The 113,718-nt window shown below is 61.4% G+C and carries 101 protein-coding genes, 1 tRNA gene and 2 pseudogenes (1 of these 104 only partly in view); 40 read left to right on the forward strand and 64 right to left on the reverse strand.

Annotated features, from left to right (window positions below; all coding sequences use genetic code 11):
• The first annotated feature begins 237 nt into the window (after positions 1 to 237).
• The 5 genes from L6D80_RS22000 (at position 238) to L6D80_RS22020 (ending at position 5,943) form a co-directional block, all read left to right on the forward strand.
• On the forward strand, positions 238 to 1,419 hold the full coding sequence (locus tag L6D80_RS22000) for a ComEC/Rec2 family competence protein (RefSeq protein WP_176515312.1): 1,182 nt from the start codon (positions 238 to 240) through the stop codon (positions 1,417 to 1,419).
• Positions 1,416 to 3,644 (forward strand): Mov34/MPN/PAD-1 family protein, encoded by a 2,229-nt coding sequence (locus L6D80_RS22005; protein WP_176515310.1) that lies wholly within the window; start codon positions 1,416 to 1,418, stop codon positions 3,642 to 3,644. Before L6D80_RS22000 ends, L6D80_RS22005 begins: the two co-directional genes overlap by 4 nt.
• Positions 3,645 to 3,796: 152 nt before the next feature.
• Positions 3,797 to 4,600, forward strand: coding sequence for a ComEC/Rec2 family competence protein (locus tag L6D80_RS22010; protein ID WP_236183068.1), 804 nt, complete (start codon positions 3,797 to 3,799; stop codon positions 4,598 to 4,600).
• Between the two features lie 102 nt (positions 4,601 to 4,702).
• Positions 4,703 to 5,461: a hypothetical protein gene (locus tag L6D80_RS22015; RefSeq protein WP_176515302.1), complete on the forward strand. Its 759-nt coding sequence runs from the start codon at positions 4,703 to 4,705 to the stop codon at positions 5,459 to 5,461.
• A 116-nt stretch (positions 5,462 to 5,577) separates the two neighbouring features.
• A complete protein-coding gene (locus L6D80_RS22020) occupies positions 5,578 to 5,943 on the forward strand; it encodes a histone-like nucleoid-structuring protein, MvaT/MvaU family (protein ID WP_176515300.1) in 366 nt (121 codons plus the stop codon).
• A 187-nt stretch (positions 5,944 to 6,130) separates the two neighbouring features.
• Here the strand turns inward: L6D80_RS22020 and L6D80_RS22025 are convergent, their stop codons facing one another.
• The 5 genes and pseudogenes from L6D80_RS22025 to L6D80_RS30125 all read right to left on the reverse strand — a co-directional run bounded on the left by L6D80_RS22025 (position 6,131) and on the right by L6D80_RS30125 (position 9,278).
• Positions 6,131 to 7,198: a hypothetical protein gene (locus L6D80_RS22025; protein WP_176515298.1), complete on the reverse strand. Its 1,068-nt coding sequence runs from the start codon at positions 7,196 to 7,198 to the stop codon at positions 6,131 to 6,133.
• Complete coding sequence (locus L6D80_RS22030) at positions 7,195 to 8,160, reverse strand: AAA family ATPase (protein WP_219824821.1); 966 nt, start codon at positions 8,158 to 8,160, stop codon at positions 7,195 to 7,197. Before L6D80_RS22030 ends, L6D80_RS22025 begins: the two co-directional genes overlap by 4 nt.
• Before the next feature lie 26 nt (positions 8,161 to 8,186).
• Positions 8,187 to 8,834, reverse strand: a complete 648-nt coding sequence (locus L6D80_RS22035; protein ID WP_219824820.1) for a hypothetical protein — start codon at positions 8,832 to 8,834, stop codon at positions 8,187 to 8,189.
• Between the two features lie 172 nt (positions 8,835 to 9,006).
• Positions 9,007 to 9,099 (reverse strand): annotated as a pseudogene (locus L6D80_RS30405) (hypothetical protein); the annotation flags it as partial.
• Positions 9,096 to 9,278 (reverse strand): hypothetical protein, encoded by a 183-nt coding sequence (locus tag L6D80_RS30125; protein WP_176515296.1) that lies wholly within the window; start codon positions 9,276 to 9,278, stop codon positions 9,096 to 9,098. The gene L6D80_RS30125 and the pseudogene L6D80_RS30405, both read right to left, overlap by 4 nt.
• A 33-nt stretch (positions 9,279 to 9,311) precedes the next feature.
• On the opposite strand from L6D80_RS30125, the gene L6D80_RS30130 reads away from it, so the two are divergent.
• Complete coding sequence (locus L6D80_RS30130) at positions 9,312 to 9,449, forward strand: hypothetical protein (RefSeq protein WP_176515293.1); 138 nt, start codon at positions 9,312 to 9,314, stop codon at positions 9,447 to 9,449.
• Between the two features lie 25 nt (positions 9,450 to 9,474).
• Here L6D80_RS30130 and L6D80_RS30605 read toward each other — a convergent pair.
• A pseudogene (locus L6D80_RS30605) lies at positions 9,475 to 9,534 on the reverse strand (hypothetical protein); the annotation flags it as partial.
• 182 nt (positions 9,535 to 9,716) lie between these two features.
• Between L6D80_RS30605 and L6D80_RS22045 the strand changes: the two are divergent.
• Positions 9,717 to 11,126 carry a hypothetical protein gene (locus L6D80_RS22045; RefSeq protein WP_176515291.1) on the forward strand — a complete coding sequence of 470 codons (1,410 nt, stop codon included), beginning with the start codon at positions 9,717 to 9,719 and terminating at the stop codon, positions 11,124 to 11,126.
• A gap of 453 nt (positions 11,127 to 11,579) precedes the next feature.
• Here the strand turns inward: L6D80_RS22045 and L6D80_RS22050 are convergent.
• The 5 genes from L6D80_RS22050 to L6D80_RS22070 form a co-directional block, all read right to left on the reverse strand.
• Positions 11,580 to 11,653, reverse strand: a tRNA-Gly gene (locus L6D80_RS22050).
• Between the two features lie 276 nt (positions 11,654 to 11,929).
• Positions 11,930 to 12,817, reverse strand: a complete 888-nt coding sequence (locus tag L6D80_RS22055; protein WP_054899382.1) for an alpha/beta fold hydrolase — start codon at positions 12,815 to 12,817, stop codon at positions 11,930 to 11,932.
• Between the two features lie 343 nt (positions 12,818 to 13,160).
• Entirely contained in the window at positions 13,161 to 13,853 is a 693-nt protein-coding gene (locus L6D80_RS22060; protein ID WP_054899383.1) for a pseudouridine synthase, read from the reverse strand.
• A gap of 35 nt (positions 13,854 to 13,888) precedes the next feature.
• A complete protein-coding gene (locus tag L6D80_RS22065) occupies positions 13,889 to 14,107 on the reverse strand; it encodes a cysteine-rich CWC family protein (RefSeq protein WP_054899384.1) in 219 nt (72 codons plus the stop codon).
• Positions 14,100 to 15,590, reverse strand: a complete 1,491-nt coding sequence (locus L6D80_RS22070; RefSeq protein WP_054899385.1) for a sensor domain-containing diguanylate cyclase — start codon at positions 15,588 to 15,590, stop codon at positions 14,100 to 14,102. Before L6D80_RS22070 ends, L6D80_RS22065 begins: the two co-directional genes overlap by 8 nt.
• A gap of 212 nt (positions 15,591 to 15,802) precedes the next feature.
• Between L6D80_RS22070 and L6D80_RS22075 the strand changes: the two genes are divergently transcribed.
• Positions 15,803 to 16,207 carry a hypothetical protein gene (locus L6D80_RS22075; RefSeq protein ID WP_054899386.1) on the forward strand — a complete coding sequence of 135 codons (405 nt, stop codon included), beginning with the start codon at positions 15,803 to 15,805 and terminating at the stop codon, positions 16,205 to 16,207.
• Positions 16,208 to 16,235: 28 nt separating this feature from the next.
• On the opposite strand, the gene L6D80_RS22080 is transcribed toward L6D80_RS22075, so the two are convergent.
• Positions 16,236 to 17,342, reverse strand: a complete 1,107-nt coding sequence (locus L6D80_RS22080; RefSeq protein WP_054899387.1) for an enoyl-CoA hydratase/isomerase family protein — start codon at positions 17,340 to 17,342, stop codon at positions 16,236 to 16,238.
• 119 nt (positions 17,343 to 17,461) lie between these two features.
• Between L6D80_RS22080 and ung the strand changes: the two genes are divergently transcribed.
• On the forward strand, positions 17,462 to 18,154 hold the full coding sequence (ung, locus tag L6D80_RS22085; RefSeq protein ID WP_176515289.1) for a uracil-DNA glycosylase: 693 nt from the start codon (positions 17,462 to 17,464) through the stop codon (positions 18,152 to 18,154).
• 50 nt (positions 18,155 to 18,204) lie between these two features.
• Here ung and L6D80_RS22090 read toward each other — a convergent pair whose 3' ends face one another.
• The 5 genes from L6D80_RS22090 to L6D80_RS22110 form a co-directional block, all read right to left on the reverse strand.
• On the reverse strand, positions 18,205 to 19,236 hold the full coding sequence (locus L6D80_RS22090) for an AbrB family transcriptional regulator (protein ID WP_054899389.1): 1,032 nt from the start codon (positions 19,234 to 19,236) through the stop codon (positions 18,205 to 18,207).
• On the reverse strand, positions 19,229 to 20,743 hold the full coding sequence (locus tag L6D80_RS22095; RefSeq protein ID WP_054899390.1) for a tripartite tricarboxylate transporter permease: 1,515 nt from the start codon (positions 20,741 to 20,743) through the stop codon (positions 19,229 to 19,231). The genes L6D80_RS22090 and L6D80_RS22095 overlap by 8 nt, the downstream gene beginning before the upstream one ends.
• Positions 20,744 to 20,746: 3 nt before the next feature.
• On the reverse strand, positions 20,747 to 21,205 hold the full coding sequence (locus L6D80_RS22100; RefSeq protein WP_054899391.1) for a tripartite tricarboxylate transporter TctB family protein: 459 nt from the start codon (positions 21,203 to 21,205) through the stop codon (positions 20,747 to 20,749).
• A gap of 123 nt (positions 21,206 to 21,328) precedes the next feature.
• Positions 21,329 to 22,309 carry a Bug family tripartite tricarboxylate transporter substrate binding protein gene (locus L6D80_RS22105; protein WP_176515287.1) on the reverse strand — a complete coding sequence of 327 codons (981 nt, stop codon included), beginning with the start codon at positions 22,307 to 22,309 and terminating at the stop codon, positions 21,329 to 21,331.
• A 31-nt stretch (positions 22,310 to 22,340) separates the two neighbouring features.
• On the reverse strand, positions 22,341 to 23,630 hold the full coding sequence (locus L6D80_RS22110; RefSeq protein WP_176515284.1) for an OprD family porin: 1,290 nt from the start codon (positions 23,628 to 23,630) through the stop codon (positions 22,341 to 22,343).
• A gap of 199 nt (positions 23,631 to 23,829) precedes the next feature.
• On the opposite strand from L6D80_RS22110, the gene L6D80_RS22115 reads away from it, so the two are divergent.
• A complete protein-coding gene (locus L6D80_RS22115) occupies positions 23,830 to 24,504 on the forward strand; it encodes a response regulator (RefSeq protein ID WP_054899394.1) in 675 nt (224 codons plus the stop codon).
• Complete coding sequence (locus L6D80_RS22120) at positions 24,494 to 25,873, forward strand: sensor histidine kinase (protein ID WP_054899395.1); 1,380 nt, start codon at positions 24,494 to 24,496, stop codon at positions 25,871 to 25,873. The genes L6D80_RS22115 and L6D80_RS22120 overlap by 11 nt, the downstream gene beginning before the upstream one ends.
• Before the next feature lie 12 nt (positions 25,874 to 25,885).
• Here L6D80_RS22120 and L6D80_RS22125 read toward each other — a convergent pair whose 3' ends face one another.
• Together L6D80_RS22125 and ygfZ are read right to left on the reverse strand one after the other, a co-directional pair.
• Positions 25,886 to 26,692, reverse strand: coding sequence for an HDOD domain-containing protein (locus L6D80_RS22125; RefSeq protein WP_176515282.1), 807 nt, complete (start codon positions 26,690 to 26,692; stop codon positions 25,886 to 25,888).
• Positions 26,693 to 26,742: 50 nt separating this feature from the next.
• Complete coding sequence (gene ygfZ, locus L6D80_RS22130) at positions 26,743 to 27,684, reverse strand: CAF17-like 4Fe-4S cluster assembly/insertion protein YgfZ (RefSeq protein ID WP_176515280.1); 942 nt, start codon at positions 27,682 to 27,684, stop codon at positions 26,743 to 26,745.
• 133 nt (positions 27,685 to 27,817) lie between these two features.
• Between ygfZ and L6D80_RS22135 the strand changes: the two genes are divergently transcribed.
• Both L6D80_RS22135 and L6D80_RS22140 read left to right on the forward strand, forming a co-directional pair.
• Positions 27,818 to 28,072, forward strand: coding sequence for an FAD assembly factor SdhE (locus tag L6D80_RS22135; RefSeq protein ID WP_054899398.1), 255 nt, complete (start codon positions 27,818 to 27,820; stop codon positions 28,070 to 28,072).
• Positions 28,056 to 28,514 (forward strand): protein YgfX, encoded by a 459-nt coding sequence (locus tag L6D80_RS22140; RefSeq protein ID WP_176515278.1) that lies wholly within the window; start codon positions 28,056 to 28,058, stop codon positions 28,512 to 28,514. The genes L6D80_RS22135 and L6D80_RS22140 overlap by 17 nt, the downstream gene beginning before the upstream one ends.
• A gap of 71 nt (positions 28,515 to 28,585) precedes the next feature.
• Here L6D80_RS22140 and nadB read toward each other — a convergent pair whose 3' ends face one another.
• Positions 28,586 to 30,190, reverse strand: a complete 1,605-nt coding sequence (gene nadB, locus L6D80_RS22145) for an L-aspartate oxidase (protein ID WP_176515276.1) — start codon at positions 30,188 to 30,190, stop codon at positions 28,586 to 28,588.
• A gap of 435 nt (positions 30,191 to 30,625) precedes the next feature.
• On the opposite strand from nadB, the gene rpoE reads away from it, so the two are divergent.
• From rpoE to pdxJ, 10 genes are all read left to right on the forward strand, one after another.
• Positions 30,626 to 31,207 (forward strand): RNA polymerase sigma factor RpoE/AlgU, encoded by a 582-nt coding sequence (gene rpoE, locus L6D80_RS22150; protein WP_003252049.1) that lies wholly within the window; start codon positions 30,626 to 30,628, stop codon positions 31,205 to 31,207.
• A 31-nt stretch (positions 31,208 to 31,238) separates the two neighbouring features.
• Positions 31,239 to 31,829 (forward strand): sigma-E factor negative regulatory protein, encoded by a 591-nt coding sequence (locus L6D80_RS22155; protein WP_054899401.1) that lies wholly within the window; start codon positions 31,239 to 31,241, stop codon positions 31,827 to 31,829.
• A gap of 12 nt (positions 31,830 to 31,841) precedes the next feature.
• The gene (locus L6D80_RS22160; protein ID WP_176515274.1) at positions 31,842 to 32,807 is read left to right on the forward strand and encodes a MucB/RseB C-terminal domain-containing protein; all 966 of its coding nucleotides are present in this window, start codon (positions 31,842 to 31,844) and stop codon (positions 32,805 to 32,807) included.
• Positions 32,808 to 33,015: 208 nt separating this feature from the next.
• Complete coding sequence (locus L6D80_RS22165) at positions 33,016 to 34,422, forward strand: DegQ family serine endoprotease (protein ID WP_371418614.1); 1,407 nt, start codon at positions 33,016 to 33,018, stop codon at positions 34,420 to 34,422.
• 183 nt (positions 34,423 to 34,605) lie between these two features.
• On the forward strand, positions 34,606 to 36,405 hold the full coding sequence (gene lepA, locus L6D80_RS22170) for a translation elongation factor 4 (RefSeq protein ID WP_054899404.1): 1,800 nt from the start codon (positions 34,606 to 34,608) through the stop codon (positions 36,403 to 36,405).
• A gap of 5 nt (positions 36,406 to 36,410) precedes the next feature.
• Positions 36,411 to 37,265: a signal peptidase I gene (gene lepB, locus L6D80_RS22175; RefSeq protein ID WP_054899405.1), complete on the forward strand. Its 855-nt coding sequence runs from the start codon at positions 36,411 to 36,413 to the stop codon at positions 37,263 to 37,265.
• 161 nt (positions 37,266 to 37,426) lie between these two features.
• Positions 37,427 to 38,116: a ribonuclease III gene (rnc, locus tag L6D80_RS22180; protein WP_054899406.1), complete on the forward strand. Its 690-nt coding sequence runs from the start codon at positions 37,427 to 37,429 to the stop codon at positions 38,114 to 38,116.
• Positions 38,109 to 39,011, forward strand: a complete 903-nt coding sequence (gene era, locus L6D80_RS22185; RefSeq protein ID WP_054899407.1) for a GTPase Era — start codon at positions 38,109 to 38,111, stop codon at positions 39,009 to 39,011. The genes rnc and era overlap by 8 nt, the downstream gene beginning before the upstream one ends.
• Positions 39,012 to 39,100: 89 nt before the next feature.
• Complete coding sequence (recO, locus tag L6D80_RS22190) at positions 39,101 to 39,784, forward strand: DNA repair protein RecO (RefSeq protein WP_054899408.1); 684 nt, start codon at positions 39,101 to 39,103, stop codon at positions 39,782 to 39,784.
• A 61-nt stretch (positions 39,785 to 39,845) separates the two neighbouring features.
• Positions 39,846 to 40,568 (forward strand): pyridoxine 5'-phosphate synthase, encoded by a 723-nt coding sequence (gene pdxJ, locus L6D80_RS22195; protein WP_220462597.1) that lies wholly within the window; start codon positions 39,846 to 39,848, stop codon positions 40,566 to 40,568.
• Positions 40,569 to 40,630: 62 nt separating this feature from the next.
• Here the strand turns inward: pdxJ and L6D80_RS22200 are convergent, their stop codons facing one another.
• The gene (locus L6D80_RS22200) at positions 40,631 to 42,013 is read right to left on the reverse strand and encodes a heavy metal sensor histidine kinase (protein ID WP_176515269.1); all 1,383 of its coding nucleotides are present in this window, start codon (positions 42,011 to 42,013) and stop codon (positions 40,631 to 40,633) included.
• On the reverse strand, positions 42,010 to 42,684 hold the full coding sequence (locus L6D80_RS22205; RefSeq protein ID WP_054899411.1) for a heavy metal response regulator transcription factor: 675 nt from the start codon (positions 42,682 to 42,684) through the stop codon (positions 42,010 to 42,012). Before L6D80_RS22205 ends, L6D80_RS22200 begins: the two co-directional genes overlap by 4 nt.
• Positions 42,685 to 42,961: 277 nt before the next feature.
• On the opposite strand from L6D80_RS22205, the gene L6D80_RS22210 reads away from it, so the two are divergent.
• A complete protein-coding gene (locus tag L6D80_RS22210; RefSeq protein WP_176515267.1) occupies positions 42,962 to 43,165 on the forward strand; it encodes a hypothetical protein in 204 nt (67 codons plus the stop codon).
• A gap of 67 nt (positions 43,166 to 43,232) precedes the next feature.
• On the opposite strand, the gene cmoB is transcribed toward L6D80_RS22210, so the two are convergent.
• The 7 genes from cmoB to L6D80_RS22245 form a co-directional block, all read right to left on the reverse strand.
• A complete protein-coding gene (gene cmoB, locus L6D80_RS22215; RefSeq protein ID WP_054899413.1) occupies positions 43,233 to 44,189 on the reverse strand; it encodes a tRNA 5-methoxyuridine(34)/uridine 5-oxyacetic acid(34) synthase CmoB in 957 nt (318 codons plus the stop codon).
• Complete coding sequence (gene cmoA / locus L6D80_RS22220; RefSeq protein ID WP_054899414.1) at positions 44,186 to 44,929, reverse strand: carboxy-S-adenosyl-L-methionine synthase CmoA; 744 nt, start codon at positions 44,927 to 44,929, stop codon at positions 44,186 to 44,188. Before cmoA ends, cmoB begins: the two co-directional genes overlap by 4 nt.
• 89 nt (positions 44,930 to 45,018) lie before the next feature.
• Positions 45,019 to 45,411 carry a protease inhibitor I42 family protein gene (locus L6D80_RS22225; RefSeq protein ID WP_054899415.1) on the reverse strand — a complete coding sequence of 131 codons (393 nt, stop codon included), beginning with the start codon at positions 45,409 to 45,411 and terminating at the stop codon, positions 45,019 to 45,021.
• Between the two features lie 169 nt (positions 45,412 to 45,580).
• Entirely contained in the window at positions 45,581 to 48,007 is a 2,427-nt protein-coding gene (gene lon / locus L6D80_RS22230) for an endopeptidase La (protein WP_176515265.1), read from the reverse strand.
• Between the two features lie 133 nt (positions 48,008 to 48,140).
• Positions 48,141 to 50,552 (reverse strand): glucose/quinate/shikimate family membrane-bound PQQ-dependent dehydrogenase, encoded by a 2,412-nt coding sequence (locus L6D80_RS22235; RefSeq protein WP_176515263.1) that lies wholly within the window; start codon positions 50,550 to 50,552, stop codon positions 48,141 to 48,143.
• A 29-nt stretch (positions 50,553 to 50,581) separates the two neighbouring features.
• Positions 50,582 to 51,928, reverse strand: a complete 1,347-nt coding sequence (locus L6D80_RS22240; RefSeq protein WP_176515261.1) for a carbohydrate porin — start codon at positions 51,926 to 51,928, stop codon at positions 50,582 to 50,584.
• A gap of 282 nt (positions 51,929 to 52,210) precedes the next feature.
• Entirely contained in the window at positions 52,211 to 54,259 is a 2,049-nt protein-coding gene (locus L6D80_RS22245; RefSeq protein WP_054899419.1) for a TonB-dependent receptor, read from the reverse strand.
• Positions 54,260 to 54,428: 169 nt separating this feature from the next.
• Here L6D80_RS22245 and L6D80_RS22250 point away from each other — a divergent pair, with 169 nt between their 5' ends.
• Positions 54,429 to 54,650, forward strand: coding sequence for a VF530 family protein (locus L6D80_RS22250; RefSeq protein ID WP_023378991.1), 222 nt, complete (start codon positions 54,429 to 54,431; stop codon positions 54,648 to 54,650).
• A 1-nt stretch (position 54,651) separates the two neighbouring features.
• On the forward strand, positions 54,652 to 55,293 hold the full coding sequence (locus L6D80_RS22255; RefSeq protein ID WP_176515259.1) for a Pr6Pr family membrane protein: 642 nt from the start codon (positions 54,652 to 54,654) through the stop codon (positions 55,291 to 55,293).
• A 56-nt stretch (positions 55,294 to 55,349) separates the two neighbouring features.
• Here L6D80_RS22255 and L6D80_RS22260 read toward each other — a convergent pair whose 3' ends face one another.
• The 3 genes from L6D80_RS22260 to L6D80_RS22270 all read right to left on the reverse strand — a co-directional run bounded on the left by L6D80_RS22260 (position 55,350) and on the right by L6D80_RS22270 (position 59,872).
• The gene (locus L6D80_RS22260) at positions 55,350 to 56,108 is read right to left on the reverse strand and encodes a siderophore-interacting protein (protein ID WP_054899421.1); all 759 of its coding nucleotides are present in this window, start codon (positions 56,106 to 56,108) and stop codon (positions 55,350 to 55,352) included.
• Positions 56,101 to 56,646, reverse strand: a complete 546-nt coding sequence (locus L6D80_RS22265) for a PadR family transcriptional regulator (protein ID WP_054899422.1) — start codon at positions 56,644 to 56,646, stop codon at positions 56,101 to 56,103. The genes L6D80_RS22260 and L6D80_RS22265 overlap by 8 nt, the downstream gene beginning before the upstream one ends.
• 88 nt (positions 56,647 to 56,734) lie before the next feature.
• Positions 56,735 to 59,872 carry a transglycosylase domain-containing protein gene (locus L6D80_RS22270; protein WP_054899423.1) on the reverse strand — a complete coding sequence of 1,046 codons (3,138 nt, stop codon included), beginning with the start codon at positions 59,870 to 59,872 and terminating at the stop codon, positions 56,735 to 56,737.
• 389 nt (positions 59,873 to 60,261) lie between these two features.
• Between L6D80_RS22270 and L6D80_RS22275 the strand changes: the two genes are divergently transcribed.
• Positions 60,262 to 61,680, forward strand: a complete 1,419-nt coding sequence (locus L6D80_RS22275) for an amino acid permease (RefSeq protein ID WP_176515257.1) — start codon at positions 60,262 to 60,264, stop codon at positions 61,678 to 61,680.
• Positions 61,681 to 61,719: 39 nt separating this feature from the next.
• Here the strand turns inward: L6D80_RS22275 and L6D80_RS22280 are convergent, their stop codons facing one another.
• Positions 61,720 to 63,339, reverse strand: a complete 1,620-nt coding sequence (locus L6D80_RS22280) for an FMN-binding glutamate synthase family protein (protein ID WP_054899425.1) — start codon at positions 63,337 to 63,339, stop codon at positions 61,720 to 61,722.
• 164 nt (positions 63,340 to 63,503) lie between these two features.
• Complete coding sequence (locus tag L6D80_RS22285) at positions 63,504 to 67,784, reverse strand: DEAD/DEAH box helicase (RefSeq protein ID WP_176515255.1); 4,281 nt, start codon at positions 67,782 to 67,784, stop codon at positions 63,504 to 63,506.
• A 126-nt stretch (positions 67,785 to 67,910) separates the two neighbouring features.
• On the opposite strand from L6D80_RS22285, the gene L6D80_RS22290 reads away from it, so the two are divergent.
• The gene (locus tag L6D80_RS22290) at positions 67,911 to 68,324 is read left to right on the forward strand and encodes an NUDIX hydrolase (RefSeq protein WP_176515253.1); all 414 of its coding nucleotides are present in this window, start codon (positions 67,911 to 67,913) and stop codon (positions 68,322 to 68,324) included.
• Here L6D80_RS22290 and metR read toward each other — a convergent pair.
• Entirely contained in the window at positions 68,308 to 69,225 is a 918-nt protein-coding gene (gene metR / locus L6D80_RS22295) for a transcriptional regulator MetR (protein WP_054899428.1), read from the reverse strand. The two genes, L6D80_RS22290 and metR, sit on opposite strands and share 17 nt — an antisense overlap.
• 195 nt (positions 69,226 to 69,420) lie before the next feature.
• Between metR and L6D80_RS22300 the strand changes: the two genes are divergently transcribed.
• Positions 69,421 to 70,416: an alpha/beta fold hydrolase gene (locus tag L6D80_RS22300; RefSeq protein ID WP_176515251.1), complete on the forward strand. Its 996-nt coding sequence runs from the start codon at positions 69,421 to 69,423 to the stop codon at positions 70,414 to 70,416.
• Positions 70,417 to 70,492: 76 nt separating this feature from the next.
• Here the strand turns inward: L6D80_RS22300 and aauR are convergent, their stop codons facing one another.
• From aauR to L6D80_RS22330, 6 genes are all read right to left on the reverse strand, one after another.
• Complete coding sequence (gene aauR / locus L6D80_RS22305) at positions 70,493 to 71,821, reverse strand: two-component response regulator AauR (protein ID WP_054899430.1); 1,329 nt, start codon at positions 71,819 to 71,821, stop codon at positions 70,493 to 70,495.
• Positions 71,818 to 73,722 carry a two-component sensor histidine kinase AauS gene (gene aauS, locus L6D80_RS22310; RefSeq protein ID WP_176515249.1) on the reverse strand — a complete coding sequence of 635 codons (1,905 nt, stop codon included), beginning with the start codon at positions 73,720 to 73,722 and terminating at the stop codon, positions 71,818 to 71,820. The genes aauR and aauS overlap by 4 nt, the downstream gene beginning before the upstream one ends.
• A gap of 69 nt (positions 73,723 to 73,791) precedes the next feature.
• Positions 73,792 to 74,526: an amino acid ABC transporter ATP-binding protein gene (locus tag L6D80_RS22315; protein ID WP_176515247.1), complete on the reverse strand. Its 735-nt coding sequence runs from the start codon at positions 74,524 to 74,526 to the stop codon at positions 73,792 to 73,794.
• Positions 74,523 to 75,194 carry an amino acid ABC transporter permease gene (locus L6D80_RS22320; RefSeq protein WP_176515245.1) on the reverse strand — a complete coding sequence of 224 codons (672 nt, stop codon included), beginning with the start codon at positions 75,192 to 75,194 and terminating at the stop codon, positions 74,523 to 74,525. Before L6D80_RS22320 ends, L6D80_RS22315 begins: the two co-directional genes overlap by 4 nt.
• Positions 75,195 to 75,941: an amino acid ABC transporter permease gene (locus L6D80_RS22325; protein ID WP_176515243.1), complete on the reverse strand. Its 747-nt coding sequence runs from the start codon at positions 75,939 to 75,941 to the stop codon at positions 75,195 to 75,197.
• Between the two features lie 142 nt (positions 75,942 to 76,083).
• A complete protein-coding gene (locus tag L6D80_RS22330) occupies positions 76,084 to 77,001 on the reverse strand; it encodes a glutamate/aspartate ABC transporter substrate-binding protein (RefSeq protein ID WP_054899435.1) in 918 nt (305 codons plus the stop codon).
• 340 nt (positions 77,002 to 77,341) lie between these two features.
• On the opposite strand from L6D80_RS22330, the gene L6D80_RS22335 reads away from it, so the two are divergent.
• Positions 77,342 to 81,469: an NEL-type E3 ubiquitin ligase domain-containing protein gene (locus tag L6D80_RS22335; RefSeq protein ID WP_182387598.1), complete on the forward strand. Its 4,128-nt coding sequence runs from the start codon at positions 77,342 to 77,344 to the stop codon at positions 81,467 to 81,469.
• Between the two features lie 32 nt (positions 81,470 to 81,501).
• Here the strand turns inward: L6D80_RS22335 and glpD are convergent, their stop codons facing one another.
• From glpD to L6D80_RS22355, 4 genes are all read right to left on the reverse strand, one after another.
• Positions 81,502 to 83,031 (reverse strand): glycerol-3-phosphate dehydrogenase, encoded by a 1,530-nt coding sequence (glpD, locus tag L6D80_RS22340; RefSeq protein WP_176516676.1) that lies wholly within the window; start codon positions 83,029 to 83,031, stop codon positions 81,502 to 81,504.
• 173 nt (positions 83,032 to 83,204) lie between these two features.
• Positions 83,205 to 83,960, reverse strand: coding sequence for a DNA-binding transcriptional repressor GlpR (gene glpR, locus L6D80_RS22345; protein WP_054899438.1), 756 nt, complete (start codon positions 83,958 to 83,960; stop codon positions 83,205 to 83,207).
• Between the two features lie 103 nt (positions 83,961 to 84,063).
• Entirely contained in the window at positions 84,064 to 85,563 is a 1,500-nt protein-coding gene (gene glpK / locus L6D80_RS22350; protein ID WP_054899439.1) for a glycerol kinase GlpK, read from the reverse strand.
• 41 nt (positions 85,564 to 85,604) lie between these two features.
• Positions 85,605 to 86,456 carry an MIP/aquaporin family protein gene (locus L6D80_RS22355; protein WP_176516674.1) on the reverse strand — a complete coding sequence of 284 codons (852 nt, stop codon included), beginning with the start codon at positions 86,454 to 86,456 and terminating at the stop codon, positions 85,605 to 85,607.
• Between the two features lie 297 nt (positions 86,457 to 86,753).
• On the opposite strand from L6D80_RS22355, the gene ybaK reads away from it, so the two are divergent.
• Positions 86,754 to 87,224 carry a Cys-tRNA(Pro) deacylase gene (gene ybaK, locus L6D80_RS22360; RefSeq protein ID WP_054899441.1) on the forward strand — a complete coding sequence of 157 codons (471 nt, stop codon included), beginning with the start codon at positions 86,754 to 86,756 and terminating at the stop codon, positions 87,222 to 87,224.
• Positions 87,225 to 87,260: 36 nt separating this feature from the next.
• On the opposite strand, the gene L6D80_RS22365 is transcribed toward ybaK, so the two are convergent.
• Both L6D80_RS22365 and argF read right to left on the reverse strand, forming a co-directional pair.
• Entirely contained in the window at positions 87,261 to 88,370 is a 1,110-nt protein-coding gene (locus L6D80_RS22365) for an ABC transporter ATP-binding protein (protein ID WP_054899442.1), read from the reverse strand.
• Entirely contained in the window at positions 88,367 to 89,287 is a 921-nt protein-coding gene (gene argF, locus L6D80_RS22370; protein WP_054899443.1) for an ornithine carbamoyltransferase, read from the reverse strand. Before argF ends, L6D80_RS22365 begins: the two co-directional genes overlap by 4 nt.
• Before the next feature lie 365 nt (positions 89,288 to 89,652).
• On the opposite strand from argF, the gene L6D80_RS22375 reads away from it, so the two are divergent.
• Positions 89,653 to 91,761 (forward strand): molybdopterin oxidoreductase family protein, encoded by a 2,109-nt coding sequence (locus L6D80_RS22375; RefSeq protein WP_054899516.1) that lies wholly within the window; start codon positions 89,653 to 89,655, stop codon positions 91,759 to 91,761.
• Positions 91,762 to 91,852: 91 nt separating this feature from the next.
• Complete coding sequence (grxD, locus tag L6D80_RS22380) at positions 91,853 to 92,188, forward strand: Grx4 family monothiol glutaredoxin (RefSeq protein ID WP_054899444.1); 336 nt, start codon at positions 91,853 to 91,855, stop codon at positions 92,186 to 92,188.
• 57 nt (positions 92,189 to 92,245) lie between these two features.
• Here the strand turns inward: grxD and bfr are convergent, their stop codons facing one another.
• Positions 92,246 to 92,719 (reverse strand): bacterioferritin, encoded by a 474-nt coding sequence (gene bfr, locus L6D80_RS22385; protein WP_054899445.1) that lies wholly within the window; start codon positions 92,717 to 92,719, stop codon positions 92,246 to 92,248.
• 201 nt (positions 92,720 to 92,920) lie between these two features.
• Positions 92,921 to 93,142, reverse strand: a complete 222-nt coding sequence (locus L6D80_RS22390; RefSeq protein WP_054899446.1) for a bacterioferritin-associated ferredoxin — start codon at positions 93,140 to 93,142, stop codon at positions 92,921 to 92,923.
• A 214-nt stretch (positions 93,143 to 93,356) separates the two neighbouring features.
• On the opposite strand from L6D80_RS22390, the gene L6D80_RS22395 reads away from it, so the two are divergent.
• Positions 93,357 to 93,959 (forward strand): peroxiredoxin, encoded by a 603-nt coding sequence (locus tag L6D80_RS22395; protein WP_033702669.1) that lies wholly within the window; start codon positions 93,357 to 93,359, stop codon positions 93,957 to 93,959.
• 84 nt (positions 93,960 to 94,043) lie between these two features.
• Here L6D80_RS22395 and rnt read toward each other — a convergent pair whose 3' ends face one another.
• Positions 94,044 to 94,655: a ribonuclease T gene (rnt, locus tag L6D80_RS22400; RefSeq protein ID WP_371263286.1), complete on the reverse strand. Its 612-nt coding sequence runs from the start codon at positions 94,653 to 94,655 to the stop codon at positions 94,044 to 94,046.
• A gap of 59 nt (positions 94,656 to 94,714) precedes the next feature.
• On the reverse strand, positions 94,715 to 95,761 hold the full coding sequence (gene pyrC, locus L6D80_RS22405) for a dihydroorotase (protein ID WP_054899448.1): 1,047 nt from the start codon (positions 95,759 to 95,761) through the stop codon (positions 94,715 to 94,717).
• A 130-nt stretch (positions 95,762 to 95,891) separates the two neighbouring features.
• Here pyrC and L6D80_RS22410 point away from each other — a divergent pair, with 130 nt between their 5' ends.
• Positions 95,892 to 96,848 (forward strand): flagellar protein MotY, encoded by a 957-nt coding sequence (locus tag L6D80_RS22410; RefSeq protein WP_176516672.1) that lies wholly within the window; start codon positions 95,892 to 95,894, stop codon positions 96,846 to 96,848.
• 128 nt (positions 96,849 to 96,976) lie between these two features.
• The gene (locus L6D80_RS22415) at positions 96,977 to 98,194 is read left to right on the forward strand and encodes an argininosuccinate synthase (protein ID WP_054899450.1); all 1,218 of its coding nucleotides are present in this window, start codon (positions 96,977 to 96,979) and stop codon (positions 98,192 to 98,194) included.
• A gap of 69 nt (positions 98,195 to 98,263) precedes the next feature.
• Here L6D80_RS22415 and L6D80_RS22420 read toward each other — a convergent pair whose 3' ends face one another.
• Complete coding sequence (locus L6D80_RS22420) at positions 98,264 to 98,770, reverse strand: hypothetical protein (protein WP_054899451.1); 507 nt, start codon at positions 98,768 to 98,770, stop codon at positions 98,264 to 98,266.
• A gap of 329 nt (positions 98,771 to 99,099) precedes the next feature.
• On the opposite strand from L6D80_RS22420, the gene L6D80_RS22425 reads away from it, so the two are divergent.
• Positions 99,100 to 99,726, forward strand: a complete 627-nt coding sequence (locus tag L6D80_RS22425; RefSeq protein ID WP_054899452.1) for a response regulator transcription factor — start codon at positions 99,100 to 99,102, stop codon at positions 99,724 to 99,726.
• A gap of 44 nt (positions 99,727 to 99,770) precedes the next feature.
• Here L6D80_RS22425 and L6D80_RS22430 read toward each other — a convergent pair whose 3' ends face one another.
• From L6D80_RS22430 to metG, 7 genes are all read right to left on the reverse strand, one after another.
• Complete coding sequence (locus tag L6D80_RS22430; protein WP_054899453.1) at positions 99,771 to 99,947, reverse strand: PA3496 family putative envelope integrity protein; 177 nt, start codon at positions 99,945 to 99,947, stop codon at positions 99,771 to 99,773.
• Positions 99,948 to 100,051: 104 nt separating this feature from the next.
• Positions 100,052 to 100,690, reverse strand: coding sequence for an endonuclease III (nth, locus tag L6D80_RS22435; protein WP_054899454.1), 639 nt, complete (start codon positions 100,688 to 100,690; stop codon positions 100,052 to 100,054).
• A 4-nt stretch (positions 100,691 to 100,694) separates the two neighbouring features.
• Positions 100,695 to 101,210: an Rnf-Nqr domain containing protein gene (locus tag L6D80_RS22440; protein ID WP_176516670.1), complete on the reverse strand. Its 516-nt coding sequence runs from the start codon at positions 101,208 to 101,210 to the stop codon at positions 100,695 to 100,697.
• Positions 101,203 to 101,811 carry an RnfABCDGE type electron transport complex subunit G gene (locus L6D80_RS22445; RefSeq protein ID WP_176516668.1) on the reverse strand — a complete coding sequence of 203 codons (609 nt, stop codon included), beginning with the start codon at positions 101,809 to 101,811 and terminating at the stop codon, positions 101,203 to 101,205. The genes L6D80_RS22440 and L6D80_RS22445 overlap by 8 nt, the downstream gene beginning before the upstream one ends.
• Positions 101,808 to 102,779: an RnfABCDGE type electron transport complex subunit D gene (locus L6D80_RS22450; protein ID WP_176516666.1), complete on the reverse strand. Its 972-nt coding sequence runs from the start codon at positions 102,777 to 102,779 to the stop codon at positions 101,808 to 101,810. Before L6D80_RS22450 ends, L6D80_RS22445 begins: the two co-directional genes overlap by 4 nt.
• Before the next feature lie 9 nt (positions 102,780 to 102,788).
• On the reverse strand, positions 102,789 to 103,337 hold the full coding sequence (locus L6D80_RS22455) for an Rnf-Nqr domain containing protein (RefSeq protein ID WP_176516664.1): 549 nt from the start codon (positions 103,335 to 103,337) through the stop codon (positions 102,789 to 102,791).
• Positions 103,338 to 103,418: 81 nt separating this feature from the next.
• A complete protein-coding gene (gene metG, locus L6D80_RS22460) occupies positions 103,419 to 105,464 on the reverse strand; it encodes a methionine--tRNA ligase (RefSeq protein WP_176516661.1) in 2,046 nt (681 codons plus the stop codon).
• A gap of 156 nt (positions 105,465 to 105,620) precedes the next feature.
• On the opposite strand from metG, the gene apbC reads away from it, so the two are divergent.
• Positions 105,621 to 106,715 carry an iron-sulfur cluster carrier protein ApbC gene (apbC, locus tag L6D80_RS22465; RefSeq protein WP_054899460.1) on the forward strand — a complete coding sequence of 365 codons (1,095 nt, stop codon included), beginning with the start codon at positions 105,621 to 105,623 and terminating at the stop codon, positions 106,713 to 106,715.
• Between the two features lie 186 nt (positions 106,716 to 106,901).
• Here the strand turns inward: apbC and L6D80_RS22470 are convergent, their stop codons facing one another.
• Complete coding sequence (locus L6D80_RS22470; RefSeq protein WP_003254922.1) at positions 106,902 to 107,111, reverse strand: cold-shock protein; 210 nt, start codon at positions 107,109 to 107,111, stop codon at positions 106,902 to 106,904.
• A 329-nt stretch (positions 107,112 to 107,440) separates the two neighbouring features.
• Here L6D80_RS22470 and dcd point away from each other — a divergent pair, with 329 nt between their 5' ends.
• Entirely contained in the window at positions 107,441 to 108,007 is a 567-nt protein-coding gene (gene dcd, locus L6D80_RS22475; RefSeq protein WP_008096785.1) for a dCTP deaminase, read from the forward strand.
• A 97-nt stretch (positions 108,008 to 108,104) separates the two neighbouring features.
• Complete coding sequence (locus L6D80_RS22480) at positions 108,105 to 108,332, forward strand: hypothetical protein (RefSeq protein WP_054899461.1); 228 nt, start codon at positions 108,105 to 108,107, stop codon at positions 108,330 to 108,332.
• Here L6D80_RS22480 and pdeM read toward each other — a convergent pair whose 3' ends face one another.
• The 4 genes from pdeM to L6D80_RS22500 all read right to left on the reverse strand — a co-directional run.
• Entirely contained in the window at positions 108,333 to 108,992 is a 660-nt protein-coding gene (gene pdeM, locus L6D80_RS22485; protein ID WP_176516654.1) for a ligase-associated DNA damage response endonuclease PdeM, read from the reverse strand.
• A complete protein-coding gene (locus tag L6D80_RS22490; protein ID WP_182387600.1) occupies positions 108,992 to 111,442 on the reverse strand; it encodes a ligase-associated DNA damage response DEXH box helicase in 2,451 nt (816 codons plus the stop codon). The genes pdeM and L6D80_RS22490 overlap by 1 nt, the downstream gene beginning before the upstream one ends.
• A 68-nt stretch (positions 111,443 to 111,510) precedes the next feature.
• On the reverse strand, positions 111,511 to 112,626 hold the full coding sequence (locus L6D80_RS22495) for a succinylglutamate desuccinylase/aspartoacylase family protein (RefSeq protein ID WP_054899464.1): 1,116 nt from the start codon (positions 112,624 to 112,626) through the stop codon (positions 111,511 to 111,513).
• Positions 112,627 to 112,731: 105 nt separating this feature from the next.
• Positions 112,732 to 113,718, reverse strand: the 3' portion of a protein-coding gene (locus tag L6D80_RS22500; RefSeq protein WP_182387601.1) for an ATP-dependent DNA ligase. 672 nt of this gene lie beyond the right edge of the window; the window shows 987 of its 1,659 coding nt (coding positions 673-1,659); its start codon lies off the right edge, out of view; it ends in the stop codon at positions 112,732 to 112,734.

Consider the following 113,718-nt stretch of genomic DNA (forward strand, 5'->3'; position numbering starts at 1 on the left):
CGCTCTCGGCGGGTTTGCTTGCGCTTGCCGGCGTACTCAAAGTCGGAAAAGCTCATCTGGCTCATGGGCGGCTCGGATCAGGTGTTGCGGGGATTCTCGCATAACTGAAGGCTTGTTCGGAGATTCCTTAGGTTTTTTAGCGCGATGACGCATAAACATAAACGTTTTTCAGTGAATGGAAGATGATGCTCGGTTGTTGCCCGAGTGTTTTTCTATACATAGTGCGTGGGGGTTCGAGTGGCCGCTAAATTTACTTTCTTCCAAGTCGGTAACGGGGATATGACCCTCGTGCGCTTGGCAGATTTCAACGTCACAACCATCTTGATCGATTGCCATATTCGGTCGAAAGCTGATGACCCCAATGATGACACCCCCGATGTGGGTCGGGCGCTGCGTGAACGGCTGTTGCGTGACGACAAGGATCGTCCTTACGTTGACGCATTCATGCTGAGCCACCCCGATAAAGATCACTGCGGTGGGCTGAGCAAGCATTTCTGGCTAGGTCACCCCGACCACTACCCGGATGACAAAAAAGATCGCTGGGAAAAGCGCATCATTATCCGAGAGCTCTGGTCATCGCCTCTGGTTTTCCGCCGGCGGTCAAAGAACCACACGCTTTGCGATGACGCGAGCGCTTTCAACAAAGAGGCGCGTCGGCGTGTCCAGCATTGGCGTGATCACCGCTGGGCAGCGAGTGGCAACCGCATCAAGATTATGGGTGAGGATGTCGACGGCAAAACTGATGACTTGCGCTCGATCTTGGTCAAGTCAGGCGAATGGTTCAGCGATATCGATGGGGCATCATCGTCTGTCTTCAGGGCCCAACTCCTGGCTCCTGCACCTCATGAAGATGACGCGGCGCTGGAGGAAGAGCTGACCAAGAACGAGTCGAGCATCGTCATGAATATGCAGATCTCGCCGTCTCAGTTCAGCAGCAAGCGTACCCGGTTCTTCGTCGGTGGTGATGCCGAGGTTCTGGTCTGGGAGCGTATGTGGAAACGCTTCGAGGATGACCCAGAAACGCTCGCTTACGACTTGCTCCTCGCGCCTCATCACTGCTCGTGGCACACCCTGTCCTGGGACAGTTGGTCGGGCAAAGGCGAAGACGCCAGGGTGTCCGAGGCTGCGCGCAATGCTCTGGGCCAGGCAAAGCAGGGAGCGACAATTGTCTCCAGCAGCAAGAAGATCGTTGACGACTTCAACGATCCACCTTGCATCCGCGCCAAGCGTGAATACAGGTCGATTCTGCGCCCAGTGGATGGGTGGTTCGCCTGTACGGAAGAGAACGGCTCCAAAGGCGTGCTGGAATTGGAGTCGGCCTCTGACGGTACGGTGATCAAAGCTGCGGTAGCGGTTACCGCAGCTGCGACTTCGGCTGCGGCTGCTGCAGCCCCTCGCGCGGGTGTCTCCAAAAAATGACCAGTCTCTATGTGGTGGGTGAGCCAAAGGGAGAGCAGCCTGAGCCTATTCATGCTTGCACCCGAGCCTTGGTGAAAGCGTGTAAAACGTTTTCGGGCGTCGAGCTCCTGGAGCTTCGCCAAGAAAGCGAAGCCGGCGGTGTGACGGAGTACGTCGTGATCGAGGCGGGCGACGGAACCATCGTTGGGGCCAATCCAGGTGGCATCCATCGCGTAGAAACTTTGGCCATTGCAGTCAATCCACGTCTTCGCGTTCCAGTGACTGTTCATGCGCTACGGCAGGACTTCCCAGGGCTTTCACATCTCCATCGCTCAACGCCTGGCATGCCTAAGGTGCTCTGCCTGTACGACGTCGATTGGAGTGGGGTCGAGCGAGTCTGGACAGCAGAACGGTTTCTTGAGCGCTTGTTCTGGTGGCTGCGCCAGTCATCGGAGCTGCGCCTGCACCGTGATGATCAGCCGCTGGAACAGTTGTTTTACACCAGCCCTTTTCAGCTGATTTTGCCAGCGCTAGATCTCGCGAAGTTGGCCAGTGGTGAGAGTCAGCTGCGCATCGAGATGACTGACAATAGCGACAAAATTACGCTACGTGCGGTTGTGGAACCCCAGGCCTCAAAAAAGCGATCCAGCTACAAGCTGATCAATATCATGGTGCCGCCCGTAGAGCCGAGCTCGGTGGTCATGTTCCCGACCAACCTGGGTGAACTACATAACCAGCTAGTGGAGTGGGGCAGCGAACTCTGCAGGCAGCTGGCGGATTCTGTGCGAGAGGCGGGCTCTCAGGGGTTAAGCAAAGCATCTCAAGCCGACAAGCAAGGAATGCTGATCCTGGTTTGGGTACCCAGGCTTCGCAACGGTGAGGTCGAGCGGATGGATGTCAAAGGCTACATGCTGGAGATCAATCTGTTTGACCTCGCGGCTTCCTTCGAGATGCTCGCTCCGCCGACGCCCCAGGGAATTTACTATCCAGCAGTGCAGCTTGGAGGATACACGGGGGAGCTTTGGAAAGGCCTTGGCATTCTTCCCGTGGAGGTTCGAGCCTCACTGAACGCGGAGTTTGCTCGTGACTTATCCGCAGTGGATCCTGCCACCGCTGCCTTCAAGGGCGTACTCGCCGGGACGGGAGCGCTTGGGGGCATGCTTGCAGACATCTGGACTCGTTTGGCCTGGGGTGCCTGGACGTATGTAGATCCGGATCTGCTGTTACCCCACAACGTGGTCAGGCATATAGCAGGGGATAACTTCGTTGGCTTCCGCAAAGCGAATGTGCTTAGAGAAATGATGGGACAGATCTATCCTGCTGAGCCGATGCCTACGGCTATCTCAACGGACATATTGGCCGATGATCAGCGCATCCATGAGGCTATCGAGCACGCTGACCTGTTGGTCGACGCAACGACGACATTGGCTGCGCCTCGTGATTTGGCATTGAGAAACCACAGGGCACGCATCACTAGCGTCTTTCTCTCGCCGTCCGGGTTGTCGAACGTCATTCTGCTTGAAGACTCGGCACGCACGCAGCGCATTGATGCGCTGGAGGGGCAGTACTTCCGCGCTGTTCTCAACAGCACCTGGGGCGAATCCCATCTCCTGAACCACTTGGGTGATAGATGGGTGGGCGGCGGATGCCGGGATGTCTCGTTCCGTATGTCTAACGAAAATATTCATGTCCATGCAGGTCTGATCTCGCGTCGCTTGCGCAAAGCGGTTACCCAGGCTGAGGCCCAGATCCTGATCTGCACGATGGATGAGGAATCAGGCAGCGTTGACTCCCACCAAGTTCAGGTGCACCCCGTTAACCAAGCAACAGTGGGGGAGTGGACGGTCAAGTATGACAGCGGGATCACTGACAAGATCAAGGCCCAGAGGCTTGCCGCCTTACCTAACGAAACCGGAGGGTCGCTGCTCGGCATCACCGATCTCAAGACGAAGACCATTATTCTGGTAGATACCCTGCCCCCGCCCCCAGACAGCGAGTCGAGCCCGACTCACTTCATCCGAGGTAAGGAGGGCCAATTGGAAGCCCTTAAGAAAGTGCATGGCCTGACTGCCGGGATTGTCGATTACGTGGGAGACTGGCATTCACATCCCAATGGTTGCTCCGTTCAACCAAGCACAGACGACCGGGTTTTGTTCGCCACTCTCATCAGCAGAATGCAGGTGGAAGGTCTTCCAGCTGTGATGCTGATTGTTTCGGATAAAGATTTAGGAATCTACGTCAGCTAAAAATAAACAATATCGGTTTTAACTCTCCGTCATTTCGGGGCGAAACAAGCGCTTCGTCTTTGATGTTTCTTGCATGATTTTTTTGCTGGGCGGTTGGCCGTGGGCGCCGTCCTGGCTTGAGAGTTGATGAATCATTTACATAAGGGGGGGGTATGCCGGTTATAAAAAGTCTTTCAGTGGGTACAGGTGACATGTTCTATATAGTCCATGGCACCGACAGTTTCACCATGATTGACTGTAATCTAAAAGCGGATAACGCAGACGAGATCATCGCTGAGCTGAAGCAGGTCTCTCGCACCAAGAGCATGAGTCGGTTCATCTGCACGCACCCCGACGAAGATCATTTCCGGGGGATCGAATTACTGGACAAAGCACTTCCGATCCAGAATTTCTATTGTGTGAAAAACGATGCCCAAAAATCGAATTTGACCGACTCGTTTTTGCACTACCAATCTCTGCGTGATGGGGATAAAGCCTTCTATCTTGAGAAGGGCGTCCGTCGTCGCTGGTTGAACGCGAGCGACGACACCCGTCCAGGAGCTGGCGTCCAAGTCCTTTGGCCTAATGTTGACAACCCAAACTACGTGGCTGCGTTGCGCAAGTGCGACGCAGGCGAAAGCCCTAACAACGTCTCCTGTGTGCTGCGGTATGCGCTCAAGGGAGGTGCCAGCTTCATGTGGCTTGGAGACCTGGAAACGGAGTTCATGGAGAGCATCTTTGACGACATCGAACTTGAGAAAACCACTGTCGTATTCGCGTCCCACCATGGGCGTAAATCAGGAAAGATTCCGGATTCGTGGCTGGAGAAGCTTGATCCCCAAATCATCGTAATTGGCGAGGCGCCTAGCCGGCACATGCATTACTACACCGGCTACAAAACGATCACGCAGAATCGAGCAGGTCACATCACCATGGATTGTGCGGACGGGTATGTTCATTTCTATGTGACGAATTAAAATTACGTACGTGATTTTCTTAGCGATGAAACTCAAAGCAAGTTCCCAGGCTACATTGGCTCGCTTGAAGTTGAAACGGAATACACCCTCTGAGGAATCGGTATGGACTTCAGCAAAGTTTTTGATCCTTACAAGTACGGAGCTCGGGTCAAGCCTGCCCTACTGCTAGTACTGCCGATTGTCATCTATGTGATGGCTTTTTTTGAAGCAGCTCGTTCGTGGGGTGGGGTACTTTCATCCTTCTTGGTAGCATTTGGGGTGATCGCATTTGCGGCCAGTCAAATGTCCAGCAAGGGAAACAAACTTCAGGAAAAGCTGTACAAAACCTGGGGTGGTGCACCCACGACCATCGTCCTCAGGCACGCTGATGACACCGTCGAAGGCCCTACGAAAATGCGCTACATGAAGCGTTTGGCAGTTCTGGTTCGGGACTTCGTCATCATCACGGCGGAGCAGGAAAGGGCAGATCCGAAAGCCGCCGATGACATGTATCGATCTGCCACCGCATTCCTTCGTGAGCAGACGCGGGACACGAAGAAATACGCCATGATCTTCAACGAAAATGTCGACTACGGCTTCGCGCGCAATCTCACCGCGTGCAAGCCCTTCGGAATCGCGCTGACCCTCGTATGTCTCACGCTGTGTCTGATTGGCCTCTATCACACGTTGGATATGCCCTTGAAGGATCTCAGTCTTGCAGCGCTTGCCCAGCACCCTCTGCTGCTCGCGGCCACTGGGGTAGAGCTGATCATCTTGGTGTGCTGGATCGTCCTAGTGAACCATGAGTGGGTGCGTGTACGAGGCATTGCGTATGCCAAGCGTTTGTTCGCCAGCTGTGAAGAAATCAATCAAGCCGGTTAGTATCACGTGCACCCCGGCTTAGTGCCGGGGCCAACACATTTCAGCCCACAGTTAAACTTCAGGGCGACCACCGATTCGGGTAGAGTATTCGCATTCGACCACGCTGAGGAACACACATGTCTCGCCTTGCCCAATACCGTCAACTGGAGCAGCAGCTCGCAGCCCAACTCGCTGAACTCGAAGCGCTCAAAGGTTCGGGAGAGCTGCAACGAGAAATCGAGTTTGAAAACAAACTCAGGGACTTGTTGGCCACCTACGGCTTCAGTCTGCGCGATGTAATCAATATCCTGGATCCGCAGGCGGGTCGTCGTGCCGCTGCTCCTTCGGCTTCCGAGAAGGCTCCACGCCGTGCGCGTCAGACGAAGCAGTATAAAAATCCGCACAACGGTGAGCTCATCGAGACCAAGGGCGGGAACCACAAGCTTTTGAAGGAGTGGAAAGCTCAATATGGCTCGGATACCGTGGAAAGCTGGGTATCGTAATAAAACGTACGGGCAGGGGGCCATGATCGCCAACGCTGGGCTTCATTTGTTTGCTAGAACTTCTTTTCTGGTCATCCTCCCTCGGATATTTTAAAGCATAATTCCTTGACGTCTGCCGGCCTTCAGAAGAGCCGGCATGAGGGCTGTCGTCGTCGCTTTGATCCAAGCGGCCTGTGAAGGTGCTCGCTTACAGTAGCCCCAACGTATTCAATGGGTCAAACATGGCGATTGTGTCTCTTTGTAACTTGCTGTAGCTACGCTTCAATATGCGTTTCTGATTTGAAATTATACCGAAGTCCTCCAGGCGCTCTTTAAGTCGGGCGCGCTCACCTTCGCTCTCAATGCCGTATCTGAGAAGATGCGAGTATTTCGAAAGAATGGAAATCAAATCACCAATCCTTGCTGGCTCAAGATTTCCTTTATACCGCGCTTCTATTTTTAGATCATGGAGTAAGCTGTCTTCAAAGACGGATTTTTTTCGGATCCCAACTAGGCTGGGGGGCTCGCTCACTAATACCCCATGGTTCAATTGGAAGTTGTAAAGAGTGTCGAAGCAGCGATCATATGGGTGTATGTGCGTAGTTAGCGAGAATTCTGTGTTTGCTTTGAATGACTGGTTGCATTGCTTACATGAAGGAATGTGATTGTAGAACGATAATGCTAGATAAGGATGTCTTTTTTTTGAGTAAAAGTGATCGATATCGAATAACATTTTTTGGTCGACTTTCGCTTCATCGACGATTGGCACTATCCTCAGCGTTCCCTCATTACAGTACGGGCATGTGGATCCATCAAATCCAAGCTTTTTGTATCGATTTATGCAGTGGTCGCTGCTTCTATAGTTCGTATATGTGAATACGCGAGAAAGAAGACTTGGGCTGAACGATGAAGGATGGATTTTTTTGTCAACAATGGTGAATAAGTCGGTAGGATGCAGTATGGCCTTCGCGTCAGAAATAATATCGTCGAGCTCAATGGGTTTTGCAGTAATGATCCATTTTAAAACTTCGGCATCTGAAATGTGGTCGATATAAGCGAGGTGGCGTGCAGCAACATCTGCTCCAACCACAGCTATATATTCGGTTTTCAAAAGCTCAAGGCGAAAACTCTGAGTCCTAGCGATGAGAGATTTATCAGAATATGAGCCATCAGCATTTTTTGGATTCAAATCATTCCAAAGTTCATCTGCAGTTTCGTTTAGTAGGAGCTCTACGTCATTGGTTATGAGCTCCAAGTGCTTAAGGATGTTGATCATTGGCTATAAATTCGCTTTATTAGATGGGAAGTTATGAGCTCATCATCAATAATTGAGGCCGCTTGCTGGAGTTTTACAAGTTCTTGTGGTGTTATGTCGTCGCTATCAAGGGTTGAAAGAATTTTTGAGATGTATTTGGACGATATGTTGCCTGACCTTTGCCCGTTGAGACCAAATGTGTAAGCGTAGATGTCAAACAAATTGGCGCCAAAAGTTTTCAATGCATCAGTACGCAGCTCAGGGCCATTCTGAGAAAGTGGCGAAGGTAGCGTAACTAAGCATTGGCTAGGCAAGTCGCTGACCAAGATCGGAGAGTGGGTGGTTATTATTATCTGAATCTTTTGTTCTGAAAGCTCTGGCAAGCATGTTATCAGCCGTTCCATGAATTCGACTTGCCATTTTGGATGTAAATAAAGATCCGCTTCATCAATGCACAGCAGAGTGCCGCTATTATTTTTTGCTTTACCAACTTTACTGAGGGTGCTCCAGATCGCACTGAACATGTTCAGGTATGCTTTTTGACCTGAGCTCACCCCTGTCCAGTTCATTGAGCCGGACTTGATTATTCCAATGATCTCGGATAGCTCTAAGTAGGGTGATTGTTGGTTGTTGTTGAAGTCCAGTGTAAATGTGTATCTGCTACTTTTAATGGAGTCGTCAATTCTTATGTTCATTGAGCCTAAGTGGAACTCCAGAGCAATGACGATGTCTATGAGTCTAGATATGTCGCCATCATACCCACCTAGGGTAAGGTTTTTGTTACTAATGAAGTAGTCGCGGGCCACTTGGAGCGCTTCTCTCATTGTGAGATCTTCATGGCCAGGGTTGTATAGCGCTGAATCAATTTGTTGAGTGAGGCTTTTATTCTCTCTATGCTCTGCTAATACTTGATATAAGACCAAGCCTTGAATTGCTATTGCGGCAAGCTGAGCTTCGGTTACCCATGTGCGTTTCCGCAACATATTTTGAAGGGTGGAAATTTTGCTTATCAACCCATTTGTGTTGTGGATGCGATCGTTGTTTGTTGCGCGAACTGATCTGTCAATTCTAAGTTCGAAAGTTCTCGGGGTGTCGATTTTAATTTTTGGAAACTGACTTGAGCGTATGAATCTAATTTGGGTTGCAATGTCTGAACCTGGTTCTTTTTTTTCAAATATGTTTTTTTGCGATTGTGCTTAAGGTTTGTGGATATGTCTTGTACGTACTTTCCTAGGTCTAATTGGTTTTCATCAAAGACGTTTGAAAAGTAAATTACAGTGAGGTCTTTGAGATCCTTGTGGTCATCTCGTCGTTGGGCTGGAAAATCTGTATTTATTTCATTGTTAGTATTGTTTATGTAGCACAGTTTTCCACGAGACTCATATACTATTATTGAGGGGGTTTTAATTCTCTCGCTCGACTTTAAGCTTAAACAAGTAAGCTCCAAGGCGTTGGTTTTGCCTGCTCCGTTTATTCCCAAAATTGCAGTTGCGTCTAATATATTGTCTCCCAGCAGTTCAGGAGGGAGTTCGGCTTGTTTACATCTGCTCAGTTTATGGGTCTCGCTATCGTAGCGGAATTTAAAATCATTGCGCAGATTAATTCCAAAATCATTCAGATTTTTAAAGTTTTCAACCCATATATAGCAAATTCTCATTTGAGAGCTTTTCCTTGCTGTTGAGCTCGATTAATAGTGTACGGCGACCACCGCCTATCGCGCCAAGATAGCGGATGGCCATGTCGTTGTCTAATAACTAGGGGCATCTTGCAGAGAAGTAACTTCTACCGGTTTTTAGTGGCCAATAGGAATTGCCACCTGCCTATTGCTTTGCCAAATCGCCTGCGAGCATGATCACGAGCGCGACTACCCATGCAAAGATGGGGCGGTCAATGAAGAAACGGGACTTTGGAGACGACCTCAGGTGGCAGCGGTAAGAGAGATGCTCAAGATGTCGCTGGACACCTCGCTCGCATTTACCTTGCTGGTGCTGCGCACCTGTTGAATGCCTTCAGTGACAACACGCACATCAGGCTCCATGCCATCGCCTACCAGGAAGGCATTGCCGACCGTACGCAGGGGCTGGATCTCTCGCAGCTCCACTGAGTTATCTGGTTTGACGGTCTAGGTATTGGCATGACCTCAGGTGTCGAAAATGATCGCGGGTTGTGGAACAAGCTTGGCGGCATCGCGCACGCCTTCTTTCAGCTGTGCGTGAACGAACAAGCCTGGGAGCAAGCGGCCAGGAATTTGGGAATTCCGCGCGCAGCGTGACGGAGCCGGTATCTTCATCGACGCTGACTTCCGAGAATTTGAGTTTTCCGGGCTGCGCATAGCTGCTGCCGTCGTCGAGGGTCAGCGTACCCCAACATAGAGAACTGTAAACTGTTCCAACCTTTTTGACTTTAGAGGTGGCGAGATCCTATGGCGCGCGATGACTTCAAATTGAGCACCATCAAAAAGCTTCGAGATAGGGTCGCACATCGGTGCTCGAACCCGAGCTGCAGAGTCGCCACATCAGCCCCACAGGATGAGGAGGGGGTGACCAATGTCGGTAAAGCGGCGCACATATGTGCCGCCTCGCCTGGCGGTGCACGCTTCGACGCTGGCATGACCAGTAACGAGAGGAAAGCCTTTTCAAATGGCATTTGGCTCTGCGCGAATCATGCAGATGAAATCGACCGGGACTTCAACACCTACACGGTCGAGTTGCTCAAAGCGTGGAAGAAACAAGCCGAAGCCACTGCTAAGGCCGAGCTCGGCAAACGCCAGCCCTCAGCTCAAGACGCACCCGATCTCTTGGCCATGACCCTGACGGGATTGCCAAAAAGCTTCTTGCCCGCTGCGATTCAGAATGCCCATACAGCGACTGCACAAGTCCTGTCACAGACTGATCCTCGCTTCGATGTCATCACCAAGTACGATCCTCACCACGGTACCGTCTTCCAAGTGAATGCGAAGGAAAACGTGCAGCTTGCTATGACGGTAGGGGGAAAAGATGCCCCAGTGGCTGCTACAGGTTTCAACGCGCTGTTTGAGCATGGCCAAAGCCTAGAGCTGGACATGACCAACGTCGCCATCCAGGGATCGCCACTGTTCGACGCGATCGTGGACATGACCAAGGGCGCGGGGGGAAAGATGCAGATTTTTCGCCCTCCTACCCGTGTGATCCAGAAGATCATTCTGACGGATCCGGACACCTTTGAAACGCTGGTGTTGGACGACATGCCTGGAGAAATCGTGTGGGGCTCCAAGTCGTTCTGCCTTAAGGGCGAATCCATGGCTGGGATGCTCAAACTCGTTGCCGAGGTCGACGATGGGGGCGCGGTTTCCAATGTGAACTTCAACATCAGCGTTGAATGCTGGCAGTCGCGCCCGGTCAACCAACTGCCCTGGTTCTCGAAAATCGCGCAATTTGCTGAAGCTGCGCTCAACGGATGGAAGGTCTCCCTCATAGTTGAGCTCGATGGTGAGCGACTTTACGTCATGTCGATCAATTTGCGGCCTGAAGGCTTCAAGCGACTGACGATCCTGATGACCTATTTACAGTGGGCGAGGCGCCTCACGGAGTTTCTGGGTATATCGCTCAATGTTGACCTGACCTCTGGTCTTACAGATGAAGACTACGTTGAGCTGAAAGACAGCGTGGATGCCATTGATGGGTACTACAAGCCGTTGGAAAGCATCAAATTCCCAATTCGGAGTTCGACGAGAATGGGGGAAGACGAGGCCAGCCAGTTCCAAAACCAGCGATATCGCTTCAAAGAATTCGACGCCACGGAGCAGAAAGGCATCAACGTATTTGGCCAGGCGGTTTCTTTACCCCCGGTTCACATCCTGATCAGGAACGGGCTCTTGGAACTGGTGAGGTACGAGAATACGATCGCCAGCTTTCATATCTATCCACTGGACGACTTCGACGCGTACTGCCGGTTTGCACAGAAGCCATGAGGATTTCTGCGTATCGCGCTAGAAGAAGGCTTTCCCTCGTCTGCGTCCGGGCAATTCACCTCGCAAGAGTCAGGCTGGCGTCCACTGATGCCGCAGCCATTGCCCAGTCGCGTCAGCACGTCTTTGGGCTAAGCGGGTCACGCCCACCCGACAGAAAGGTTAACGAAAGCCTGGGTGCGAAAAAACTATGAACATTGTGCCGGCGTGGGCGGGCATGGCTATCGGTTTGCTAAGGGCTTCGCGGAGCGGCGAGGGGCAGCGAGTAAAGGGACGGTAGCGACAGGCGACTGAAGGCTGGTGAGTAAACGGAGGAGGACAATCCACTTGGCGTTCAAGGCAGACTTGGGAAGGGGGCTTAGTTTTTTTCGAGGACAGCTGACCGCACCCATGTAACGCTTGGTTAAGGGGAATAGGGAGTAAGTGAGAGGGAGCCAGATGCTCAAGATCAAGGGTTGGAGCGGGTAGAGGGAATCGAACCCTCACCGATAGCTTGGGAAGCTATAGTTGTACCATTCAACTATACCCGCTTATTTCAACCTGCTAGCGCGGCTACGGTAGGCCACCTGGGGTGGCTCCGTCAACAGCTCGTGGGGTGGATCCTTTACTCACTAGGACGTGTTGTCCTATAAGAACCCTCAACTAAAGCTTGGGAAGCTTTCGTTTTGCCACTAAACTATACCCGCATCTAAGCTCGACTTTTTACCAGAACGCCGTCCGAAATAGAAGCCCCAGTTATAAAGCAACGCTAAAAAAGCTTTCGGCGCCCCTTGCCCGCAGGGTCATGGCTGGGGGCGCCGATGCGCTCAGATGGCCCATGCATGCTGCCCTTGAGAGGCATACGGGTTGCGTGCCCGGGATTCCCGCACGCTCGGCTTGAGAAACCCGAGCAGGACGCTGCGGGTGTCTTCGCAGGCCGCCTTGTTCTCCATGTCGAGGAAATGGCCAGCGTCGCGGATCACGCTGAAGTGGCTCTTGCCGACATGTTTGCCGAACTGGCGGGCGTCCTCGGCAGTGGTGTACTCGTCACGGTCGCCGTTGATGAACAGTACCGGAATGTCGATATTGCGCGCACCTTTCAGGGCCCGGTCCAGGTCATGATGCAGCACCTGGTTGATGTGGAAGTGCATCTGCGCATATTCGTGGCTGTCCAGGCTGCTGACATGCCGGTAGTTGAAGCGCTTGAACAACGACGGCAGGTGTTTGCCGATGGTGTCGTTGACCAGGTTGCCCACTTGGTAGCGATCGCAGGCGGCCAGGTACTGGCAGCCGCGGTCCAGGTAGTCGCGCATCGGCTCGTTGATCACCGGCGAGAACGAACTGACCACCGCCTTCTTCACCTGCCGCGGCTGGTGCGCCAGCGCCAGCAGGGTGCAGGCACCGCCCCATGAGAACGACATTACGTGGTCGGCCTGGAAATGCTCGATCAGCTCAAGGAGGATATGTGCCTCGGTCTCCTTGCTGATCAGCCGTTCCTGGCGGTTGTGCGGCTTGGACTTGCCGGCGTACGGCTGGTCGTACAGCACAACGTTGAATTGCGGGTGCAGATTGCGCACCGTCTGGGCGAACGAGGCCGTGGTGGCCAGCGAACCGTTGATCAGGATGATCGTTTTCTCGGCTGCATCCGCGCGATAGAACTCCGTGTAAACCCGATACTGACCTTGGATATCAAGTACAGCGATTTCTGGCCTCATGTCATCGACTCCTGGCGCAAAAAGGGTATTCGCGTCACCTAGGGTGCACGTTCTTTATGACAGGTAGGCAGTTGCCTGAAGAGAAAACCGGGCCCTGTGTCGATCCTTGGTACAGATGTCGACGGTATTGTTTTGACGGGCAATTCGCCGTGCCCCAAGGCATCGAGGCTTTGGGTGGCCGGCAAAAAGGTGTCTGGGTACGCAGTTGTGACTGGCTGGTCACGCGCGGACTGACAAGCTAGGAGTCAAGCAGCGGGTGAGGCTTCGTGCAAGTGGCGCTGGGGGGAAAATGTGACGTTTGCCGCTGGGCGGTCGTATGACCGCTCTGCGCTGTTGGCTGGGCTTAGACAGCGGCTACTTCTTCGGCCGATAACGCCCTGAACTGCCCGGCTGCCAACCCAGGGTCCAGGCGTATCGCCCCCATGCTTTCCCGATGCAACCCCACTACCTTGTTGTCAAACTGCCCGAACATGCGCTTGACCTGGTGGTAGCGCCCTTCGACGATGGCCAGCCTGGCGGTGCGTGGGCCAAGGATGTCCAGTTGGGCGGGCAGGGTGGTCAGGTTTTCGAAGGCAAAATAGAACCCTTCGCGAAAACGGGCGACATAGTGCTCGCCTATTTCGTCCTCGGTTTGTACCAGGTAATGCTTGGGCAGCTTGGTCTCTGGCTGGGTCAGGCGCCGCGACCATTGGCCATCGTTGGTCAGGATCATCAGCCCGGTCGTGTTGAAGTCCAGCCGGCCGGCAATGTGCAAGCCTTCGCGCAGCCCTGCAGGCAGCAGGTCCAGTACGGTGCGGTGCTGCGGGTCGTGGGTGGCGCTGACACAGCCGGTTGGCTTGTGCAGCATCAGGTAGCGCGCCGGAAGGCCCGCCTGCAGCAATTGGTCGTCTACCTCGATACGGCTGAATTCGCGCACTTCAAGGCGGGGGTCGGCTACCGCTTCACCGTCCACGCGCACGCGCCGCTGTACCAGCAGCAGGCGTACTTGCTGGCGGTTATAGCAGGGCAGGTTGGCAAGGAAGCGGTCGAGGCGCATGGCGGGAGCAGGCCGAAGGACGCAGGGCACGCAGTCTAGCGTTTTTCACCTGCGGGCGCATCCAGCTGGTCCAGCACCTGGGCGCAGCGCGGGCAAAGGCAGGCCTGGTTGCGCAGTTCGGCAGGCAACGCCTGCAGCACCGCCGCGTCGATGGTCACGGTGTAGCACCAGCAAGCCTCGGTGGCGCTGCGGGGGGTGGCCAGGGTGCACTGGTTGAGGGCGCCACAGGCGGGGCAGTGCTGGCTGTCATTCATGGTCGGTTCCGGGTGTTTCACTGCAAGTACGGTTACGGCCGGCCTGCTTGGCTCGGTACAGCGCACGGTCGGCGCGCGTCAGCAGGGCGTGCAGGCTGTCACCCGGCTGCAGCGCACTCAGGCCAATGCTGGTGGTCAGGCGCAGCGGCCGTTCGTCATAGCTGAAGGTCAGTTGCTCGGTACGCCGACGGATCTTTTCGGCGACGTCGATAGCGTGCCTGCCGTCGGCCTCGCGCAGCAGCACGATGAATTCCTCGCCGCCCCAGCGGCACAGTATATCCGACTGGCGCAAGCTGCCTTGCAGCACATTGGCGAACTGGCGCAGCACTTCGTCGCCTGCCAGGTGACCGTGGGTGTCGTTGAGCGCTTTGAAGTGGTCGAGGTCAATCAGCAACGCCACCAGCGGCGCGCCGTCGCGCTGGGCTTCCTGCAGCGCTTGTGCCGCCAGCAGGTCGAAGCTGCGCCGGTTGGGCAGCCCGGTGAGGCTGTCGAGGGTGGCCACGGCCTCGATGCTGGCCTGGTGACGCCTGAGCATGGCATGCAGCAGCGTCAGTACCACCAGGGTGATCATGGTGCAGATCGCCAGGTTCAGGTAAAGCGAGTGGCGAATGCGGTCCAGTGCGCCCGTTTCGCGCTTGTCCACCAACAGGTACCAGTCCAGTTCCGGGAGGTGGCGCACGTTGAGGAAGTGGCTATGGCCTGCGCTGTCCCGGTATTCGTGGCTGCCCTGTGCGGGGACAGGGTGCTGCGCCAGCAGCTCGCTCAGTTCGGGGTTGGCCTGTAGCGGTTGCCCGGCCCTGAGGCCATGTGGGCCGCCGCCAGAGCCAGTGAGCAAGACCGTGCCTTTGGCGTCGGTAAAGAACACCGAGCGCTGATAACGTTGCTGGTAGGTGTCGATCAGGTTGACCACGGCCTTCACACTCAAACCGACCCCGGTCGCGCCGATGAAACGTTGCTGGTAGTCCAGCACCCGGTAATTGATGAACACCGTGAGGCTGTCATGGTTGGCCATGTCCAGGTCGACGTTGATTTCGTAAGGGGCCTTGAGGTCACGCACGCGGAAATACCAGGCATCACGCCAGGTGCCTGGTTCGACATGCTTGAGCACACCCCGGGCCTGATAGTAGGTGAGGGTGCGATCGGAGACGAAGAATGAGGTGAAGGTGTCCTGCTGGCCCATGACTTCGCCAAGGAAGTGCGTGATACGCCGAGGGTCCTGTTCACCGGCAAGCACCCAATCGCGCAGGAAGGTGTCCTGGGCCATCATCGAGGCGATCAACACGGGGCGAATAAGGTCTTTCTGGATTTCGGAATAGACCGTGTCGGAGGTCAGCGGCAGCTCGGTATTGACGATGGCGTCGCGGATCGCGCTGCGGGAAGCCCAGTAGCTGAGCAACGATGTGGCCAGAAAGCCACAGGCCAGCAACATCAGCAGGGCGAGGATCAACGAGCGCTGCGAAAACAGGGCGGAGCGTGAAGGCATGATCGTCCCGTGATGTGTGCCGAGGCCTTCATTCTAGTGATATGACCCGAAAAAGACTGCAGATTTTTCGGGGTTATTTCGAGCTGTTTCTATTTGTTGCTGAAAGGGCACTGCACCTTGTTGCAACGGTCTTATTCATTGTCGACGAACGCTTTTGAGTCGACGCTCGCCAGCGCCGCTGTTCGGGCACCCCAGCGGTCCAGGAGGCCGCCATGTTCTATCGAATGCTGTTGATCGCCCTGTTGGGGCTGATGACATCCGCCTGTGTGCCCTACTACCAAGGTGGCACCTATTATCGTTCCGATTATTACACCACCGATCGTTATGTATCGCCTGGGTATTACCGATATGACCGTTACTATGCAGTGCCGCAACCGCGCTACTACTACCAGCCGGCACCGCGCTATTACCGGCCCGCCCCGGTGCCGCAATACCGTCCCTATCCACAGCCGGGGATGAACCAGTGGCATGGCAACCCGCGTTACGACTATGGCAATCGTCAGCGTTATGACTATGGGCGCGATCGGGACCGCCATGATTACCGTAACGACAGCCAGCGCTATCAGAACGACCGTTGGCATTCAAACGGGCGCGGCAATGGCAACTGGCAGCGGTGAACGTTGAAGGGGCGGCACAGCAGCCCCGTCAAGCCAGATCCGCCAGCGGATGCCGCCCCTCCCACACCTTGGCGAAATGCGCCTCAACCACCGCCGCTGGCACCTGGGCCACATCCGGCCAGTGCCAGCGCGGCTGGTTGTCTTTGTCCAGCAAGCGGGCGCGCACCCCCTCGCTGAACTCTGGATGACGGCAGCAATTGAGGCTCATGCTGTATTCCATCTGGAAGACCTGGGCCAATGACAAGTGCCGTGCCCGGCGGATCTGCTCCCACACCAGGTGCGCCGTCAGCGGGCAGCCTTCGTGCAGCCGCTGGCCGGCCGCAGCGAGCAGCGGGTCGGTGTGGTGTTTCAAACTTTCCAGTGCACGCCATGCGGCAGCAGGTTCGGCGACATCAAGCAGTTCGTCGATCACCTGACGCCTGGGTAGCCATTGGGCCGGTGGCAGTTGCGCACAGGCGCGATGCTGTTCGGCCTTGAGCAGGCTGTTCATTTGCAGATCGGTCCGCTCCTGCCAGTTCAGTTGCAGCAGCTCATCGATCAGGCCTTCCTGTTGATGTTCGCCCAACAGGCGGTCAGCCAGGCCAAGGTCCAGCGCATCGCGGGCGTTGATCGGCGCACCGGTCAGCCCCAGGAACAGCCCGAGCTTGCCGGGCAGGCGGGCCAGGAACCAGCTGGCGCCAACGTCGGGGTAAAGGCCGATGCTGATTTCGGGCATCGCCAGGCGGCTACTGGGGGTGACGATGCGCACGCCAGCGCCTTGCAGCAACCCCATGCCGCCACCCAGCACATGCCCGTGGCCCCAGCACAGCAGCGGCTTGGGGTAGGTGTGAATGAAATAGTCGAGGCGGTACTCGGCAGCGAAGAAGGTGGCCGCCAGTGGCGGCACGCTACCTGGATGCTCACGGCATGCCTGGGCCAGCGCCCGTACATCGCCCCCGGCGCAAAAGGCCTTGGCGCCATTGCCACGCAGCAGCACGCAGACGATGCCCGGATCACGGGCCCACTCGTGCAAGTAATCGCCGAGCACTTCGATCATCGGCAGGGTGAGGGCATTGAGCGCCTTGGGGGCATCCAAGGTGGCAATGCCGATGCGGGCGCCATCGGCGCCGGTCAGTACCTCGCAATGAATGGACATGGACTACCTCGCGCAATTCATCCTCCCAGTATGGCCTGCCTGGCCGATCATGCAGGCCGGATCGATTGACAAGCACGGATGCCTTACCTAGTGTCGCGCCATTGATTACGGATGGCCCCATGACTGACGACGATCGCATCAAACTCGAGCCCAGCTGGAAGGCCGCGCTGCGTGCCGAGTTCGACCAGCCCTACATGCACCAACTGCGTGAGTTCCTGCGCCAGGAGTACGCCGCCGGCAAGGAGATCTACCCGCCGGGGCCGCTGATTTTCAATGCGCTGAACTCCACGCCACTGGAACAGGTGAAAGTGGTGATTCTTGGCCAGGACCCGTACCACGGCCCCGGCCAGGCCCATGGCTTGTGTTTCTCGGTGCAGCCAGGCGTGCCAGCACCGCCTTCGTTGGTGAACATCTACAAAGAGCTGCAGCGCGACCTGAACATCCCCATTGCCAACCATGGCTACCTGCAGAGCTGGGCCGAGCAGGGTGTATTGCTGCTCAACACGACCATGACTGTCGAGCGCGCCAATGCCGCGTCGCATGCCAAGAAAGGCTGGGAGTTCTTTACCGACCGGATCATCCAGGTGGTCAGCGAGCAGTGCCCGAACGTCGTGTTCCTGCTGTGGGGCGCCCATGCACAGAGCAAGCAGAAACTGATCGATGGTACCAAGCACCTGGTGCTCAAGTCGGTACACCCGTCGCCACTGTCGGCGTACCGAGGGTTCCTGGGTTGCGGGCATTTCAGCCGGGCCAACGGCTTTCTCGAGCAGCGTGGGCTGACGCCGATCAACTGGGCGCTACCGCCGCTTTGAGCGATGGCCCCATCGCCGGTAAACACCTCCGGCGATGGGATAAGCGCTCCTCAGCCCTGATCTTTCACCCAATACCTGAACATCGGCTCGGCCAGAAATAGTACGAACAGCAAGCGCATCACCTGCAATGCCGTCACCAAGGGCACCGACAACTGCAGGGTCTCTGCCGTGAGGCTCATTTCGGCGATCCCGCCGGGCATCATCCCCAGGGTCAGCGAGCGCAGATCCAGCTCCGTCATCACACTCAACCCCCACGCGGCACTGCCGGCAACCAGCATGCACAGCGCCGTGCTCAGCAAGGTGCGCCCCAGAAACGAGGGGGCCCGGCGGAAGAATGCGCGGTTGAAGTGGCAGGCCAGCCCGCTACCGATCAGCCATTGGCCAATCTGGCTGGCTCCGTTGGGCAAAGCAATCTGCAAATTGCCCGCAAGGCTTAACGTAGCCGCCACCAGCAATGGCCCGAACAGCCAGGGGTTGGGTTGGCGCAAGCGCTGCCATAGGAAACCGACCGCCACCCCCAGCGGCGCAATCACTGCAAGCCAGCCCCAACTCACACTCCCGGCGTGATTGAGCGCTACCCCGTCACCGATCAGCAGCTTGAACAGCGCCGGTACGCACAGCACCACCGCCAGCACCCGCAGGCTCTGCGCCGCCGCTACCTGGCTGAGCACTGCGCCGTTGCGCGCACCCAGGTTGACCATCTCCCCGGATCCACCAGGCATGCTGGCGAAAAACGCCGTGGCGCGGTCTTCACCGGTGCGCCGCAGCAGCCACACACCGATCACGCTGGACAGTGTCGTGAACAACGCCGCACAGAAGATCAGCACGAAATGGCTAGCCACTTGCTCGATCACCGCCGGGGTGAAGTGCAGGCCGATACCGAGCCCGATGATGCATTGCCCGCATTTGCGGCCATTGGGGATTTCTGAAAGCTGCCAGGGCGTCAGGCAGCGCACCAGGATGATCGCCAGCAATGAGCCGACCATCCATGGCAGCGGCCAACCGACCCAGCTGGCGAGGTACCCGCCAGCAAGGCCTACCAGCCCTGTCGCCCAGAACAGCGGCAACGACCGATCAGGCATCGGCCATCGCCCGGCGCTGCAGGCTGCGTTTGCGCCAGATGCGCAGCAGCGGCAGGCAGAGCATGCACACCACCAGCACCCAGACGCCCATGCTGATCGGGCTTGACCAGAGGATGCCCAGTTCTCCGTTGGAGATGGACAGCGCACGGCGCAGGTTCTGCTCCATCAGCCCGCCGAGGATGAAGCCGAGCAGGATCGGCGACAGCGGGAAGTCCAGCTTGCGCAGGATGTAGCCCATGATGCCGATGCCGACCATCAGGAACAGGTCGAAGGTGGTGGCATGCACGGCGTACACACCGATCGCGGTGATGATGGCGATCACCGGCACCAGCGCCCAGTTCGGCACGGCGAGGATACGGGTGAAGATGCGGATCATCGGGATGTTCAGGATTACCAGCATGATGTTGGCGATGAACAGCGAAGCGATCAGGCCCCAGACGATGTCTGGTTGCTGTTCGAACAGCAGCGGGCCGGGGGTGATGTTGTACAGGGTCAGTGCGCCGATCATTACTGCGGTGGTGCCCGATCCAGGCACGCCCAGGGTCAGCATCGGCACCAGGGCGCCACAGCACGAGGCGCCGATGGCCGTTTCCGGCGCTGCCAAGCCACGGGCGTCACCCTTGCCGAAGTTGCCCGAGGTGCCGGCAATGCGCTTTTCGGTCATGTAGGCAACCGCACTGGCCAGGGTGGCGCCAGCACCGGGCAGCACGCCCATGATGAAACCGAGCAGGCCGCAGCGGATATTGACCGCGAACACCGACGCTGCTTCCTTGAAGTTGAACAGCATGCGCCCGGTTGCCTTGACCGCCTGGTGGCCATGGTGCGTCTTCTCCAGCAGCAGGAGAATCTCGCTGATCGAGAACAGGCCCAGCACCAGCACCACGAACTGGATGCCGTCGGCCAGGTGCACGCTGTCACCGGTGAAGCGGTACACGCCACTGTTGGCATCGATGCCCACTGCCGACAGGAACAGGCCGATCAGCGCGGCGATAAAGGTTTTCAGTGGTTTGTCACCGGCCATACCGCCGAGGCAGACGATGGCGAACACCATCAGTACGAAGTACTCCGCCGGGCCGAAGGCAATGGCCCATTTGGCCAGCAGTGGGGCAAACAGCACCATGCCGCACGTGGCAATGAACGCACCGATGAACGAGCTCCAGGCCGACAGCGACAGGGCCACGCCGGCCAGGCCCTTGCGGGCCATTGGGTAGCCGTCCAGGGTGGTCATCACGGTCGAAGCTTCGCCAGGAATGTTCAACAGGATCGAGCTGATGCGCCCGCCGTATTCACAGCCCAGGTACACCGCGGCCAACAGGATGAGCGCCGACTCCGGCGGCAAGCCGAGGGCGAAGGCGATGGGGATGAGCAGTGCCACGCCGTTGATTGGGCCCAGCCCCGGCAGCAGGCCGACGACGGTGCCGATCAAGGTGCCCGACAGGGCGGTGACCAGGTTGTACGGGCTCAAGGCCACGCCGAAGCCCTGGCCCAGGTAGCTCAAGGTATCCATGTGTCAGTTCTCCAGTACGCTCAGCAGGCCAAGGGGCAGGGGCACATCCATTACGCGGTCGAACAGCCAGTACAGGAACAGGCTCATGCCGACCACCACGACGCTGCTGAACAGCCAGCGGCCGCCATACAGGCGGGCCATGGGGATGCCAACCAGGATGGCGCTGACGATGAAGCCCAAGGTTTCGAAGGTGCTGGCGAAGAGGATCAGCAAACCGACGCAGGCGGTGATCTTCAGCAGGGTTTCGCGGTCAAGTTCGGGCTCGTCGTCCTTGCGCACGATCGGGGTCGGGCGAATGGCGAGGTAGAGCAGGCCAAGGCCCATCAGGCCGAGCATCAGCAATGGGTAGGCGCGGGGGCCGACCGGTTCGTAGGAAAACGCGGCCTGGTAGGGCCAGGCCATGACGGCCAGGGCGGCGCACACCGCCAGCAGAGCCAGGGCGAAGATACGTTGCAGGATCATGAGTAAATCCTCATTGGGCGCGGACTTTGTGGGAGCGGGCTCGCCCCGCGAATACCGGCACCGCGGTGTCAGTTTCGCGGGGCAAGCCCGCTCCCACAGGGATCGGTTCAGGTAATCGGCGATTTACTGAATCAGCCCAAATTCCTTGGCCAGTGCCTTGTAGTCCGCCACCTGTTTCTTCACATAGCCATCCAGCTCTTCACCGGTCATGGCAAACGGGAACAGCTCACGCTGGTCACGCAACTTGGCGAAATCCTCGGAGGCCAGCATCGAGTCGAACGACTGCTTCCACCAGGCGTAGTCCTCATCGCTCACCTTCGGCCCAAGGTAGAAGCCGCGCACGACTGGCCAGACAATGTCGTAGCCCTGTTCCTTGGCGGTCGGTATGTCCTTCATTTCCGGCTCGTCCAGGCGCTTTTCCGCGAACACCGCGAGGATCCGCATGTTGCCGCTCTGGATGTGCGGCATGGAGTCGGAAATATCGGTGGAGCCGACCTGGATATGGCCACCCAGCAATGCGGTAGCGATTTCGCCGCCGCCTTCCAGGGCAACGTAGCGCAGGTCGCGCGGGTTGATGCCTGCGGCCTTGGCGATCAGCGCGGTCTGCATCCAGTCCTGGCTGCCGACGGTGCCCCCCGATCCGATTACCACCTTGCCCGGGTCTTGTTTCAGCGCCGCAACAAGGTCATCAAGGGTTTTGTAGGGCGAATCGCTTTTCACCGCGATGGCGCCGTAACTGGTGCCGACTGCGGCCAGCCATTTCACGGCGTTTTCGTCGAAGCGGCCGAACTTGCCCTGGGCCAGGTTCAACAGCGAACCGCTGGACCAGGCCACCAGGGTGCCGGCATCGGCCGGGCGCTGGGCGACCACCGCGTTGTAGGCCACTGCACCGACACCGCCGGGCATGTAGGTGACCCGCATCGGCTTGCTGAGGATCTTTTCCTGCACCAGGGCGCTCTGCACCAGCTTGCAGGTCAGGTCGAAACCACCGCCAGGCGAGGCGGGGGCGATGCATTCAGGGCGTTTGGGTTCGGCAGCGAACGCGTTACCGGCCAACAGCAGGCAACCGGTAGCCAGGACGAGGCGGCGCAGTGAAAAGGTCATCGTCTATCTCCGTGAACGTTGTTGTTATGGGTTACCACAGGGCCACGCTGTAGCTCACCAGCAGCCGCACCTCGTCCGCGTCGCGGGCGAAGTTCGAGCGGAAGGTGGCATTGCGCAGGCGCACGGCGACGTTTTTCAACGGGCCGCTTTGTACCACGTACTTGAATTCGGTATTGCGCTCCCACTCTTTGCCCTCGCTGCCATCGGCGCGGCTGACGTTGTCGCCGTTGATATAGCGGGTCATGAAGGTCAGCCCCGGGACGCCGAGCGCCGCGAAGTTGTAGTCGTAGCGCACTTGCCAGGAGCGCTCGTCGGCACCGGCGAAATCGTTGATCTGGACGAAGTTGACCAGGTACGGGTCGGCGCCATCGATATAGGGGAAGGCACTGTCACCCGACAGGTGCTGGTAGGCGGCGCTCACTTTGTGGCCGGCCAGGGCGTAGCTGAGCATGCCGTTGACGGTGGTGTTGTCGATCTTGCCGGCCTTGGCCTGGCCCTGGTCGTCACTCACCGCCAGGCGCAGGTCGGCGCCGAAGGTGCCCGGGCCCCAGGGCTGGGTGGCGACCATGCCGAGGAAGTGCTGGCGGTAGATGTCGTCCAGCTGGGCGAAGTGGTAGCTGCCGGTGATGCGATCGGTGAACTGGTAATCGACACCGGCCAGGTCGAAGTGGTCGGCCGAGAAGGTCCCGCCGAAGCGACCGTTCTTGTTGTTCAGGGCCAGGTCTTCCCAGTTGGTGTCGTTGCGGTCCTTGACCTTTTCCAGGCGGCCGCCGGTGAAGGTGAGGTGCTTGATCTCCCTGGAGGTAACCAGGCCGCCCTCGAAGGTCTGCGGCAGAATGCGCCCATCGTTGGGCTGCAGGGTTGGCAGTTCAGGGATCAGCGTACCGACTTTCAGTTCGGTGCTGGAAACCTTGATCTTGCCGGTCAGGCCCAGCTTGGAGTACTCGTTGGCGGCCTTGCCATCATCGTGGGTGGGCAGCAGGCCGGTGTCGGTGCGGTCGGGGCTGGAGTCGAGCTTGATGCCCAGCATGCCCAGCGCGTCCAGGCCAAAGCCCACGGTGCCATCGGTGTAACCGGACTCGAAGTTGAGCATGAAGCCCTGGGCCCATTCGTCACGCTTGGATTGCTGCGCGCTGGTGCCATCGCGGAAGTCGCGGTTGAAGTACATGTTGCGGGTTTCGAAGGTTGCCGTGCTGTCTTCGAAAAAGGCGGCCTGGCTCATCGGGGCGACACCGGCAAGTGCAAGGGCACTGGCGATGGCAGAAGGGCGTGCGGACAGGGAACGGGTAGGCGCGAACGCCTGCGGCTGCGATGACAGCATCGGGTTGACTCCGTTTATTGTTCTTATTCGTTGCACCTTGCTGGTGCTTTTTTCGGCGCGTGGAGCGACCGTGGTGCGATGCTAGGTAACGAACCTTTCACTAACCTTTCAGCGAGAAAGGTTTGTTACAAGGGCTTCACAGGCCGGGCGACAGCGGTACACTCCGCGCCACCGTCCCACCCGAGCAGGGGAGAAACCGATGCGTGTGCTGCTGGTCGAAGACCATCTGCAATTGGCCGAAAGCGTGGCCCAGGCCCTTAAGAGCCTTGGGCTGACCGTGGATGTGCTGCATGACGGCGTGGCCGCCGACCTGGCCCTGGCCAGCGAGGAGTACGCCGTTGCCGTGCTCGACGTCGGCCTGCCGCGCATGGACGGTTTTGAAGTGCTGGCGCGCCTGCGTGGCCGTGGCAAGACCCTGCCGGTGCTGATGCTCACCGCGCGCAGCGATGTGAAGGACCGGGTCCATGGGTTGAATCTCGGGGCGGACGATTACCTGGCCAAGCCCTTCGAACTGACCGAGCTGGAAGCGCGGGTAAAAGCCCTGCTGCGGCGTAGCGTGCTCGGCGGGGAGCGCCAGCAGCGCTGCGGCCCGCTGGTGTACGACCTCGACACACGGCGCTTCACCCTCGGCGAAGACAACCTGACGCTGACCTCTCGCGAGCAAAGTGTGCTTCAAGCGCTGATCGCCCGCCCTGGCCGGGTGATGAGCAAGGAACAGTTGGCCGCCCAGGTATTCGGCCTGGATGAAGAAGCCAGCCCGGATGCCATCGAAATCTATATCCACCGCCTGCGCAAGAAGCTCGATGGCCAGCCGGTTGCCATTGTGACCTTCCGCGGCCTGGGCTACCTGCTCGAGCACCGTGATGCGGGATAACGGCAGCCTGCGTGGGAGGCTGGTGGGCAACCTGGCGCTGCTGTTGGTGGTGCTGATGCTGGCCAGCGGCCTCAGCGCATACTGGAATGGCCGCGAAGCGGCCGACACCGCCTATGACCGTACCTTGCTGGCCTCGGCGCGGACCATTGCCGCGGGCCTGTCCCAGCGCGACGGTACCCTGAGCGCGGATGTGCCCTACGTGGCGCTGGACACGTTCGCCTATGACAGTGCCGGGCGTATCTACTATCAGGTGCTGGACATCAACCAGAAGCTGATCTCGGGCTACGAAAAACTTCCGCCGCCGCCGCCTGGGACGCCGCGCACCGATGACTATCCGGCGCTGGCACGGTTCTACAACGCGACCTATCTGGGCCAGGACGTGCGCGTGGTCAGCCTGCTCAGGGCGGTGAGCGAGCCGAACATGAATGGCATGGCCGAGATCCGCGTGGCCGAGACCGAAGAGGCACGGGTGCGCATGGCGCGTGGGTTGATGGCCGATACCTTGCTGCGTCTGGGCATGCTGGCGCTGGGGGCATTGGTGATGGTGTGGTTTGCGGTGAGTGCCGCGCTGCGCCCGTTGGAGCGGCTGCGCACGGCAGTCGAAGAGCGCCAGCCCGATGACCTGCGTGCGTTGCCGGTGGTGCAGGTGCAGCGTGAGCTTGGCCCGCTGGTGCGCGCGTTGAACCACTTCACGCAGCGGTTGCGTGGCCAGTTCGAGCGCCAGGCACAGTTCATCGCCGAGGCAGCCCACGAGTTGCGCACGCCGCTGGCAGCGCTCAAGGCGCGGGTCGAATTGGGCCTGCGTTCGCAGCACCCCGACGAGTGGCGCCAGACCCTGGAGTCTGCGGCCCAGGGCACCGATCGCCTGACCCACCTGGCCAACCAGTTGCTGTCGCTGGCGCGGGTGGAGAACGGCGCCCGGGCCATTGCCGAAGGGGGCGCGCAGCGCCTGGACCTGAGCCAACTGGCCCGCGAGCTGGGGATGGCCATGGCGCCGCTGGCCCACAACCGAGGTGTGGCGCTGGCACTGGAGGCGCAGGCACCGGTCTGGCTGAAGGGCGAGCCGACCTTGCTCAACGAACTGTTGAGCAACCTGGTGGACAACGCATTGGCGCATACGCCGGCAGGGGGCAATGTAATCCTGCGGGTGTTGGCCCCTGCAGTGCTCGAGGTGGAGGATGACGGGCCGGGAATTCCCGAGGATGAGCGCGAACGGGTATTCGAGCGCTTCTATCGGCGCAGTGCCCAGGGGAGTGGTTTGGGCCTGGCCATCGTCGGGGAGATCTGCCGTGCGCACCTGGCCCAGATCAGCCTGCATGACGGTGAGAATGGCGGATTGAAAGTACGGGTGAGCTTCATAGCGGATTGACGCGCAGCAAGCTCAGCGCAACATACTCCGCGCTTCCAGCAGCTCACCGATCTCCAGCTCGGTGCCAAACGGCAACCCCAGGTGGCGATAGGCTGGCAGCGCCGCCAGTGGCCGGCTGCGCCCACGCTGGCTGAGGCAACGGGCAATCTGCACCACGTCGATGTAGTCGACCTTGGTGGTGCAGCGGTCCAGGTCCTGCACCTGGCTTGGCAGGTTGACCAATTGCTCCGGGAATTCCCATGCGGAAAGGATCTTGTCCCCCAACACCGGCTGGATCTGCTCGATCACATAGTGCAGGCAGACCGGATCGGAGAGCAGCTCGTTGTGCTCTTCGGCATAAATCAGCACCGGTAGCGCGCCGATCTGGTTGACCAGGCCACCCAGTGTCGCCTGATCGGGTTTGAGCTGCGTGTAACGACGGCACAGCTCGTAACTGATGCCTGCCACTTCCAGGCTGTTGGCCCAGATATCCCGCAGCTTTTGCTCCACCGCAGGCGAGCGAGCATGGAAGATCTGCTCGATTACCAGGCCGATGGCCAGGTTGCAGCTGTAGTTGATGCCCAGGCGGGTGATGGCAGTGTGCAGATCGGTAACCTCGACCGCTGCGCGCAGCAGCGGGCTGTTGACTACCTTGATCAGGCGTGCCGAAAGGGCTGCGTCGCGGCCGATCACTTTGCTCAGGGCGGCAACGCTGATCTCGGTATCCTCGGCGGCTTCGCGGATGCTCAGGGCAACTTCCGGCAGCGTTGGCAAGACCAGGTCATCGTTGTCGATGGCGGTGAGCAAGTGCGCTTGAACCATCTCGGCCAGCTTGTTCATGAACTTCTCTGTTGCAGTGGTGCGACCCCGCCTTGGGCGGGGCGGGCTGGTCAGCGCTGGATTTCCCGGTCGCGGTCCAGTTCGTAAGGCAGGCTCAGCACTTGCAGGCGTGGGCCTTGCAGGCTGCCCAGGTGCAGGTTGCCGTCTTCCACCGCTTCGGCAGTCAAGACGCCGAGCAGTTCGCAGCCCTGGCCCGTGCTGGCGGCAATGACCACTTCACCGACCGACGAGCCGTGAGTGGGCGAGAATATTTCGGCACCTGGGGCAGGGACGTCTTGCTGATCGAGCGCCAGGCGGTACAGACGACGCTTGAGTTTGCCCAGGTACTGCATGCGGGCGACGATTTCCTGCCCGGTGTAGCACCCTTTCTTGAAGCTCACGCCATCGACTGCCTGCAGGTTGATCATCTGTGGGATGAACAGCTCGCGAGTCGGGCCCATGACCTGGCCGATGCCGGCACGGATCTGCCCCAGCAACCAGTCATTGAGGCTGCCTTCGGGTAAGGTGGCGGCCAGTTTTTCGCGCACGCCGGCCGCCTGGTCGGCTGGCACCCACAGCTCGGTGCGACCGTCCGAGACGGCAATGGCGATCAGGCCTTCATGGCGCACGGTGGCGCCGGCGTTGGCCGGCACCTCAAGGCCCAGTGCCTGTAACGCCGTGGCACCGCCCTGCAGGCCGAAACGTGCCCAGGCGGCACTTTCATCGCAGAGCGTGGCCTTGGAGAAAACGGCGTATTTCTTCAGGTCGGCCAGTTGCGGCTCGAGCAGGTCGCTGGCCATGGCCAGCAGGTAACCGTTGCCCTCGGGCAGAATGCGGAAGCTCGACTGCATGCGGCCCTTGACCATGCAGCGGGCGCCCAGGCTGGCGTGCTCGAGGCTGAGATAGTTGATGTTGCAGGTCAGCTGGCCCTGCAGGAACTTGCCGGCGTCGGAGCCGCGGACGGCGAGGATGCCCTCGTGGGACAGGGGGCTGAAGAAAGCGGAATCGGCCATGGGTCATCGCGGTGGCTAAAGACTGACGGCCATCATAGAACGCCAGTAACAAAATAGGTAGGTGACTAGACCAACGCCCTGTGCCGCTTCGTTCGCCTGGCTGTATACTGGCCGCCCATTCGAGGAGGGCCCCATGGTCGAACAAACTGAACTCAACCGGCTTTTCTGGCACAGCCGCCGCGGCATGCTGGAACTGGACGTACTGCTGGTGCCATTCACCCAGGAGGTCTACCCGAGCCTGAGCGAAGCCGACCGCGAACTCTATGTTCGCCTGTTGAGCTGCGAAGATCAGGACATGTTCGGCTGGTTCATGGAGCGTACCGAGTCCGAAGACCCGGAGCTGCAGCGCATGGTTCGCATCATTCTGGACCGTGTCCAGCCCAAGTGAGTGCTTCGAGTGCCGTTGGCAAGGCTCGCGCCTGTTGCTGACGGCCTACCTGGCTTGCCAGGTGCCAGCGTGGCTTGCCGTATGGGCGAGCCCGCTGCCTGGTTGGCTGGCCCCTTTCGTTATCGCCGCCTGTATTGCCCACGCGTGTTGGGCCATCCCCCGACGTATCCTGTTGACCCATGAGCATGCCGTTGTCGGCTTGCGCCGTGATGTGCGCGGGTGGCAGGTGCTTAACCGTGCCTGCGGGTGGCAGCCGGTGCGCCTGTGCCGGGACAGCGTGGCGTTGCCGGGGCTGGTGGTGTTGCGCTTTGAGCGGGCGGGGCGATGGTTCGGCCAGAGCCAGTGCGTACTTGGGGATGCGTTGGCGGCGGATGCGCATCGGCGATTGCGGGTGCGGTTGAAGTTCAGTCGGCGACGCTGGGCCGAGGTCCGTGGGGCTTAGGTCACGACGGTATTACCCCGAGGGCAGGGGGCGCGAAGCGTTCCCCTGCGTTGCGCGGTATCCGATCGACTTCAGAGTGGGCTGAGGATGGTGTCCTGGGCCTCTGGCAGCATCCCAGGGTAATCCAGGGTGTAATGCAAGCCGCGGCTCTCCTTGCGCTGCATCGCCGAACGAATCATCAGCTCGGCCACCTGGGCCAGGTTGCGCAGTTCGATCAGGTCGCGGCTGACTTTGTAGTTGCTGTAGAACTCGTCGATTTCGTCCAGTAGCAGGCGAATGCGGTGCTCGGCACGCTGCAGGCGTTTGCTGGTGCGCACGATGCCCACGTAGTCCCACATGAATCGCCGAAGCTCGTCCCAGTTGTGCGCAATGATCACGTCTTCATCCGAGTCGGTGACCTGGCTGGCGTCCCAGCAGGGCAGGGCGCTGGGCATGCCGATCTCATCAAGGTGCGCCTGGATGTCCGCTGCAGCGGCGCGGCCATAGACGAAGCACTCGAGCAACGAGTTGCTGGCCATACGGTTTGCACCATGCAGGCCGGTGAAGCTGGTTTCGCCGATGGCATACAGGCCGGGCACGTCGGTGTGGCCCCGGTCATCGACCATTACCCCGCCACAGGTGTAGTGGGCGGCCGGTACCACGGGGATCGGCTGGCGCGTGATGTCGATGCCGAACGTCAGGCAGCGCTCGTAGACGGTGGGGAAATGGCTCTTGATGAAATCGGCCGGTTTGTGGGTGATGTCCAGGTACACGCAGTCCACACCCAGGCGCTTCATCTCGTGGTCGATGGCGCGGGCCACGATGTCCCGTGGCGCCAGCTCTTCACGCGGGTCGAAGCGTGGCATGAAGCGTTCGCCATTGGGCAGGCGCAGCAGGGCGCCTTCGCCGCGCAAGGCCTCGGTGATCAGGAAACTCTTCGCCTGCGGGTGGTACAGGCAGGTCGGGTGGAACTGGTTGAACTCAAGGTTCGCCACCCGGCAACCGGCACGCCAGGCCATGGCGATACCATCGCCGCAGGCGCCGTCCGGGTTGCTGGTGTACAGGTAGACCTTGGCCGCACCGCCGGTGGCCAGTACGGTGAAGCGCGCACCGTAGGTATCCACCTCACCCGTATTGCGGTTCAGTACATACGCCCCCAGGCAGCGATCACCAGGCAGGCCCAGGCGGCGCTCGGTAATCAGGTCGACCGCCACGCGCTGCTCCAGCAGCTCGATGTTCGGCCGCTGGCGCGCTTGTGCCAGCAGGGTGGTGAAGATGGCCGCCCCCGTGGCATCGGCGGCATGGATGATGCGCCGGTGGCTGTGGCCGCCCTCACGGGTCAGGTGAAATTCGAAACCGCCATCGTCAACGCTGTAATGTTCATCGCGGGTAAACGGCACGCCCTGCTCGATCAGCCACTGGATGGCTTCGCGGCTGTGTTCGACGGTAAAACGCACTGCCGCTTCGTTGCACAGGCCACCGCCAGCGTTGAGGGTATCCTCGACATGGGACTGCACGGTATCGGTGTCGTCCAGTACCGCGGCCACGCCGCCTTGGGCCCAAAAGGTCGAGCCATTGGCCAGGTCGCCCTTGCTCAGGACGGCGATGCGCAGGTGGCTGGGGAGGTTCAGTGCCAGGCTGAGACCGGCGGCGCCGCTGCCGATCACCAGGACATCATGTTGGAATTGTTGGCTCATGTCGGGACACTAGTAATCTTCGAAGGGGGCGCGGCACAATAGTCACGCGCAGATGGCATTGTGAAACTATCGTGAATAGAGGCCGGGCTGTCTTTATAGCAGCCTGCGGTGGCCAATTTCCATGCCACCTGTGACGTAACGGCAATCTTCGTGGGAACTTTCCGACACGGCTGGAAATCCTATGAAGGCTGCCCGCACGCCAAAATTTGCCGCGGCGACGCAGGGCGGCAGCTCTTTGGGGGCTGACACTTGCGTATCGGAAAAATGATTATCGACGCAACCGGCCGTGACCGCGCCGCGTCTTCCGTGCGAGCCGACCAAGGGCCGCAGGAAACTTGCTTGGAGGGGAGAACTTTTGCGAAAAGCCCGAGTCTATGGTTGCAAGCCTGAACGAAGGTTGTTGCAACGCTCCTTCGAGTTCACTGAGGAGTGTTCATGCTAACCCAGGAAGAGGATCAGCAGCTTGTAGAGCGCGTACAGCGTGGTGACAGGCGAGCGTTCGATCTGTTGGTGCTGAAGTATCAGCACAAGATTCTCGGGTTGATCGTGCGGTTCGTTCACGATACCCACGAGGCCCAGGATGTGGCGCAGGAAGCCTTTATCAAGGCTTACCGTGCGCTTGGCAATTTTCGCGGTGACAGTGCGTTTTATACCTGGCTGTACCGCATCGCCATCAACACGGCGAAGAACTACCTGGTGTCCCGTGGAAGACGGCCGCCAGACAGTGATGTGAGCTCCGAGGATGCGGAGTTTTACGACGGCGATCATGGCCTCAAGGATCTCGAGTCCCCAGAGCGCTCGTTGTTGCGGGATGAAATCGAAGGCACTGTCCATCGCACCATCCAGCAACTGCCAGAAGATTTGCGTACGGCCCTGACCCTGCGTGAGTTCGATGGGTTGAGTTACGAAGACATTGCCAGTGTCATGCAATGTCCGGTGGGTACCGTGCGCTCTCGAATCTTCCGCGCTCGGGAGGCCATAGACAAAGCCCTGCAACCGTTGTTGCAGGAAACCTGAGACAGCGGCGACAGCCAAGAGAGGAACCGCCATGAGTCGTGAAGCTTTGCAGGAATCGCTGTCCGCGGTAATGGATAACGAAGCGGACGAACTGGAATTACGTCGGGTATTGAACGCCGTCGATGATGCCGAAACCCGTGCTACCTGGTCGCGTTACCAGGTGGCTCGCGCAGCGATGCACAAGGAATTGCTGCTGCCCAAGCTGGATATCGCCTCGGCGGTGTCTGCTGCATTGGCTGACGAAGCCGTGCCGGCCAAGGTCAAGCAGGGCCCATGGCGCAGCCTCGGTCGCCTGGCGGTTGCCGCCTCGGTGACTGTTGCGGTGCTGGCCGGTGTACGCATGTACAACCAGGATGAGATCACCGGTGCTGAGCTGGCTTCCCAGCAGCCTGCCCAACAAGGCCTGAGCATGCCACAAACTCAGGGCCCTGCTGTATTGGCAGGCTATAGTGAAAGCAGTGAGCAACCGACCGGGCCGATGGCCAACGGCGTGCTGCAGAACCAGGCCGGCTGGGACCAGCGTTTGCCGGGCTATCTGCGCCAGCATGCGCAGGAATCCGCGCTCAAGGGCACCGAAACCGCCTTGCCGTATGCCCGCGCCGCCAGCCTGGAAAACCGTTAAGTAAGGAGGATCATGCGCGCGCTACCTCTCCTGTCGCTGCTGATAGGCAGCTGCATGACGGTGCCAGCGTTGGCGGCCAACTCCTCGCCCGAAGCGAGCGAATGGTTGAACAAGCTGGCACAGGCCGAGCAAAAGCAGAGTTACCAGGGCTCCTTCGTTTACGAACGTAACGGCAGCTTCTCTTCCCACGACATCTGGCATCGCGCCGAAGATGGCAAGGTCAGCGAGCGGCTTCTGCAGCTCGACGGCACGGCCCAGGAAATCGTGCGCGTGGATGGTAAGGTTCAGTGCATCAGCGGCGCCTTGGCCAGTGGAATGAGCAGCCCGCCCGACGCTGCCCCGCGCATGCTCGATCCCTTGAAACTGATGAGCTGGTACGACTTGAGCGTGCAAGGCAAGTCGCGGGTCGCCGGGCGCGATGCCGTGATCGTCACGCTGAGTCCCCGTGACCAGCACCGCTATGCGTTCGAACTGCACCTGGACCGTCGCACCGGTTTGCCACTGCGGTCGTTGATGCTCAACGACAAGGGGCAACTGCTCGAGCGCTTCCAGATGACCAGGCTCGATACCGATCACCCGCCCACTGCCGAAGACCTGCATGCCAGTGCGGCGTGCAAGCCCGTGGAGCGTGTGGCCAGTGCCAGCATGCCGGCTGTCGCCGGTTGGCGTTCGGACTGGCTACCGCCTGGCTTCGAGCTGATCAACAGCACCGTGCGGCATGACCCTTCGCGCAATAGCACGATCAGCAGCTTGATGTACGACGATGGGCTTGCGCGATTCTCGGTGTTCCTGGAGCCGGTCAAGGAGGACTCGGGGGCCGACGTGCGCACCCAGCTTGGTCCGACCGTGGCCGTTTCGCGTCGGCTGAACACGCCCAAGGGCAAGATCATGGTGACTGTGGTGGGCGAAATCCCGCTGGGGACTGCAGAGCGCGTAGCGCTATCGATGCGGCCTCAGGATGCCCAGGCTCGCCAGTGATGGCGCGCCTTTTCGGCTTATGCCAAGGTGCGCGGACATGCGGCTGAAATGAAATTAAAGCATTGTCATTTGCAATCCATCTGTAAATTTTCTATAGGTCAGGCTTCTTGGAGTCTGGCCTTTCCTGCTTCTGCAGGGGTCTTACGCTAACTACGCTCGTTGTGACGGGAGCCGTATGTCAATACCACGCTTGAAATCCTACCTATCGATGTTCGCCGCCGTGCTGATGCTCGGTCAGGTGCTCAGCGCCCAGGCCGAGGAAGCCCTGCCGGACTTCACCACTCTGGTCGAGCAGGCCTCGCCGGCAGTGGTCAACATCAGTACCAAGCAGAAACTGCCTGACCGCCGCGTCGCCTCCGGGCAGATGCCGGACCTCGAAGGCCTGCCGCCGATGTTCCGCGAGTTCTTCGAGCGCAACATGCCACAGCAGCCCCGTTCTCCGCGTGGTGATCGCCAGCGTGAGGCGCAATCCCTGGGCTCGGGCTTCATCATTTCCAGTGACGGCTACGTGTTGACCAACAACCATGTGGTTGCCGATGCCGACGAGATCATCGTCCGCCTGTCGGACCGCAGCGAGCTGCAGGCCAAGCTGGTCGGCACCGACCCGCGCACCGATGTGGCGCTGCTCAAGGTCGAGGGCAAGAACCTGCCAACCGTCAAGCTGGGCGACTCCGAGAAGCTCAAGGTGGGCGAGTGGGTACTGGCTATCGGTTCGCCGTTCGGCTTCGATCACTCTGTGACCAAAGGTATCGTCAGTGCCAAGGGCCGTACCTTGCCAAACGACACCTACGTGCCGTTCATTCAGACTGACGTGGCTATCAACCCAGGCAACTCCGGCGGCCCGCTGTTCAACATGAACGGCGAGGTCGTGGGCATCAACTCGCAGATCTTCACCCGTTCAGGTGGCTTCATGGGTCTGTCCTTCGCCATTCCGATCGATGTGGCCATCGATGTGTCCAACCAGTTGAAGAAAGACGGCAAGGTCAGCCGCGGTTGGCTGGGTGTGGTGATCCAGGAGGTCAACAAGGACCTGGCTGAATCCTTCGGCCTGGACAAACCGGCTGGTGCCCTGGTGGCCCAGGTCCTGGAAGACGGCCCGGCAGCCAAGAGCGGTCTGCAGGTGGGTGATGTGATCCTGAGCATGAACGGCCAGCCGATCATCATGTCGGCAGACCTGCCGCACCTGGTCGGCACCCTGAAAGATGGCGCCAAAGCCAAATTGGAGATCATTCGCAACGGCAAGCGTCAGAACCTCGACGTGACCATTGGCGCGATGCCCGATGATGATGCCGACGTTGGTACTGGCACCGGTGCGGACGGCAGCGCCGAGCGCAGCAGCAACCGCCTGGGCGTTTCCGTCTCCGACCTGACCGCCGAGCAGAAGAAATCGCTGGAGCTCAAGGGCGGCGTAGTCATCAAAGAGGTCCAGGATGGCCCGGCGGCCCTGATCGGCCTGCGTCCGGGTGACGTCATCAGCCACCTGAACAACCAGGCGATCACCTCGGCCAAGCAGTTCACCGAAATCGCCAAGGACCTGCCGAAGAACCGTTCGGTGTCCATGCGCGTGTTGCGTCAAGGCCGCGCAAGCTTCATCACCTTCAAGTTGGCTGAATAAGCTGGGTTGTAGGCAGGAAAGGGCAGCTTCGGCTGCCCTTTTTCATGAGCGTTCACAATTCTTTGCGGGCGTCGGCCTGTATCGTGCGTCAGAGGAATCTCCCATATCCCCGCTGGTTGAGGTACAATTCCCGGCTATTTTTCGGCGGGCGTCCCGGCTCGCAGCCTTTTCGAGTGTTGACCCGTGAGTGATTTGAGTCATATCCGCAATTTCTCCATCATCGCCCACATCGACCATGGCAAGTCGACGCTGGCCGACCGTTTCATCCAGATGTGCGGTGGCCTGACGGCACGCGAAATGGAAGCCCAGGTCCTCGATTCCATGGACCTTGAGCGCGAACGCGGGATCACCATCAAGGCCCACAGCGTCACGCTCAATTACAAGGCGCAGGACGGCAAGGTCTACCAGTTGAACTTCATCGACACCCCCGGCCACGTCGACTTCACCTACGAAGTCTCGCGTTCGCTGGCCGCCTGTGAAGGTGCGCTGTTGGTGGTGGACGCCGGCCAGGGCGTCGAGGCGCAGTCCGTCGCCAACTGCTACACCGCCATCGAGCAGGGCCTGGAGGTCATGCCGGTACTGAACAAGATGGACCTGCCCCAGGCCGACCCGGACCGCGTCAAGGACGAGATCGAGAAGATCATCGGCATCGACGCCACCGACGCCGTGGCCTGCAGTGCCAAGAGCGGCATGGGCGTGGACGAGGTACTCGAGCGCCTGGTGCAGACCATCCCCGCGCCCGAAGGCAACATCGACGCGCCGCTGCAGGCGCTGATCATCGACTCCTGGTTCGACAACTACCTGGGCGTGGTCTCGTTGGTCCGTGTGCGCCACGGCCGCGTGAAAAAGGGCGACAAGATTCTGGTCAAGTCCACCGGCAAGGTGCACCTGGTCGACAGCGTCGGTGTATTCACCCCGAAGCACACCCAGACCGCTGACCTCAAGGCCGGTGAAGTAGGCTTCATCATCGCCAGCATCAAGGACATCCACGGTGCACCGGTCGGTGACACCCTGACCCTGTCCACGACCCCTGAGGTCGAAGTGCTGCCCGGCTTCAAGAAGATTCAGCCACAGGTCTACGCCGGTCTGTTCCCGGTCAGCTCCGATGACTTCGAGGATTTCCGCGATGCGTTGCAGAAGCTGACCCTGAACGACTCGTCGCTGCAATACATGCCAGAGAGCTCTGACGCCCTGGGCTTCGGTTTCCGTTGCGGCTTCCTTGGCATGCTGCACATGGAGATCATCCAGGAGCGCCTGGAGCGCGAATACGACCTGGACCTGATCACCACCGCCCCCAGCGTAATCTACGAGATCGAGCTCAAGACCGGCGAAACCATTACCGTCGACAACCCGTCCAAGCTTCCAGACGTTTCCGCGGTTGCCGATTTCCGCGAGCCGATCGTCACCGCGACTATCCTGGTACCGCAGGAGCACCTGGGCAACGTCATCACCCTGTGCATCGAGAAGCGTGGCGTACAGCGCGACATGCAGTTCCTCGGCAGCCAGGTGCAGGTGCGTTACGACATGCCGATGAACGAAGTGGTACTGGACTTCTTCGACCGCCTGAAGTCCACCAGCCGCGGCTATGCTTCGCTGGACTATCATTTCGATCGCTACCAGTCGGCCAACCTGGTCAAGCTGGATGTACTGATCAACGGCGACAAGGTCGATGCCCTGGCATTGATCGTGCACCGCGACAACGCGGCCTACAAGGGCCGTGCGTTGACCGAAAAGATGAAGGAACTGATCCCTCGGCAGATGTTCGACGTGGCGATCCAGGCAGCCATTGGCGGCCAGATCATCGCCCGGACCACCGTCAAGGCGCTCAGAAAGAACGTACTGGCCAAGTGCTACGGCGGCGACGTCAGCCGTAAGAAAAAGCTGCTGGAGAAGCAGAAGGCCGGTAAGAAACGCATGAAACAGGTGGGCAACGTGGAAATTCCACAAGAAGCCTTCCTCGCCGTGCTCAGGTTGGATAGCTAGGTCCTATGTCGCTAAATTTCCCGCTGTTGCTAGTCATCGCCGTAGCCGTCTGCGGTCTGTTGGGCTTGATCGACCTGCTGTTCCTGGCTCCGCGCCGGCGTGCGGCAGTCGCCAACTACCAGGGCAGCGTCACCCAGCCAGAAATGGCGGTGGTCGAGCGCCTCAACAAGGAACCGCTGCTGGTCGAATATGGCAAGTCGTTCTTCCCGGTGCTGTTCATCGTGCTGGTACTGCGCTCGTTTCTGGTGGAGCCGTTCCAGATCCCTTCGGGGTCGATGAAGCCGACCCTGGAAGTGGGCGATTTCATCCTGGTGAACAAGTTCTCCTACGGCATTCGCTTGCCGGTGATCGACAAGAAGGTCATCGAAGTGGGTGACCCGCAACGCGGTGATGTGATGGTGTTCCGCTATCCAAGCGACCCGAACGTCAACTACATCAAGCGGGTGGTCGGCCTTCCGGGCGACCAGATCCGCTATACCAGCGACAAGCGCCTGTATGTCAATGGTCAGCCGATCGCCGAGCAACTGGTGGGCGCCGAGCCAGGTACCCTGGGCAGCGCCGAGCTGTACAAGGAAAAGCTGGGTGAAGCCGAGCACCTGATCCGCAAGGAAATGACCCGTTATCGCATGCCGCCGGACCAGCAGTGGACCGTGCCGGCCGGCCATTACTTCATGATGGGCGACAACCGCGACAACTCCAACGACAGCCGCTACTGGGATGACCCGAACATTCCCAAGGAGCTACACGGCATGGTTCCGGACCGGAACATTGTCGGCAAGGCCTTCGCGGTCTGGATGAGCTGGCCAGAGCCCAAGCTCAGCCACCTGCCCAACCTGTCACGGGTCGGCCTGATCCATTGATACCCATCGGCGCTGTCCTGAAGACAGCGCCGAATGCATTTCTGACATAGGCTGTGTTCTCAGGGATCGAGAGTTTCGCCGCTCGCCGCGACGGACCACAGCCAAACAGTCTTTCAGGATGTTGATTTGAACAACGCGTTGAACAACCAACGGGTGGCTGCATGAGTGCTTCCCTTGCCCGTCTCGAGCGAAAGCTCGGTTACACCTTCAAGAACCAGGACCAGATGTTGCTGGCCCTGACACACCGCAGCTATGCCGGGCGCAACAATGAGCGCCTGGAATTTCTGGGTGACGCGATCCTCAACTTCGTGGCGGGCGAGGCGCTGTTCGAGCGCTTTCCGCAGGCCCGCGAAGGCCAGCTGTCGCGCTTGCGCGCCCGCCTGGTCAAAGGTGAAACCCTGGCCCGTCTGGCCCGCGGTTTCGACCTGGGTGAGTACCTGCGCCTGGGCTCTGGTGAGCTCAAGAGCGGCGGGTTCCGTCGCGAGTCGATCCTGGCCGATGCCCTCGAGGCCCTGATTGGTGCCATCTACCTGGATGCGGACATGCAGACCGCCCGCGAGCGTATCCTGGCGTGGCTGACCGACGAATTCGAAAGCCTGACCCTCGTCGATACCAACAAAGACCCGAAAACCCGGCTGCAGGAGTTTCTGCAGTCGCGCAGCTGTGAGCTGCCGCGTTACGAGGTGGTGGACATCCAGGGCGAACCGCACTGCCGCACCTTCTTCGTCGAATGCGAAGTGGTGCTGCTGAACAACAAGAGCCGCGGTCAGGGTGTGAGCCGGCGTATCGCCGAGCAAGTCGCCGCCGCGGCTGCATTGATCGCCCTGGGCGTGGAGAATGGCAATGACTGATAACAACCCGACCCGCTGCGGTTACGTGGCCATCGTCGGCCGTCCCAATGTGGGCAAGTCGACCCTGCTCAACCACATCCTCGGCCAAAAGCTGGCGATCACCTCGCGCAAGCCGCAGACCACCCGGCACAATATGCTCGGCATCAAGACCGAAGGCGATGTGCAGGCGATCTACGTCGATACCCCCGGCATGCACAAGGCCAACGACAAGGCCCTGAACCGCTACATGAACCGTAATGCCTCGGCGGCGCTGAAAGACGTCGACGTGGTGATCTTCGTGGTCGACCGTACGCGCTGGACCGACGAGGACCAACTGGTGCTCGAGCGCGTGCAGTACGTGACCGGCCCGGTGATCCTGGCGGTGAACAAGACCGACCGCATGGACGAAAAGGCCGAGTTGATCCCGCACCTGCAATGGCTGCAGGCGCAGTTGCCCAATGCCGAAATCGTGCCCATTTCCGCTCAGCAGGGGCACAACCTCGAGTCGCTGGAAGCGCTGATCGCCAAACACCTGCCGGAAAACGAGCACTTCTTCCCCGAAGATCAGATCACCGACCGCAGCAGCCGCTTCCTCGCCGCCGAACTGGTACGTGAGAAGATCATGCGGCAGCTGGGTGCGGAGCTTCCGTACCAGATCACCGTGGAAATCGAAGAATTCAAGCAGCAGGGCCATGTACTGCATATCCATGCGCTGATCCTGGTCGAGCGAGACGGCCAGAAGAAGATCATCATTGGCGACAAGGGCGAGCGCATCAAGCGTATCGGCTCCGACGCACGCAAGGACATGGAAGTGCTGTTCGACGCCAAAGTCATGCTCAACCTCTGGGTCAAGGTCAAAGGCGGTTGGTCCGACGACGAGCGTGCGCTGCGCTCGCTGGGCTACGGCGACCTGTAAGCCCCCCGCCCGGTGCCTGGGCTGGCCTCTTCGTGGGGCGAGCCCGCTCCCACAGGGGGCGCGCCAGATCTGCGTCTGAGTAATCGCTCATGGAACAACCTGTCGGCCAACCGGCCTACGTGCTGCACAGCCGTGCCTACAAGGAAACCAGTGCGCTGGTGGACTTTTTTACGCCGCAAGGGTTGATGCGTGCGGTGTTGCGGCGCGCACGGGGCAAGGGCGGCAGCCTGGTGCGTCCGTTTGTACCCCTGGAAGTGGAACTGCGTGGGCGCGGCGAGCTGAAGAACGTCGGGCGCATGGAGAGTGTTGGTATTGCCGCTTGGCTGAATGGCGATGCGCTGTTCAGCGGGCTCTACCTCAACGAACTGCTGATGCGCCTGCTACGTGCGGAAGCACCGCAACCCGAGCTGTTCGAACACTATGCCCTGACCTTGCAGGCACTGGCTGCCGGGCGTCCACTAGAGCCGCTGTTGCGCTCCTTCGAGTGGCGCCTGCTGGAGGACCTGGGTTATGCCTTCGCGCTTGATCACGATGTCAACGACGCGCCCATCGAAGCCGATGGCTTATACCGTTTGCAGGTCGACGCGGGACTTGAACGCGTTTACCTGATCCAGCCGGGCCTGTTCAACGGCGCCGAGCTGTTGGCCCTGGCCCAGGCCGACTGGGAAGCACCCGGCGCCTTGCTCGCGGCCAAGCGCCTGATGCGCCAGGCACTGGCGGTGCACCTGGGGCCAAAACCGCTGGTCAGCCGGGAACTGTTTCGCAAGCGTTGAGCACGTCGTATGCTGTGTGGCTAAACCTTCAGGAGAGCCTTTCGTGACTCACAGCAACCGCATGCTTCTTGGCGTCAACATCGACCACGTGGCGACCTTGCGCCAGGCCCGCGGCACACGCTACCCGGACCCGGTCAAGGCCGCGCTGGACGCCGAGGAAGCGGGGGCCGACGGCATTACCGTGCACCTGCGCGAAGACCGCCGGCACATCCAGGAGCGCGACGTGGTGCTGCTCAAGGATGTGCTGCAGACCCGCATGAACTTCGAGATGGGCGTCACCGAAGAGATGATGGCCTTTGCCGAGAAGATCCGCCCAGCGCACATCTGCCTGGTACCTGAGACCCGTCAGGAACTGACCACCGAGGGTGGTCTCGATGTGGCTGGCCAGGAGGCGCGGATCAAGGCTGCGGTGGAGCGCCTGTCGCGTACCGGCGCTGAGGTGTCGCTGTTTATCGACGCAGACGAGCGGCAGATCGAAGCCTCGCGTCGTGTCGGTGCGCCGGCCATCGAGCTGCACACCGGGCGTTATGCCGACGCAGAAACCCCGACCGAAGTGGCTGAAGAGCTCAAGCGTATCGTCGATGGCGTCGCCTTTGGCGTTGGTCAGGGTCTGATCGTCAACGCCGGTCATGGCCTGCACTACCACAATGTCGAGGCCGTGGCGGCGATCAAAGGCATCAACGAGCTGAACATTGGCCACGCGCTGGTGGCCCACGCGCTGTTCGTCGGCTTCAAGGCGGCAGTGGCGCAGATGAAGGCGCTTATCGTCGCGGCCTCGCGCTGATCGAAGGCGTCGTTGCCGGTCTCTTCGCGGATGGCTCACGAAGGGGCCGGGCGACAGCCCGTCTATTCAGCCCGGAACACCAGAGAGAATCGCGTAGGCCCGGTTGGGCTGCTGTTCACCTCAACCCGCCCACCATGCAGTTGCATGATCGATTTCACGATCGCCAGGCCCAGCCCCGTGCCGCCTTCAAGCCGTGAGCGGCCTGAGCCTGCCCGGTAAAACCGCTCGAACAGCTGGGGCAGATGCTCATCGGCAATCCCCGGCCCCAGATTCGACACCGATAGCCATACCTCGTCGCCCTGCCGTTCGATGTCCAGGCTAACGGGGTGGCCCTCGGGGCTGTGCCGAATTGCATTGCTCAACAGGTTCGACAGCGCCCGTTGCAACATCAGCCTATCCGCCAATGCGGTCCCCCAGCCTTGCAGGTGCAAGGTCAATGCCTTGTGTTCGGCACTGAAGGCAAACAGCTTCATTACCTGGCTAGCCTCATCGGCCAAGGCCAGCGGTTTGAGCGCCACCGCTGTTTGTGGTTGGCTGACCTGGGCGAGGAACAACATGTCGTTGATGATGCGGTTGAGCCGTGTCAGTTCTTCGATACTGTCTGCCAGCACTTCGCGGTAGTTCTCGGTATCACGTTCGCGCGCCAGGGTGACCTGGGCCTTGCCCATGAGGTTGCTCAGGGGCGTGCGCAGCTCGTGGGCAAGGTCGTCGGAGAACTGAGACAACTGTTGCACGCCCCGATCCAGGCGGTCGAGCATCACGTTGATGCTTTTGGCCAGTTCGGCCAGCTCCACCGGCAGGCCGCTGTCCGGCAGACGGTGCTGCAGGTCCTGGGCCGATACCTGCCCGGCGATACGCCGAAAGCGGCGCAGGGGCTTTAGCCCGCGCTGCATCAGCCACCACGCGCCAGCGCCTATCAGCACCAGCAGCAGCGGCACGGCAAGCAGGGTGGAGTGCAGGTACGCCTGGAGCAGGGCACTGTCGTCGGCACGGTTGAGCGACATCATCACCCGCACCGGGGTATCGTCGCGCAGGCGCATCTGCCGGGTCACGGTCAGGATCTGGTTGCCCGCGCTGTCACGCCATTGGTGATAGCTCAGGCGTGTATCGGTGGGCAATTCGCCTACGCGGGCATCCAGGGCCGGGCCCAGGCTGAGCAGGTGAGGGTGCCGCCCCTCGAGCGCCAGCACGCTGAGGCTGAGGTTGTCGTGCCCCATCACCAGGTCGAGCAGCGGGTGGGCGCGTGTGCCCAGGTCCTCGCTGCGCAGGTCGACCCGCAGGTTGTGCTCCACCTGGAGCATCTTGCGCGCCAGGTCCTTGTGGGCGCGGCTGTCCAGCTCGTGATCGAGGGCCAGCACGGCCAGGCAGGCCAGCAACAGCACCAGGGCGGCGCCCATCAGCGTGACGCTCAGACCAAGGCGCAAGGACAGGCTGGCCTGCTTCACAGGCGTGCTTCCAGTACATAGCCAACGCCACGCAGGGTGTGGATCAGTTTGTCGTCGAACGGATCGTCGATCTTCGCCCGCAAGCGGCGGATGGACACCTCGACCACATTGGTGTCGCAGTCAAAGTTCATGTCCCACACCAGCGAGATGATCTGGGTGCGCGACAGCACCTCGCCGCTCTGGCGCATCAGCAAGTGCAACAGGGCGAACTCCTTGGCCGTCAGGTCGATACGCTGGCCGCCACGGTAGGCGCGGTGGCGACCGGGGTCCAGTTCGAGGTCGGCGACGCGCAAGGTGCTGGGCTGCAGTTGCTGATCGTTGCGGCGCAGCAGGCTACGAATACGGGCCAGCAGCTCGGGAAATTCGAACGGTTTGAGCAGGTAGTCATCGGCGCCCAGGTCCAGGCCCTTGACCCGGTCTGCCAGGCGGCCGTGGGCGGTGAGCATCATGATGCGTGTCGCCGCCTGGGCGCGCAGCTGCTGCAGCACGCTCCAGCCATCGAGCCCAGGCAGGTTGACATCGAGGATGATCAGCTCATAGGGCTGCTGGCGTGCCAGATGCAGGCCGTCGATGCCGGTGTGGGCGCAATCGACCACGTAGCCGTTTTCGCGCAGGCCTTGTTGCAGATAGTCGGCGGTACGCAGTTCGTCCTCGATGATCAGTAGGCGCATTGGGGGCTCGGGGTGCTGAAAGAGGGGGGATTCTTGAGCCTGTAGGGGCTTCAGGGTCAAGCAACGGGATGTTACGGGATGAGAATGGCCTGGCGGCGCAGATAACAGATTTGTAACGCCTATGTTATCTGGCTGTTCACCCGCGGGCGTGCCAGCGACAGCGGCCAGACCCGTTGGCACGGGGCACATTGCAAGACTGTAATGCCCGCCTCACCTTGGCGTTAGCTGCGCCTCAATAGGATGGCCTCATCTGATCGGTTATCACGAGGCAAGCACGATGAACCTGAACCAATACCTGCTGCTGGCGATCCTCACCCTGGGTAGCGCCGGCGCTCATGCCGAGGGTGGCGCAGAACGCTCTCGTCAGTTCTGGGAAGCCTTCCGCCAGGACCAGGAGCGCTTGTACGGTGACAAACAGCAGGCCGTTGCGGAGCGTGAGCGCAAGGCGCAGGACAAGGTCCGCGAGGTGGCCAAAGACTAGCGCAACACCATCTGCGATGTATCAGCTCCTCGCCGCAGGTGTATTCAGGCGCCCCAGGGCGCCCTTTTTATTTGCGCGCCAGCAGTGTGGCGCGACGTGGGGCAGGCAGCCCTTCGACGGTCTTGCTGTGATCGTTCGGGTCAAGGAAGTCAGCCAGCGACTGATAACGCATCCACTCGGTACTGCGTTGTTCTTCGATGCTGGTGACGCTGACATCGACGCAGCGCACATCACTGAAGCCTGCCCGGCGCAACCAGCGCTCCAGCGCTGGTACCGAGGGCAGGTACCAGACATTGCGCATCTGCGCGTAACGGTCCTCCGGCACCAGGACCTGCTGTTCGTCGCCTTCGATCACCAGCGTCTCCAGTACCAGTTCGCCGCCTTTTACCAGGCAATCCTTCAGCGCCAGCAGGTGCTCGATGGGCGAGCGGCGATGGTAGAAGACGCCCATGGAGAACACGGTGTCGAAGCCTTCGAGGTTGGCTGGCAGTTCTTCCAGGGCGAAGGGCAGGTGCCAGGCCGGCAGGTCGGGCAGGTACTGCTGCACAGCCTGGAACTGGCAGAAGAACAGCCAGTTGGGGTCGACGCCGATGACCATGTCGGCGCCCGCGCCAAGCATGCGCCACTGGTAGTAGCCATTGCCGCAGCCCACATCGAGCACGCGCTTGCCCTTGAGGTCCAGGTGCGGGCTGACCCGTGACCATTTCCAGTCCGAGCGCCATTCGGTGTCCACGTGCACGCCGAACAGGTCGAATGGGCCCTTGCGCCAAGGTGACAGGCCCATCAATGCCTGGCGCATCTGCGCGCGGGTGGCGTCGTCGCAGGCGCAGTCCAGGCGTAGGCCGTCCACCAGGTCGATTTCACTGGGCTGCAGTGCCGGCAGGGCCTCGAGCGCGCCGCGCCAGCGATCGAGGTCGCCGTGGCCTTTTTCCAGTTTGGCGTGCAGTTGTGCTTGCAGGCCTTGCGACCAGGAAGCCAGGGGCGTACCCGCCAGGCGGCGGACGAGGGGGGACAGATCGATCATGGCAGGGCTATCAGCGAGGCAAAATTGAGGCATTGGAACCACGGCACGACCTTGGAGAAGCCCGCTGCGCGCAGGCGCTCGCTGTGGGCTTGCAGGGTGTCTGGCTTCATCACGTTCTCGATGGCACTGCGTTTCTGGGCGATTTCCAGTTCGCTGTAGCCATTGGCACGCTTGAAGTCCAGGTGCAGTTCGTTGAGCAGGGCCTGCTCTTCGTCATCGGCAAAGCGCAGCTTTTCCGAGAGAATCAGCGCACCGCCGGGCAGCAAGGCCTGGCGGATGCGGCTGAGCAGTGCCAGGCGTTGTTCTGGGGCGATGAACTGCAAGGTGAAGTTCATCGCTACCACCGAGGCCGGTGCGAAAGGCAGGGTCAGGATGTCGGCTTCCAGTACCTGCACCGGCAACAACTCCTGGAACATGGAGTCCTGGGCGGTGAGGTATTGGCGGCAGCGTTCGACCATGGCGGCGGAGTTGTCCACCGCGATGACCCGGCAGCCGTCACTGCGCACATGGCGGCGTAGCGACTGGGTGACGGCGCCCAGCGAGGCGCCCAGGTCATACAGGGCAGTGTTCGGCTGCGCAAAGCGCGCCGCCAGCACACCGAGGTTTTCGACGATGGTCGGGTAACCAGGCACCGAGCGCTTGATCATGTCCGGGAAGACGCGCACCACATCCTCGTTGAACACGAAGTCGGGCACTTGCTCCAGAGGCTGGGCGAAAAGGCGGTCGGGTTGTTTGCTCACGGTGGGTCCAGGCAGCTGGCAATAGGCAGGGCCGGCATTCTAGCCAAACCGCGCCAAGGATGCATGATTGGCTGACCAGCGCTGTGCGTTCAGTCGACGCGAATGGCGCAATCGAAGGTCTGCACCGGGCGCACTTCCGGTGCCCAGGGTTGCTGATAAACCAGCACCAGGTGGCCTTCGCCGGCCGCACGGGCCTCGAATCGCCAGGTGGAAAGCCCGGCGTTGCCGACGATGCCGGCCTCCTCGGGCGCGCTGTAGACCTCGGGGCCGAGGCTGCGCAGGATGCTCGAAGCCGGGTTCTGCACCAGCCAGCGGTAACCCGTGGTGGGGTTGCTGGGCAGGGTCAGCGTCAGTGGCTGGCCGACCTGCAGGCGCTTAGGGCATTCGCTTTCGGCGTCCAGTTCGACGGGTTGCCTGGGGTGTTGGGCACAGGCGGTAAGCAGGGCAAGGCTCAGGGGAACGAGCAGACGAGGTGCAGTCATGGTAGCTCCTTAGGCTGGCGATGGCCTGAGGATAACCGAAGCGGGTTCAGTTTTGTGCTGCCTGGTTCGGCCCCGTCACGGTAAACCCACGCCCACTGGCACTGCACAACAGCGCTGGGCCCGTAGGCGCGCGTTTACCCGTGAAGGGCCGCATAGCGGCCCGGATGCATCAGAACAGTACCTTGGCCACGTCGGCAAAGCGCTTGGCGAAATGCACGGTCAGCCCATCACGCAGGTAGTCCGGCAACTCTTCGAAGTCCCCGCGGTTGGGTTCCGGCAGAATCAGCTCGAAGATCTTCTGCCGCCGCGCTGCAATCACCTTCTCGCGCACGCCACCAATGGGCAGTACCTGGCCGGTGAGGGTCAGCTCGCCGGTCATCGCCACCCCTTTCTTCGGCGCCTGGTCACGGGCCAGGGACAACAGCGCACTGGCCATGGTGATGCCAGCACTCGGGCCGTCCTTGGGCGTAGCGCCTTCGGGCACGTGCAGGTGGATGAATGCTTCGTTGAAGAAGGCCGGGTCGGCACCGAACTGCTTGAGGTTGGAGCTGACGTAGCTGTAGGCGATCTCGGCCGACTCCTTCATCACGTCGCCCAGCTTGCCGGTGAGCTTGAAGCCGCGGTTGAGGGTGTGGATGCGGGTGGCTTCGATCGGCAAGGTCGCGCCGCCCATGCTGGTCCAGGCCAGGCCGGTGATCACTCCCTTGCCCGCCAGCACCTGCTCGCTGCGGAATACGGGGATGCCCAGCGCGGCCTCCAGGTCCTTGGTGCCGATCTTGAGTTTGGCGTCAGGGTCTTGCAGCAACTTGACCACCGCCTTGCGCACCAGCTTGCCCAGCTGTTTCTCAAGCTGGCGCACACCGGCCTCACGGGCATAGCCTTCGATCACGGCGCGCAGGGCGCTGTCGCTGATGCTCAGGCTGGTCTTGGCCACGCCTGCCTTGTCCAGTTGCTTGGGCCAAAGGTGGCGCTTGGCGATGGCCAGCTTTTCTTCGGTGATGTAGCCGGAGAGACGGATGACTTCCATGCGGTCGAGCAATGGCCCAGGGATCGAATCCAGGGTGTTGGCGGTGCACACGAACAGCACCTTGGACAGGTCCAGGCGCAGGTCCAGGTAGTGGTCGAGGAAATCGACGTTCTGCTCCGGGTCCAGCGTCTCCAGCAGTGCCGAGGCCGGGTCGCCCTGATAGCTCTGGCCCATCTTGTCGATTTCGTCGAGCATGATCACCGGGTTCATCACCTCGACGTCCTTCAGCGCCTGTACCAGCTTGCCGGGTTGAGCGCCGATGTAGGTGCGGCGATGGCCTTTGATCTCGGCCTCGTCACGCATGCCACCCACGCTGAAACGGTAGAACGGGCGGCCGAGGGATTCGGCGATGGATTTGCCGATACTGGTCTTGCCCACGCCGGGTGGGCCTACCAGCAGCACGATCGAGCCGCTGATCTCGCCCTTCCAGGCACCAACGGCGAGGAACTCGAGGATGCGCTCCTTGATGTCATCCAGGCCGGCATGGTGCTGGTCGAGCACCTTGCGGGCATGCTTGAGGTCGAGTTTGTCCTTGCCATAAACCCCCCAGGGCAGGGCGGTGGCCCAGTCCAGGTAATTGCGGGTGACGGCGTATTCGGGCGAGCCGGTTTCGAGGATGGCCAGCTTGCCCATCTCTTCGTCGATGCGTTTCTTGGCCTGCTCCGGCAGGGTCTTGCCTTCCAGGCGCTGTTCGAACTGTTCAAGGTCGGCGCTACGGTCATCCTTGGTCAGGCCCAGCTCCTGCTGAATGACCTTGAGCTGCTCCTTGAGGAAGAACTCGCGCTGGTGTTCGCCAATCTGCCGGTTGACCTCGGCCGAGATCTCATTTTGCAGGTGCGCGACCTCGACCTCCTTGCGCAGCATCGGCAACACCTTCTCCATGCGTTTGAGCATGGGCACGCAGTCGAGCACTTCCTGCAACTGGACCCCGGTGGCGGAGGTGAGCGCTGCGGCGAAGTCGGTGAGTGGCGAGGGGTCGTTGGGGCTGAAGCGGTTGAGGTAGTTCTTCAACTCTTCGCTGTACAGCGGGTTGAGCGGCAGGAGTTCCTTGATCGCATTGATCAGGGCCATGCCGTAGGCCTTGACCTCGTCGGTGGGTTCGGCCGACTGGCGAGGGTACTCGACCTCGACCAGATAGGGGGGGCGATGGTGCTTGAGCCAAGTGCGGATGCGCACCCGGGTCAGGCCCTGGGCGACGAACTGCAGCTTGCCGTTTTCACGGCTGGCGTGGTGCACCTTGACCAGGGTTCCATACTCCGGCAACGCCGAGGTGTCGAAGTGGCGGTGATCCTCTGGCGGGGTGTCCATGAAAAACAGCGCCAGCGAGTGATGCGGGGTTTTTGCCACCAGATCGAGGGTTTCCGCCCATGGTTCTTCGTTGACGATCACCGGCAGCACCTGCGCCGGGAAGAACGGGCGGTTGTGGATCGGGATCACGTAGACCTTGTCCGGCAGTTGTTGGCCGGGCAGGGCGAGGGCATGACCATGACCGGCTTCGGTCTTGGCATCGAGGTGTTCGACTTCGCTGCGTTCGTCGGGTTGTTCCGGGAAATCTTGCTGGTCGCTCATGGGGCACCTGCGTGAATGGCTATGGTGCTTAGATGGGGCGCGGGGGGATGGGTTTCAAGCTTCATGTTTCAAGCTGCAAGCTTCACGAAAAAAGCGGGACCGTGCAGGCCCCGCTTTCTCGTGTAGCTATCGCTTAGTCAGGCAATTTGTAAGCGATGATGTAATCGCCCATCTTGGTGCCCAGCGAGCCGTGGCCACCGGCGACGATCAGTACATACTGCTTGCCGTCCTTGCCGGTGTAGGTCATCGGTGTGGCCTGGCCACCTGCCGGCAGGCGGGCCTTCCACAGTTCCTTGCCGTTGTTCACGTCATAGGCGCGCAGGTACTGGTCAAGCGTGCCGCTGAGGAAGCCGACGCCACCGGCGGTGACGATCGAGCCGCCCATGCTTGGCACACCCACCGGCAGCCCGATCGGTACCGGCGTGCTGTCACGGGTAGTGCCGTTCTTGCGCTTCCACACCACCTTGTTGGTGAACAGGTCGATGGCGGCCACATAGCCCCAGGCTGGTGCCTGACACGGTACGCCCAGCGGCGACATGAACGGGTGCATGATCACGGCATACGGCGCGCCGGTGTTCGGCTGCACACCGCTGGTTTCGCTCTCGCGCTTGCTGCCTGCGGCCACCTGCTCACGCGGTACCATCTTCGACACGAACGCCATGTAGTTGGGGGAGGTGAACAGCAGTTGGCGCACCGGGTCGACCGAGACGCTGCCCCAGTTGAACACGCCGACGTTGCCTGGGTACACCAGGGTGCCCTGTTCCGACGGCGGGGTGTACTGGCCTTCATAGCGCAGTTCGCGGAACTGGATACGGCACAGCATCTGGTCAAACGGGGTGGCGCCCCACATGGCTTGTTCGGTCAGTTCCGGGCCCAGCAGGTTGAGGTCGGAGCGGGCCTGGGTCGGCGCCGTGTGGTCGCCCTTGACCGCGCCTTGCGGCACGGGGATCTCGCGGATCGGCACGATGGGCGTGCCATCGCGGCGGTCGAGCACATACAGGCTGCCCTGCTTGGTCGGTACGATGATCGCCGGCTTGACCCCGTCCTGGGTCTTCAGGTGTACCAGGGTCGGCTGGCTGCCGACGTCCATGTCCCACAGGTCGTGGTGGGTGAACTGGTAGTTCCAGCGGGCCTTGCCGGTGGCCAGGTCCAGGGCGACGACGCCAGCGCTGTACTTCTCCGCGCCTGGGGTGCGATCGGCGCCCCACTGATCCGGGGTCTGGTTGCCCAGGGGCAGGTAAACCATGCCCAGGTCTTCATCGACGCTGGCCAGGGACCACATGTTGGCCGAGTTGCGGCTGTACATCTTGCCTGGCGCCAATGGCTTGGTGTCGTCCGGGTTGTTGCTGTCCCAGTTCCAGACCAGGCGGCCATCGTGCACGTCATAGGCGCGGATCACGCCGGACGGTTCGTTGGTCGACTCGTTGTCGGTAACGTGGCCGCCGATGATCACCAGGCTGCGGGTGACCGCCACTGGCGACGTGGAGTAGTAGCCACCGGCAGTGAACGGGCCGATACCGGTCGTCAGGTCGATCGCACCCTGGTTGGCAAAACCTTCGCAAACTTTGCCGTTGTCGGCGTTGATGGCGATCAGGCGGGCGTCAGCGGTGGGCAGGTAGAGGCGGCGTGGGCAGGCCTGGGCCACGGCCTGGCCGGCGTCCGAGACTTTCGGCGCGGGGCTGCCGTCACGGCTGACATAGGCGTTCTCGTCATAGTACGAAACGCCGCGGCAGGTCATGTGGGCAAAGCCCTTGAACGTGCCCACCGGGGTTTTGATCTGGGGGTCGAAGCGCCAGATCTCGGCACCGGTATCTGGGTCCAGGGCCAGCACCTTGCTGTGGGCAGTGCAGGCGTAGAGCATGCCGTTGGCTTTGAGCGGCGTGTTCTCGTTGGTCAGCTCGACTGGATCGTTGTCGGTGGGCAGGTCACCGGTACGGATGCGCCAGGCTTCTTCCAGGCGGTAGGCGTTCTGCGCAGTGATCTGGCGCAGCGGCGAATAGCGATCGCCGTGCTCGGTGCGGCCATAGGCCTGCCAGTCGCCATCAGGCATGGCAGGGGCGGCACTGCCCATTTCACTGTTGTCGCGGCCCAGCTCGCCAAACACCTCGCCGGGGTGGGTGAATTGGCTACCCAGCGCACAGGCGCCGGAAGCCAGCACGGCAACGCTGAGCAGGGCAGTGTTGGCCTTGGCGGCCGGCCCGATCAGCGGGCGGCGCGCCCACGGCAAGAGCAGCACCACGCCGATGGCGAACCAGAGGGCCAGGCGCGGCACCAGTTGCCACCAGTCCAGGCCCACTTCCAACAGCGCCCATACCGTGCTGCCAAGCAGCACCAGGCCGTAGAGCCCCAGGGCGATGCGGCGCTGGGCCAGCAGCAGGATGCCCGACAGGGCAAAGCCGACACCGGCGATCAGGTAATAAAGCGAGCCGCCTACCTGGCTCAGCTTGATGCCGCCCGCTAGCAGGGCCAGGCCCATCAGCAACAGCAGCACGCCTATCAGGCGCGGTAGCCAGCGGCTTCCATTCTTGGCACCGTCAGTGCTCATCGTATGTTCTCCGTTAGGTGAGAGGTTTGTCAGAAAGTGCTCTGGATCTTCAGGCCGCCGATCAGGGCGGCGTCGACCTGCGACACACCGCCCGGATGGCGGATGTACTGCAGGTTCGGGCGTACCGTGAGCCAGTTGGCCAGGTGGATGCCGTAATAGAGTTCAGCGCTGTATTCGGTGTCCTGCACCGGCAGGAAACCTGGATTGTCGTAGTCATAGAAGCCGGCGGCCTGGTTGGCCAGGCGGGCGTTCTTGCGGTAGGCGGGGTTGGCGTGCACGCGGGCGAGGGCGAAACCGATGTCGTCCTTGGCGCGGGCGTCGAAGGGGCCCTTGTATACCAACCCTGCTTGAACATAGTTGTCGATGGCATTGGTCTTCTTGTCGTGGACCGTGGCGTTGGCGAACAGGCTCAGGCCGCGCGAGTGGTCAGAGGCCAGCGAAGTCACCTGCTGCTGGGCGCCGATCCAAAGGCCGTGCTTGCTCGAACTGCTGCGATAGGCGGCGCCGCTGATGGCGGCCGGCTGACCGTTGCTGTCCTTTAGAACATCCTGTGCCTTGGCATTACTGTAGTAGTACCCGGCGCGATATTCCCCTTTAAGGTCATTGACCGTCGGGCTCCACACCAGTTCGACCGGCATCACGGCGCCCTGGGTGCCGCTGCCGCTGAGCTTGAAGCCATTGCCCGACTCGAGGTTGGAGGGGTTCTGCTCGAACACACCGACCTGTGCGTAGAGCTGGTCATTGAGGTTGTAACGCACGCGCAGGGCCCACTGGCTGACCGGCCAGTTGTACCAGATGCCCCCGACCCAGTTGCCCACCTGCGAGCCGCAGAAGGCCAGGTTCTGGAAATCACAGGGGAAGCTGTTGAAGTCTTCGCCCTCGCCGAAACGGCCGAATTTCACGTCCAGGGCGCCATCGAAGTACTTCTGTTTGACCCACAGTTGGGTGAGCCGCCAGGTTTGTCCACGGCCCCAGACTTCCTGGGCCGAGGTGAAACCGCCGACACGCGGATCGTTGATGCGGTCATTGCTGATGTTGTTGCCGTGGCGTTCGGTGATGGTCAGCTGCAACTCGGTATCGTGCCACCCGAGGATCTTTTCCAGGTCCAGGTGGCTGCCGAAGGTGAACTGGTCGCTGTAGCGTGCGCTGCGATCGTGGTCGTAACCGCCGTGCAGGTTGCTGCCCATTTCGCCGGTGTAGCCCAGGGTGAAGTCGTAGCCTGCTTCCAGCAGCGTGCTGCGGGTGCCACCCCAGTCCCCGAGCATCCAGGGGGAGTCGCTGGCGAACGGTTCGCTGGCGCTGGCAGTGGCGGACCAGCCCGCAGCGAGTGCGATGAGGGCGAGTCTGGAGTAACGGGTATCGGGCAGTTGAAACATGAGATAGCGCTATCTTTTGATTATTGAAAAAACGGCAAGCGCACCGAGGAGGGGCTCTTCGATGAAAATGGCAACAAGGTATGCGGGATGAAGCGATTCAGCTTGCGGCGGGGAGGATATAGGGGAAGTTGTAAGAAAAAAAGACAAATTGTCGCAGTTGATTATTACAGGGGTGGTAACAGTCGCGTGGGTGCAGGGCCAACCCGCCCCCCAGGTTCACTGCTGCAGCCGTAACGCCAGCGTGCCTGTGGGAGCGGGTCGGCCCGCGAAGGGGCACTGCGATCAGAAGGACGTACGCAAGCCGACCTCCACACTACGCCCTGGCGCCGGTGCGATATCACGCAGAATCGAGCTGGCATAGCGCACCGTCTGGTCCGTCAGGTTCTCCCCGCGCACGAACGCAAGCCACTGGCTTTCGCCGATATCGAAGCGATAGCCGACGCTCGCCCCGAGCGTGGTGTAGCCATCGGTGCTGGACTCGTTGTCCGGTTTGCGATGCTGCGAAGCGGCATGTTGCACATCGACCCGTGCCTGCCAGCGGTCCAGTTCCCAGACCAGGCCGCTGTTCAGGCGCAGTGGCGCGATGCGTGGCAATGGCTCGCCGCTGTCCAGATTCTTGGCGCGGGTGTAGTCGCCGGACAGCTCCAGGGCGAAGCTGCCGTATTGGTTCTCCAGCAGTTTCCACCGGTCCTGGGCCTCAATACCGTAGAAGCGTGCCCGCACGCCCTGGTACTGGTACTCGGGGAAACCACCGTCATCATGATCATGATCGTGGTCGTGATCATCGCCATCGTGGTCGTGGTCATGCCCTTCGCGCAGGTTGCCCGTGCCGATCAAACCGATGTAGTTGCGAAAGTGGCTGTAGAACACGCCCACACTGCCCTTGTGGGTGCCGTTATCGAAGCGCAGGGCCAGGTCGCTGGAGATGGCCTTTTCCTTGTTCAGGCTTGGGTCGCCGACTTCAAACGCCCCGGTGGCAACGTGGGCACCGTTGGCATACAGCTCGTAGAAGGTTGGCGCGCGTTCGGTGTAGCCAAGGTTGGCAGCCAGCGACCAGATCGGATCGAGCTGGTACACCGCCCCCGAGGACAGGCTGAAGGCGTTGAAACTGCTGGCGCTGTCGGCGCCGATGAAGTTCTCGTTGCCCTTGGCATCGGGGTCGACGCGGGTATGTTCCAGGCGTGCGCCCAGGCTCAGGTTGAGGCGCTGAGTGGCTTGCCACTGCTCGAGCATGAACAGCGCCAGGCTGTCGGTATCGGTGTGCGGGACGAAGGCCTCTTCACCCAATGCCGAGAACTCGTTGCGGCTGACCTGGGCGCCAACCACACCTTCCAGCGGGCCGAGCGGTTGATGGCGGGCCTCGATGCGCGCTTCGTAGCCTTTGTTCTTGAAGGTGGTATGCACCTCGCCTTCTTCGATTTCGCTGTGCTGGTAGTCGGTGTAGCCCGCATCGACCTTGACCGAGCTGAACGGGCCGTCCAGGTCACGCAGTTCGGAGGCGAAGGCGTAGTGGTCCTGTTTCATGTCCAGGCGTACACCGGGCTCGGCGACCGAACCGTAGTTGCTGTCGTAGCGGCTGTAGGAAAGGCCTGCATAGCCGTGATCCCAGTGGTAGGAACCGCCTACTGCGCCACCGTCCTGGCGCCCGTCGCTGTTCTCCAGGCGGTGCTTGCTACCAGGCTCGTCGGCGTCGCGCACATTTGCGCTGCGGGCGTAGCCGGGGATACGCAGGTCGTTGAACTGGCGGCTGTTGGCGTCCAGGTGCAGGGCGAACGTACCGTCGCCGGCTTCCAGCTTACCTGCGCTGCTGCGGGTGGTGTCGGCGCCGCCGTAGCGCAACTCCCCGGCACCGTGGATGCCCTCGATAGGGGAGTCGGGGATACGGTTGTCGAACGTGTTGACCACGCCACCGATCGCATTGCCGCCGTACAGCAACGCGGCGGGGCCACGGACGATTTCGACGCGTTCGACGGTGACCGGGTCCAGGGGCACCGCGTGGTCGTAAGACAGCGACGAGGCATCCAAGGCGCCGACGCCGTTTCGCAAGATTCGAATGCGATCGCCGTCCAGGCCGCGGATCACGGGGCGGCTGGCACCGGGGCCGAACCAGGTGGAGGCCACTCCGGGCTGTTTGTTGAGGGTTTCGCCCAGGCTGCCGTGCTGTTGTTGCAGCAGCTTGTCACCTTCGAGCACGGTGCTCGGGGCGGCCAGTTGGCTGTTGCCCAGTGGGTTGGCTGTGATGACCTGGGGTTCGAGTTCCACGGCCTGGCTGGGCGATGACGCCAGCCAAAGGGCGATGGCAAGAGGGGAGAGGCGTAGCGGGCTGTGCATGGGGCTGTGACGTTCCTTGGCAGATGCTTTTGTGTTGTTACAATATAACATCACTATTTCAGCACAGAGGTTTCGCCGTTTGCCAGCAGTTTTTGTAATCGGATCAGCTGTGCCCCTTGGCCACTACACTCGTGTAAGGTGCGCATCTTTTTCAACGCGGAGCACTGGCATGAGCACGGCCCAACACAACGCGCTGCACGGCAAGACCCTCGAACAGATCCTTACCGAGCTGGTGGCGCACTACCAATGGCAGGGCCTGGCCGAGCGCGTTGATGTGCGCTGCTTCAAAAGCAACCCGAGCATCAAGTCGAGCCTGACCTTCCTGCGCAAGACCCCCTGGGCGCGTGAGAAGGTCGAGCAGCTGTACGTGAAACTGCAGCGACAGGCCTGAAATGGCGCGTCATCCCTGGCTGACGTTGCTTGCTGTGCTGGGCTGGCTGGGCCTGACGGTGCAGGTTTACCTGGTGCTGGTGGCGCGTTGGCAGGAACAGGCCAGCCTGATTGGCGGCCTGATCAATGTGTTCGGGTACTTCACAGTACTGACCAATACCTTGGTAGCGACGGTGCTGAGCTATGCGGCTTTCGGGCGTGAGTCAGGCGCCAGGCGGTTTTTCCTGTCACCCTCGGTGAGCTCTGCAGTAGCCGCCAGTATCGTCCTGGTGGCGCTGGCCTACAGCGTGCTGCTGCGGCATCTGTGGCACCCCGAAGGGTGGCAATGGCTGGCGGACGAACTGCTGCACGATGTGATGCCTGTGCTGTACGTCCTGTACTGGTGGTTCGAAGTGCCCAAAGGCCGCTTGCGGCTTTGGCACTTGGCCCTGTGGGCGCTGTATCCAGCGGTGTATTTCGGCTATGCGCTGTGGCGGGGGAGTGAAATTGGCGTGTATCCCTACCCGTTCATCGATGTGGCAAACCTGGGGTATGGGCAGGTCATGCTCAATGCACTGGGCGTGCTGGGAGGGTTCTGGCTCATAGCGCTGGTGTTGTTGTGGCTGGATCACTGGCGCGGGCGGACATTGCACGGCGTGGCTTAGCCGTATCCGCCCTTTTTGCGGGCCAGCGCTTGCACAAGGGCGGGGCTGTAGGCTGTTTACGCGTCGTCTGCGGTCCCATCCGCTCGCCAGTAGGCTGCGGCCTTGAGCGCCTCTTCGGAAACGCCTTTTTCCAGCAACAGCGCCTTTGCCTGGCGGGTCAGTGATTTTTCCAGGGCCACCCAGCTGTACAGCTTGCCGCCGGGCAGGGGCAACCCCTTGAGCAACGTCAACAGATCTTCCTCTCGCTTGACCCAGATGACGTCCACCTGCGCCTTGCTCTGCAAGGGCTGGCGCTCCTGCTCATCCTCGATCTGGACCACCGCCAGCACCTGACGGCCGGCCGGCAGTTCCTCAAGGCGCCGGCCGATGGCAGGGAGGGCGGTTTCGTCACCGATCAGCAGATAACTGTCGAAGATATCCGGCACCACCAGCGAGGCACGCGGCCCGGCAATGTTCAGCGTTTGCCCCGGTGCCGCCTGGGCGGCCCAGGTCGACGCAGGACCGTCGCCATGCAGAACGAAATCGATGTCCAGTTCGTTGGTCACCAGGTCGATTCGCCGTGGCGTGTACTCGCGCATGGTGGGGCGGGCACCGCCATCGCGGCCCAGGTTGCGGGCGTCGATGGCCTGCTGTTGCTCGGCAGTTTCGGCGAACAGCAACTTGATGTGGTCATCGCTGCCCAGGCTGGTGAAACCCTCCAGCTCCGGCCCACCGAGAGTGATGCGGCGCATGCGCGGGGTAAGGTCGGCCACCCGCAGGACCTGCAGGCGACGTTGGCGGATCTCGTGGTTGACGCGGTGAATGGTGTCACTCATGGGGGATCTCCCTGACAGGGTCGGCCGGCCCGGAGGCGATGGCCTTGGCAGTGTCGTTGAGCAGCGTGCGGACCCGCTCGATTTCCTCTGGGGTCCAGCGGCCGCTGTGCATATGCAGGGCATGGCGCAGGTTGCCGACGGCTTCATGGATTTCTGGCGGGCGGTCGTGGCCACGCAGGGCGCGCTTGCTGACTTCGATGCGCATGCGTACGCCATCCAGGGCCACGGCCTGTTCGGCCAGGGCGCTGCGGCCTGTGGCGGTGATGGCGTACAGGCGTTTGCTGCCCACGGCCTGGCCACTGATCAGCTCAGCTTCCTCCAGGAAATTAAGGGTGGGGTAAATGACCCCAGGGCTCGGCGTGTAGCTTCCCTCGAACAGGTTTTCGATCTGGCGGATCAGGTCGTAGCCGTGGCCAGGCTGCTCGGCCAGCAGGGCCAGCATCAGCAGCTTCAGATCGCCCGGGGCGAATACCCGCGGGCCGCGCTCACCCCGGCCGGGGCGGCGTTCGAAAAGATCATGGGCGGAATGTTCGCGCATGTAGATTGGCTCCATCTGTTTCGATATATCGCAAGATATTACTCAAGATATATCTAAAGACAAAACCAAAAATGCGGATGATTATCATCTATATGTTCGATGAGTCACCTGAACGCATCGCCACCTGCGGTGGTTTGCATTCGTTCGGGTTGCCCGGTTCAAGGTACGGCATGAGGATCGGAGCCATGCCCTTGAGCACCTGCACCGGTAGGGCCGAGGTGAACTTGAAGGCCTCCGCCGAGCGCCCTGGGACGAAGGCGGTCAACGTGCCGAAGTGGTTGTCCCCGAGGAAGAACACGAACGTCGCGGTGCGGTTCAGCGAGCGTGAGCCGATCAGCCGGCCACCGGCACCGAAGCTCTCGATGCGGTTGTCACCCGTGCCGGTCTTGCCGCCCATCACCAATGGGGTGCCATCATGCAGCTTGAAGCTGCCGGAGATACGCCGCGCGGTCCCGGCATCCACCACTTGCGACATCGCACCCTTGAGTGCCCTGGCCACTTCCACCGGGAGAATCCGCTGGCCCCGGTCGGGGTCGCTGTTCAGTTTGGTTTCGTAGGGGGTATCGGAGGCAAAGTGCAGGGTGTCGATGCGCAGGGTCGGCAGGCGCACACCGTCGTTCTGGATGATACCGACCAGTTCGGAAAGCGCCGCCGGGCGGTCGCCGGAGCTGCCAATGGCAGTCGCCAGCGACGGTACCAGGTGATCGAACGGGTAACCGACACGTTTCCAGCGCTGATGAATGTCCAGGAAGGCTTCGATCTCGACCATGGTACGGATGCGGCTGTCACGGGCGCCCTGGTGGCGGCTTTTGAACAGCCAGCCATAGACTTCCTGACGCTCGAACCGGCTGGCGTTGATCATTTCGGTCAGCGTGGCACTCGGGTGCTTGAGCAGGTAGCCAAGCAACCAGAGGTCCAATGGGTGGACCTTGGCGATGTACCCCTGGTCAGGCAGGTCGTACTTGCCCGGGCCGTAGGCCTCGTACATCTCCACCAGGCGGCCGTCGGTGAGTTTGCCCAGGGCGACTTTGTCGCCCTTGCTGTGCGCACGGACAAAGGCGTTGAACGTTTCCTGGCCAGCCTCGGGGAACAGGTACCGGTGCACTGCCGCCAGGCGCTGCGGGGTGACACGCATGCTGTCGAGGAACGTATCCAGGCGCTGCTGCGAGGTCTTGCGCTGGTATTTCTTCCAGAAGCGCATCAGGTAGTTCGAACCTTCCTTGTCGGCAAAGCGAGCGAGGTACTCCTGGCGGCGCGGGTCTGTGTCGTCCTTGAGCAGCGGTACCCGGTTGAACGGTTGCTGGTAGGTCACATAGCGCACCAGGTCGCGCATCAGGCGGATGAACGGCAGGTTGATCGATTCGCGCAGGGCTTCCTTGAGGGTCGGGTTGCGGCTGTTGTCTTCCTTGCGGAAGTTGTTGAACACGTGCATGCCGCCACCCGTGAAGAAGGCTTCACCGGTGTTGGCCGAGTATTTGCGTTCCAGCGCCGCATCGAGCATGGCGTCCAGACTCTGGTTCTTGCTGTTCTGTGCCAGCCACTCGAGTGACCACTGGGTGATGCGGTCAAGTTCGGCGACGTCGACCTTCTTCAGCTCGGCAGCGGGTTTGCCGGCGTACTTGTCATGCAGCTCGGCGATGATCTCCAGGTAGGTGGTGAGCACCCGCAGCTTGGCGGTCGAGCCCAGCTCGAGCTTGCTGCCCTCGTTGATGTCAAAGGGCTGGTCGGTACTGTCGGTCTGCACCCGCACTCGCGAGCCGTCGGCGGTGCGCTCGAACAGGGTGAAGCTGTAGCGCACCTGATCGGTGGTCTTGGCGGTCAGCAGGCGCTCGCCGATCAAGCCGATCTGGGCGGCAAAACCGGGGTCGGAGAGGTTCTTCAAGTACTGGCTGACCTGCATCTGAAGGTCTGCCTGCAATGTGCTGGTGGCCGAGAGGTCGAGGCGGTCCAGGTCATACAGTGGGCGGTTGAGCATGGCCGCCAGGCGATTGCGCGCCAGGCTGATGCCCTTGTTGGTGATGATTGGCACGATGGTGGGTTGTGCCACCCAGTCGCGGTAGACCGCTTTGCTGGCCAGTGCAGCCTCGGCCAGTGAGCGGTCGATGATACCGTTGGCGGCCAGTACGCGAATGTGCGAATCGGTGAGCTCGGCCAGCTCGACCCGGCCCTTGGACAAATAATGCGAGGGGCGGCGCTGGGCGATCATCAGCGACAGGACCTGGCGCAAGGCCAGGCCACGTGCGGCCAGGCTATCGGGGTCGGTCGCGGTGGCGTTGAGGGCCTGGTTGACCTGGCTGAAGTCGGCGCCGTACCACACGCGCAGGCCTTCGGCCATGCCGTGTACCTCGCCATGGCCTGGCACCGCTGACAGCGGCACGCTGTTGAGGTAGTCACGCACGATGCGCTGGCGGGCTTCGGTGGTATCCGGGCCGCCCTGGTAGGCGCGCACGCTGGCCGAAATCATCTGGCGGATCTTCTCGGCGCCGGACACCGTCAGGCCATCGGGGGAGTGGCGGTATTTTTCCAGCTGAGTGGCCAGGGTACTTCCGCCCGCTGACTGGCCAGGCAGGGCCAGGTACTTGGCAATCTGGCTATAGGCCGCCTTGGCGAAGCGTGGCCAATCCACCGCCGGGTTGTTCTTCGGGTCCTTGGGATCAAGCAGGTCGCGGTTTTCGATGAATAGCAGGCTGTTGACCATCACCGGTGGAATGGCCGCAAAGTCTGGATACAGATGTTGCGGGTAGTTGTACTGGTACAACGTCTCGCCGCGGCAATCGGTGATCGACAAGCCGGCCTGGATTTTCTCGATATAGGGGACAAACAACCCATGGTCGACATAACTCATCAAGGCTGGCGAAAACCTCACCTGCTCGCTGATCAGGTAGTCGCGCTTGAGCAGGCGTGGCAGAAACTCGCCCAGTGCGCTGTAGCCCAAGCGTTTGTCGAAGGGGCCTTCGCCGGGGTAAACGATGGCGTCGCTGGGGCCTGGCTGCAAGGAATAGGTGAGGGTGGTGGCCAGCTTGCTGAATTCGCGCGACTGCACGTCGGAGGTGCGAAATTCTTCATAGGCGGCATAGCCGATGACAGCGATCGCCACCAGTACGATCAGCAAGATCAGCCGCCACCAAAGCCGAAGCTGGCGTGGGGACTTTGGCTGCGGCGTCTCGGCCAGAGGCGTTTCGGGTGCTTCCATTCTGGTTGGTTCCGATTGCCACAATGCGCCCATAGTCTTCTATCCGGCCAGGTAATTTCGTCTTGCTTGTCTGAAGCTTAGACGTTGACGGGGAGAGGTGAAAAATTTGTAGGAAGTGTGAAAAACCGCAGTCGGATATGCGGCTTTGGTGTGGGTTTCATCCGGTGTCGATGTTGTTAGGGTGGCTTGCCGGCGATAGGGTTCGCGGCAGGTCCAGAAAACTTGCTGAATTTTCCTGTTTATATAGCGAAAACCCCTGCGGTCGGCTTCCTATACTGCTCGGCCCTTCGCCCCTGCCGGCCGCTCTATTCCGGCATACGGGCCGGCCCACAAGGCCGGCCTGGCAAGCCAACGCCACGCCTATCGGCATGGCCGGAGCTGCACGAAGGTAAAATCCAATAACAAAATGAGGTTGTATTGCTATGCCAGTTGGCAACCACTCTGCCCATGGCGAGGCCACCCAAGGCGGCCCGCTCAAGCGTGAACTGGGCGAACGGCACATCCGTCTGATGGCGCTGGGCGCCTGCATCGGTGTCGGCCTGTTCCTCGGTTCGGCCAAAGCCATTGAAATGGCCGGCCCCGCGATCATGCTTTCCTACATCATCGGCGGCCTGGCGATCCTGGTGATCATGCGTGCCCTCGGCGAAATGGCCGTGCACAACCCTGTGGCGGGCTCGTTCAGCCGCTATGCCCAAGACTACCTTGGCCCCCTGGCGGGCTTTCTGACGGGCTGGAACTACTGGTTCCTGTGGCTGGTGACCTGCGTCGCTGAAATCACCGCCGTGGCCATCTATATGGGCATCTGGTTCCCCGATGTACCGCGTTGGATCTGGGCCCTGGCGGCGCTGGGCAGCATGGGCGCGGTCAACCTGATCGCGGTGAAGGCGTTTGGCGAGTTCGAATTCTGGTTCGCCCTGATCAAGATCGTCACCATCATCGCCATGGTGCTGGGCGGCATCGGCATCATTGCGTTCGGCTTCGGCAACGACGGTGTTGCAGTCGGCATCTCCAACCTGTGGAGCAACGGCGGCTTCATGCCCAACGGCGTTACCGGTGTGCTGATGTCGTTGCAGATGGTGATGTTCGCCTACCTGGGCGTTGAAATGATCGGCCTTACCGCCGGTGAAGCACGCAATCCGCAGAAAACCATCTCTCAGGCCATCGGTTCGGTGTTCTGGCGCATCTTGCTGTTCTATGTGGGCGCACTGTTCGTGATCCTGTCGATCTACCCGTGGAACGAAATCGGCAGCCAGGGCAGTCCGTTCGTCATGACCTTCGAGCGCCTAGGCATCAAGACGGCTGCTGGCATCATCAATTTCGTGGTCATCACGGCGGCACTGTCATCCTGCAACGGCGGCATCTTCAGCACCGGGCGCATGCTCTATAGCCTGGCGCAGAATGGCCAGGCGCCGGCCGTGTTCGCCCGTACCTCGAAAAGCGGCGTGCCGCGCAACGCGCTGCTGCTGTCCATCGGTGCCCTGCTGCTGGGCGTGCTGGCCAACTACCTGGTACCGGAAAAGGTGTTCGTCTGGGTGACCTCGATCGCGACCTTCGGCGCAATCTGGACCTGGGTGATGATCCTGCTGGCCCAGCTTAAGTTCCGCGCCGGGCTGTCCACGGCCGAGCGCAAGGCCCTGAAATACCGCATGTGGTTGTGGCCGCTGAGCTCCTACCTGGCATTGGCGTTTCTGGTACTGGTGGTAGGGTTGATGGCGTACTTCGAGGATACTCGGGTTGCCCTGTACATCGGCCCGGCGTTCCTGGTGTTGCTGACGGCGTTGTACTACACCTTGCGCCTGGCACCGAAACAAGAGCAGGCGCTGGCCAGCAGCGCCTCGTGATATGAACTGCCCGGGGCCGCTCAGCGGCCCCAGGCATCGTCAGGCCGCGACCTCACTGTTAGGCTCGAAGCTGTCAGCCCGGGCCAACTGCCACATCCGTGAATAGAACTGCCCATCCACCTCACCGGTGAGCAACTCCCCCGGTTTGAGGAACACATGCATCTGCGAAAACAGCTTGATCTCGGTGGCTGAGACGCGCCTCACCAAGTGCTTGGCCTCCAACTGCGCCGGATGTTCCAGGCCTGCCGCCGCAAGCATTTCGGCCAAGGCCCGCAAGGTGTTGTGGTGGAAGTTCAGCACCCGCTGGGCCTTGTCCGGTACCACCAGTGCACGCTGGCGCAAGGGGTCTTGAGTCGCTACGCCGGTCGGGCATTTGTTGGTATGGCAGCTCTGCGACTGGATGCAGCCGATGGCGAACATGAAACCGCGTGCCGAGTTGGCCCAGTCGGCACCAATGGCCAGCACGCTGGCGATGTCGAAGGCGCTGACGATCTTGCCGCTGGCGCCTAGCTTGATCTTGTCGCGTAGATTCAGGCCGACCAAGGTGTTGTGCACGAACAACAGGCCTTCACGCAGCGGCACACCGATGTGGTCTGTGAACTCCACCGGCGCAGCCCCGGTGCCACCTTCCTTGCCGTCGACAACGATGAAGTCGGGCAAGATACCGGTCTCCAGCATGGCCTTGGCAATGCCCATGAACTCCCACGGGTGGCCCAGGCAGAACTTGAAACCCACCGGCTTGCCGCCGGACAACTCACGCAGCTGGGCGATGAACTGCATCATCTCGATGGGCGTGGAGAACGCCGTGTGGCGTGACGGCGAGATGCAGTCCTCGCCCATGAGCACGCCACGGGTTTCGGCAATCTCCTGGGTCACCTTGTGCTTGGGCAGGATGCCGCCGTGGCCCGGCTTGGCACCCTGGCTCATCTTGATCTCGATCATCCGCACTTGTGGGCTGCGCGCCTGGGCGGCGAAGCGCTCGGGGTCGAAGCGGCCATCGGCGGTGCGGCAACCGAAGTAGCCACTGCCCAGTTCCCAGACCAGGTCGCCGCCGTGCTCGCGGTGGTAGGGGCTGATGCTGCCTTCGCCGGTGTCATGGTGGAAATTGCCCAACTTGGCACCCTGGTTGAGCGCGCGGATGGCATTGGCGCTGAGCGAGCCGAAGCTCATGGCAGAGATATTGAAAATCGACGCCGAGTAGGGTTGGCTGCACTGCGGCCCACCGATGATGATCCGGAAGCTTGCCGGGTCGGCCAGCGGTGCCGGGCGCATGGAGTGGCCAATGAATTCGAACCCGGACTCATACACATCGATCAGGGTGCCGAAGGGTTTGTCAGAGGCTTCGTTCTTGGCCCGTGCATACACCAGCGAACGCTGAGCGCGCGAGAAAGGCAGGGCGTCGCTGTCGGCCTCCAGCAGGTATTGGCGGATTTCCGGGCGAATGCCTTCGACCAGGTAGCGGATGTTGCCAAGGATCGGGTAGTTGCGGCGCACTGCATGGCGCTGCTGCAGCAGGTCGAACAGGCCAATCAGGCTGAGCACCGCTGTTGCCAGGGTGAATGGCCACAGCCATTCGTGGTGGAGGAACGGCAGGCTCGCCAGGGTGAACAGGACACAGGCGGCGAAGAAGGCGTAGCGACTGAGAAGTGACAGGCTCATACGGGGTCCTTACGATGGCGCGGTCAGGCTCAGGGGCCTGGGGCAAACCCCGACCATAGCCCGGTTGCGCGCCCCTGAAAATGAAATTCGGGGTATCGAAAATCATTCTCAAAGGTGACGTTCGCCTGACCGGAGCGGCCCACCCTCGCGCAGAACAGCGCACGTCAGACCGTACCGCGCAACAATTTTTGCCGCCATGACGCCTGTTCGTCGGCCGCTGCCTCGGCCAGAAAGTGGTAACGCCCGGCAACCTTTACCGCTACCGGCACGCCGTCCTGGTACAACAGGCGGTTACCGCCCACGGCCGGCACTTTCGCCCCAGGCAGCAACGAGCCGATCAGGTTAAGCGGATCGCTTGCACTGACCACCACCAGCGCACCCTCCCGTTCCCGGCGCCGCACCTGCCGTAGCAGCCCCACCGCCTCCGGCAAGGCGAACTGTTCCCCAGCCAGCCCAGCGATGAAACGCCCTCCGCGAATTTCGCCACGCGCCTCCAGCCGGTGATAGCAACGCAGCAGGTCACGCCAGGGCGGCAGCACATCGCTCTCGCGCTCCAGCAGTCGCCAGCAGATCACCCCATAACGGCGCAACAGGCTGCGGGCGATGTGCTCCAGGCGCTGGTTGTCGTCCACGGTGGCATTGCCCCGGCGCAACAAGGCCCAGCGCCCGGCGTGGACCATGCTGCTGGACATCGGCGGGTGGCCGCGCCGGCTGTTGCGTGACGAGCGTTTTGCCGCCGGGGTGATCAGGCTGCGCAACCCGGTATAACTGTCGGCGCCCACCAACCCGGCGCCCACCAGTGCCTGCAAGGCCGTTTCCAGCTCGCTGGGCAACAGGTGGGCTTCGTGCGTCAGCTCGTCGAAAAACAGCGCACCTTGCTCCTGCAGCACATGATGAACGCGCTGCGCGCGCGGGCCGAGCCCCTCCAGCGCCGGTACGGGAGCAAGGCTGCGCCAGGTGCCCAGATGTTCTCGGGGGAGCAGCACCAGCGGTGTGCTCGCCAAGGTGGTGCTGGACACCGTCGACGCCAGCCGGCTCCAGGCAAACTGCCCGCTGCGGCAGGCGTCATCGAGCCACTGCGCGCTGTAGTCCTTGACCCGTGCCGGCAGCAGCTCTGCCTCCCAGGCGCCGGCTGCAGCGGGGAACCCCTGCAACTGGCCCAGTACCTCAACCACTGCCTGCGGGCCGCGCAGCCCCTCGTTCGCGGCCACGTGCTGCCAGTCGAACAGAAAGCGCATGAAGTCTTGCAGGCTGACCGGCTCGATTTCCCGGCGCAGGCGTTTGACGGTGTAGCGATGGATACGCGCGAGCAGATGGCGTTCGCACCATTGCTGCTGGTTCTCGCCTGGGCTGAAATGGCCGCGCAGGACATAACCTTCGCCTTCCAGGTGCGCCAGGGCCTGTTCGATGAGAGAGGTGGGCTTGCCGAGCGGTTCGGCGATTTGCGCCAAGGTCAGCGGGCCATGGCCGCTCAGGCGCGAACGCAGTAACTCGCCCACGGCGATGTCCGGGTCGATGGCCTGATCGAAACCGGGAAGCACCTCGAGGGCAGGCGCCAGGCGTGAGCCTGGATACAGCGCTAGCAGCAGGCTCAGGCGCTCGCGTGCCAGCCACAGCTGTTCAGCAGGCAGGCGCAAGGCCCGTCCTGCCTTGGCCAACTGCCTGAGCAGCACGCCCCAGGTGGGGTTGGCCTGCACCTCACGCTGGCTGATGGCGCCGAGGCTCATCAAGGCTTCGTGCATCTCGTCGACGTTGCCCGGTTGCGGCCATGCCTCTGCCTCCACAGCGGCGATGGCATCGGCGTCCAGTGCTCCAAGGTCGTCGGCGCTGTGGACTTCGTTCCAGCGCCGATTGAGCACCGCCTGTGTGCGGCGTTCCTCCAGCGGGGCTTCATCGAGGAAGGCGTAGGGCCTGGCATTGAGGATGGCCGATGCCAGCGGTGAAGGAGCCGGCAAGTCGCGGCTGAGCAGGCGTACCTGGCCGTTTTCCATGCGCCTGAGCAGCGCCAGCCAGCCTTCGCTGTCCATGGCTTCGTGCAGGCAATCATCGAGGGTCTGCTCGATCAGCGGGTGATCGGGGATCTGCCGTTCGCCCACGATGTTTTCCAGGCAGGCGATCTGGTCGGGGAACACGGCGGCAATCAGGTCCTCGCTCTTCATACGCTGGATCTGCGGTGCCACCTTGCGCCCGCCTACATAGCGCGGCAAGGCCATGGCCACGGCAGCGTTCCAGCGCCAGCGCACACCGAACAAGGGGGCGTCGAGCAGCGCCTGGACCAGTACCTGCTCGGCGGTACGGCTGGACAGGTAGCGCCATACCTCGTCCAGTTCAAAGCTGTGGCTGGTCGACAGTGACAGCACGATGGCGTCTTCGCTGGCCGCCGCCTGCAGCTCGAAATTGAACGTGCGGCAGAACCGTTTACGCAGGGCCAGGCCCCAGGCACGGTTGATGCGGCTGCCGTAGGGTGAATGAATGATCAACTGGGTGCCCCCGGACTCGTCGAAGAAGCGCTCCAGCACCAGGGTCTGTTGGGAGGGCAGGGCGCCGAGCACTTCTCGGGTTCTGCCCAGGTAATCGAGCAGTTGACTGGCGCAGGCCTCGTTCAGGGCGAAGGTGGTTTGCAGCCAAAGCAGCACCGCTGCGAAATCGCCGCCACACCTACCCAGTCGCTCATCGATACGTGCCTGCAGGCGGGCGACGGCGGCAGACAGCTCATCGCTGCGCCCCGGCGCTTCGCCAAGCCAGAACGGTATGGTAGGTGGCAGGCCCTGGGCGTCTTCAACCCGCACCCGGCCTGGCTCTACCCGCACGATGCGATAGGACGCATTACCCAGCTGGAAGATGTCGCCAGCGATGCTCTCCACCGCAAAGTCTTCGTTTACGCTGCCAATGTTCAGCGCCTGTGGCTCGAGCAGCACGGCGTAGTCAGCAGTCTCAGGGATGGTTCCGCCACTGGTCAGCGCGGTCAGCTGGCTACCCCGTCGACCGCGCAACGTGCCGCTGACCGCGTCACGGTGCAGGTAGGCGCTGCGTACTCCCTGGCGGCCGTTATAGCCTTCGGCGAGCATGCGCAGCAGCGCCTGGTAATGGTTGATGTCGAGTTCGGCATAGGGCGTGGCCTGCCGCAGGCAGGTGAACAGCGCCTGTTCCTGCCACGCCTGGTTGCTGGCCTCGGCGACGATCTGCTGGGCAAGCACGTCCAGGGGGGCCTTGGCGATGTGCAACTCATCGAGTTCACCCTGACGTATGCAATCGAGCAGGGCGACGCACTCGATCAGGTCATCCCGCGAGGTCGCGAACAGGCGTCCCTTGGGAACGCCATCGACCTGGTGCCCGGAGCGGCCGACCCGCTGCAAAAAGGCGGCGATCGATCCTGGGGAGGCGATCTGGCACACCAGATCGACATCGCCGATGTCGATGCCCAGTTCCAGCGAAGCAGTGGCCACCAGTACCTGCAACTGGCCATTTTTCAGGCGTTGCTCAGCGTCCAGGCGCAGTTCTTTGGCCAGGCTACCGTGATGGGCGGCCACGGCTTGCGTGCCCAGGCGATCGCTGAGGTGCCGGGTCAGGCGCTCGGCCAGGCGGCGGGTATTGACGAACACCAAGGTCGTACGGTGCTCACGGGCAAAGGTGGCCAATCGGTCGTACACCAGGCCCCATACATCCGTGGCCATCACCGCGCCAAGTGGCACGGGCGGCACTTCGATGGCGAGGTCGCGTTGACGTGCATGGCCGATATCGACGATCGCGCAGGGGCGCTGGTGGCCTACCAGGAATTGCGCCACGCGCTCAACCGGGCGCTGGGTGGCGGACAAGCCGATGCGCCGCAGTGGGCGCCCGCTCAAGGCCTGCAGGCGCTCCAGGGTCAGGGCTAGATGGGCGCCGCGCTTGTTGCCGGCCAAGGCGTGGATTTCGTCGACGATCACGGTGTGCACGTGGGCCAGACCCTGACGACCTGAGGCCGAGCCCATCAGCACATAGAGCGATTCGGGTGTGGTCACCAGGATGTGCGGCGCCCGTTTGCGCATGGCTGCGCGCTCTTTCTGCGGCGTATCGCCCGTGCGCACGGCTGTGGTGATGTGGGGCGCCCTCAGCCCCTGTACTTCGAGTGCCTGGCTGATGCCTTCGAGCGGGGCCTGCAGGTTCAAACGGATATCGTTGGACAACGCCTTGAGTGGCGAAACATAGATCACTTGGGTTTGTGCGGGCAGTTCACCGCCCTGATCGAGGCCCTGGCGCAAGAGTTCATCCAGCACGGCAAGGAAGGCGCTGAGGGTTTTGCCTGAGCCAGTCGGGGCAGCCAGCAGCATCGACTGACCGGCGTGAATCAGCGGCCATGCGCGCGCCTGGGCGTCGGTGACCGTGGCAAATCGGCGACGGAACCAGGTGCCGACGGCAGGGTGGAACAGTTCAAGCACCGGGTGCTGTGAGGCGGGCAGGTTCATGTGTTGGTTATGGCGGGTTGGCGGCAGGTTGGCAAGGGGCCGTTCGTCTGCGAGGCAGGTTGTCCTGTCCTTGTCAGGTCATGGACCACATGGGATCCTCTCAACCTTTTCCAGCGAGTCCCTTCCATGCGCAAGATCATTCGCATCGCCGCCGCCCTGCTGATCGACCCTCAGGGGCGCACCCTGCTGGTGCGCAAGCGTGGCACCCAAGCGTTCATGCAGCCTGGGGGCAAGATCGATGCAGGGGAAACGCCCGTGCAGGCCTTGGTGCGCGAGCTGCATGAGGAGCTCGGCCTGCACATCGACCCGGCGCAGGCCATTGCGCTGGGCCAGTTCAGCGCCCCGGCCGCCAACGAGCCAGGCTTCGCGGTGCAGGCTGAACTCTTTCGGGTCGATTGCGCCGAGGCCGTGGCCCCGGCGGCGGAAATCGAGGAAGTGATCTGGCTGGCCGCCGACCAGGCGGTTGAGCTGGCGCTGGCGCCGCTGACCCGCGACCTGATCCTGCCGCTGTTCCGCCAGGCGGTCAGCGTACCGCGCTGACCCCGTCGAGGGTGGCGAAGGAGGTGTCCTTGGCCGTCAGCAGGAAGTCACGCATGTACGGCGCATCCAGCATGTCGGTGCGTACTGCGGCATAGAGCGTGGCGAACAGGCCTTTCTCGCCCAGGCGCTTGCCCTTCACATACCCGCGCGAGCTGTACTCATGCAGCGCCCAGTGCGGCATGCCGCATACGCCACGGCCGCTGGCCACCAGTTGCATCATCATCACTGTTAGCTCCGAGGTACGCACGGCCGCTGGCTCGATGTCGGCCGGCTCCAGGAAGCGGGTGAAGATATCCAGGCGATCACGCTCCACCGGGTAAGTGATGAGGGTCTGCTCGATCAGGTCCTGCGGCACGATGTAGGGTTTGCTGGCCAGCGGGTGCTGGTTGGCCACGGCGAGCATGGCTTCATAGGTGAACAGCGGCACGTAAGTGATGCCGGCGAGGTCCAGCGGGTCAGACGTCACCACCAGGTCCAGGTCGCCACGGGCAAGGGCTGGCAAAGGGGCGAAGGCGAAACCAGAGGCCAGGTCCAGTTCCACTTCCGGCCAGGCATCGCGGAACTGGTCGATGGTCGGCATCAGCCATTGGAAGCAGCTGTGGCATTCGATGGCCATGTGCAGGCGCCCGGCAGTACCGCCGGCCAGCCGCGCGATATCGCGCTCAGCGCCGCGCAGCAGCGGCAAGGTGGCGTCGGCCAGTTGCAAAAGGCGCAAGCCGGCGCTGGTGAAACGGAGCGGCTTGGTCTTGCGCACGAACAGTGGCAGGCCCAGACGTTCCTCCAGCTCCTTGAACTGGTGCGACAGTGCCGACTGGGTCAGGTGCAGGCGTTCAGCGGCCTCCACGAGGCTGTCGGCCTCGCGCAGGGCATGAAGGGTTTTCAGGTGGCGGATCTCCAGCACTACAGGCTCCGGGAGAAAAAGTGGAAGGGGCAGGGATGGAGTTGAGTTTCTCTCATGTTACCTCGGCTGTCGACTAGGCCTTTGGTGCACCGCTCGGCGGGGGTCATCAAACTGTCACCAAACTGTGGCAGCGCGCCTGAATAAAAGTCATCAGACTCACGCTCTACTGGGGATCTGCATTCTGGTGTTTCTTTCATGCGGGCTTTATTGCTGTTTTTCTTCTTCCTTGTCAGCGTGCCAGCGAGCTTCGCCGATCAACGTTGCGACGTGCAGGGTGCGGTACAACGGGCCGATCTGGGGGATGTGAGCCTGGTCTACCAGAGCATTGGTGCGCCCCGAGATCCGGCATTGCTGCTGGTCATGGGCCTGGGCGGGCAACTGATTCATTGGCCGGACGATGTGGTCGAGGCCTTGTGTCGCCAGGGTTTTCGAGTCATCCGCTACGACAACCGCGATGTCGGCCTGTCACGCTGGAACCAGTTGCCCCCCTCGGCCAACCTGACCGTTGAACTGTTGCGCTACAAACTTGGGCTGCCGGTTGCTGCGCCATACACGCTGACTGACATGGCGGGCGATGGCCTTCGCCTGATGGATACCCTGAAGATTCGCCAGTTCCATGTATTGGGTGTGAGCATGGGCGGCATGATTGCGCAGCACCTGGCGGCCATGGCGCCGGAGCGGGTGCGGAGCCTGACGTTGGTGATGTCCAGTTCGGGCGCCGCTGGGCTGCCGGCGCCAAGCCCGGCGCTGGTGCAACTGCTGGCACGGCGCAGTGCGCCCAACCGTGCAGTGGCCCTCGAGCAGCAGGCCGACTTGCTGGCCGCCCTGGGCAGCCCACAGGTGCGGGACGACCGCGCAGTTCTGCTGCAGCAGGCCGCGGTAGCGTATGACCGCGCGTTCAACCCGGAAGGGGTCAAGCGCCAGATCATGGCGATTCTCGCCGAGCCGAGCCGGGTGGCGTTGCTCAACCAGTTGCGAGTACCCACCCTGGTGGTGCATGGCACGGCCGACCCATTGTTGCCGGTGATGCACGGGGTGCACCTGGCGGCGCACATCCAGGGCAGCCAGTTGCGGCTGATTCCAGGCTTGGCGCACCGTTTCCAGGAGCCGTTCAAGGCGCCGCTGCTAGGGGCTGTGTTGCCTTACCTGCAAGCACACCGGCAGGACGTGACGCACATCGCCGGTCTTTGACCCTTGCGCTGGCTGCTTCGCAGGTCACCCGCCCCTCGAAGGGTTAGGGTTGCCAGCGAAGTCGCGACAGTGGCTATCAGCCCAGGCCGTACTTCTTCACTTTGTCGAACAGGGTGGTCTTGGCCATGCCCAGCTCCTGGCTGGCCTGGCTGAGGTTGCCGCCTGTACGTTGCAGGGCATCGCTGAGCAGATTGCGTTCGAAGGCTTCCACCGCCTCGGCGAAGCCCAGCCCTTGGCTGGCCCCGCCGCTGGGGCCTTTCTTGAAGGGCGGCAGGCCCAGGGCAAAGCGCTCGGCAACGTTGCGCAGTTCGCGCACGTTGCCCGGCCAGTCATGGGCCATCAGGCGCGACAGGGTCTGGCTGTCCAGCGCCGGGGCCTCGCGGTCGAAGCGCAGTGCCGACTGCTGGAGGAAGTGTTCGAACAACTGCAGGATATCTTCGCGGCGCTCGCGCAGCGGCGGCAGTTCCAAGGTCACCACGTTCAGCCGGTAGTACAGGTCGCTACGGAACTGCCCGCTCTGGCCCAAGGCATCGAGATCGGACTTGGTGGCAGCGATCACCCGGCAGTCCACCGGGATGCTCTGGTTCGAGCCCAGGCGCTCCAGGGTGCGCTCCTGCAGCACGCGCAGCAGTTTGATCTGCAAGTTGACCGGCATGCTTTCCACCTCGTCGAGGAACAGCGTGCCGCCATTGGCATGTTCGATCTTGCCGATGCGGCGCTTGCCCGCCCCGGTGAAGGCGTTGGCCTCGTGGCCGAAGATCTCGCTTTCAAAGAGGTTTTCCGGCAGGCCGCCACAGTTCAGCGCCACGAAAGGCTGCCCCTGACGACGGCTGAAGTCGTGCAGGCAGCGAGCAACCAGTTCTTTGCCGGTACCCGTCTCGCCTTCGATCAACACGTTGGCCGACGTATCGGCCACATTGGCGATCAGTTCGCGCAGGTGTTCCATAGCCGGCGAGCGGCCGATGATGCGGCCCTCCAGGCTGCTCTGTTCGGCCAGTTGGCGGCGCAGGGCGACCACTTCGCGTGACAGCCCGCGCTGTTCGAGGGCGCGGCGCACCACGTCGACCAGGCGCTCCGGCGAGAAGGGTTTCTCCATGAAGTCATAGGCGCCGTTGCGCATGGCACCGACCGCCATGTCGATATCGCCATGGCCGGTGATCAGTACCACGGGCAGGCTGCGGTCGCGCGCCTTGAGGCGGTTGAGCAGTTCCAGGCCGTCAATACCCGGCAGGCGTATGTCGCTGACAACGATACCGGCAAAGTCATCACCGATGCGTTCCAGCGCCTGCTCGGCGCTGCCGACACCCTCGCAGGCGATGTCTTCCAGGGCCAGCGCTTGCTGGCAGCCGAGCAGCACATGCGGGTCGTCTTCTACGATCAGGACGGTAAGAGGCGCTTGTTTCATGAGAGCTCAGCCGATTCGTTAGGGGCGCAAACCAGAGGCAGGACGAGGACGAAGGCCGTGCCGCCAGTGGCGGGGTGCTCGACGTTCAGGCTGCCCTTGGCGGCGGCGGCAAGGCTCGCCGACAGGGTCAGGCCCAGGCCCAGGCCGTGTTCGCCGGGTTTGGTGGTGAAGAAGGGTTCGAACAGGTGCTTGCGGGTTTCGGCGTCAATGCCGTGGCCATTATCGCGCACCCGCAGGCGGTATTTGTCACCCTGCAATTCGCCTTCCAGCCATAGCTCAGGCAGCGGCTGGCTGGCCATGGCATCCAGGGCATTGCCGATCAGGTTGACCAAGATTTGCTCCAGGCGGGTCTGGTCGATGGCCAGTTGCTGGTCGTCGAACAGGTGGTGCAACTGCAGGTGGCAAGCACTGATGCGGTTGGCCAGTACTTGCAGGGTAGCTTCCACAGCCTTGGCCAGCGAAGCCTGCCCACCGTCGTCGCCGCGCCTGGCGAACGAGCGCAGGCTGGCGGTGATTCGCCCCATGCGGTCGATCAGGTCGTTCATGGTGCGCAGGTTGGTACTGGCGGTCTCCAGTGCACCACGCTCCAGAAAACGCACTGTGTTGCCAGAGAGCGTACGCAGCGCAGCGAGCGGTTGGTTGAGCTCGTGGGCAATACTGGTGGACATTTGCCCGATGGCCGCCAGTTTACCGGCCTGCACCAGTTCGTCCTGGGCGTAGCGCAGGGTCTGCTCGGCATGGCGACGTTCACGTATCTGGCCCTTGAGCCGTTCGTTGCTCGCGCGCAGGTCGGCGGTGCGCTCGGCGATGCGCCGCTCCAGCTGGCTGTTGGCTTCTTCCAGGGCCTCACGCGCGGCCAGCCGCGTGGCAATCACCTTGCGCCGCTCGTTCCAGGCAATGCCCAGGATGGCCAGCAGGGCGAACGCCACACCCACAAGGATGCCCTGTACCATCGATTCGCGGCGTAGGTCCTGCAACGGCGTGAGTAGGGTGAAATGCCACGGTGTATCGACCAGGCGCCGCGTCTGCGCCAGGTAGGTCACCTCATAGGGCCGGCCATGGGCGGTTTCGCTGTTGGCCGGGAAGGTCAGTTTTTCCACGCCATCGGCTAAGGTCTCGCGTGCCAGTGGTTGCAGCTCATTGAGCGGCCACCAGTAGTATTGCAGGCTGCGCGCCAGGCGCTCCTTGATTTGCGGCGTCAGCGGGCGCACTGATTTGAGCCGGCGTGCCGGGTCGCTGGAGAGGATGATGATGCCGTTCTCGTCACTGACGAAGGCTTCCAGGCGGGCGCGCTGCCAGCGCTCCTCCAGGGTGTCCAGGCGAACCTTGATCACCGCTACGCCAATGATCTTGCCGTGTTCTTCCAGGCCGTGGGCCAGGTAATAGCCTGCCTCGCCCGTGGTGCTGCCGATGCCGTAGAACCGGCCCGGTTCGCCACGCACCGCGGCCTGGAAATAGGCGCGGAACGACAGGTCCTCGCCGAGGAACGAGTCGGCATCGCGCCAGTTGCTGGTGGCCTGGACCCGGCCATTGGTGTCGAGGACGAAGATCGCCCGGCTACGGCTGCGGCGGTTGAGGCCTTCGAGGTATTCGTTGACGGTTTGGCGGTAACCGTTGTCTGGGTCTGTGAGCAGGTGCGAGACGCTGTCTTCCAGCTCGAGCAGGCTCGGCAAATAGGTGTATTTGCTGATTTCGCTTTCCACCGTGCGCGCGTGCAGCTCCAACTGGCGCTCGCCATTTTCACTGAGGGTGCGGATGCCATTGCTTTCGCTGATCAGGAAGCCGGCCAGACCTAAACCGACCATCAGCAGGACGATCAGCGGCGGCAGCAGTAATTGGCGAATCAGACGGGATTTCACGGCAGGCTTGGCAGGGAGAAGTAGCGAGGGGTCGCATTTCATCACAGTGGCCTTGTCACGACCAGCATCCGCTGCCCGGCGAGGGCCTGGGCAGCGGGTACTGTGTGCGACTTAGTGTTGCAGGATCTTGCTGAGGAAGTGCTGGGTGCGTTGGTCGCGCACGCTCTGATCACCGAAGAACTCTTCCTTGGTGCAATCTTCGATGATGCTGCCCTTGTCCATGAAGATGACGCGGTTGGCCACTTTGCGGGCAAAGCCCATCTCGTGGGTCACGCACATCATGGTCATGCCTTCATGGGCCAACTGCACCATCACATCCAGTACCTCGCTGACCATTTCCGGGTCCAGCGCCGAAGTGGGCTCGTCGAACAGCATGACGATTGGGTCCATCGCCAGGGCGCGGGCAATGGCCACACGCTGCTGCTGGCCGCCGGAAAGCTGGCCAGGGTGCTTCTTCGCCTGAGCACTGAGGCCTACCCGGTCGAGCAGGGCCAGGCCCTTCTTGGTGGCTTCTGCCTCGCTGCGGCCCAGTACCTTGCGCTGGGCGATCGTGAGGTTTTCGGTGATGGTCAGGTGCGGGAACAGTTCGAAGTGCTGGAACACCATGCCCACCCGCGAGCGAAGCTTGGGCAGGTTGGTCTTCGGGTCGGCGATGGAGGTGCCGTCGACCACAATGTCGCCCTTCTGGAAGGGTTCCAGCGCGTTGACGCACTTGATCAAGGTGGACTTGCCCGAACCCGAAGGGCCGCACACTACCACCACTTCGCCTTTCTTGACCTCGGTGCTGCAGTCGGTCAGTACCTGGAAGTCGCCGTACCACTTGTTGACGTTCTTGATGGAAATCATACGGTGATCCTTTTTTGCAGGCGCTTGACCAGCCACGAAGCGGAGAAGCTGATAAGGAAGTAGACGACCCCGGCGAAGATCAGGAACTCATGGGAGCGCCCGATGATGTCGCCGTTGGAGCGTGCCGAGTTGAGGAAGTCGACCAGGCCCACGGTGTACACCAGCGAGGTGTCCTGGAACAGGATGATGCTCTGCTGCAGCAACAGCGGGGTCATCTTGCGAAACGCCTGGGGCAGGATGATCAGACGCATGGTCTGGGCGTAGTTCATGCCCAGCGCTTGCGCGGCACCCATCTGGCCCTTGGAAATCGACTGCACGCCGGCGCGCACGATTTCACAGAAGTACGCGGCCTCGAACATCATGAAGGCCACCACGCAGGAGGTGAAGGCCCCGACCGGGGTGTCTTCACCCGTGATCCAGCGCAGCACGAAAGGCACTGCCAGGTAGAACCAGGTGATCACCAGCAGCAGCGGGATCGAGCGGAAATAGTTGACGTACGCGCCTGCCAGGCGCGACATCAGCTTGCTCGACGACAAGCGCATCAGGGCCAGGACGGTGCCCAGCACGATACCGCCAACAACGCCCATGACCATCAGCTTGAGGGTCATGACCATGCCTTCCCACAGGGCAGGCAGGGCCGGGATGATTTCGCTGAAATCCATGTCCATTTACTTGCCCCCCACGGAAATCAGGCCCGGTACGGCAACTTTCTTCTCGACCAGGCGCATGAGCAGCATCAGGCCCATGTTCAGGGTGAAGTAGATCAGCGTGGCCAGGGTGAACGCCTCGAACAGGTTGGCGGAAAACTCGGCCGTCTGCTTGGTCTGTGCCAGCAGCTCCATCAGCCCGATCAGGGAGGCTACCGACGAGTTCTTGAACACGTTCAGGAACTCGGACGTGAGCGGTGGAATGATGATCCGATAAGCCTGCGGCAACAGCACGTTGTTGTAGATCTGCGGCAGGCTGAAGCCCATGGCGCGGGCGGCGGCTTCCTGGCCACGGGGCAGCGCCTGGATGCCGGTACGCACCTGTTCGCAGACCCGGGCGGCGGTGAACAGGCCCAGGCAGACGACGACGCTGATCAGGGCCGAGGTGGTCGGGTTGAGGTCTTGCTTGAACCATTCCTGCAGGCCTTCGGGCAGCAGGTCCGGCACCAGGAAGTACCAGATGAACAGCTGCACCAGCAGCGGCACGTTGCGGAACAGCTCCACGTAGGCGGTGGCGATGCCTGATACCAGGCGGTTCGGCACGGTACGCATGACACCGAGGATCGACCCCAGCAGCAGCGCGATGATCCAGGCAGTGATGGAGATGGCGATGGTCCAGCCCAGGCCGGTGATGTACCAGTCCAGATAGGTTTCGCTGCCCACACCGGTGGACTTGAAGAACACGCCCCAGTCCCAGTTGTAATTCATCGGGATTTCCCCTCAGACGGTTGTTTCACGGGCACCTTCGAGCATCCGGGGGCGCAGAGCGCCCTCGGATGAAAGGTTAGACACTAATGAGTGGCCTGCAGAAATGATTCGTGCGCTCGCGCACCAGGCCACTAGCTGAGGATCAGGACTTCTTCTCGTCCGCCGCCTTGTCGGTCGGCTCGGCGATCAGTTTTTTAAGCTCGTCGCTCATCGGGAACTGCAGGTTCAGGCCCTTTGGCGGGATTGGCTGCTGGAACCACTTGTCGTAGCTCTTGTTGACTTCGCCCGACTTGAAGTAGCCCACGATGGCGTCGTCGACCGCTTTCTTGAACTGGGCGTCATCCTTGCGCACCATGCAGCCGTAAATTTCGTACGACTGCGGGGTACCGGTGATGACCCAGTCGGACGGCTTGCGCGCCTTGGCCATTTCACCGGCGAGCAGGGCGTCGTCCATCATGAAGGCCACGGCGCGACCGCTTTCGAGCATGTTGAAGGCTTCACCGTGGTCCTTGGCGGAAATCACGTTCATCTTCATCTGCTTGTCGGCATTCATTGCCTTGAGGATGCGCTCGGAAGTGGTGCCTGCAGTGGTCACCACGTTCTTGCCGGCCAGGTCCGGGAAGTCCTTATAGGATGGCTGGCCATCCTTGACCTTGGTCAGCAGGCGGGTACCCACTTCGAAGATGCCCACCGAGAAGCCGACTTGCTGCTGGCGCTCGACGTTGTTGGTGGTGGAGCCGCACTCAAGGTCGACCGTGCCGTTCTGCACCAGCGGGATGCGGGTCTGGGAAGTGACGAGGTTGTACTTGACCTTGATGTCGGTGCCCAGTTGCTTTTTCAGGGCTTCGACGACGGCCAACTGAATGTCATGGGAGTAGCCCACCGGTTCCGGCTTGCCAGCCAGGTAGGAAAATGGAATGGAGGAGTCACGGTGCCCCAGGGTGATGGTGCCCGAGTCCTTGATCTTCTTCAGGGTGCCGGTCAGCTCCTCGGCCATGGCCGGCGAAGCGATGACTGCAGCCGCGATGGCGGCGCCCAGCAATTGACGAACGATACGCATCAAATTTTCCTCGACGTGTTTGTTTTTTTTATGGAGCCGTTGGCGGACTCTTTCGTTCAACGAAGACAGCGTGAAGCGCTGTGCATTCGGCTTCCAAGTGTAGAGCATGACTCGTGCCAAGCTCTGCCAGTGATCATAACCCCCCGAAATGCCTGGGCATGAACCCTATGTGAAGGTTTTTCCGCATTCATGCGTGGTCGGAAGGCCGAATGAGTGCGTGTATCGCGTTCGGCAATCCGAACGCGTGATGTACGCCTATCCGTGCCCCTCAGCATTAAGTAACGCCACTGCGATAAACGGACCTGTTGAGCTTGCAGTCCCCTCAACAGGAGCCTTTGTCGTGTCTGCCATTCCGATACCTTCCGATTCCGTCGATGCCTTCATTGCCCGCCAGCTTGCACCCTGGCTGAGGACCGCCGATGTCGACCTGCTTCTGACGTTCCACAGGGCGCTGCACGCCGAGCAGGCAGCAGCGGAAACTGTCAAAAACAAGCTCGCCAGCCTCCCCAGCCTGGAGGCCTTTGCCTCGGCGGTTCTGGAGCAGGCACTGCGAACCCGTGGCCTGGTGGATGTCGATGTGCGAAGCATGCAGGTCTGCATCGAGCAGGATGTGCCCATGCCCAGTGCAGCGCCGCGGCTGTATACGCCCTGGAGGACACTGCGCAGCGTGCAACCGTTGTTGACGGCCGCGATGCACAATTTCCATGAAGATGAGACCTCGCCGTCACTTCGCAGGCGGGCGCATCTGCAGGACGCCAAGGGGAGCAGGCTGCCAATGACGTTCGAGGCGTTTGCCCGCTGTTGCAGGGCGTTGGATATCGGTGGGCAGTATCAGCAGCTGCTGCGTGCGCAGCTGTTTCCAAAAAGCAGACCGCCTGCGCCCAAAGACTATGCCCACGCAGCCGTCGAGCGCATGTTCGAAGAAAACCTGCGCGCGAAAATGGACGTTGCGGTGCGGATGGCCAGGATCAAATCCGAGCTGGACGACGTCGACTACCTGCGCTTGCTGCCTGTGTTCAATGCCAAGGCTGTCGTGCCGGCGGTCAGTGGTGTTGCCACACCGCGTCAGCTGTACCTGTTGGGCAAACGCATCCACGGGGTCGTTGCCTGGGAAATGCGCGAACACGGCGCAGGGCCACTGGTGCGAATCATCAGCTGGATACCGCAGGACCCGTATCGGTCTGTGACCAGCCATGGCGCCTGGGCCGATTTCTACCAATGGCTGGCCAAACGGCTGCGCGCGCCCCATTACCGTGACTTTTTCAGGCGTTTCATCAGTGAACGTGATCGGCCGGCCTTCACCGCTACCCTGGAGCGGCTTATCGAAGCGAGCAGTCCCCAGGCGCCCGCCGAGTTGGATGGGCGCAACTTTGCGATCGATGAGCCGTTGTTCGCCTACCTGCGCCGCTTGCAGGTGGACAAGATGCTCGACGACGCACGTGTCCTGGCGGTACCCACTGCCGACGAGACCGCTATCGAGCGCCATCAGCGGTTGGAGGCCTTCAAAAGCGCAGGGCTTGATCTGCTCAACCTGTCAGCGCTGTTCATCCCGGTTCTACGGGGAGTGATGCTCGCCGTGGCAGCGGTGGATGTGGTCAGCGAGGTGTATAAAGGTTATGCCGATTGGCGCATCGGTGACCGTCAGGGGGCCTTGGATCATCTTTTTGGCGTGGCGCAGAACCTGGCAGTCGGGGCAGTGGTGGGGGTCGCGCAGGTTGGGGTAGGGCGGGTACTCGAGCGTGTTCCGTTTGTTGATGCGCTCACGCCCTTGCATGAGGGCGAGGGCCGATCCAGGCTGGCGCACTGGCCGGTCTCGGCGCATCACCTTGATGGCAGCGGCGCGCTTGTGCGCAGGTTTGGGGGCGATTTGGCGCAAGTGTCCGACCAGACCGCGGAGGCTGTGCTGCGCATCACCGGCCTCGAGCCGGATCAGGTTCGCCACCTGCATCTGCAAGCGGCGCCGGCCCCCGCTCGTTTGCGCGATGCCCATGCGCGCTACGCGTTGCATGACCTTCAGCCGCTTTTGCGGGGGGCTGCATTCGAGCGAGCGCTGGCCACGCATCAGGGGCAAGCATCGGGTGCAGGGGCCCTGCTGATCAGGGCATTCCCAGGCTTGTCCGTGCCCGGCGCCGAAGAAGTCCTTGCGCAGGCCAATGGTGAACAGATCAAGGCGCTGCTGGTCAGCGGCAGGGTGCCGTTGGCAATGGCCGAGCGTGCCCGCTGGTGCGTAAGGGAGAGCCGCCTGGACCGCGCATTGTTGGGGCTCGAGCACGTCGGCGCTGTCAATGCTGACAGTGAGCGCCTGGCGCTGGCGCTGATCGATGAACTGGCGCCGTGGCCGGCGTCGGTGCGCATCGAATTGCGCCAGGAGGAAGTGGGTGGCCGCTTGTTGGCAGCCAGTGGAGCGCCCGACGCAACGCACATCCAAGCCGTTATCCAGACTGCGCAGGGCTATCAGCTGGCTGACGGTAACCCGCCAGTGCTTGGCCAGGGCTTGTTGACGTGCTTGATCCGTACCTTTGATGAAGGTCAGAAAGCCAGGCTTGGCGGGGGGCAGTTGAGTGCCGGTGAACTGGGCGAGCGGCTTTCTCAACGGGCCAGCGCTGATCGGGAAAATACAGCGAAGTTAATGGGCCTTTTGCCTATTGCGGAACGCTATCGCCCGCCGCAGCGAATAGTCGACGGCCGCATCGGTTATGCGCTAAGTGGCGGCGGTGAGAGCAGCCGCCAGGCTATCCGCCGAGGTATACATGAGATTTTCCCGACCTTGACCGACGCCCAGCTGGACGCTTACCTGCGCGACCTGATGAACCGTCGGATCGGGTTGTGGGACCACTTGAGTACCCTGCAGCAGCAGTTGGAAAGCTTGCGTGAGGCGCTTGACGCCTGGCAGCGTGAGCGCGTGAACTTCATGGATGGGCTCAGGCGCCAACGTGTGGCCAACCAGATCCGCCGCGCCTGGCGGCGCAAGACGGCTGGCCTGGCCGGGGACGATTTTGTACTGCATATCGAGGGTGAACAGGTGGGCAGCCTGCCGCGCTTGCCGGCAGACATCCACTTCACGCATGTTCGGCGGTTGACATTGCGCAACATGAGCCTTGAGCAGGTTGATGAGGATTTCCTGCGCAGGTTTACCCAGCTTCGTGAACTCGACCTGCGGGATAATCAGTTGACCACCTTGCCGGTTGGGCTGGAGCGTCTTTGCGAGCTACGCCGGTTGCACCTGGCGGGTAACCAGATAGTTTTTGATGCCCCCGACAATCAAAGGTTGGCCAGCCTTTCGATGCTTCAGCAGCTCGATCTCACCTATAACCCGCTGGGCCAAATTCCCGATCTCTCAGGGTTACGGCACCTGCGCGAGGTCTCACTGCGCGCAACGGGGCTGTCCGCCGTACCCGACGAAGCCTTGATGCCCTGGCGGGGCCTGGTGGATATTCGTGAGAATCAGATTCGCCAGGTAAACGGCGATCTGCGTAGTCTGGGCGATCGATTACGGCGCCTGTCGTTGCATGACAATCCCCTGGATGAAGCCAGTGAGGCCCTGGTTGCCCGCAGCAGCAGTAATGATGTGACACTGCGGCGCAGTTCGTATCGTCACGCCATCGCAGACGGCAATTTGCAACAGCAATGGCTGGGTAATGCAGCGGACGCCTTGCGCGATCGGCGCTTGCAGGTCTGGACGCGTTTGTCCGAGGAGCCGCAGTCAGGGGACTTGTTTCGCTTTCTCAGGGATTTTGCCCACTCGGATGACTTTCTCGATCACCCGCGCTACTACCGCGCCAGGATATGGCGAGTGCTGGAGCTTTGCGCGGATAACACCGATGTGCGTGAGGCTGTGTTCTGGCAGGTACGAGGGCCCAGGACCTGCGAGGACCGGCTGTTGCTGATCCTCAGCCAACTGGAGGTCAGGGCTCATATTGCCTTGCACACGTTGGAGGCTGGCGCTGCGCCCGCCGAAGTGACCTTGTTAAACCTGGGGCGCTCGCTCTATCGTCTGGACGAGGTTGACAGCATTGCCGCTCGGCATATCGAAGAAATGCGCCAGGACCTTTATGCCGCTGTGGATGACATCGAGGTTTACCTGGCGTATCGCGTCAACCTGGCCAACAGCCTGGGCCTTCCGGCTCAGCCTCAGCACATGAACTATCCCGAGCACAGCGGCGTAACGCAAACACGGATCATGCGTGCGCGCACGGCGGTACTCGCAGGCGAGAACATCGACGTGCTTAGCCATTCACTGGCACAGCGTGAGTTTTGGCAAGGGTATGTGCGAAATCGCTACCCTGAGCGCTTTGAAGCCCTCGCTGCGCCGTTTCATGAGCAACTGGAGGGGTTTGAGCGCCAGGTGGGGGAGGCGGGGGAGCAGCTTTACCTTGAGCGCGCCGCAGCCTTGATGGCAGAGCTGAACACCCAAGAGCGCGCGCTGTACCTGGAACTGGCCAGGGAAGCGTACGCTCGGGAGGTTTGAGGGCAGGCGACCGCCAGGTCGCCGCGCAAGGTTCAGGCGGCGTCGCTGCGGACGTCGCCTTGTGCAAGGTAATCAGCCAGGGCGCGTTGCTCGTTCTCGCTGGTGAACAGACCCAGTTTGGTCCGCCGCCAGAGGATGTCCTGTGCACTGACGGCCCACTCGGTTTTGCGCAGGTAATCCACTTCCCGGGTGAACAAGCCGCCGCCGATCGCCTGGCCCAGATCGTTCGGGCCGTTCACGCCCTCCAGCAGTTGCCAGGTGCGGCTGCCGTAGGTCACCGCCCAGCGCTTGGCGATATCCGGCGCAAGCCATGGGTGGCGCGCGAGCAGTTCGTCGATCAATGCCTGAGGCGTGCTCATGCCCTCGCCCCCAGGCAATGCGGCGCTGGCTGTCCAGCTTTTGCCCATCTGGGTGAAGAACGGCTTCAGTTCTGTCATGGCCGATTCTGCAAGCTTGCGGTACGTGGTGAGTTTGCCGCCAAACACCGACAGTAACGGCGCCTGGCCCTGAGCTGCGGAAAGGGCAAGGGTGTAGTCACGCGTGACCGCGGACGGGTTGTCCGATTCGTCGTTGCAAAGCGGACGTACACCGGCGTAGGTGTGCAGGATGTCGCTGCGGTTCAGCTGGTGATTGAAGTGTGCGTTGACCACCTTCAGCAGATAGTCGGTTTCCTGCTCGGTGATTGCCACCTTGGCGGGATCACCGCTGTATTCGCGGTCTGTTGTGCCGATCAGGGTGAAGCGGTCCAGGTACGGAATGCAAAAGACGATGCGCTGGTCTTCATTCTGCAGAATGTAGGCATGGTCGCCTTCATAGAGGCGCGGCACGATGAGATGGCTGCCCTGGATCAGACGAATGCCGTACGGCGCGTCGAGCTTGAGGTCGTCCTTGATGAAACTGGCAACCCACGGGCCTGCGGCGTTGACCAACGCCCGGGCACGAATGCTCTGCTGGCTGCCATCAGCATGCTGCAATTCCACTTGCCACAAACCGTCCACACGCTTTGCGCGCAGGCAGCGGGTGCGGGTATGGATATGGGCGCCGTGCTCACGGGCGGCCATGGCATTGAGCACTACAAGGCGGGCATCGTCCACAGCGCAGTCGGCGTACTCGAAGCCACGGGTGATGGACGGCTTGAGCGGGTAGCCAGGGCCGAAGCGCAGACTGCGCGATGCTCCCAGGCGCTTGCGTTTGCCCAGGTGATCATAGAGGAACAGGCCAGCGCGGATCATCCAGGCTGGACGTAGGTGCGGGCGGTGCGGCAGCACGAAACGCATCGGCTTGACGATATGCGGCGCCTTGGCCAGCAGCACTTCGCGTTCGGCCAGGGCCTCGCGCACCAGACGGAACTCGTAGTGCTCCAGGTAGCGCAGGCCGCCATGGATAAGCTTGCTGCTGGCCGAGGAGGTGTGCTGCGCCAGGTCATCCTTTTCGCAAAGGAACACCTTCAGACCGCGCCCGGCGGCGTCGGCAGCAATGCCCACGCCATTGATGCCACCGCCGATCACGGCGAGGTCGTAGCAGTCGGCGAGGGGTGGCTTGGACGAAACGGGCTGGGACACGGGCAAGGCCTCCTGGGGCTGTTCACATCGAATATGAACATTGATGTTCGTTTTCGAAAATATTAGCGCAACAGCAAGCCGGTCGCCAGTCAGTCTTTATAGAAAAAACTGATCGGATGACAAAGAAATGAACAATATCGAAAATGGCGGGCCATTGGCTGGCCCGCTTGCGTTCAGACTACGTCCAGTCGGATCTTGTACTGGTTCAGCAGTTGGGACAGGGTCGGGGTTGGGGGCTGGTCGGTCACCAGGCAGTCGACGAGACTGATCGACCCCAGGCGAACCATGGCATTACGCCCGAACTTGCTGGAGTCGGCCGCCAGAATGACCTGCCGCGCATTGGCGATGATGGCTTGGGACACCCGTACTTCCTGGTAATCGAAGTCCAGCAGGCTGCCATCTTCATCGATGCCGCTGATGCCGACCAACGCAAAGTCGACCTTGAACTGGTTGATGAAGTCGACGCTGGCTTGGCCGACCACGCCACCGTCGCGGCGCACCGTGCCGCCAGCCACCAGCACGTCGAAATCATCCTTGGCCGCCAGGATCGAGGCTACGTGCAGGTTGTTGGTAATGACTTTCAGATGGCTATGGTTGAGCAGTGCCCGGGCAATCGATTCGGTGGTTGTGCCAATGTTGATGAATACCGAGGCATGGTCGGGAATCTGCTTGGCCACGGCTTCGGCGATGCGCTGCTTTTCGTCGCGCATCTGGTCGGCGCGCATGGCATAGGCGGTGTTCTCGACGCTGGAGTCATATGCGGCGCCACCATGGTAGCGGCGCAGCAGGTTGAGCTCGGCCAGCTGGTTGATGTCGCGACGAATGGTTTGCGGGGTGACGATAAACAGCTGCGCCATTTCCTCGATGCTGACATAGCCGCGTTCGCGCACCAGCTCGAGAATTTGTTGTTGGCGGGGGGGCAGATTCATGGGCGGTCCTTTTGGGCTGCCGGACAAATTCTGCAATGATGCCGTAGGAAAGGGATGACGGCCAGTAGACTATAGGGCCGCTTCGCGGCCCCATTACCTAAGATCAAGCGTCGTGATCTTCCCAGTCCCGGGTACGGTCGACCGCCTTCTTCCAGCCGGCGTACAGTTTCTCCTTCTGCGCCTCATCCAGTTGTGGGCTGAACTCGCGCTCGATGATCGCCTTGTCGCGCAGCTCTTCCAGTCCGCTCCAGAACCCACAGGCCAGGCCTGCCAGGTACGCGGCGCCAAGGGCAGTGGTTTCGCGCATTTTCGGGCGCTCGACGCAGGTGCCGAGGATGTCGGCCTGGAACTGCATGAGGAAGTTGTTGGCCACTGCACCGCCGTCTACACGCAGTTCGGACAGGCGCTCGCCGCAATCCTGTTGCATGGCATCGAGGACATCGCGGGTCTGGTAAGCGATCGACTCCAGCGCGGCGCGGATAATATGGTCGACCTTGACACCTCGGGTCAGGCCGAACAGCGCCCCGCGGGCATACGGGTCCCAGTAGGGGGCACCCAGCCCGGTGAATGCAGGGACCAGATAAACGCCATTGCTGTCCTTGACCTTGCTGGCGAAGTACTCGGTATCGAGTGCGTCGTTGACGATCTTCAACTCGTCACGCAGCCACTGCACGGTAGAGCCGCCGTTGAACACTGCGCCTTCCAGCGCATACGCCACCTCGCCTCGTGGGCCGCAGGCAATGGTCGTGAGCAAACCGTGGGACGATCGGACCGCCTTGTCGCCAGTGTTCATCAACAGGAAACAACCGGTGCCATAGGTGTTCTTGGCCTGGCCAGGTTCCACGCACATCTGCCCGAACAGCGCCGATTGCTGGTCACCGGCGATACCTGCGATGGCGATGCCGCTCTTGGTGTGGCCGTAGACTTCGGAAGAAGGGCGCACCTCGGGCAGCATCTGACGCGGGATACCAAGGATCTGCAACAGCTTGTCGTCCCATTGCAGGCTATGGATGTTGAACATCAGGGTGCGCGAGGCGTTGGTGTAATCGGTGACATGCACCTTGCCGCCGGAGAACTTCCAGATCAGCCAGGTATCGATGGTGCCGAACAGCAACTCGCCACGCTCGGCGCGTGCGCGGGCGCCCTCGACGTTATCGAGGATCCACTTGAGCTTGGTGCCGGAGAAATACGGGTCGGTGACCAGGCCGGTGCTCTCGCGAATGTAGTCCTCATGCCCGTCACGCTTGAGTTGCGCACAGATCTCAGTGCTGCGTCGGCACTGCCAGACGATTGCGTTGTACACCGGGCGGCCGGTTTCCTTGTCCCACACCACCGTGGTCTCACGCTGGTTGGTAATGCCCAGCGCGGCCACCTGGGCATGGCTGATACCGGCCTGCGCCAAGGCTTCGACCATGGTCGCGCTCTGCGTGGCGAAGATCTCCATTGGGTCGTGTTCGACCCAACCGGCTTGCGGGTAATGCTGGACGAACTCGCGTTGGGAGGTGCCGACCACATTGGCATCGCGGTCGAAGATGATGGCCCGCGAACTTGTGGTGCCCTGGTCCAGGGCGATGATGTAGTTCTTATCCTGGGTGTCTGTCATGGTCGTAGGCCTTGCATAAGGGGGAGGTCAGGGCGCCAGCGTCAGTTGGCTTGAGTATCGCCCTGGCGATTGTCGTTTGTCTCAAGGTTCTCGCCTTGCACCTTCGGCAGGTTGCGGGCGATCAGGCCGCGATAGAGCGCGGCGCCCAGGCAAGCGCCGAGGATCGGTGCGAACACCGGAACCAGGAAGTAAGGAATGTCCCGGCCGCCGGTAAAGGCGATTTCGCCCCAGCCGGCCAGGAAGGTCATCAATTTTGGCCCGAAATCGCGGGCCGGGTTCATGGCGAAGCCGGTCAGCGGGCCCATGGCGCTGCCGATCACGGCGATCAACAAGCCGATCAGCAGTGGCGCCATGGCGCCGCGGGGCAGGCCGTTGTTGTCGTCGGTCAGGGCCATGATCACCGCCATCAGGATGGCGGTGATCACCACTTCGACCAGGAATGCCTGGCCGGTGGAAAGCGAAGGGTGCGGATAGGTGGAGAACACCGAAGCGAGCTCCAGGCTCTGGCTGCTGCCGCGCAACATGGCGTGGGTGTGTTCGAAATCGAAGAACAGGCTGCTGTACAGGGTGTAGACCAGGGCCGCACCGCAGAATGCCCCGCCGATCTGGGCCAGCAGGTAGAACGGCAGTTTGCGCTTGTCGAAGCTGGCGAACAGGGTTAGCGCGATGCTGACCGCGGGGTTCAGATGCGCCCCGGAAATACCCGCGGTGAGGTAGATCGCCATGCTTACGCCGACACCCCAGATAATGCTGATTTCCCACAAGCCGAAGCTGGCGCCCGCCACCTTGAGAGCGGCGACGCAACCGGTACCGAAGAAGATGAGCAGTGCGGTGCCGAGGAACTCGGCCAGGCATTGGCTGGACAGCGTGGGTTCGCGTAGAGCAGTCGTCATGTGTGACCTCGTTTTTTTTGTTGTGAGGCGCGTGGCGCTCGACAGCAAAGCCCGGTGTCTATCCCCATTGACCCGGGCATGTGGAATGCACCCAAAAAGTGCACCATTTATTCAGAAACGAAAAAATATAGACAAGAAACGCTTATGTCAAAGGTCGAAAGTGAACGGTCGGTCACGTTCTGGGCGCCCGCTCGCTCCCTGAGTCCGCGTGCTAGAGAGGCGCGTCAGATGCAAACTGGCTGGGATGTGGGATTTGTCCTAAAGTAGCCGCCGATCTGTCCCAGACCGGAGTACTGCATGACCCCCGCCCTCGATCTTTTGAAAAAGGCCCGCGCCGAACATCGCGTGCACAGTTATGAACATGATCCGAAATCGGCGTCATATGGGCTGGAGGCGGCAGAAAAGCTTGGGCTGGACCCCCAGCAAGTGTTCAAGACCTTGCTGGCCAGCAGTGAGAAAGGCGAGTTGCTGGTGGCCGTGGTACCGGTAGTGGGGACGCTGGACCTCAAGGCCTTGGCCCATGCCGCAGGCGTGAAGAAGTGCGAGATGGCTGACCCGGCGGCAGCGCAACGCGCAACGGGGTATCTGGTGGGTGGGATCAGCCCGTTAGGGCAGAAAAAGCGCCTGCGTACTTTTATCGATGACTCGGCGCAAAATTTTGCAACCATCCATGTCAGCGCTGGGCGGCGAGGGTTGGAGGTGGAGCTGGCTGCGGCGGTGCTGGCTGAGCATACCCAAGGCACATTCGCTGGCATCGGCCGGGGTTGAACGCTTCGGGGCTGCGCGGCAGCCCCGGCGTCCTGATCAGGTCGCTGCGCTGTAGCGGCGCACGCCATTTTCCTGTCGAGGCAGCTGGGCCGCGACACTGCCCGGTACCGGGAACAGCACGAGGTGGTCGGCCTTCACGGCGATCCCGACATCGTCGCCCACCTGATGGTCGACATGGCTCGGGAAGATTGCCTCCAACTGGCTGCCGGTCGGCAACTGCAGGCGGTACAGCGTCGAGGCGCCGAGGAAGCTCTTGCCAACGATGTTTGCCCGCAATGTGCTGTCTGCGGCATGAACGATGTCGTCAGGGCGCAGCAGGACGTCCACCGAACTCCCAGGCGCCATGATGTAGGCACGGTTACCACGCAACTCGCCGAGCTCGGTATTGACCGCCTCATGGCTACTCATCTGGCCGCGGATGAAGTAACCCTGGCCGATGAAACTGGCAACGAACGGCGTTTGCGGCTCATGGTAGAGGTTGTAGGGCGTATCCCACTGCTCGAGGCGGCCTTCCTTGAACACACCCACATGATCGCTGACCGCGAAGGCTTCTTCCTGGTCATGGGTAACCAGGATCGCACTGGTGCCACGGCTCTTGAGGATGTCGCGGACCTCATGGCTCAGGCGCCGACGCAGCTCGACGTCCAGGTTGGAAAACGGCTCATCGAGCAGCAGCAACTGTGGTTCAGGTGCCAGCGCCCGGGCGAGGGCGACACGCTGCTGCTGGCCACCGGACAACTCGTGCGGGTAACGCCCGCCCAGGCCGCCGAGCTTGACCAGTTCAAGCATCTCCTCGACCACCTGCGCCTGGCGCGGGTGCTTGGCGATGCCGAACGCAATGTTCTGCGCCACGGTCAGGTGCGGAAACAGGGCGTAGTCCTGAAAGACCATGCCAATCCGGCGTTTCTCCGGGGCCTGGGTGAAGCCAGCGCGGGAAATGACCTCGCCGGCCAGCTGGATCTCGCCTTCATGCACCGGCTCGAAGCCGGCGATGGCGCGCAGGGTGGTGGTCTTGCCGCAACCCGAAGAACCCAGCAGGCAACCGATGTCGCCTGCGTTCAGGTGCAGGTTGAGGTTCTGGACGATGCGCTGGTCGCCGTAGCCGCAGGCGAGGTTGCGCAGGTTGAGCAGTAGGGGTTGACTCATGCGTGGTGGTAAGCCGGTTCTACAAGGAATTCGAGAAGGGCCTTCTGTGCATGCAGGCGGTTTTCAGCCTGGTCCCAGGCGACCGAACGTGGGTCGTCGAGCAGGTCATGGCTGATTTCCTCGCCGCGGTGGGCGGGCAGGCAGTGCATGAACAGGGCATCGGGTGCCGCCAGGTCGAGCAGTTCGCGGGTAACCTGGTAAGGCGCAAAATGCGCCAGGCGCCGTGCAGTTTCCTCCTCCTGGCCCATGGAAGTCCAGACATCCGTGGTGACCAGGTGTGCACCGCGCACCGCTTCACGCGGATCCCGCACGATATGCACATGCTCACCGCCCAGCGCCATGAAGCGTGGGTCCGGGTCGTAACCTTCCGGGCAGGCGATACGCAGCTGGAAGTCGAACTGACGGGCAGCCTCGATGTAGGAGTTGCACATGTTGAAGCCATCGCCAATCCACGCCACGGTCTTGCCCTGGATCGAACCGCGGTGCTCCAGGAACGTCTGCATGTCAGCCAGCAACTGGCAGGGGTGCGACTCATCGGACAAGCCGTTGATCAGCGGCACGCGCGAATTGGCGGCGAATTCGGTAAGGGTGCTGTGGGCATGGGTGCGGATCATCACTGCATCGACCATGCTCGAGAGCACGATGGCGCTGTCGCTGATCGGCTCGCCGCGCCCCAGTTGGGTATCGCGTGGGGACAGGAAGATGGCCTGGCCGCCAAGCTGGATCATGCCGGCCTCGAACGACACGCGGGTACGGGTCGAGGACTTTTCGAAGATCATGCCCAGGACACGGTTTTTCAGAGGCTCGAACAGCACGCCGCGCTTGCGCAGGTCCTTCAGCTCGATGCCTCGGCGGATCACACCGAGCAATTCGTCGGTGGTGAAATCCAGCAGGGAGAGAAAGTGCCTAGCGCTCATGATTAACTACCTTATCTGCAACGGTATGCAGGTCGACCGTATGGTTTTTTTTGACAGCGGGAGTGACCTGCGGCGTAAGCCGCACGGGGCGGACGTAATAGGGAAAGGCGCAATACTATAATTAAATGTCGCCTGAAACCAAGAGGGGAAACAGCTGCTCTGTTGCAAAGGGTGTCATTACCCCTTGAGCCTGCGCTGTTTTTTATTAATTACAGAAGGTTGTACACGGCTTGCTGGCAATTTGGCAAATGGCTGTCGCAAATCGTGCGACTGATGTCGGGGGATTCACGCTGCAAAGTGCGCTGGAGCCGGTGTATGGGCAGGGCGCATAGTCGGCGTTGAACAACAACAAGGCAGAGGCGGCCATGACCCAGACCCTGCACCACCGTGCCTGTCACCTGTGCGAAGCGATCTGCGGGTTGAACATCGCAGTCAACCGTGGCGATGACGGGCGTGAGCGTATCACCTCGATCAAGGGCGATCCGTTGGACCCGTTCAGCCGTGGCCATATCTGCCCCAAGGCCGTCGCCCTGCAGGACATTCAGGACGACCCGGACCGCTTGCGCCAGCCGCATCGGCGAGTCGGCAGCCAGTGGCACGCCATCGGCTGGGATGAAGCCTTTGCGCTGGCGGCCGAGAGGCTGTGGTCGATCCAGCAGGCCCATGGCCAGAACGCCATCGCCGTTTACCAGGGCAACCCCAGCGTGCACAACTACGGCTTGATGACCCACAGCAACTATTTCCTGGGCCTGCTGAAGACGCGTAACCGCTTTTCCGCGACGTCGGTGGACCAGCTGCCCCAGCACCTGACCAGCCACCTGATGTATGGCCACGGCCTGTTGTTGCCGATTCCGGACATCGATCATACCGATTTCATGCTGATCCTCGGCGGCAACCCGCTAGCCTCCAACGGCAGCATCATGACCGTGCCGGATGTGGAAAAACGCCTGAAGGCCTTGAAGGCCCGTGGCGGGCAATTGGTGGTGGTGGACCCAAGGCGCAGCGAAACAGCGGCCATGGCCGACCGTCATTTGTTCATTCGCCCCGGTGGCGATGCCGCGTTGCTGTGCGGGCTACTCAACACCCTGTTCGACGAGGGGCTGGCGCGTGGCTCGCATCTTCCGGCCAATGGCGTAGAGCAGGTACGTGAGGCGATTGCCCCGTTCAGTGCCGAGGCGATGAGCCCCCTGTGCGGTATCGACGCTGTCAGTATTCGCCAACTGGCGCGGGACTTCGCCGCCGCCGACAAGGCTGTTTGCTATGGCCGCATGGGCGTGTCGACCCAAACCTTCGGCACGCTTTGCCACTGGCTGGTACAAGTGATCAACCTGGTCACCGGCAACCTCGACCGCGAAGGTGGAGCGCTGTGTACCGAACCCGCCGTCGACCTGGTAGCCAGCACTTCAGGTGGCCATTTCAATGTCTGGCAGAGCCGCGTCTCCGGCTTGCCCGAGTACGCGGGCGAGCTGCCTGTGGCGGCGTTGGCCGAGGAGATGTTGACCCCCGGCGCCGGGCAGGTACGGGCCCTGGTGACCGTTGCCGGTAACCCGGTGCTGTCCACCCCCAACGGCCGACAGCTGGATACAGCGTTGCAAGGCCTGGACTTCATGCTCAGCATCGACCTGTACATCAACGAGACCACTTGTCATGCCGACCTGATCCTGCCGTCCACTTCGGCATTGGAGAACGACCACTACGACAGCACCTTCAACCTGCTGGCCGTGCGTAATGTCACCCGTTTCAATCGGGCGATCCTGCCCAAGCCACAAGGTGCGCTGCATGACTGGGAAATCTTTGTGGGCCTGGCCCAGGCCTTCGCCCGCCGTGCAGGGCTGGCGCTCAAGCCGACCGTGGCGCCGGCACAGATGATCGATGCGGCGCTGCGCAAGGGCCGTTATGGCGACGCGAGCAGTTGGCAGCTTTCGCTCGACACATTGGACACCCACCCGCACGGTCTTGACCTCGGCCCGTTGCGTGCAAACTTGAGTGCGCGCCTGGCCACTGTCAGCAAGGCCGTCGAGGTGGCGCCGCAGATCATCCTGGATGATTTGCGGCGACTTGCCGCGCAAGCACCGGCAGCGCCGGGGGAGCTGTTGCTGATCGGTCGCCGGCATGTGCGCAGCAACAACTCGTGGATGCACAACTTCCATCGCCTGATCAAAGGCAAGGCGCGCCATCAATTGCTGATGCATCCACAGGACATGCGTCAGCGGCTACTGGAGGATGGCCAGCAGGTGCGCATCCGCTCACGCACGGGCACTCTCGAAGTGGAGGTGCAGGCCAGTGAAGAGATGATGCCGGGTGTGGTCAGCCTGCCGCATGGCTTTGGCCACGGCCGCCAGGGCGTGCACTTGCAAGTGGCCCAGGCCCAACCTGGCGTCAGTGCCAACGACCTGACCGATGAGCGCTTGCGAGATGCCGTGTCAGGTAACGCTGCACTCAATGGCGTGCCTGTGCACGTCGACGCCGCCTGAGCAACGGCAAGGCCGAGCACGGCGCTCGGCTTTCCGATACAATGCGTCACCGTGCCGACGACTACGTCGGAAAGTTCAGCCGAGGTGCTACATGGATATCATCGAAACGATCAAAGAGCAGATTGCCAACAACACCATTCTGCTTTACATGAAAGGCTCGCCGAATGCCCCGCAGTGTGGCTTCTCGTCCCGTGCCTCGCAGGCCGTCATGCAGTGCGGCGAGAAGTTCGCCTACGTCGACATCCTGCAGAACCCGGAAATCCGCGCCAACCTGCCCAAATACGCCAACTGGCCGACCTTCCCGCAACTGTGGGTCGCCGGTGAACTGGTCGGCGGTAGCGACATCGTCCTCGAAATGTTCGAGAAGGGTGAGCTGCAGACCCTGATCAAGGAAGCCGCCGCCAAGGCCAAGGCTTCCGAAGCCTGATTTTCTGGCAGGCAATAAAAAACCCGCTCAAGGCGGGTTTTTTATTGCCTGCGAAAATTACTCTTCGCCCATCTGCGACTGCAGGTAGTTCTCGATGGTGATCTTGTCGATGAGGCTCAATTGGGTTTCCAGCCAGTCAATGTGCTCTTCCTCGGATTCGAGGATGTCTTCGAGCAGATCACGCGAGCCGAAGTCGCCGACGGTTTCGCAGTGGGCAATAGCGGCTTTGAGATCGATCAGGCCTTTCTGTTCGATCTTCAGGTCACACTCGAGCATTTCCTTGGTGTGCTCACCGATCAGCAGCTTGCCCAGGTCCTGCACGTTGGGGATGCCTTCGAGGAAAAGAATACGCTTGATCAGTTTGTCAGCGTGCTTCATCTCGTCGATGGATTCCTTGTACTCGTGCTTGCCGAGTTTGTTCAGACCCCAATCTTCGTACATGCGTGCGTGCAGGAAGTACTGGTTGATCGCGACCAGCTCGTTTCCGAGGATCTTGTTGAGATGCTGGATGACGCTTACGTCGCCTTTCATTGCGGGTTCCTGCCCTGTAGAAGTGTGCCAATACAGGGAAGTTTGAGCCCGATACTAAGGGCTGTCAAACCTAAGTTCTTGAATAATAAGTGAAAATTAATAGGAATAAGAATGTTTGTGAACCGCGTTGGAGCGCTAACTTATTGAATTCTAGGCATAAAAAAACCGGACGCGAGGTCCGGCTCTTTAAATTCGGCATTATCAAGCGGCAGTAAATTCTACCGGATAGGGCAGGGCGGCTTGCTGACTCACCTGAAGCTCAGTGAGGGTTTCACGGACCACCTGCTTGGCCAGGCAGGCACATTTACCACACTGGCTGGCGACATTGGTCGCGGTTCGAACTTCCTTGTAGCTGCAGCATCCTTCATAGATCGCATCGCGGATCTGTCCGTCGGTCACGCCGACACATAGACACACATACATAAAGTCGGACCATCGCTGGTTGAGTCGATGGGTTGGAGAGTAATGGTAATGAGAATGCTTGTCAAAACACTTCGTCAGAGGGCCGTGCTTGAGCGACCGGCGGTTGGATTCGGCCTGTCATGAGAAGCCGTGTATGATGGTCGGCCTTTGTTGGATGTCGGGCAAGCCCGCCTTGGCCTGGCAAACGGTTCTTCACCCTCATCAGGAGATTACAATGAGCGTACTCGTTGGCAAACAAGCCCCCGACTTCACCGTGCCGGCTGTGCTGGGCAACGGCGAAATCGTCGACAGCTTCAACCTGGCTTCGGCCATCAAGGGCAAGTACGGCCTGGTGTTCTTCTACCCATTGGACTTCACCTTCGTCTGCCCGTCCGAGCTGATCGCCCTGGACAACCGCATCCCTGACTTCCAGGCCCGCAACGTTGAAGTGATCGGTGTGTCGATCGACTCGCACTTCACCCACAACGCCTGGCGTAACACGCCGGTCAACAACGGCGGTATCGGCCAGGTCAAGTACACCCTGGCGGCCGACATCACTCACGAAATCTGCAAGGCCTACGACGTTGAGTCCGAAGGCGGTGTGGCCTTCCGTGGCGCCTTCCTGATCGACACCAACGGTGTGGTTCGCTCGCAGATCGTCAATGACCTGCCACTGGGCCGCAACATGGACGAGCTGCTGCGTCTGGTCGATGCCCTGCAATTCCACGAAGAGCACGGCGAAGTCTGCCCGGCCAACTGGAAAAAAGGCGACAAGGGCATGAACGCTTCGCCAGAAGGCGTTGCTGCATACCTGAGCGAGAACGCTGGCAAGCTGTAATTGCCAAGCGCATAAAAAAACCGGCCTTGGTGGCCGGTTTTTTTATGCCTGGAATCCAAGGGCTCCAGTGAGGAGGGCCTCGACTCAGTCGTTGAAGTCGCGCCAGCCGCCCATTTCCTTCCAGCGGTTGACGATGCCGCAGAACAGCTCGGCAGTCTTCTCGGTGTCGTAACGCGCCGAATGCGCCTCACGCCCATCGAAGTCGATGTCGGCGCTCTGGCAGGCGCGTGCCAGCACGGTCTGGCCGTACGCCAGGCCAGCCAGGGTGGCCGTGTCGAAGCTCGAGAAGGGGTGGAACGGGTTGCGCTTGAGGTCGTTGCGCGCCACCGCCGCATTGAGGAACCCGAGGTCGAAGCTGCTGTTGTGGCCGACCAGAATCGCCCGTTTGCAGCCGTTGGCCTTGAGCGCCTTGCGTACGCCACGGAAGATATCGGTCAGCGCGCTTTCTTCACTCACCGCCATGCGCAGAGGGTGATCCAGCTTGATACCGGTGAACTCCAGGGCAGCAGCTTCGATGTTGGCGCCTTCGAACGGCTCGACCCGGTAGAAATACGTGTGTTCGGGGAACAGGAAGCCTTTCTCGTCCATGCCGATGGTGACCGCGGCAATTTCCAGCAGGGCGTCGGTGGCGCTGTTGAAGCCGCCCGTTTCGACATCGATCACTACCGGCAGGTAGCCCCGGAAGCGCTCGGCCATTGGGTGGCGCGAGCCGCTACCGGGCTGGTTGTCCTGGTCGTCTTCGTAAAGATCTTCGCTCACGCGTTGTCCTCCAGCAGGCGCCAGCGCAGTTGCTCACCCGCACGCAGCGGGATCACGGTCTGCTCGCCAAACGGCAGGCTCTCTGGGGCGGTCCATGCTTCGCGGACCAGCGTGATGGTGTCGGTGTTGGCTGGCAGGCCATAGAAAGCCGGACCGTGCAGGCTGGCGAAGCCTTCAAGCTTGTCCAGCGCATTGCGCTGTTCGAAGGCCTCGGCGTACATCTCGATGGCCGCGTAAGCGGTGTAGCAGCCGGCACAACCGCAAGCCGCTTCCTTGGCATGACGGGCATGGGGGGCCGAGTCGGTGCCAAGGAAAAACTTCGGGTTACCACGGGTGGCCGCATCCAGCAACGCCACCTGATGGGTGTTGCGCTTGAGGATCGGCAGGCAGTAGAAATGCGGGCGAATGCCGCCAACCAGCATGTGGTTGCGGTTGTACAGCAGGTGTTGTGCGGTGATGGTCGCACCGACGTTGGCCGGGGCCTCGGTGACGAACTGTGCGGCATCGGCGGTAGTGATGTGCTCGAACACCACTTTCAGCGTTGGGAACCGTTCAACCAGGCGGCGCATGTGCTCGTCGATAAAGCGTTTCTCGCGGTCGAACACGTCGATCTCGCTGCGGGTCACTTCGCCATGCACCAGCAATGGCATACCGACTTCCGCCAGGGCCTCGATAGCCGGGAAGATGTTGTCGATGCTGGTGACGCCCGAGTCGGAATTGGTGGTGGCGCCGGCCGGGTACAGCTTGGCGGCGTACACGATGCCGCTGGCTTTGGCCGCGCGGATGTCCTCGGGGCTGGTGCGGTCGGTGAGGTACAGCACCATCAGCGGCTCGAAGTGGCTGCCGGCCGGGCGGGCGGCAAGGATGCGCTCGCGGTAGGCGCCAGCTTCGTCGGCGTTGCGTACCGGTGGAACCAGGTTGGGCATGATGATGGCACGGGCGAAGGTACGCGCCACATCGCCAACGGTGTGGGGCAGGACGGCACCATCGCGCAGATGGATGTGCCAGTCGTCGGGACGCAGGAGGGTCAGGCGATCGGACATTGGGGATTCCAGGCGGGTCGAACTCAGGCCCCAATGCTACCGGAAAACCCCGATTCGAGCACGGCTATCAAGTTTTCCAGTCTGCGTCCGATAGCCTGCTGGTAAGCCGTCAAAATTAGTGGAGCCGCCCGTGCGCCAGCGTTACCTAGCCCTGTTGACCCTGCTCACCAGCTTGCCAGCCGGTGCATTGACCTTCCAGACCCGCATGGAAAACATTGCCTGGAAAGTCGAGGGTGACCAGTTCGAATGCCGCCTTGTCCAGCCCATCGACGGGTTCGGCAGCGGTGAGTTCGTGCGTCGGGCAGGTGAGCAGCCGGTATTCCAGCTACGTTCGGACAGTAATCTGCTGGGCGCAGGCACGGCCACGTTGCTGGCCGCTGCCGCGCCCTGGCAGCCGGGGCGTGCGGATATCAACCTGGGTGCGGTGCGCCTGGCGCGCAGCGGCGTACTGTTCAGTTCATCGCAAGGCCAGGCCAGCCGCCTGATCAATGGGCTGCTCGATGGCCGCAGCACCGTGGTGCGCAGTTACACCGGCGAGGCCGGGCGCCCAATGGAGGTCCGCGTACTGCCCGTGAGCTTTGCCAAGGCCTACAGCGATTACCAGGTATGTACCGGCAAGATGCTGGCGATGAACTACGATCAGGTGCGCCAGACCCAGGTCGGTTTCCCCGGGGGAGGCATCGATCTGGATGCATCGGCCCGAGCACGGCTGGATGTGATTCTGGACTACCTGAAGGCAGACCCGACGGTCAATCACATCGAGCTCAATGGACACTCTGACAACAGTGGCAATCGCCTGACCAACCGTGATACCTCGCGGCGCCGGGCGCTGGCGGTTGCCGACTACCTGAAGGCGCACGGTGTACCGCAAGCGCAGATCACTGTGCGCTTTCATGGCGAACGCTACCCGCTGGTGAAGAACAACAGCCCCGCCAACCGCGCACGCAACCGCCGTGTCAACATCGAGCTGGACCGTGTCGCGCCGGTCGAGCAACCGGCACCCCAGCCGGCGCAAGCCCCGGCCCCCACTCCAGCAGCGGTCGCCCCGGCCCCTGCAGCGAGCACCTCCGCCGCGAAGCCGTCCTGAGTGCGACAGGGCGTCGCGCCCTCGACAGTTACTGTCGCTTTGTCGTCAGAAGCTGTCGCCCCACTGTAAATTTATCCGCAACGCCGGTAGAATCGGGCCTTTTCCGTACAACCCCGTGGAGTGATGGCATGGCGGACGTAAAAAAGGTCGTACTGGCGTATTCCGGCGGCCTTGATACTTCGGTGATTCTCAAGTGGCTGCAGGATACTTACAACTGCGAAGTGGTTACCTTCACCGCTGACCTGGGTCAGGGCGAAGAGGTTGAACCTGCTCGCGCCAAGGCCCAGGCAATGGGCGTCAAAGAGATCTACATCGACGACCTGCGCGAAGAGTTCGTGCGTGATTTCGTCTTCCCGATGTTCCGCGCCAACACCGTTTACGAAGGCGAGTACCTGCTGGGTACGTCCATCGCCCGTCCGCTGATCGCCAAACGCCTGATCGAAATCGCCAACGAAACTGGCGCCGATGCCATTTCCCACGGTGCCACCGGCAAAGGCAACGATCAGGTACGTTTCGAGCTGGGTGCCTACGCGCTCAAGCCAGGCGTCAAGGTCATCGCCCCTTGGCGCGAGTGGGACCTGCTGTCCCGCGAGAAGCTGATGGACTACGCCGAGAAGCACGGCATCCCGATCGAGCGCCATGGCAAGAAGAAGTCGCCGTACTCGATGGACGCCAACCTGCTGCACATCTCCTACGAAGGTGGTGTCCTGGAAGACACCTGGACCGAGCACGAGGAAGACATGTGGCGCTGGAGCGTCTCGCCGGAAAACGCACCGGACCAGGCAACCTACATCGAACTTACCTACCGTAATGGCGACATCGTTGCCATCGACGGCGTCGAGAAGACCCCCGCCACGGTGCTGGCCGACCTGAACCGCATCGGGGGTGCCAACGGCATTGGTCGTCTGGATATCGTCGAGAACCGTTACGTGGGCATGAAGTCGCGCGGCTGCTACGAGACTCCGGGCGGCACCATCATGCTCAAGGCGCACCGTGCCATCGAGTCGATCACCCTGGACCGTGAAGTCGCTCACCTCAAAGACGAGCTGATGCCCAAGTACGCCAGCCTGATCTACACCGGCTACTGGTGGAGCCCGGAGCGTCTCATGCTGCAGAAGATGATCGACGCTTCGCAGGTCAACGTGAATGGTGTTGTGCGCCTGAAGCTGTACAAGGGTAACGTTATCGTGGTCGGCCGCAAGTCGGACGACTCGCTGTTCGATGCCAACATTGCGACTTTCGAGGAAGACGGCGGCGCCTACAACCAGGCTGACGCTGCGGGCTTTATCAAGCTCAATGCCCTGCGTATGCGCATTGCTGCCAACAAGGGCCGCGGGTTGCTCTAAGCTTCCCCCAAACGCATTGTCAAAGACCCCGGCTCAGGCCGGGGTTTTTTGCATCTGGAGCGTAACTGTTCAGTTCATGAGCGCCGTAGCGTTATGCGGAAGTTCACTGACCGACAGGCGAAAGCACTGGTGCTTGTTCAGGTCGCAATATAGCCAGGCACTTCCGATTACTTGCGGTTGTGCAAGTGTGCGCAATAGATGCTGCTCAATTATCTTCTGCGCATCCGGGCCACAAAGCATTATGGTTACTGGCTCTGAGGCGTTACGAGGCTGTATGAGCCGGCTTTCGGTGTTCGCCTGCTGGGGCGGGGAAAACGCCAACGTTTCAGTTAACAACGGGGCTTGAGTGGGGTCATCCTTGGCGGCGTCGTCGGGTTTATACAAAGAGCGATAGTTGAAGTTCAGTGTCAGGAAGAACAAGGCTGTCAAAAAAAAGGGAAAACCGACCAGAAACCAAGTATAGAGACTCTGGCTTTCTTCGCTGAGAAAAGGGAGGGTTGCCAGGGCAGAGGACTCGATGATGCCGGCAAATATCGCGATGATCGTCAGCGGAGCTACGGGTTGGGGTGCGGGCATGGTGGCGGCCTCCTGCGTTTTTCCTATCAATACCCTACGGTACACCTCAACTAAATAATGGATTTTTTCCGCAATGGGAACTTGATCCCGGCAGGGTGGGGCGTGGCACTGTCAGGGCGGCATACAATGGCCGAGCGGCACGTGCGCTCGATAGCGCGTTGAATTTAATTTTATTTCAGCGCTGGTAAGTTGTTTTTGTAGGATATTTCCTAGATCGATGTAAGTCCCATCTATTCAGGCATTCTTGCTAAAAATTGACACGCCACTGAGTGCTCGGCTCGGTTATGGTGACACGTCGTCAAAGCAAATAATGAATGAATGGATATCGCATGAATAAAGTCCTTATCGTGGATGATCATCCTGTCATACGCTTGGCTGTTCGCATGCTGATGGAGCGGCATGGCTACGATGTGGTTGCAGAAACCGACAACGGCGTAGCAGCTTTGCAGCTGACTAGGGAGCACCTGCCCGATATTGTGGTGCTGGATATCGGTATTCCCAAGCTTGACGGGCTGGAAGTCATCGCCCGCATGGCATCGGCCAGCCCGGGCAGCCGGGTGCTGGTGCTGACCTCGCAGGCTCCAGGGCATTTTTCCATGCGGTGCATGCAGGCGGGCGCATCAGGTTACGTGTGCAAACAGCAGGAGCTCACCGAACTGCTCAGCGCCATCAAGGCCGTGCTCTCTGGCTACAGCTATTTCCCCAACCAGGCGTTGCATAAATCACGTGGCCGAGCCGGAGGGGGTAGCGAGACGGAGATGGTCGATCGCCTTTCGGCAAGGGAGATGATGGTGTTGCAGCAGTTAGCGCGGGGCAAGTCCAACAAGGAGATCGCCGACAGCATGTACCTCAGCAACAAGACGGTCAGTACCTACAAGACCCGCCTGTTGCTGAAGCTGAATGCCCACTCGCTGGTGGATCTGATCGAGTTGGCCCAGCGACACGGCCTTACTTGACCCTGTGCGCGGAAAGCCTCCGCAAGGGAGGCCTTCCGTCAGGGCTACAGGTCATAGTCGAAATCGGCGAGCTGGCGCTGCAGGCGTCGTTCTTCGAGAAGATTGTCAATGGTGCGTCGCTTGCTCAGGTTGGTCTTCGCGGGTTCTACCGAAGGCTCGGCATCGTCGTCAGCCGGGGCAAAGTCATCTTCGATCGCCAGGTCGTCTTTATCGGTACTCATAAGTCGCTCCAAGCCAAAGGGCCATTGGCCGTCCTTATAGCGAGAAAGCAGAGCCTGGTAAAAAAGATTTTTTCAATCGAAATGCTTCTGACTTCACTATCGGCTCAATCGTCAGACGTCTTGTGCTTGTACTCGCACAGGTCCTCTATCCTGCAACTGCCGCAACGGGGCTTGCGCGCCTGGCACACGTAGCGCCCATGCAGAATCAGCCAGTGGTGGGCATCGAGCAGGTAATCCTTGGGTACGAACTTCAGCAGCTTCTTCTCCACCTCAAGCACGGTCTTGCCCGGTGCAATCCCTGTGCGATTGCTAACCCTGAAAATATGCGTATCCACCGCCATGGTCGGTTGGCGAAAGGCGGTATTGAGCACCACATTGGCCGTCTTGCGCCCGACCCCGGGCAACGCTTCCAGCGCTTCACGGGTTTGCGGTACTTCGCCGCCGTGGCGCTCGATCAGCAAACGGCAGGCTTCGATGACATTCTTGGCCTTACTGTTGTAAAGCCCAATGGTCTTGATGTAGTCGCTTAACCCTTCGACACCGAGGGCATAGATGGTTTGCGGGGTGTTGGCCACCGGAAACAGCCGGGCGGTGGCCTTGTTAACGCCGACGTCGGTGGACTGTGCGGAGAGGGTCACGGCGACCAAGAGTTCGAAAGGGGTGGAATAGGCCAGTTCCGTCTTAGGGTCGGGGTTATCTTCGTGCAGCCTGCGAAAGATCTCCAGGCGTTTGGCGGCATTCATGGGGTCAACGCTTTCCTTGACGGGCAGGGCCCGGACGCAGGCAATTGTACAAGGCCAGGAGCAGTCCGAGCAGTAGCAGTGCGCCTGAGGGCAAGCTGGCCAGGTGCAGGCCCAGCCCCTCGGCCAGCCACTGCCGACTGGCACCGAGCAGCACGCTGATGAACAACAGCCCGCTCAAGTACCGGAGCAACTGGCGCCAGCGCCCTTGGTTCGGCAGCAGGCTGTCTGTCGCCAGGCATTGAACGCCGATCAGTAACGGGAAGTCGCCAAGCGACAGCGCCAGCGGTAACGCCCAGGCGCGCAGCACAAGCTGCAGGCAACTGGCAAGGGCGGCCACGATCAGCAGGCTCGCCAGCCAGTATCTGGCACCTTGGAGCTGTGAGCGAAGCGGGCTCAGCAACACCTGGTGGGCCAAGATCAACACGAGCATGCTCATGCCGATGGCCGTGCCCTGAGCGACGCTTGATGTGGCGCCCAGCAGCGGCGCAAGGCCTGCCACCAGCAAGCAGAATCTATTCATGGGCGGGGGTTCCCAGTAGCCGTGTGCGGTGCTGGTCAAAGTAGCGCAGCGCTTCCTGCTGCGCGTCGATCACTGCGCGTGAAGTCACTGTCGCTCCGGCCAGTTGGTCGAAATCCCCGTGATCCCGCCTGAGTGCCCAGCGATCAGTCAGACTACGGTTGGCGAACTGCGCCAGCCAGTTCACCTGAGCATCACTGATGCGCCCCCCCAGCCCGGGGCTTTCCTGTTGTTCGATCACCTGGGTTCCGATCAGGCGCCCGTCCGCGCTGATGGCCATGGTCAGTCGGATTGGGCCGGCATAGCCTTGTACCTGGCTTACCAGGACTATGGCTGTGGGTATAGTCCCTTGAGTGGCGCGATACGCGGCCATGATGCGGCTGCGCGGCGGTTGGTCCGCTGAGAGGGGGACAGGGGAGTCCAGCGGCTGGTTGTCATGAATGCCCGAGGGCAGAACGGCGAGAAATTGCTGTGCGTGCAAGTGCTGCTCGGCTTCTGCGATGGGAGCGCGCGTAGCCTGCCGCCAGGCCAGTGTCGCCACCAGCGCCAGCGCGGCGACTGCCAGCAGCAGCAGGTTACCGCGAGCAGCACGCGGGCGGTTCATGGCGTCGCCTGCTGACGCTGTGACGCGAAACGTTCAAGGGTAGGGGTTGCGAGGTTCATGAGCAGGATGGCGAAGGCGGTACCATCCGGGTAACTCCCCCAGGCACGGATGAGGTAGATCAATGCGCCCGCGCCAAGGCCGAACAGCAACCTGGCCAGGCTTGCCTTGGGGCCGGACACCGGCTCGGTAGCGATGAAAAAGGCCGCCACCATGGTTGAACCGCAGAACAGGTGCAGCAGCGGCGAGCCGTTGGAGTCCGAGCCTGAGCCATTCCAGGCCAGCAGGCTGAACAGGAACAGCGCTGTCAGCAAGCCCACGGGCGTATGCCAGCTGTAGACTTTGCGCTGTAACAGGAACAGCCCGCCCAACAGGAACGCCAGGTTGACCCATTCACTGCCGCGGCCGCCAAAAACGCCGAACCCTGGGTGGCTGGCAAACAGTTCGTCGATGGTCAGGCTGCGGTTGTGGCGCAGGCCGTCGAGCACCGTGGGGCTGGCCCAGGCATCAATCTGCTCGCCACCGCCAAACACCAGGTGCAGGCTGTCGATCAGACCTGTCTGTTGCCCTGGCCAGTGGTTCATTTGCAGGGGAAAGCTCAACAGCGCGAAGGCGTAGCCGACCATCGCCGGGTTGAACAGGTTGCGGCCCACCCCGCCAAAGGCATGTTTGCCCAGGCCAATGGCGATGGCCGTGGCCGTTACCGGCACCCACCAAGGCGCCTCTGTAGGCAAGGCAATGGCCAGCAGCACTGCGGTAACCAGGGCACTTGCATCGTTCAGGGTGGCAGCGACAGGTTCACGCCGCAGGCCCAACAAGGCGGCTTCGCAGCACAGCGCAGTGGCTGCGCACAATGCGAGGCTCAAGAGCATGCCCCAGCCGTATAACCAGAGTAGGGTCAGCAGGCCAGGTGCGCAGGCCAGCAACACCTGGCCCATGGCGTTGCGCAGGCGCGGGTCAGGGTTTGCCATGAATCAGGCTCATGGTGCGAACAATCCGTTGAGCCCTGCAAATGCCATGGCCATCACGCCGGCACCAAGCAGTGCGATAGGCAGGCCACGTAATGCCCTGGGCACATCAGGGTGGTCACTGCGCTGTTGAAGGTCGTCGAACAGCCCAAGGGCCAGCCAGAAACCGAACCCGGACAGTACCCCCCACTTCACTGCGGTCAACCCGCCCTGTTGATCGCCGATGACCTGCAGTGCCAAACCCAGCGCCACGATAGTGCCTGTGAAGGGCACCGTGAGGCTCACAGTGGGCCATTGAGGGCGGACCTTTGCCAGTACCTGCGGTACGCCCCGGGCAAGTAATGCCAGCCAGGGCAACAGCAGGAACAAACGCAGGTCCTGCAACTGCCATGGCACGACGATCAGCTGTTCGAGCCATTGGCCGCCCATGACCCCGAGCGCTATCGACAGGCTGCACGCCAGGCCATACACATGCAGGCGCAGCCGGGGTATCGGCTGTTGCTGCATAAGCAGATGGCTGACCAGCGCGGCACTGACCAATACCAGGACGTTGTCGTTCATGCAGATGAAGATAGCCGGGAATGTGCGGCCATGTGGCAGGAATGCAATTGCCCCGGCGCAGAGGCCGGGGCAGGGGGAGGGTTACTTGATGCGCTGGCCTGGTTTGGCACCGCTGTCAGGGCTGAGCAGGTAGATCTCTTCGCCGCCGGGGCCGGCGGCCATGACCATGCCCTCGGAAACCCCAAAGCGCATTTTCCGCGGCTTGAGGTTGGCAACCATCATGGTCAGGCGGCCTTCGAGCTTGGACGGATCCGGGTAGGCCGACTTGATGCCCGAGAACACGTTGCGCTGTTCGTCGCCGATGTCCAGGGTCAACTGCAACAGCTTGTCCGCGCCGGGCACCGCTTCGGCTTTGACGATCAACGCCACGCGCAGGTCGACTGCGGCGAAGGTGTCGAATTCGATTTCTGCCGCCAGCGGCTCCTTGGCCAGCTCACCGTTGCCGGCAGGGGCCTGCGGTTGAGCCTGGGATGCCAGCAGGTCTTCCTTGCTGGCGGCGACCATGGCTTCGACCTTGGCTGGCTCAATACGGCTCATCAGCGCCTTGAACGGGTTGAGCGTGTGGTTTTCCAGGCGCGACTGGTGGTCGTTCCAGGCCAGCGGGGCGACATTGAGAAATGCCTCGGCGTCGGCCGCAAGCACCGGCAGCACCGGTTTGAGGAAGATCACCAGTTGGCGGAACAGGTTGATGCCCTGGGCGCAGATGGCCTGGACTTCATCCTGCTTGCCTTCCTGCTTGGCCAGCGACCATGGCGCCTTGTCGGCGATCCAGGCATTGGCGCGGTCGGCCAGGGCCATGATTTCGCGCATGGCACGGCCAAAATCACGGCTTTCATAGGCGTCTGCAATCGACGGGGCAGCCGCGAGGAATGCTTCGGTCAGCTCCGGCGCAGCATCGCCGGCAACCATCACACCGTCATTGCCCTTGTGGATGAAGCCGGCACAGCGGCTGGCGATGTTGACCACCTTGCCAATCAGGTCGGAGTTGACCTTCTGCACGAAGTCTTCAAGGTTCAGGTCCAGGTCGTCGACGCCACGGCCGAGCTTGGCTGCATAGTAATAGCGCAGGTATTCGGGCTGCAGATGATCCAGGTATGTGCGGGCCTTGATGAAGGTGCCGCGCGACTTGGACATCTTGGCGCCGTTGACGGTCAGGTAGCCATGGACGTTGACTGCGGTCGGCTTGCGGAAGCCGGCGCCTTCGAGCATGGCTGGCCAGAACAGTGCGTGGAAGTTGACGATGTCCTTGCCGATGAAGTGGTACAGCTCGGCCTTGGAGCCTTCGTTCCAGAACGCATCGAAGTCGAGCTCCGGGCGGCGTGCGCACAGGTTCTTGAAGCTGGCCATGTAGCCGATTGGCGCGTCCAGCCACACGTAGAAGTATTTGCCTGGCTCGCCCGGGATCTCGAAGCCGAAGTACGGCGCATCGCGCGAGATGTCCCACTCCTGCAGGCCAGAATCCAGCCACTCGGCCAGCTTGTTGGCCACAGCGTCTTGCAGGGTGCCGCTACGGGTCCACTGCTGCAGCATGGCCTGGAAGTCCGGCAGCTTGAAGAAGAAGTGCTGCGAGTCGCGCAGTACCGGCGTGGCGCCGGAAATCGCCGACTTGGGGTTTTTCAGTTCGGTCGGCGCATAGGTGGCGCCGCATTTTTCGCAGTTGTCGCCGTACTGGTCTTCGGCCGCGCACTTGGGGCAGGTACCCTTGATGAAACGGTCGGCCAGGAACATGCCCTTCTCAGGGTCGAAGTACTGGGTAACCGAACGGGTGGCAATGTGCCCCGCTTCACGCAGTCGCGTGTAGATCAGGCCCGACAGCTCGCGGTTTTCTTCGCTGTGGGTAGAGTGGAAGTTGTCGAAATCCACCAGGAAGTCAGCGAAATCGCTGCTGTGCTCGGCCTGGACGTTGGCGATCAACTGCTCCGGGGTAATGCCTTCCTTCTCGGCGCGCAGCATGATGGCCGAGCCGTGGGCATCGTCGGCACACACATAGATGCACTGGTTGCCGCGCATCTTCTGGAAGCGAACCCACATGTCAGTCTGGATGTACTCGAGCATATGGCCAAGGTGGATGGATCCATTGGCATAGGGCAGGGCGCTGGTAACGAGAATCTGACGTGGCTCGGACATGGTGGCTCGGCTACTTATCTGGCTCGGGTAAAATTGAGGGTGATCGGCCACTATAAAGGGCTGGCGAATATATTTCACCCCAAGGACGCATCTGCTGACGATTGACGGGTTAGGATAGGCGCCTGTTTGACTATTCGTTTGCCAATGGGAGCCTCCATGAGTGCCGTCACCCGTGCCGCCGTCGAAGGCGTGCTTCGCCAGTACACCGACCCCTATCTGAACCAGGACCCGGTCAGCGCCGGCTGTGTGCGGGCCATCGATATCCAGGGCGGGCAGGTCGCTGTGCAGTTGCAACTGGGGTATGCCGCCGGGTTGTTCAAGAACGGCTGGGCCCAGGTGCTGCAGACCGCGATCGAGAACCTGGAAGGGGTCAGCTCGGCCCAGGTATCGATCGACTGCGTGGTCGCTGCGCACAAGGCCCAGGCCCAGGTGCCGGCCATGGCCAACGTCAAGAACATCGTCGCTGTGGCCTCAGGCAAGGGCGGTGTCGGCAAATCGACCACGGCCGCCAACCTGGCCTTGGCCCTGGCCCGCGAAGGGGCACGGGTGGGCATCCTCGACGCCGATATCTACGGCCCCAGCCAAGGCGTGATGTTCGGTATCGCCGAAGGCACCCGGCCGCAGATTCGCGAGCAGAAGTGGTTCGTGCCGATCAAGGCGCATGGTGTCGAGGTCATGTCGATGGCATTTCTCACCGATGACAACACGCCGATGGTATGGCGTGGCCCGATGGTGTCTGGTGCGCTGCTGCAATTGGTGACCCAGACGGCTTGGGACGACCTCGATTACTTGGTTATCGACATGCCGCCGGGTACCGGCGATATCCAGCTGACGCTGGCGCAGAAGGTCCCGGTGGCGGGTTCGGTGATCGTTACCACGCCGCAAGACCTGGCGCTGCTGGATGCGAAGAAAGGCGTGGAGATGTTCCGCAAGGTCAACATCCCGGTGCTGGGCGTGGTCGAGAACATGGCGGTGCACATCTGCTCCAACTGCGGCCATGCCGAGCACCTGTTCGGTGAGGGTGGCGGCGAGAAGCTGGCGAGTCAGTATGGCGTCGACTTGCTGGCATCGTTGCCGTTGTCGATGCTGATCCGCGAGCAGGCTGACAGCGGCAAGCCGACAGCGATTGCCGAGCCGGAAAGCCAGATTGCCATGGTTTACCAGGAACTGGCCCGCCAGGTGGGTGCACGGATCGTCTTGCAAGAAGCGGCGGCACCAGCGATGCCGAGCATTACCATTAGCGAAGACTGACGCATTTTTTGTGGGAGCGGCCTTGTGCCGCGAAAGGGGTGCGAAGCGCCCCCAAGACAGGTGATCCAACCCCCATATAGCTGGGGCCGCTTTGCGGCCCTTTCGCGGCACAAGGCCGCGCCTACACAGGCATAAAAAAACCCGCCAGAAGGCGGGTTTTTTTGAAAGCTAGGAAGCTAAATCGACTTAGGCGATTTGAACTTCTTCAGCCTGCATGCCTTTCTGGCCGCGGGTAGCGACGAAAGTAACAGCCTGGCCTTCTTTCAGGGTTTTGAAGCCGTCAGCTTGGATGGCTTTGAAGTGCACGAACAGGTCGTCGCCCGACTGAGGGGTGATGAAGCCGTAGCCCTTCTCATCGTTGAACCACTTGACAACACCGGATTGACGGTTGGACATGTTTCTGTCTCCTTGGACAAAGTTGATTACGGACAGGAAATACCCTGGCCGGGACTGAGCGCAAAGAGAGCAGAAAATTCAGCGATGGGCCGATAAGGATCGTGCATCAAACTAGAGATTCTCGGTGTCACGTGCAGCACAGTGGCGTCACCTTAACCCACTTTCCGCAACCTGCCAATCTCCAAGATGACCTTTGATGAAATTCAGATCGGCGGCGGCCGCAAGCCCCGTCCGACGCGGGATACGGTATGGAACTTTAACCGGAGCGCCGGGACCGGTAAGATGCGCCTTTCGTTTTTTCACCTCGCAACTCTCAGGACACCCCCGCCATGAGCATCAAATCGGACAAGTGGATTCGCCGCATGGCGCAGGAACACGGCATGATCGAACCGTTCGTCGAGCGCCAGGTGCGCGGCGAGCAGGACAGCCGGGTCATCTCCTTCGGCGTCTCCAGCTACGGTTACGACGTGCGCTGTGCCGACGAATTCAAGGTGTTCACCAACATCAACTCCGCCACCGTGGACCCGAAGAACTTCGACGCCGGCAGCTTCGTCGACGTCAAGAGCGACGTCTGCATCATTCCGCCGAACTCCTTCGCCCTGGCTCGTACCGTCGAGTACTTCCGCATTCCGCGCAACGTGCTGACCATCTGCCTGGGTAAGAGCACCTATGCCCGCTGCGGCATCATCGTCAACGTCACCCCGCTTGAGCCAGAGTGGGAAGGCCATGTGACCCTGGAGTTCTCCAACACCACCACCCTGCCGGCGAAGATCTACGCCAACGAGGGGGTGGCGCAGATGCTGTTCCTCGAGTCCGATGAAGAGTGCGAAGTGTCCTATAAGGACCGTGGCGGCAAGTACCAGGGCCAGCGTGGCGTCACCCTGCCACGCACCTGAGCCGACGAGCGCGGGGAATTAGTCTTCGCTTTGGCACTCCAAGTTACTGAACAGTGCCGCTGCGCATGATGCGTAGCGGCCTTGTCAGGAGTTGCCAATGAAACTCAATCCCGCAATCAGTGCGAAGCTGGCTGTCCTGCAGCCCAACCAGATCGGATTGCTGGCGTGGTCCCTGCTGGCGCATCCGCTGCCAATGCATGCCGGGGGTGTGCCGGGTCAGCCTGATCCCGATACCCCACAACCGGCCCAGCCCGGTGATACGCCCCCCATGGAGCCAGGTGAGCCGACCCTGCCGGACGAGCCGCCTCCCGCCCCCGTGGCCTGATCAGTCCTGCACGGCCCACACCTGATCTGCAGCGGCGAGGTAGATGCGGTTCCCCGGTGTGGGCTCGATGTTCCATCCGCCGGTGAATTCACCGAATGCCGGTAGCAGGCTGACCTGTTCGCCCAGTACGAAACAGGGTAGCCGCAGCCGTTGGCGTGCGCGGCCACGCAGCACGAATACCGGGTGTACATGGCCCGCGAGCACCGGGTAGTCCTGGTGAACGTCAGGTTCATGCTGCAGCGCAAACGGCCCCAGTACCCAAGGTTGGTCCCTGACCTCGATACCCAACTGAGTGGGCGGATCGCCTGCGTGGCGGTCATGGTTGCCGCGTAGCAGCACCATGCGCACATGGGCGTGTCGTGCCCGCCACGCCTGCAGCCTGGCCAGCGTGGCCGGTGCCCGAGCGGTCCGCGCATGCAGAAAGTCACCCAGGATGATCAATTGCTCGCAGTCACAGCCCGTCAGCAGAGCGTCCAGGCGCTGTAGGGTGGCGTCCGTGGTGCCACGCGGTACCGGTTGGTGCAGGGCCCGATAGCTGGCTGCTTTGCCGATGTGAACATCGGCCACCAGCAGCGCCCGCTGCGCGGGCCAGTAAACGGCACGATCAGGCATCAGCCATAGTGTCTGGCCAAAATGTTCGACGGTAAGGTGAGTGCTCATTACGTCCTGTTCGCTGCTTTTTCCAGGTCTGCGACCATTCGCGCGATGCGAGTGGCCAGTTTTTCCGTGCTCAATGTTTCACGCATGCCTTCCACCAGCAGGGTGAAGGCCAGCGGCCCTGGCCGCTGCAGGGCGTGTATGTCCAGTTGCAACCGACTCAGTTTCAGTAGCTGTGCCTGCAGGCGCTCGATTTCCAGCTCTTCGCGCAGCACTTCATCGCGGGCCTGGCCCAATAGCAGGTTGTCGGCATCGTGTTTGCGAAAGACCTCGTAAAACAGCCCGCTCGAGGCCTGGATCTGACGGGTACTCTTCTGCGCGGCGGGGTAGCCGCCAAACACCAGGCCTGATATCTGTGCGATCTCCCGAAAGCGCCGCAATGCCATTTCACCAGCGTTGAGGCTGGCCAGCACGTCGTCCAGCAGGTGGTCGATGGACAGCGCCGCGGGCAGATACGTTGCCCAGTCCACCGGGCTTGGGCTGACCAGCTCGAAGCCATAATCACTCACCGCGATGGACACCGACAGCGGCTGGTCGCGGCTGACGCGCCAGGCGATCAGGTTGGCCAGGCCCAGGTTGGCCATGCGCCCGGCGAAGGGGTAGAGAAACAGGTGCCAACCCTGGCGAGAGGCGAGGGTTTCGGCCAGCAGCGTGCCTCTGGTAGGCAAGGCGGACCATTGTGCCTGCAGTGTCAGCAAGGGCCGTACTGCGTGCATCTCCGGGCCGTCGTAGCGCCCATGGGCGGCGGCATCGAGTTTTTCCACCAAGGCCTCGGCCAGTTCGCTGGAAAGCGGCATGCGCCCGCCATTCCAACGCGCCACTGCCGCCTTGCGCGCTGTGCTGCGGCGCACGTAAGCCGTCATGTTCTCCACCCGCACCAGTTCCAGCACCCGCCCGGCGAACAGCAAGGTATCACCTGGCCGCAGGCGAGCGATGAACGCTTCCTCGACACTGCCCAGGTGCTTGCCGCCGCCGCCTTTGCTCCAGTATTTGAGTTGCAGGCTGGCATCGCTGACGATGGTGCCGATGCCCATCCGGTGGCGTCGCGCCAGGCGTTCGCTGGCAACCCGCCAGAGGCCGTCGGGGTGGGCCTGGACACGCTGGTAGTCGGGGTAGGCGCTCAGTGAGTTACCGCCATGGCAGACGAAATCCAAGGCCCATTGCCATTGGCTGTCGCGTAGCTCGCGAAACGCCCAGGTACTGCGTACCTCGGCGAGCAGTTCAGCAGGGCGAAAGCCGCTGCCAAGGGCCATGCTGACCAGATGCTGTACCAGTACATCCATGCACAGGCGGGGCGAGCGCCGGGCTTCGATGTGCCCCGCTGCCAGCGCGCTGCGTGCGGCCGCCGCCTCGATCAATTCAAGGCTATGGGTAGGCACCAGGGTAATCCGCGAGCTGCGCCCAGGGGCGTGGCCAGAGCGGCCAGCCCGCTGCATCAGGCGGGCGATGCCCTTGGCTGAGCCGATCTGCAGCACGCGCTCCACGGGCAGAAAGTCCACGCCCAGGTCCAGGCTGGAAGTGCACACCACCGCTTTGAGTGTGCCCTGTTTGAGGCTGAGCTCAACCCAGTCGCGGGTGGCACGGGCCATCGAGGCGTGATGCAGGGCAAGCTGGCCTGCCCATTCGGGGCGGGCGTCGAGCAAGGCCTGATACCACAGTTCGGCTTGGGCACGGGTGTTGGTGAACACCAGGCTGCTGGTGCTGCTGTCGAGCGCCTCGGCAACCTGATGGAGCATTTTCAAGCCCATGTGCCCAGCCCACGGGAAGCGTTCGATCGCACTGGGCAACAATGTATCGACCACCAGCCGTTTGTCCTGGCGGCCTTTTACCAATTGGCCACCTTGCGGCAAGAGGACTTCGAGCGCGTGCGGCAGGTTGCCCAGAGTGGCCGAAAGGCCCCAGGTGACCAGGCCAGGGTGCCAGCGCCGCAAGCGCGCTAGCGCCAGCTGCAACTGCACGCCGCGCTTGTTGCCGAGCAGTTCGTGCCATTCGTCGACCACCACCAGGCGCAGGTGGGCGAAGTCTTCGCGGGCTTGCGCCCGTGTCAGCAGCAGGGTCAGGCTCTCGGGGGTGGTGATCAGCGCGCTTGGCAGGCGCCGAGCCTGGCGGGCGCGCTCGGCGCTGCCGGTATCGCCACTGCGCACCCCGATACTCCAGTTCAGGCCAAGCTCGTCCAGGGGCATTTGCAACGCCCGTGCGGTGTCGGCTGCCAGGGCGCGCATGGGCGTCACCCACAACACCTGCAGCGGTGCGGGCTTGGGCCCGGTCGTGGGCTGGGCGAACGCGCGTAGCGCAGCCAGCCACACGGCGTAGGTTTTGCCGGCCCCGGTGCTGGCATGCAACAGGCCTGATTCACCACGGCCTACCGCGGCCCACACGTGCCGCTGAAACGCGAAGGGCTTCCAGCCGCGTGCGGCAAACCAGGCATTGGCGAGGTAGGGGGATGCAGGCATGCGGGCATGGCGTCCTTCAAAGGCTGTGCTTCTACAGACCGCTTGCCCCCGCCATTGGTTTTACCGGATCAATTGGCCAGTAGGTAACCGCTGCGGCAGACCTGTTCACCGGCGACATGGGCGATGACCATGCCTGCGGTGGCCATGCGGCGCACGCTGCGGGCATAAAGCAGGCCCGGTTGGCTGTTACGCACAGCGGTCACCCGGTCGGTGAGCGGGTCGATGACTTCGGCGATCAGTTGCCCGGCTTCCAGGTGCTGGCCTGGGCGCACGTGATAGACCAGCAGCCCGCCCAGTGGCGCCGATACCGGCTCGACGGCAGCCAGCGGCGTCGCCGGGTGTGGCAGTGGCGGCAAGGCCGCGGCAGGTCCTTCGATGACGCCGGCGTGGGTGAGGTAATCGAGGATCGCCTGGCTGTCCTTGCTGGCCAGCTCGTGGCTGACATCGGCCTGGCCCCGCAGTTCGACGGTGACCGAGACGCTGCCCAACGGAATCGGGAAGCGCTTGCCGAAACGTTGCTGCAGTTGCCACCAGACCAGGCTCAGGCACTCGTCGAACGATTGCCCGCCAGAATCGGTGGCCAGCAGGCTGGCCTGAGCGCCGAGATAGCGGGCCAACGGCTCGACGTGTGGCCAGGCTTCCGGGGTGGTGTAGAGGTGCTCTACGGCCTCGAAGTCGCAGTGCAGGTCCAGCACCAGGTCGGCATCGCAGGCCAGCCGCTGCAAGGTCAGGCGCTGTGACTGCAACGGGGTGTGCGCCGGATGGGCATCCAGGCCACGGCGCAGGTATTCGCGGATAAGCGCCAGGTTATGGGCGGGGTCCTGGGTCAGGTAGCCGTCTATCTGGTCACCGATGCTGTCGGAGAGGTCGACGAAATTGCGGTTGAAGTTTTCACCGCTTTGCAGCTCGAAACGGCCCAGTGGCGCATCCAGCATCACCTGTTCCAGCCCCACTGGGTTGGCCACAGGCACCAGAATGATTTCACGGCGCAGCCGCCCGTGCTGTTCCAGCTCTGCCAGGCGGCGCTTGAGGTGCCAGGCTACCAGCATGCCGGGCAGTTCATCGGCGTGCAGCGAGGCCTGAATATACACTTTGGCACCACCGCGCGGGCCGAAGTGGAAGCTGTGCAGTTGACGTGTGACCCCGGGAACGGGGCAGAGCAGGTCGTGGGTCGAATGGTGCATGGTGGTCCTGGCTGCGTGGCGAAAACGGTCTGCGACACGGGTCGGCAGAAAGATAGAAGCATAATTTTGCCCAGTGTGCCTCTTCGCAGGCGGCAACCCAGGGCGTCAGGCCAGCAGCGCCTGCAAGGTCGCCAGGTCATCGGCCTGTTCGACTGCTTTGTCCAGGCGCCAGCGCAGCATGCGCGGAAAACGCACGGCGATACCGCTCTTGTGCCGCTTTGAAAGGGCTATACCTTCAAAACCCAGTTCGAATACCAGGGTAGGCGTGACGCTGCGCACGGGGCCAAAGGTTTCTACCGTGGTCTTTCGGATGATGGCATCGACCTTGCGCATCTCCTCGTCGCTTAGCCCTGAATACGCCTTGGCGAAGGGCACCAGGGCACGTTCCGGGGTGCCAGGAGGGGCGTTCCAGACGGCGAAGGTGTAGTCGCTGTAGAGGCTGGCCCGTCGGCCGTGGCCACGTTGGGCATAAATCAGCACGGCATCGACGCTGAACGGGTCGACTTTCCACTTCCACCACAGGCCCATGTCCTTGGTGCGGCCGACGCCGTACAGGGCATCGCGCTGCTTGAGCATCATGCCTTCGACACCGAGGCTACGTGATTGCTCGCGCTGGCGGGCCAGGTCGCTCCAGTCTTCGCCTTCAAGTAAGGGTGACAACAGCACCGGGACTAACGGATGGGCCTGCAGCAACCACTCCAGTTGGCGGCGGCGTTCGTGTTGCGGGCGGTTGCGCCAGTCCTCGCCTTGCCACTCCAGCAGGTCATAGGCCTGCAATACCACGGGGGCATCGGCCAGCAGCTTCTTGCCCAAGGTTTTGCGCCCGATACGCTGTTGTAACAGGGCGAAGGGCTGCACTGCCAGGGCATCGGCTGTGGCACCGGGTTTCCAGACCAGGATTTCGCCATCGAGTACAACACCGTCCGGCAAGGCCTCTGCCAGGCAGTGCAGCTCGGGGAAGCGCTCGGTGATCAACTCCTCGCCCCGCGACCATACCCACAACTGCCCGTCGCGCTTGACCACTTGGGCGCGGATGCCGTCCCACTTCCATTCAATCTGCCAGGCGCTGGGCGGACCCAGCAGCGCCTCGAA

This window comes from Pseudomonas ceruminis, from assembly GCF_021602025.1.
Taxonomy (GTDB): Bacteria; Pseudomonadota; Gammaproteobacteria; order Pseudomonadales; family Pseudomonadaceae; genus Aquipseudomonas; species Aquipseudomonas ceruminis.

Bases quoted from the DNA above. Each gene is read 5' to 3' on its own strand.
- L6D80_RS22005 (WP_176515310.1), top strand. From the start codon at position 1,416: ATGACCAGTCTCTATGTGGTGGGTGAGCCAAAGGGAGAGCAGCCTGAG.
- L6D80_RS22010 (WP_236183068.1), top strand. From the start codon at position 3,797: ATGCCGGTTATAAAAAGTCTTTCAGTGGGTACAGGTGACATGTTCTAT.
- L6D80_RS22015 (WP_176515302.1), top strand. From the start codon at position 4,703: ATGGACTTCAGCAAAGTTTTTGATCCTTACAAGTACGGAGCTCGGGTC.
- L6D80_RS22020 (WP_176515300.1), top strand. From the start codon at position 5,578: ATGTCTCGCCTTGCCCAATACCGTCAACTGGAGCAGCAGCTCGCAGCC.
- L6D80_RS22025 (WP_176515298.1), bottom strand. From the start codon at position 7,198: ATGATCAACATCCTTAAGCACTTGGAGCTCATAACCAATGACGTAGAG.
- L6D80_RS22030 (WP_219824821.1), bottom strand. From the start codon at position 8,160: ATGTTGCGGAAACGCACATGGGTAACCGAAGCTCAGCTTGCCGCAATA.
- L6D80_RS22035 (WP_219824820.1), bottom strand. From the start codon at position 8,834: ATGAGAATTTGCTATATATGGGTTGAAAACTTTAAAAATCTGAATGAT.
- L6D80_RS30130 (WP_176515293.1), top strand. From the start codon at position 9,312: ATGACCTCAGGTGTCGAAAATGATCGCGGGTTGTGGAACAAGCTTGGC.
- L6D80_RS22055 (WP_054899382.1), bottom strand. From the start codon at position 12,817: ATGAGGCCAGAAATCGCTGTACTTGATATCCAAGGTCAGTATCGGGTT.
- L6D80_RS22060 (WP_054899383.1), bottom strand. From the start codon at position 13,853: ATGCGCCTCGACCGCTTCCTTGCCAACCTGCCCTGCTATAACCGCCAG.
- L6D80_RS22065 (WP_054899384.1), bottom strand. From the start codon at position 14,107: ATGAATGACAGCCAGCACTGCCCCGCCTGTGGCGCCCTCAACCAGTGC.
- L6D80_RS22070 (WP_054899385.1), bottom strand. From the start codon at position 15,590: ATGCCTTCACGCTCCGCCCTGTTTTCGCAGCGCTCGTTGATCCTCGCC.
- L6D80_RS22075 (WP_054899386.1), top strand. From the start codon at position 15,803: ATGTTCTATCGAATGCTGTTGATCGCCCTGTTGGGGCTGATGACATCC.
- L6D80_RS22080 (WP_054899387.1), bottom strand. From the start codon at position 17,342: ATGTCCATTCATTGCGAGGTACTGACCGGCGCCGATGGCGCCCGCATC.
- ung (WP_176515289.1), top strand. From the start codon at position 17,462: ATGACTGACGACGATCGCATCAAACTCGAGCCCAGCTGGAAGGCCGCG.
- L6D80_RS22090 (WP_054899389.1), bottom strand. From the start codon at position 19,236: ATGCCTGATCGGTCGTTGCCGCTGTTCTGGGCGACAGGGCTGGTAGGC.
- L6D80_RS22095 (WP_054899390.1), bottom strand. From the start codon at position 20,743: ATGGATACCTTGAGCTACCTGGGCCAGGGCTTCGGCGTGGCCTTGAGC.
- L6D80_RS22100 (WP_054899391.1), bottom strand. From the start codon at position 21,205: ATGATCCTGCAACGTATCTTCGCCCTGGCTCTGCTGGCGGTGTGCGCC.
- L6D80_RS22105 (WP_176515287.1), bottom strand. From the start codon at position 22,309: ATGACCTTTTCACTGCGCCGCCTCGTCCTGGCTACCGGTTGCCTGCTG.
- L6D80_RS22110 (WP_176515284.1), bottom strand. From the start codon at position 23,630: ATGCTGTCATCGCAGCCGCAGGCGTTCGCGCCTACCCGTTCCCTGTCC.
- L6D80_RS22115 (WP_054899394.1), top strand. From the start codon at position 23,830: ATGCGTGTGCTGCTGGTCGAAGACCATCTGCAATTGGCCGAAAGCGTG.
- L6D80_RS22120 (WP_054899395.1), top strand. From the start codon at position 24,494: ATGCGGGATAACGGCAGCCTGCGTGGGAGGCTGGTGGGCAACCTGGCG.
- L6D80_RS22125 (WP_176515282.1), bottom strand. From the start codon at position 26,692: ATGAACAAGCTGGCCGAGATGGTTCAAGCGCACTTGCTCACCGCCATC.
- ygfZ (WP_176515280.1), bottom strand. From the start codon at position 27,684: ATGGCCGATTCCGCTTTCTTCAGCCCCCTGTCCCACGAGGGCATCCTC.
- L6D80_RS22135 (WP_054899398.1), top strand. From the start codon at position 27,818: ATGGTCGAACAAACTGAACTCAACCGGCTTTTCTGGCACAGCCGCCGC.
- nadB (WP_176515276.1), bottom strand. From the start codon at position 30,190: ATGAGCCAACAATTCCAACATGATGTCCTGGTGATCGGCAGCGGCGCC.
- rpoE (WP_003252049.1), top strand. From the start codon at position 30,626: ATGCTAACCCAGGAAGAGGATCAGCAGCTTGTAGAGCGCGTACAGCGT.
- L6D80_RS22155 (WP_054899401.1), top strand. From the start codon at position 31,239: ATGAGTCGTGAAGCTTTGCAGGAATCGCTGTCCGCGGTAATGGATAAC.
- L6D80_RS22160 (WP_176515274.1), top strand. From the start codon at position 31,842: ATGCGCGCGCTACCTCTCCTGTCGCTGCTGATAGGCAGCTGCATGACG.
- L6D80_RS22165 (WP_371418614.1), top strand. From the start codon at position 33,016: ATGTTCGCCGCCGTGCTGATGCTCGGTCAGGTGCTCAGCGCCCAGGCC.
- lepB (WP_054899405.1), top strand. From the start codon at position 36,411: ATGTCGCTAAATTTCCCGCTGTTGCTAGTCATCGCCGTAGCCGTCTGC.
- rnc (WP_054899406.1), top strand. From the start codon at position 37,427: ATGAGTGCTTCCCTTGCCCGTCTCGAGCGAAAGCTCGGTTACACCTTC.
- era (WP_054899407.1), top strand. From the start codon at position 38,109: ATGACTGATAACAACCCGACCCGCTGCGGTTACGTGGCCATCGTCGGC.
- recO (WP_054899408.1), top strand. From the start codon at position 39,101: ATGGAACAACCTGTCGGCCAACCGGCCTACGTGCTGCACAGCCGTGCC.
- pdxJ (WP_220462597.1), top strand. From the start codon at position 39,846: ATGCTTCTTGGCGTCAACATCGACCACGTGGCGACCTTGCGCCAGGCC.
- L6D80_RS22205 (WP_054899411.1), bottom strand. From the start codon at position 42,684: ATGCGCCTACTGATCATCGAGGACGAACTGCGTACCGCCGACTATCTG.
- L6D80_RS22210 (WP_176515267.1), top strand. From the start codon at position 42,962: ATGAACCTGAACCAATACCTGCTGCTGGCGATCCTCACCCTGGGTAGC.
- cmoB (WP_054899413.1), bottom strand. From the start codon at position 44,189: ATGATCGATCTGTCCCCCCTCGTCCGCCGCCTGGCGGGTACGCCCCTG.
- L6D80_RS22225 (WP_054899415.1), bottom strand. From the start codon at position 45,411: ATGACTGCACCTCGTCTGCTCGTTCCCCTGAGCCTTGCCCTGCTTACC.
- lon (WP_176515265.1), bottom strand. From the start codon at position 48,007: ATGAGCGACCAGCAAGATTTCCCGGAACAACCCGACGAACGCAGCGAA.
- L6D80_RS22235 (WP_176515263.1), bottom strand. From the start codon at position 50,552: ATGAGCACTGACGGTGCCAAGAATGGAAGCCGCTGGCTACCGCGCCTG.
- L6D80_RS22240 (WP_176515261.1), bottom strand. From the start codon at position 51,928: ATGTTTCAACTGCCCGATACCCGTTACTCCAGACTCGCCCTCATCGCA.
- L6D80_RS22245 (WP_054899419.1), bottom strand. From the start codon at position 54,259: ATGCACAGCCCGCTACGCCTCTCCCCTCTTGCCATCGCCCTTTGGCTG.
- L6D80_RS22250 (WP_023378991.1), top strand. From the start codon at position 54,429: ATGAGCACGGCCCAACACAACGCGCTGCACGGCAAGACCCTCGAACAG.
- L6D80_RS22255 (WP_176515259.1), top strand. From the start codon at position 54,652: ATGGCGCGTCATCCCTGGCTGACGTTGCTTGCTGTGCTGGGCTGGCTG.
- L6D80_RS22260 (WP_054899421.1), bottom strand. From the start codon at position 56,108: ATGAGTGACACCATTCACCGCGTCAACCACGAGATCCGCCAACGTCGC.
- L6D80_RS22265 (WP_054899422.1), bottom strand. From the start codon at position 56,646: ATGCGCGAACATTCCGCCCATGATCTTTTCGAACGCCGCCCCGGCCGG.
- L6D80_RS22270 (WP_054899423.1), bottom strand. From the start codon at position 59,872: ATGGGCGCATTGTGGCAATCGGAACCAACCAGAATGGAAGCACCCGAA.
- L6D80_RS22275 (WP_176515257.1), top strand. From the start codon at position 60,262: ATGCCAGTTGGCAACCACTCTGCCCATGGCGAGGCCACCCAAGGCGGC.
- L6D80_RS22280 (WP_054899425.1), bottom strand. From the start codon at position 63,339: ATGAGCCTGTCACTTCTCAGTCGCTACGCCTTCTTCGCCGCCTGTGTC.
- L6D80_RS22285 (WP_176515255.1), bottom strand. From the start codon at position 67,784: ATGAACCTGCCCGCCTCACAGCACCCGGTGCTTGAACTGTTCCACCCT.
- L6D80_RS22290 (WP_176515253.1), top strand. From the start codon at position 67,911: ATGCGCAAGATCATTCGCATCGCCGCCGCCCTGCTGATCGACCCTCAG.
- L6D80_RS22300 (WP_176515251.1), top strand. From the start codon at position 69,421: ATGCGGGCTTTATTGCTGTTTTTCTTCTTCCTTGTCAGCGTGCCAGCG.
- aauR (WP_054899430.1), bottom strand. From the start codon at position 71,821: ATGAAACAAGCGCCTCTTACCGTCCTGATCGTAGAAGACGACCCGCAT.
- aauS (WP_176515249.1), bottom strand. From the start codon at position 73,722: ATGAAATGCGACCCCTCGCTACTTCTCCCTGCCAAGCCTGCCGTGAAA.
- L6D80_RS22315 (WP_176515247.1), bottom strand. From the start codon at position 74,526: ATGATTTCCATCAAGAACGTCAACAAGTGGTACGGCGACTTCCAGGTA.
- L6D80_RS22320 (WP_176515245.1), bottom strand. From the start codon at position 75,194: ATGGACATGGATTTCAGCGAAATCATCCCGGCCCTGCCTGCCCTGTGG.
- L6D80_RS22325 (WP_176515243.1), bottom strand. From the start codon at position 75,941: ATGAATTACAACTGGGACTGGGGCGTGTTCTTCAAGTCCACCGGTGTG.
- L6D80_RS22330 (WP_054899435.1), bottom strand. From the start codon at position 77,001: ATGCGTATCGTTCGTCAATTGCTGGGCGCCGCCATCGCGGCTGCAGTC.
- glpR (WP_054899438.1), bottom strand. From the start codon at position 83,960: ATGAATCTGCCCCCCCGCCAACAACAAATTCTCGAGCTGGTGCGCGAA.
- glpK (WP_054899439.1), bottom strand. From the start codon at position 85,563: ATGACAGACACCCAGGATAAGAACTACATCATCGCCCTGGACCAGGGC.
- L6D80_RS22355 (WP_176516674.1), bottom strand. From the start codon at position 86,456: ATGACGACTGCTCTACGCGAACCCACGCTGTCCAGCCAATGCCTGGCC.
- ybaK (WP_054899441.1), top strand. From the start codon at position 86,754: ATGACCCCCGCCCTCGATCTTTTGAAAAAGGCCCGCGCCGAACATCGC.
- L6D80_RS22365 (WP_054899442.1), bottom strand. From the start codon at position 88,370: ATGAGTCAACCCCTACTGCTCAACCTGCGCAACCTCGCCTGCGGCTAC.
- argF (WP_054899443.1), bottom strand. From the start codon at position 89,287: ATGAGCGCTAGGCACTTTCTCTCCCTGCTGGATTTCACCACCGACGAA.
- L6D80_RS22375 (WP_054899516.1), top strand. From the start codon at position 89,653: ATGACCCAGACCCTGCACCACCGTGCCTGTCACCTGTGCGAAGCGATC.
- grxD (WP_054899444.1), top strand. From the start codon at position 91,853: ATGGATATCATCGAAACGATCAAAGAGCAGATTGCCAACAACACCATT.
- bfr (WP_054899445.1), bottom strand. From the start codon at position 92,719: ATGAAAGGCGACGTAAGCGTCATCCAGCATCTCAACAAGATCCTCGGA.
- L6D80_RS22390 (WP_054899446.1), bottom strand. From the start codon at position 93,142: ATGTATGTGTGTCTATGTGTCGGCGTGACCGACGGACAGATCCGCGAT.
- L6D80_RS22395 (WP_033702669.1), top strand. From the start codon at position 93,357: ATGAGCGTACTCGTTGGCAAACAAGCCCCCGACTTCACCGTGCCGGCT.
- rnt (WP_371263286.1), bottom strand. From the start codon at position 94,655: ATGGCCGAGCGCTTCCGGGGCTACCTGCCGGTAGTGATCGATGTCGAA.
- pyrC (WP_054899448.1), bottom strand. From the start codon at position 95,761: ATGTCCGATCGCCTGACCCTCCTGCGTCCCGACGACTGGCACATCCAT.
- L6D80_RS22415 (WP_054899450.1), top strand. From the start codon at position 96,977: ATGGCGGACGTAAAAAAGGTCGTACTGGCGTATTCCGGCGGCCTTGAT.
- L6D80_RS22420 (WP_054899451.1), bottom strand. From the start codon at position 98,770: ATGCCCGCACCCCAACCCGTAGCTCCGCTGACGATCATCGCGATATTT.
- L6D80_RS22425 (WP_054899452.1), top strand. From the start codon at position 99,100: ATGAATAAAGTCCTTATCGTGGATGATCATCCTGTCATACGCTTGGCT.
- L6D80_RS22430 (WP_054899453.1), bottom strand. From the start codon at position 99,947: ATGAGTACCGATAAAGACGACCTGGCGATCGAAGATGACTTTGCCCCG.
- nth (WP_054899454.1), bottom strand. From the start codon at position 100,690: ATGAATGCCGCCAAACGCCTGGAGATCTTTCGCAGGCTGCACGAAGAT.
- L6D80_RS22440 (WP_176516670.1), bottom strand. From the start codon at position 101,210: ATGAATAGATTCTGCTTGCTGGTGGCAGGCCTTGCGCCGCTGCTGGGC.
- L6D80_RS22445 (WP_176516668.1), bottom strand. From the start codon at position 101,811: ATGAACCGCCCGCGTGCTGCTCGCGGTAACCTGCTGCTGCTGGCAGTC.
- L6D80_RS22450 (WP_176516666.1), bottom strand. From the start codon at position 102,779: ATGGCAAACCCTGACCCGCGCCTGCGCAACGCCATGGGCCAGGTGTTG.
- L6D80_RS22455 (WP_176516664.1), bottom strand. From the start codon at position 103,337: ATGAACGACAACGTCCTGGTATTGGTCAGTGCCGCGCTGGTCAGCCAT.
- metG (WP_176516661.1), bottom strand. From the start codon at position 105,464: ATGTCCGAGCCACGTCAGATTCTCGTTACCAGCGCCCTGCCCTATGCC.
- apbC (WP_054899460.1), top strand. From the start codon at position 105,621: ATGAGTGCCGTCACCCGTGCCGCCGTCGAAGGCGTGCTTCGCCAGTAC.
- L6D80_RS22470 (WP_003254922.1), bottom strand. From the start codon at position 107,111: ATGTCCAACCGTCAATCCGGTGTTGTCAAGTGGTTCAACGATGAGAAG.
- dcd (WP_008096785.1), top strand. From the start codon at position 107,441: ATGAGCATCAAATCGGACAAGTGGATTCGCCGCATGGCGCAGGAACAC.
- L6D80_RS22480 (WP_054899461.1), top strand. From the start codon at position 108,105: ATGAAACTCAATCCCGCAATCAGTGCGAAGCTGGCTGTCCTGCAGCCC.
- pdeM (WP_176516654.1), bottom strand. From the start codon at position 108,992: ATGAGCACTCACCTTACCGTCGAACATTTTGGCCAGACACTATGGCTG.
- L6D80_RS22490 (WP_182387600.1), bottom strand. From the start codon at position 111,442: ATGCCTGCATCCCCCTACCTCGCCAATGCCTGGTTTGCCGCACGCGGC.
- L6D80_RS22495 (WP_054899464.1), bottom strand. From the start codon at position 112,626: ATGCACCATTCGACCCACGACCTGCTCTGCCCCGTTCCCGGGGTCACA.